We start from the raw sequence: 115,343 nt of genomic DNA, 5'->3' as shown, positions 1-115,343 counted from the left end.
GAAAAAGCTAAGCTTATCTACGAAGCAATGGCTTATCAAATTTCGAAGGAAATTGGAGCTGCCAGTACGGTATTGCATGGAAAAGTAGACGCCATTATTCTAACGGGAGGCATTGCTTATTCAAAAGCGTTTGTTGAGCTGATTATTAATCATGTAAAGTGGATTGCAGATGTCATTGTTTATCCTGGGGAAAATGAGCTTCAAGCGCTAGCTGAAGGGGCTCTCCGAGTGCTTACAGGTGAAGAAGAAGTGAAGGAATATAAAGGCGCTTAATAGCGTTTGCAGAAAGGTGTGAAGCAGTGTGGCAAAAGAATATGATTTGGTCATTCTTGGCGGTGGAACCGGAGGATACGTAGCAGCTATTCGTGCCTCTCAGTTAGGTCTATCAGTAGCGGTTGTGGAGAAAAATAAGTTAGGCGGCACATGCCTGCACGCAGGGTGTATCCCAAGCAAAGCTTTACTAAGAAGTGCAGAAGTCTATCAAACGGCTAAGAAAAGCAGTGAATTTGGCGTAGAAACGTCCAATGTACTATTGAACTATGCACGTGTACAAGAACGAAAGTCAGAAATTGTTTCACAGTTACATAACGGTGTCAAACAGCTAATGAAAAAAGGTAAAATTGACGTATATGAAGGAATTGGACGTATTTTAGGACCTTCTATTTTTTCTCCTATGCCAGGAACCATCTCCGTTGAATTAAAAAGCGGTGAAGAAAACGAAATGCTTATTCCAAAGAATGTAATTGTCGCAACAGGGTCTCGCCCTAGAACATTACCTGGTTTAACGATTGACGGAGAGAAAGTAATCACTTCAGATGAAGCATTAAAGCTGGAAACACTTCCTGCTTCTATTATTATTGTGGGAGGCGGCGTCATTGGAATTGAATGGGCGTCAATGCTCACAGATTTTGATGTTGATGTAACGGTTGTGGAATACAGCGATCGAATTTTACCAACAGAAGATCAAGATATCTCCCGTGAAATGACGAAGCTTTTAAAAGCAAAAGGAGTTACCATTATTACTTCTGCTAAAGTAATGGCTGATACACTGTCTATTGATGGTCAGGTGAAAATTTCGGCTCAAGTAGGAGACGATATGCAAGAATATGAAGCAGAAAAGCTGCTTGTATCTGTAGGGCGTCAAGCGAATGTCGAAGGAATTGGTCTCGAGAATACTGATATTGTAGTAGAAAACGGTGTGATTGCCACGAATGATTTTTATCAAACGAAAGAATCTCATATCTACGCAATTGGAGATGTGATTGGCGGACTGCAGCTTGCACATGTAGCTTCTCACGAAGGGATTGTAGCTGTGGAGCATTTACACGGTGAAAAGCCTTTGAAGATTGATTATACAACAATCTCTAAATGCGTATATAGCAGCCCGGAGGCAGCAAGTGTAGGATTAACAGAACAAGAAGCAAAACAGCAAGGATTTCAGCTGAAGGTTGGAAAGTTTCCGTTTAAGGCCGTTGGAAAAGCTCTTGTATATGGAGAGGCAGAGGGATTTGTTAAAATTATTGCCGATGCCGACACAAATGATGTTCTTGGTGTGCATATGATTGGACCTCACGTGACGGATATGATCTCTGAAGCGGGTCTTGCAAAGGTATTGGATGCTACACCATGGGAAATTGCTCATACCATTCATCCTCACCCTAGCCTTTCAGAAGCAATGGGAGAAGCTTCATTAGCTGTAGATGGAAAAGCGATTCATTTTTGATGATTAAAGGAGGTTTAAACATGACAAAAAACCGTCATGAATCATTAGGATTAACTGATGAACAAGTACTTGAAATGTACCGCACTATGCTGCTTGCACGAAAAATTGATGAGCGTATGTGGCTACTAAACCGTGCAGGGAAGGTGCCTTTTGTTATTTCATGTCAAGGTCAAGAAGCCGCTCAAGTTGGCGCAGCTTTTGCCTTAAACAGAGAGAATGATTACATATTACCTTATTACCGCGATCTGGGTGTTGTGCTGGCATTTGGAATGACCGCGCGCGATTTAATGCTTTCTGGGTTTGCTAAAGCAGAAGATCCAAACTCAGGAGGTCGTCAAATGCCAGGTCACTTTGGCCATAAAGAAAAGCGAATTGTAACAGGATCTTCTCCAGTTACAACACAGGTGCCTCATGCAGTAGGAATCGCTTTAGCAGGACGGTTGGAGAAAAAAGACTTAGTCACGTTTGTCACGTTTGGAGAAGGATCTTCTAACCAAGGAGATTTCCATGAAGGCGCGAACTTTGCAGGTGTTCATAAGCTTCCTGTTATCTTTATGTGTGAAAATAACAAGTATGCGATTTCTGTTCCGGTTGAAAAGCAGCTAGGATGCGCAAAAGTATCTGATCGTGCGATTGGATATGGTATGCCAGGCTACACAATTGATGGAAACGACGTCCTTGAAGTATACCGAGTGGTAAAAGAAGCAAGAGATCGTGCATCCAGAGGAGAAGGGCCTACTCTTATTGAAACTGTTTCAGAGCGTTTGACTGCCCATTCAAGTGATGACGATGATCGTGCATATCGCGGCGCAGAAGAATTGTCTGAAGCTAAAAAGAGTGATCCGCTTGCGTACTTTGCGACTTATTTAAAAGAGGTTAACGTGTTAACCGATGAACGAGAAAAACAAATGCTTGATGATATTATGAACATCGTTAATGATGCAACAGATTATGCTGAAAACGCTCCTTATGCAGAAGCGGAATCGGCTTTAAAATACGTGTACGGTGAGTAAGGAGGAGAACATATGCCGGTTATTTCATATATTGATGCAGTAACAATGGCCATTCGTGAAGAAATGGAAAGAGATTCCCGCGTGTTTGTATTAGGAGAAGACGTAGGGAAAAAAGGCGGCGTATTTAAAGCAACCAACGGACTGTACGAACAGTTCGGAGAAGAAAGAGTTATTGACACACCTCTTGCAGAGTCTGCTATTGCAGGCGTAGGAATCGGAGCGGCAATGTACGGCATGCGTCCGATTGCTGAAATGCAGTTTGCTGATTTTATTATGCCTGCAGTCAATCAAATTGTGTCAGAAGCAGCAAAAATTCGCTATCGTTCTAATAATGATTGGAGTTGTCCAATTACAATTCGAGCTCCTTACGGCGGCGGAGTTCACGGTGCTCTTTATCATTCTCAATCTGTTGAAGCACTATTTGCCAATACGCCAGGGTTAAAGATTGTGATGCCTTCTACGCCTTATGATGTAAAAGGATTATTAAAAGCAGCTATTCGTGATGATGACCCAGTTCTTTTCTTTGAGCATAAGCGTGCGTACCGTTTGATTAAAGGAGAAGTCCCTGAAGATGATTATGTACTGCCGATTGGCAAAGCAGATGTAAAGAGAGAAGGAGACGACATCACGGTTATTACATATGGTCTTTGTGTACACTTTGCTCTTCAAGCTGCTGAAAAACTAGAAGCAGACGGTATTTCAGCACACATCTTAGATTTAAGAACGGTCTATCCACTTGATAAAGAAGCTATTATTGAAGCAGCCTCTAAAACAGGTAAGGTCCTGCTTTTAACGGAAGACAACAAAGAAGGCAGCATTATGAGCGAAGTAGCAGCTATTATTGCTGAACACTGCTTATTCGATTTAGATGCGCCAATTCAGCGCCTTGCTGGCCCTGATGTTCCAGCTATGCCGTATGCACCAACAATGGAAAAATATTTTATGGTGAATCCAGATAAAGTAGAAAAAGCAATGAGAGAATTAGCTCAATTTTAAAAGGAGTTGTATCAATTGGCTATTGAAAAAATTACGATGCCGCAGCTCGGTGAAAGTGTAACAGAAGGTACAATTAGCAAATGGCTCGTTTCTGTTGGAGATCACGTAAATAAGTACGACCCGTTAGCTGAAGTCATGACGGATAAAGTAAATGCTGAAGTGCCTTCTTCTTTTAGTGGAACAATTAAAGAGTTAATCGCAGGTGAAGATGATACTTTACCCGTGGGAGAAGTGATTTGTTTAATTGAAGTAGAAGGAACTGTACCTCAAAAAGAACAGAAAACGTCTGATAAGACTGTAGAAGAATCAGCGCCAAAAACAGCGGACAGTCAATCCAATAAAAGCCGATACTCTCCAGCTGTTATGCGTCTGTCACAAGAACATAATATTAATTTAGATACCGTGACAGGAACAGGAGCGGGCGGCCGCATTACGAGAAAAGATATTTTAGCTGTTATCGAAAAAGGCGGAGCTTCTGAAGTGAAAGAAACACCTGCATCAACAGTTCAGCCAGAAGCACCCGTAGCGGCAGCTGCTCCGAAAACGAAGCAACCCGCGCCGGTTGTGTCTGCAGCCGGAGATCAAGAAATCCCTGTTTCAGGCGTGCGTAAAGCTATTGCAGCAAATATGCTTCGCAGTAAACACGAAATTCCGCATGCATGGACAATGGTTGAAGTTGATGTAACGAACTTAGTTTCTTATCGTGATGCATTAAAGACGGAGTTCAAACAAAAAGAAGGTTTTAACTTAACTTATTTTGCGTTCTTCGTAAAAGCAGTGGCTCAGGCTTTAAAAGAATTCCCTCAAATGAATTCAATGTGGGCAGGAGACCGTATTGTTCAGAAAAAAGATATTAATGTATCTATTGCTGTTGCAACAGACGATGCTTTATTTGTGCCGGTTATTAAACAAGCCGATGAAAAGACAATCAAAGGCATTGCGCGTGAAATTACAGAGCTTGCGCAAAAAGTTCGTACGGGTTCATTGAAGTCTGAAGACATGCAGGGCGGAACGTTTACTGTTAACAACACAGGCTCATTTGGTTCCGTGCAATCAATGGGGATTATTAATTACCCGCAAGCGGCTATTTTACAAGTGGAATCTATTGTAAAACGTCCGGTTATTATTGATAACATGATTGCTGTTCGAGATATGGTTAACTTATGTTTATCACTTGATCACCGCGTGTTGGACGGCTTGGTGTGCGGCAGGTTCTTGGCAAGAGTTAAAGAGATTTTAGAATCTACGTCTAAAGAGAATACGTCCGTCTATTAAAAAAAGCAAATGGAGCTTTCTCCATTTGCTTTTTTATTTTGAAGCAATGATTGAACAATTTGTAAAAGATGTATTAAAATAAAAGAAGAATCATCAAACTTCAAAGTGTAATCATCTAGGTCTAGCAGGCAGCTATTAACTGTAAAGGGGCATGGAAATGAAAACAAATACATTATCATTTCATGAATTTACACGTACACCTAAAGAAGATTGGGCACAGGAAGTTAGCAAAAACACCGCGCTCCGCTCAAAAGAAACGTTAGAAAACATCTTTTTGAAACCGCTTTATTTTGAAAGTGATACGGCACATTTAGACTACTTGCAGCAGAGTCCGGCGGGAATAGATTGTTTAAGAGGAGCCGGTAAAGAATCATACATACTAGGGGAATGGGAAATCACCCAAAAAATCGACTTACCTTCTATTAAAGAAAGCAATAAACTTCTTTTACACAGTTTGAGAAATGGACAAAATACGGCCGCTTTTACGTGCAGTGAAGCAATGAGGCAAGGAAAAGACGTTGATGAAGCAACTGAAGCTGAAGTAGCCTCAGGCGCTACAATTTCTACTTTAGAGGATGTTGCTCATTTGTTTCAGCATGTAGCTCTTGAAGCTGTGCCTTTATTTTTAAATACGGGATGTACATCCGTTCCACTTCTTTCGTTTCTAAAAGCATACTGTGTTGATCATAACTTTGATATGAGACAGCTAACAGGTACGGTTGGAATGGATCCGCTCGGCACTCTTGCTGAATACGGGAGAGTTCCACTTTCTACTCGAGATTTATACGATCATTTAGCTTACGCAACGCGTTTGGCTCACAGTAATGTTCCAGAGCTCAAAACGATCATTGTATCAAGCATTCCTTACCATAACAGCGGTGCAAACGCTGTTCAAGAACTAGCTTATATGCTTGCTACAGGAGTGCAGTATATTGATGAATGCATGAAACGCGGTCTGTCCTTACATCAAGTTTTACCTCACATGACCTTTTCTTTTTCAGTTAGCTCACATTTATTTATGGAAATATCAAAACTTCGTGCTTTTCGCATGCTTTGGGCAAATGTGGTTCGTGCTTTTGATGACACGGCCGTTTCAGTGCCGTTTATTCATACGGAAACGTCACGTCTTACACAGTCTAAAGAAGATATGTATACAAATGCATTAAGGAGCACGGTTCAAGCGTTTGCTTCTATTGTAGGAGGAGCGGATAGTCTGCATATTGAACCATATGATTCCGTTACATCCTCATCTTCTCAGTTCGCTCATCGCCTTTCCCGTAATACTCACTTAATTTTGCAGCACGAAACACATATATCAAAAGTAATGGATCCTGCCGGAGGCTCTTGGTACGTTGAAGCTTACACACATGAATTAATGACAAAAGCTTGGGAGTTATTTGGCAACATTGAAGACCACGGCGGAATGGAAGAAGCTTTAAAACAAGGGCGAATTCAAGATGAAGTTGAACAAATGAGAGTAAAAAGACAAGGAGATATAGAGTGCCGAATTGAGCGCTTGATCGGAGTCACACACTATGCTCCTAAGCAACACGCTGCATCTGAAGAGATAAAAAGCACTCTGTCTAAAAAAGAAGAAAGAAAAATGAATAAATACAGTGACCAGAACACTTCGGAATTTTCATCAAATCTTTCGCTAGAGGACTATACAAAGCTAGCATCTAAAGGGGTAACAGCAGGGTGGATGCTAAAACAAATGGCGAAGCAGTCACAGCCAGACAGTGTTGTGCCGCTCACTAAGTGGAGAGCAGCAGAGAAGTTTGAAAAAATACGGGTTTATACAAAGGGAATGAGCATTGGCATTATGGAGCTCGTCGATCCTAGCAGCCATAAAAAAGCTGAGATTGCCCGGTCTTTATTTGAAAGCGCAGGCTTTGCGTGTGAAACAATTAAAAACATAGATTCCTACGTCGAGATAGCAGATTGGATGAATGAACAAAAGCACGAAGCATATGTAATCTGTGGAAGTGATGAACTCGTGGAAAAGCTCTTAACAAAAGCGATGACTTATTTTGAGGAAGATTCCGTTTATGTGTACGTAGTAGGGGAAGAACACGTATCACGCAAAACGCAGTGGCAGCAAAAAGGTGTAATGAGCGTCATACATCCTAAGACAAATGTTATTCAATGCGTTAAGAAGTTATTATGTGCTTTGGAGGTAGAAGTTCATGTATAAAAAGCCTTCTTTTTCTAATATTCCATTATCATTTTCAAAGCAGCAAAGGGAAGATGACGTGACTCAAAGTTCATTCACTGCTTTTCAAACAAATGAACAAATTGAATTAAAATCATTATATACAAAAAAAGACAGAGATGACCTCGACTTTATTCACTTTGCACCTGGTATTCCACCGTTTGTGAGAGGACCGTATGCAACGATGTATGTGAATCGGCCTTGGACGATTAGACAGTATGCAGGATACTCAACGGCGGAGGAAAGCAATGCCTTTTACCGCCGAAACCTAGCTGCTGGACAGAAAGGGCTGTCTGTTGCTTTTGACCTAGCTACCCACCGCGGCTATGACTCTGATCATCCAAGAGTTGTTGGAGATGTAGGGAAAGCAGGAGTGGCAATTGATTCAATGATTGATATGAAGCAGCTGTTTGAAGGGATTCCGCTTGATCAAATGTCCGTGTCGATGACGATGAACGGGGCGGTTCTTCCTATTTTAGCTTTCTACATCGTAACAGCTGAAGAACAAGGAGTAAAAAAAGAAAAGCTGGCTGGAACGATTCAAAACGATATTTTAAAAGAATATATGGTGCGCAATACGTATATTTATCCTCCTGAAATGTCCATGCGAATCATTGCGGATATTTTTAAATATACAGCGGAGCATATGCCGAAATTTAACAGTATTAGTATATCAGGCTATCATATGCAAGAAGCAGGCGCTCCAGCAGACTTAGAGCTTGCTTATACGCTTGCAGATGGACTTGAATATGTACGAACCGGCTTGAAAGCAGGAATTTCAATTGACGCGTTTGCACCGAGACTATCCTTTTTCTGGGCAATTGGAATGAACTACTTTATGGAAGTAGCGAAAATGAGAGCGGGGAGGCTGCTGTGGGCAAAACTCATGAAACAGTTTGAGCCGGACAACCCTAAATCACTCGCTCTTAGAACGCATTCTCAAACGTCCGGATGGAGCTTAACCGAGCAGGATCCATTTAATAATGTTATTAGAACATGCGTCGAAGCTCTGGCTGCAGTGTCAGGACATACGCAATCGCTTCATACAAACGCACTGGATGAAGCGATTGCTCTTCCGACTGATTTTTCAGCTAGAATTGCTCGAAATACGCAGCTTTATTTGCAAAATGAAACGGAGATTTGTTCCGTCATTGACCCTTGGGGAGGCTCTTATTATGTGGAATCATTAACGAATGAATTAATGATAAAAGCGTGGAAGCACCTTGAAGAAATAGAGCAGCTCGGCGGAATGACAAAAGCAATAGAAGCAGGCGTACCTAAAATGAAGATAGAAGAAGCTGCTGCGCGCAGACAAGCAAGAATAGACTCGCAGGTAGAAATTATTGTAGGTGTGAATCAGTTTCAGCCGGAGCAAGAAGAACCGCTTGATATTCTTGATATTGATAACACAGCAGTTCGAATGAAGCAGCTGGAAAAGCTAAAGAAAATACGCAGTGAACGTAACGAACAAGCGGTACTCGAAGCGCTTAATCGACTGACCACTTGTGCCAAAACAGGCGAAGGGAATCTCCTTGCTTTTGCGGTTGAAGCTGCAAGAGCTAGAGCTACACTAGGTGAAATTTCAGAAGCCATTGAGAAAGTGGCTGGAAGACATCAGGCTACTTCTAAGTCAGTCAGCGGGGTATACAGTGCGGAGTTTGCGCATCGAGATCAAATCGAAGAAGTTCGAAAGCTCACGGCTGAATTTTTAGAGGAAGAAGGAAGACGCCCAAGGATTTTAGTGGCGAAAATGGGGCAAGACGGTCATGACAGAGGATCAAAAGTGATTTCAACAGCCTTTGCTGACCTTGGATTTGATGTGGATATTGGCCCTTTATTTCAAACGCCTGAAGAGACAGCAAGGCAAGCTGTAGAAAACGACGTACATGTGATTGGCATAAGCTCTTTGGCAGCCGGGCATAAAACGTTACTGCCGCAGCTTGTTGATGAGTTAAAGAAATTAGAGCGCGACGATATCGTTGTTATTGTCGGAGGCGTTATTCCTAAACAAGACTACTCATTTCTTTTAGAGCACGGCGCTTCTGCAATCTTTGGACCTGGAACAGTAATCCCAAAAGCGGCCGTTTCCGTCTTACATGAAATAAAGAAACGGTTAGAAGAATAGTTGGTGAAGACAATTGGTGAAATTAAAAACGGTACAAGATTATAAACAAGGGCTGCTTGAAGGGAAAAGAACAGCGTTAGCTCAAGCCATTACTTTAATTGAAAGTAAAGCGCTGAAGCATAAAGCAATAGCACAACAGCTGATTAAAGAAATCTATCCCCATACGGGGCATTCAGTGCGCATTGGTTTTACAGGCGTACCAGGAGCAGGAAAAAGTACGCTGATTGACAAATTTGGATCGTATCTATGCAAAAATGGCCATTCCGTTGCAGTTTTAGCAGTCGATCCAAGCAGTACCTTGTCTGGAGGAAGTATTTTAGGAGATAAAACCAGAATGGAGCTGCTTGCCAAACAAGAGAACGCTTTTGTCCGTCCTTCACCTTCTCAAGGAACGCTTGGAGGTGTTCATCTTAAAACGAGAGAAGCCATTTTTCTTTGTGAAGCGGCTGGGTATAACATCATATTTGTCGAAACGATGGGTGTTGGCCAAGGTGAAATGATTGTAAAAGAGATGGTAGACTTCTTTGTTTTGCTTGCTTTAACCGGAGCAGGAGATGATTTGCAAGGAATTAAAAAAGGGCTGCTTGAATGGGTTAATTTAATTTGTGTAAATAAAGCAGACGGGGATAACCGGCTAAAAGCAGAAGTGACTGCAAAAGAATACAAAAGTGTCATCGGTTTTCTTCACGGTCATTCCGGAGGGTGGAAACCACAGGTCATCACAACTTCTGCTTATGAAGAAGCGTCGTTTCAACATTTATGGCAGATAATTTGTGACTATAAGGAATGGATGAATAAAAAAGATCTGTTTTATGCAGTAAGACAAAAGCAAATGAAGGCATGGTTACAAGCAAGTGTTAATGAATATTTACAAGAATCATTTTATGAACATCCTTTAGTTAAGCAAACATTAGGGGATGTTGAAAAACAAATGATGATCGGAGATGCCACAATGGCTGAAGCTCTCCAACACTTGATTAAAATCTATCAGCAGGCGATGAAAGAAATGTAAAAAAGGATCCTGCATTTTATGCGGATCCTTCTACACTAGGGAGTTAAGAGTATGGTTTTCTAGCTGTAAAAACAGTATCACCATTTCTTTTCTTGTTTAATCTTGATTACCAAGAAAAAATGAGTCAAAGCAATCGCCTTTTTAGTTTTCGTTTGCTATGATAAAGGATAGATAGCAAAAGGGAGGTATGAAAATGAATATCGATTTTAACTTGTTTATGAACGACGTTGTTCGTCAGGCCCGTAAAGAAATTACAGCTGCTGGTTATACAGAATTAACGACGGCTGAAGCGGTAGATGAAACGTTTAAACAGCCTGGCACAACGCTTGTAATGGTGAATTCAGTTTGCGGTTGTGCAGGAGGTATTGCAAGACCTGCTGCAGCGCACGCTGTACATTATGATAAACGTCCAACAAACTTGGTTACAGTATTTGCTGGGCAAGATAAAGAAGCAACTGCGCGTGCACGCGAATACTTTGAAGGTTATCCGCCTTCATCTCCATCTTTCGCTTTATTAAAAGACGGAAAAATTATCACAATGGTAGAGCGTCACGAAATTGAAGGCCATGAGCCAATGTCAGTTGTGATGAAGCTGCAAGAAGCGTTCGAACAGAACTGTGAAGAAGTGTAAGAGAGAAGCCGTTTTGAACGGCTTCTTTTTTTATGCATTTTTTTATCCGTCTGTATGCAGGCTTTCTAATGAGTGGAAAATGTTGAGAAAAGGTATTTTCAAATAGTGAAACTTATATTTAAAAAAGATATTGCATATTTATAATGTTGTGTTAAAATACATTTATATGAATATATATTTAAATTTCGACATTTACTTGCAATAGTAAAAAACTTATTTCATAATATTATTAATTTTTAAAAAATAATGTAAGGAATAAACTAGGGGGAACGAAGATGAAATTGAAAAAGTGGTTATCGGTAACGGCAATTGGTCTCTTAACAGCAGGCGTTTTAGCTGCATGCGGAGCAGGAGAAGGAACGTCTAATGGCGGAGCAAGCAGCGACGACAAAGATAAAAAAGTACTTGTAATGGGAACATCAGCAGATTACCCACCCTTTGAATATATTGATACGGCAAAAGGTGATAGTGAAGCAATCGGATTTGACGTAGATTTAGCAAAAACAATCGGTAAAAAGTTAGGCTATGACGTGCAGGTAAAGGATATGGAATTTGGCGGATTAATTCCAGCTTTACAATCTAATAAAGTCGATTTAGTTTTAGCCGGTATGACGCCAACTGAAAAGCGTAAAAAGAACGTGGACTTCTCAGACGTATACTACGAAGCAAAAAACATGATTGTATCGAAGAAAGATGCGCCAATTAAAAACGCAGAAGAACTAAAAGGAAAAACAGTCGGTGTACAAACTTCTTCTATTCAAGCAGACGAAGCAAAAGAAATTGCAAAAGAAGTTGACGGAGTAAATGTAACAACGCGTGACCGTATTCCAGAACTAATTCAAGAAATGAAATCAAATCGTATCGATGCAGCGATTATTGAAGATACAGTAGCTAAAGGGTATGTGAACAAAGACAAAAGCTTGCAAATGTCTGATACAGGACGTCCCGATTCAAGTAAAGGATCAGCAATCGCATTTCCTAAAGACAGCAAGCTAACGAATGACTTTAACCGTGAATTAAAGAAAATGAAAGAAAACGGTGAATTGGATAAATTAATCGTTAAGTGGTTTGACGACCAAAAATAAGAATGATAGTTAGAGAGGAATGGAACTAGGCATGAATTTGGATTTTTCGCAAATCGTGCCTTCTATGCCTTATATTTTAAAAGGGATAGGGGTAACGATACAGATAGTCCTAGCTTCAGCAATTTTAGGGTTTGTGCTGGGAGTTATTTTATCTTTATGTAAAATCAGCCGCAATAAACCTCTTCAATGGTTTGCGGATGCATATACGTCCGTGTTTCGCGGAACACCGCTTGTACTGCAATTATTATTAATATACTTTGGATTACCTCAGCTGCTCGGGTTTGATATTGCCCCGTTTCCAGCGGCCGTTGCTGCGTTCGGGCTAAACTCTGCAGCATATATATCTGAAATTATTCGCGCTGGTATTTTAGCTGTTGATAAAGGACAGCGTGAAGCGGCATTAGCGTTAGGAATTCCTTATCGCCGCATGATGGGACAAATTATTTTGCCACAGGCACTTAAAAATATTTTACCTGCTTTAATGAATGAGTTCATTACATTAACAAAGGAATCAGCTATCGTTACAGTTATTGGAGCACTCGACATTATGCGCCGTGCTTACATTGTAGGGGGAGAAAAATTCGCCTACCTTGAACCGTTAATTTTTGCAGGGTTGATTTATTATGTAATGGTAATGGGCTTAACGCTCCTTGGTAAAGCAGTCGAGAGGAGAATGAGAAAAGGTGATTAACGTTGAAAATTTACACAAATCATTTGGTAAGAATGACGTTTTAAAAGGTATTTCAACTACGATTAAGGAAAAAGAAGTCGTAGCTGTTATTGGCCCTTCTGGTTCTGGTAAATCTACTTTTTTACGCTGTATGAACCTGCTTGAAGAACCGACGAGCGGATTAGTTTCCATTAACGGTCAAGTGATTACAGATAAAAAAACAAACATTATGCGTGTGCGTGAAAATGTAGGAATGGTATTTCAGCATTTTCACTTGTTTCCACATATGACAGTGCTTGAAAATTTGACGTATGCTCCGATGACGGTAAAAGGCGTGTCAAGAGAAACGGCTGTTGCTAAAGGCAAAGAATTACTCCAAAAAGTTGGACTTGCTCAAAAAGCCAACGAGTTTCCAAGTCGCTTATCGGGCGGTCAAAAGCAGCGTGTAGCTATTGCAAGAGCATTGGCAATGGAGCCGAAAGTAATGCTGTTTGACGAACCAACATCAGCATTGGATCCAGAGATGGTAAAAGAAGTACTAGATGTAATGAAGTCGCTAACAGAAACAGGAATGACGATGGTCATTGTAACGCATGAAATGGGATTTGCACGAGAAGTAGCAGATCGCGTGCTGTTTTTAGACGGCGGTGTGCTTGTTGAAGATGCGCCTCCGGCTGAATTTTTTTCAGCGCCTAAAAGCAAGCGTGCTAAAGATTTCTTAGAAAAGATTTTATAATAAAAAAGTGCAGGAAGAGTACGATCTTTTCTGCACTTTTTTTATTGAAATTTATACGGTACAGCAAGATTTAAGGTTGTGTTATTTTTCTATTCGTGTTAATAAAGAATAGAGTATTTTATCACACTAAAAAGAAACCAACATGTAGGAGTCTAGAAAATGAAATTTAAAATTGGGTACCGGACAATTAAAACAGCCGTCGGTACATCACTGGCTATTATTATAGCTCAGTTCTTTCACCTCGAGTTTTTTGTATCAGCTGGAATTATCACCATTTTGTGCATTCAAAATTCAAAGAAAAAATCGTTGCGAAGTGCAAGCGATCGTTTTATTGCTTGTTCTTTATCCATTCTGTTTTCGTTTATATTCTTTGAAGGGATTGCTTATCATCCACTTGTTATAGGACTGATGCTGCTTTTGTTTATCCCGGTTACGGTTATATTCAAAGTTAATGCAGGCATTGTTACAAGCTCCGTTATTTTGCTTCATATTTACTCCAAAGGCAATATGACATGGGGAATCGTCTTTAATGAACTTGGCTTAATTGTAATTGGGATAGGTGTTGCCCTGCTTGTGAATTTATATATGCCAAGTTTAGATCAAGAGCTTCGCACGTATCAGCAAGAAATTGAAGAAAATTTCCGGTCGATGTTAAAGGAAATCGCCCTGTATCTCAGAACCAATGACAGCAGTTGGGACGGTAAGGAAATTGCAGATACGGTAAAAATTTTAGAAAAAGCAAAAAGCCTTGCGTTTCGTGATGTAGAAAATCATTTTGTTCGTGGGGAAAATTATTATTACCGCTATTTTAAAATTCGTGAAAAACAGCTTGAAATTATTGAACGCACGCTTCCTCTCATTACCGCTATTGATCTGGTAGTAGAACAGCGCTACATGATTGCCGATTTCATTGAAGAATTAAGTCTATCCATCCACCCTGGTAATACAGCAAAATTATTTTTAGCCAAACTTCAGCATCTACGAGAAGCGTTTGCAGAGATGCCGCTTCCTAAAACGCGGGAAGAGTTTGAAGCGCGTGCCGATTTACTGCACGTAGTCAAAGAAATTGAACAATATTTGGTTATTAAACAAACCTTAAAAATAAGTTAAATAGCATGCATGTTGTTTATCTTGCTTACGAACACTAAATAAGACAAGAGATATCTCTCTTGTCTTTTACTTAGGACTAACGTAAGGTGGTGGATTACGTGCATGTGTTTGCTTTTATCCTTTTACTACTATCTCCGGTTTGGCCATTAGGAGAAAATCCGTTGCCAAATGATCCTTATATTATTATTAATAAACAAAGCAATGAGCTTGCTTATATTCAAAATAAAGAAATTAAACAAATTATTAAAGTAGCAACGGGGAAAACAGTTAATCTGACGCCCGAAGGAGAGTTCACGGTAACAGTAAAAGCTGTTAATCCTTATTATCGGAGAAGTAACATTGAAGGAGGCGCTCCTCAAAATCCTCTAGGTGTAAGGTGGATTGGATTTGATGCAAGAGAGACTGACGGACGTATTTATGGCATCCATGGTACAAATCAGCCGGATTCCATCGGTAAATATGTATCGAATGGCTGTATTCGCGTAGAAAATCGTGAAGTAAGCCATCTATATGATCAAGTCCCGTTAGGTACAAAAGTATGGATTGTATCTACAGATCAATCTTTTGAAGAGTTAGCCGCCCAAAAAGGGATTGTGAATATACAGCAAAAGACTGGTGACTAGTCACCAGTCTTTTTATATGTTTGCATTGCACACAGAAACAGCAGTGCAGCTATGTTTTTCGTCATCAGTCCCGATTAAAACCACATGGCAAGTCCCGCTAAAAGCGTGGATATTAACATGACAAGAAGCATTAAAAACACAATGGTTTTTTGGATTTTCTTATTAGACATACAACCAAAGTCCTCCTACACGTTTTTTTCTTATTTTACATGTCTTCCGCTGCTTAGACAAGCAACTTTCTGTAGATACGCGAGCAGGAGATTTCTTTTGTTTTCAAGAATATGTGTAAATGAAAACGCTTTTTTAAGAGGTGAGAAAGTGATAAAAGGAATTGACCACATAGGAATAGCTGTAAAATCAATTGAAGGCAGCCTCCCATTTTATGAAAAGGTATTAGGACTGTCTCTATTAAAAGTAGAAGAAGTAGAAGAACAAGGAGTAAAAGTTGCTTTTATTCAGTGCGGCAACGTAAAAATTGAATTATTAGAGCCACTCTTTGAAGACAGTGCGGTCGGCGCGTTTATCAAAAAGAGAGGTGAAGGTCTTCATCATGTTGCTTTAGGTGTGCGCACGATTGAAGAACGGATTAACGAGTTAAAGGAAAAGGGTGTACAAATGATTGACGATGTTCCGCGAAAAGGCGCAGGGGAAGCATCCATTGCTTTTTTGCATCCAAAATCAGCAAACGGTGTTCTTTATGAGCTCTGTGAAAAAACACTAGAGGAGGAGAAGAAACGTGGTTGACATTTATGATAAATTAAATGAATTGTACGATAAGCGTCGGAAGATCGAGTTAGGCGGTGGAGACGAAAAAATTGAAAAACAGCACCATAAAGGAAAGCTAACGGCGCGCGAACGAATTGAAATTCTTTTGGACGAACATACATTTGTGGAATTAAATCCGTTTATTGAACATCGGTGTGCGGATTTCAGTATGAATAATCAAGTAGGACCAGGAGACGGGGTAGTAACAGGTTACGGCAAGATAAACGGTCGCTCAGTCTACTTGTTTTCGCAAGATTTTACAGTATTCGGAGGCGCGTTAGGTGAAATGCATGCTAAAAAAATTGCGCACGTAATGGACTTAGCGGCTAAAACAGGCGTGCCGTTTATTGGCTTAAATGATTCAGGCGGGGCTCGTATTCAAGAGGGCGTCATGTCTCTTGATGGATACGGTCATATTTTTTATCGAAATGCCATTTATTCGGGTGTCATGCCTCAAATATCTGTTATTATGGGTCCTTGTGCAGGCGGAGCCGTGTACTCACCGGCGATTACGGACTTTGTTTTTATGGTAGAAGAAACAAGTCAAATGTTCATTACAGGACCAAAAGTAATTGAAACGGTAACGGGAGAAAGCATTTCCTCTGAAAATCTTGGAGGAGCAGCTGTTCATAACGAAATTAGCGGTAATGCCCATTTTAGAGGTGCAACAGAACAAGAGGTGCTAGAACAAGTACGAACGCTCTTAAGCTATCTTCCTCAGTCTAGTCAAGAGCAGCCTCCTTTAGCCTCAAAAGCAGAGTCTGATCATTATCGTCCGGATTTATTAGACGTTGTCCCGTTTGATGCCGTGCGCCCTTACGATGTGCGTCAAGTTATTCAGCAAGTAGTGGACGAGCGCTCATTTTTTGAAGTGCAAAAAGACTTTGCAAGAAATATTGTCATTGGTTTTGCTCGCATAGATGGAAAAGTTGTCGGACTTGTGTGTAACCAGCCTAAAGTAATGGCAGGCAGTTTAGATATTAACTCCTCAGATAAAGCAGCAAGGTTTATTCGATTTTGCGATTCATTTAATATCCCACTTATTACATTTGAAGATGTTACAGGTTTTTTCCCAGGTATCAAGCAGGAACATGGCGGAATTATACGTCATGGTGCTAAAATTTTATATGCATACTCCGAAGCTACCGTTCCGAAAATCACAGTGATTTTGCGAAAGGCGTACGGAGGTGCATACGTAGCTTTAAATAGTAAATCGATTGGAGCGGACCTTGTGTATTCGTGGCCGAATGCAGAAATCGCTGTTATGGGTCCTCAAGGTGCTGCAAATATTATCTTTGCAAACGACATTCGAGGCAGTGAAAACCCAGATGAAACAAGACATGAAAAAATTGAACAGTATCGCGAGAAATTTGCTAATCCTTACGTAGCAGCAAGCGCTGGAATGGTGGATGATGTTATTGATCCTCGGGAAACACGAATAAAATTAATACAAGCGCTTGAAATGTTGCACAATAAAAAGGAAGAGCGTCCAGCAAAAAAACATGGTAACATACCATTGTAGGTTATTTTTGGAGGGATTACATATTATGATTAATGAACAACGAATCGTTGATTTATTTATTGAATTAGTACAAGTAGACTCAGAAACAAAGCATGAAGAAAAAATTGCTGTTGTACTAAAAGAAAAATTTACTGCATTAGGCGTCGAAGTAGTAGAAGATGATGCCAAAGAAAAAACCGGACACGGAGCCAACAACTTAATCTGCACACTGCCAGCTACAAAAGAAGGAGTAGACACAATCTACTTTACTTCTCATATGGATACAGTCGTACCTGGAAACGGTATTAAACCGTCTATTGAAGATGGCTATATTAAAAGTGACGGCACGACAATTCTTGGAGCGGATGATAAAGCAGGCTTAGCAGCAATGCTAGAAGCCATTACCGTATTAAAAGAAGAAAACATCGCGCACGGCAAAATTGAATTTATTATTACAGTAGGAGAAGAATCTGGCTTAGTGGGCGCTAAAGCTCTTGATTCTAGTCTCGTAACGGCAAAATTCGGCTATGCTTTAGATAGCGATGGCAAAGTGGGAGACATTATTGTTGCTGCGCCGACGCAAGCAAAAGTAAATGCAACAATTTATGGAAAAACAGCTCATGCAGGTGTAGCTCCTGAACGAGGCGTTTCTGCTATTACGATTGCTTCAAGAGCCATTTCTAAAATGCCGCTTGGACGTATTGATGAAGAGACTACAGCGAATATTGGACGTTTTGAAGGTGGAACGCAAACGAATATCGTGTGTGACCGCGTCGATATTTTAGCAGAAGCTCGTTCATTAATTCCAGAAAAAATGGAAGCACAAGTAGCGAAAATGAAAGAAGCGTTTGAAACAGCTGCACAAGAAATGGGCGGACGTGCAGAAGTTGATATTAAAGTGATGTATCCAGGCTTTAAATTTGGCGATGGAGATCATGTTGTCGAAGTTGCTAAAAAAGCTGTGGCTAATATCGATCGTCCTTCACGCCTGCTTCAAAGCGGAGGCGGAAGCGATGCAAATGTAATCGCAGGGTTTGATATCCCAACAGTAAATTTAGCAGTTGGTTATGAAGACATTCATACAACCAATGAAAAAATTCCGGTAGAAGAACTGGTGAAGACATCTGAACTAGTAGTGTCGATTATTAAAGAAGTAGCAAAATAATAGTTGTAGCCTTGCTTTTATATAAAAGCAAGGCTTTTTACATAGTGAATAGTAAATAGTCTGAATTTTTTAACATAATGTATAATGAAGAAAAGACGGTCGTTTTGTACAATAAAGTTAGTAATACATTTTACCAAAGTAGAAGTTGAAAATAACGTATATAAAAAATATGTAAGCGCTTTCAATTTTGGTTTTATCAACAGATATCCTTGGGAGGTTGATGCAATGAAATCACAGGAAAGTTTGCAGTCCATCATTCAAAACTTTAATGAAGTAGAAAAAGGGTTGTCAAATAGAGAAGCAGTCGAAGAATCTAATCGATGTTTGTACTGTTATGATGCACCCTGTATTCAGGCATGCCCTACAGGAATTGACATCCCGACGTTTATTAAAAAAATTGCATCGGGCAATTTAAAGGGGTCTGCCGAAACGATTATGTCTTCTAATCCCGTAGGAGCAAGCTGTTCGAGAGTTTGTCCAACCGATGAACTATGTGAAGGAGCGTGTGTGCTTAACCACTCAACCAAACCAATTATGATTGGAGATTTGCAGCGCTACGCAACGGATTGGGCTATTCAAAATGAACAGGTGCTGTTTGAGAAAGGAAGAGCAAACGGCAAAAAGGTAGCAATTGTTGGTGGAGGTCCGGCGGGTCTCTCTGCAGCAAGAGAACTGGCGCGATTTGGGTATGACGTAACCATTTTTGAAGCGGAAAAACAAGCAGGAGGGTTAAATACATATGGAATCGTGTCGTTTCGTCTTCCTCAAGCGATTTCATTTTGGGAAGTTGAACAAGTAAAAAGCTTGGATGTAAAAATTAAAACAAACGTAAGAATCGGAGAAGATGTTCTTCCAAGCGAATTGCTGCAGTCATATGACGCGGTTGTATTAGCTATTGGTATGAGCAAGGTGCCTTCTCTACATGTTGAAGGTGAAGAGCTAGACGGTGTGTATGATGCGATTGATTTTGTGAAAAAAACGAAGTCAGAAGCGCTATCAACAGAATTTGTGGGTAAGCGTGTAGCCGTCATTGGAGCGGGAAATACTGCGATTGATGGTGCTACGTGTTCCATGCGCTTGGGAGCTGAAAATGTTCAAATTTTATACCGTCGTACACGAGAAGAAATGACGGCCTATGATTTTGAATTTGAATTTGCGAAACAAGATGGTGTTGAATTCCGCTGGTTAACGGCGCCTATACGAATTATTGGAGATGAAAATGGTAAGGTGAGCGGGATTGAATGCGTAAAAATGACGTTAACAGATCCAGATGCAGACGGCCGCAGAAAGCCTGTTCCTGTTGAAGGTTCAACGTTTACGATTCCAGTCGATGCTGTTGTTAAAGCAATTGGTCAAGAACGGTACCTGTCTTTGATTCAACAATTCCAGCTGCATCATGAAGACGGAGTTGTCTTAATCAATCAAGAGACGTTCCAAACATCAAATCCAAAAGTATTTGCTTGTGGAGATGTCATTTTTGGTAAAGGACAAGGAGAAGCGATGGTTGTGACCGCTGCTCAGCAAGGAAAACAAACGGCGTTAAATATTCATATGCAGTTAACAAAAGAAACAATGGAAACAGCTTAAAATCAGGAGGAGGAGAAATCTATGGCAGATTTAACAACAAATTTAGCAGGTATTCAATCACCAAATCCGTTTTGGCTGGCATCCGCACCGCCAACCAATTCAGGTTATCAAGTGCAGCGTGCATTTGAAGCAGGATGGGGAGGCGCAGTTTGGAAAACGCTTGGTGATCCGATTTTAAATGTTTCCTCTCGATTTGCTGCCGTTGGCTTCAACGGTCAGCGCGTAGCCGGCTTTAACAATATTGAGTTAATCACCGATCGTCCGCTTGAAGTTAATTTGAAGGAAATCTATGAAACGAAAAAGAAGTTTCCTAACCACGCAATTATTGCCTCTCTTATGGTAGAGCCTCAGCAAGAAAAATGGCATGAGATTGTCAAAAAAGTAGAAGACGTAGGAGTGGATGGACTAGAGCTGAACTTTGGCTGTCCGCATGGAATGGCAGAACGAGGGATGGGTGCTGCCTCTGGGCAAGTCCCTGATTTGGTTGAAAAACAAACGTATTGGGCTAAAGAAGTTGCTCAAACACCGGTCATTGTTAAATTAACCCCAAATATCACAGATATCACCGTTACAGCAGAAGCAGCGGTTCGAGGCGGTGCTGACGCTGTTAGTATGATTAACACCATTAATAGTTTAGCAGGAGTAGACATTCATTCATGGAATACAATTCCACACGTAGCGGGAAAAGGCGCTCACGGAGGCTATTGCGGCCCGGCTGTTAAGCCGATTGCATTAAACATGGTTGCTGAATGTGCAAGAAGTCCGTTTATTAACGTTCCAATATCTGGTATGGGGGGCGTTTCGAACTGGCAAGAAGCAGTGGAATTTATGCTCATGGGTGCTACAGGTGTGCAAGTATGTACAGCTGCTATGCATCACGGATTCCGCATTGTAGAGGATATGATTCAAGGTCTCAACTATTACTTGGATGAAAGAGGAATCGAAAAAGTAAGCGATATTGTAGGGAAAGCCGTTTCAAAATATTCCGACTGGGGCAACTTAGATCTCAATTATAAAGTAGTGGCTCGCATCGACCCTGATACGTGTATTAACTGCAATAAGTGTCATATTTCTTGTGAAGATACTTCTCACCAATGTATTGATATGTTGAAAGATCCTTCAGGGAAACCTTATTTAAAAGTACGAGAAGAAGATTGTGTAGGCTGTAATTTATGTTCGATTGTATGTCCTGTGGACGGAGCTATATCTATGGTTGAATTACCAAATGAACAACCGCCAATGACGTGGAATGAACGCCAAGCTGCTTTACAAGCGACGGCTGCACAGCGATTGGACGTATAAATACAAAGGGGATGAAGAAATGAAGAAAATCGTTAAAAATGGTGTCATAGTCACAGCAACAGATACGTATAAAGCCGATATTTTAATTGAAAATGGAGTGATTTCGGCAATTGGCTCAGCTTTTGAAGAACAGGGATGCGAAGTGATTGATGCAAAAGGCAACTATGTATTCCCAGGAGGCATCGATCCCCATACTCATTTGGATATGCCGTTTGGAGGGACCGTTACAAAAGACGACTTTGAAACAGGTACAAGAGCAGCAGCTTTTGGAGGTACGACAACTGTTATTGATTTTTGCTTAACCAATAAAGGCGAACCGCTCCAAAAAGCGATCGGCACATGGCATGAAAAATCAAAAGGAAAAGCGGCTATCGATTACAGCTTTCATCTAATGATTGGAGAAATCACGGAAGATGTATTAAATGAGCTTCCTACGATTATTGAAAAAGAAGGAATTACTTCTTTTAAAGTGTTCATGGCCTATAAAAATGTTTTTCAAGCAGACGATGCTACCCTTTACCAAACGCTAGTGCAAGCTAAAAAACTAGGGGCGCTTGTGATGGTACATGCTGAAAATGGAGATGTTATTGAGTATTTAACGGCAAAAGCGCTGGAGCAAGGACAAACTGATCCTATCTATCATGCACTCACTCGTCCTCCGGAAATAGAAGGAGAAGCTACGGGAAGAGCCGCAGTGCTAACCGAGCTTGCTGACTCACAGCTCTATGTTGTTCACGTATCTTGCGCTGAAGCAGTTAAAAAGATTGCTGAAGCAAGGGAAAAAGGCGTAAATATCTGGGGCGAAACGTGTCCGCAGTATTTGACGCTTGACCAAACCTATTTAGAGAAACCGGATTTTGAAGGAGCAAAATACGTATGGTCGCCGCCTTTACGTGAAAAATGGAACCAAGATGTTTTGTGGAATGCCCTGCGTAATGGCGACTTGCAAACGATTGGATCAGATCAGTGCTCGTTTGATTTTAACGGTCAAAAAGATCTAGGAAAAGGAGATTTTACAAAGATTCCAAACGGAGGACCTATTATCGAGGATCGCATGAGCCTTTTATTTTCAGAAGGAGTAGTGAAAAACCGAATTAATATCAATCAGTTTGTGGATATAACGTCAACAAAAATCGCGAAGCTGTTCGGACTGTATCCGAAAAAAGGAACGATAGCAGTTGGTGCAGACGCGGATCTGCTTATATTTGACCCTTCTGTTGAACGTGCGATTTCAGCTAAAACGCATCATATGGCAGTTGATTATAGCGCATTTGAGGGAATGAAAGTTACAGGTGAGCCGGTTTCAGTGCTTTGCCGAGGAGAATTTGTCGTAAAAGATAAGCAGTTTGTCGGTCAAAAAGGCTATGGACAGTATACAAAAAGAGCAAAGTTTAATGAGTTAAACACGGCTAACGAAGCTGAAAAATTAACGTTATAAAAACAGATGCCAAAATAGATTGGAGGCAGGGGAATGTCAAGTTACCATGAATATATGGCAGAGCGGGAAAAGATTGATTTTTTGCTGCAAAAAGGATTTAAAATAACGGCTGTAACAGAGAATCTAAGCGGGGCGTTTGTGACGTTTGAACGCATCGAAAAGAATCAAACCGAACAAGAAACGCTTCATATATTGACGGCGGATGCTAGAAAGTATTTTTCATCCTTACTGATTCAACAAGTATAAAAACGAAGGCTGAGACAAAATTATTTTAGCTGAAGGAAGATCCGAACGATGAATCGTTCGGATTTTTTTATTGGTAGGGTGAACGTAGGTTTCACGTATGCAGGAGCTCCTAGATGTTGATGGAAGTAATTTAGTTATGTCTCAATCCCTTTCTTTGTTTACTAAGACCTATAAGTTTTTTACTATATTGGCTGACAAAAGTGATCCGTTTTTGTGTTTTTTTCGTTTTGGATGTGAAACAAAATAACTAGATATTATCCATTGACTGTATTACAGTTGTTACATTTCGTTTACATCGAAAGAGAAAAGGTTTAGTTATCTAGTAAATTGTAGTAAATATTATAGTAGAACGTTTTCACAATAAATCTATTAAATATAAAAAGGGTGTGACACGGATGGATCAAGCTACGCAGTGTATGACACAAGAAGAAACAAAAATTATTGATAAATTAAAAATGGAAATGTTAAATGCAGTGTCACTACAAGATTTGCGTTTTTATAAAAAAGAAATTCACCGAATTAAAGAACAAGCGGTTAAGCGCCACGGTTTTTTTAATAAATTACAGCAAACGGCTCAGAAGCTGTAACGATCCATTATCGTTACAGCTTTTTTCGTTTCTTTTATTAAATATTTTATTTCTTCTAAATATTTAATATAATGTAAGAAGATATAGCTTTTGTTCTACACATATGCGAAATACGCGTTAATGATCCAGGAGACATGATGTGAAATTCGCTAGGGGCGGTGTTGACTTGAAATCATATTTAACAGTAACAGAGATTTTAACAAGGAAACATTTTGTAAACTGTGAAGTAATAGCTGGAGAGAAAGGGCTTACTAATTCTGTGAAGTGGGTGCACGTGATGGAAGTGACGCGCATTAATGAGCTGCTAAAAGGAAACGAGCTCATTTTATCAACAGGGGTAGGCTGGGGAGAAGATCCTCAATCTTGTTTATCATTTCTTCAGCAATTAATTTCTTGTAAGGCATCAGGACTGTGTATTGAACTTGGCACTTATACTTCTAAGATTCCGCAAATTGTCATTGATAAAGCGAACGAATGTGATTTTCCGATTATTTTATTTCACGAAGAAGTTCCGTTCGTTGAAATTACGCAAGATGTTCACTCACTTTTAATTAATCAGCATTATCAAATGATTTCCGATTTAGAACAGTATTCTCATCGGCTAAATCAGCTGCTGTTAACAGTTAATGACCCGGCCGTTATCTTACAGTGTTTATATGAATCTACGGGGCTTCTTGTCGGCCTTAAAGTTTCAAATGAATTATTTACCTTTGCTCCGGAGATGGACTTACTCAAACAGCAGCTTCTACTTCATTATATAAGCAGGGAAAATGAGAGTCCGCATTTTAATGAGCAGCCTATTCATTTATTAGGACAAGATTATGCTCAGCTGTATGTCGCCTCTATAAATGAAGCGTTAACAGAACTTGAAGTGCTCACCGTTGATCGGACGGCAACTGCACTTGCTCAGCATTTTTTGAAGGACTTGTATGTCGAAGAGAAAAAAAGAGTAGATGAAACTGAATGGATGACGAAATGGATGAACGGAGAGCTAACTCTTGAACAAATAAAAGATTCTATGCACGAGGTGTGTTCAGATTCTCCTATTCGCGGGGGTATCGTTGTTTGCTGTAAGTGGCAAAGACGGGAAAAGTTTGATCGAACGTATTTTAAGCTGATCTTACGAAGCATCTTTGAACAAGAAGGCTTTCACTTATTAGTCTCCGAGCGAAATCGCGAAGTGTTATTTATTCTTTTGAACAAACGAATGGTTAGCACGTGGAGAGAGAGATTAGAAAGCAGCCTTCACCGCTGGATGAATCAATACGAATCGGATGAAAACTCAAAGCGGAACGCTATTAGCTTTATCGGAATTGGCCAATACTGTGAACAGCTTGACTGTATGCATAAAAGCTATGAAACGGCTAAAGAAACAATTTCGATTCAAGAAATGCTGCAAAAACAAACCATTATTCATTTTTATGATGATTTGCATATGTACCGAATTATTTCGCTTTTACATCAGCATGAAGACTTACAGGAAGTGGTGTTTGAATATCTGCAGCCCGTTATTACATATGATGAAACGTACAATGCAAAACTCATGGAAACATTAAAAATTTATTTAGCATGCAACGGATCTAAACAAGAGACGGCTAAGCGTTTATACATTGTGCGGCAAACGCTGTATCACCGCATTGAAAAACTAGAAAAGCTGCTGGGTGAAGATTTTATGGAGCCGGAAAAACGATTGGCGATTGAATTTATGATTATGGCATATGAATATTTGTTTATGATGAAAAAGTCGCGTGCGGAATTTATAAACGGATAAGTAAGCAGCTGGAAACAGCTGTTTTTTTATGTTGAGGATGATTTTACTATATGTTCATTTTAGTTCATGCTTTCTCCGAGTTCACTGCGCAAAATGTGAAACGAGAATCTAGAGTTGTTTCACATTTTGTCTAATGCAACCACCATTTATTTATTCAATAATAAAGGTAGATTTGTCATTTCTTATTTTTTGAGGAGGCCAAGCGATATGTCAGTTGTGAATAATGATACGCAAGTTTTAAAAAATTACGTGGGCGGAAAATGGGTTGATACGGCAGGGCAAAAATTTGGAGAGGTAATTAATCCATCGACGGGCGAAGTAATTGCAAAAGTACCGCTTTCTACAAAAGAAGACGTAGCCAATGCGGTGGAAACAGCGCAAAAAACATTTGAAACATGGCGTAACGTTCCTGCTCCAAAACGAGCAAGATTAATGTTTGCGTTTCAGCATTTACTAGTTAAGCATCACGAAGAGTTAGCGAAATTAGTTGTACAAGAAAACGGCAAGGCTTTTAAAGAAGCTTACGGTGAAGTACAGCGCGGTATTGAATGCGTGGAGTTTGCTGCGGGTGCTCCTACTTTATTAATGGGAGAATCATTAAATAACATAGCGGAAGAAATTGATTCTGAAATGTTCCGTTTCCCACTTGGTGTTGTCGGAGGCATCACACCTTTTAATTTTCCAATGATGGTACCGCTGTGGATGTTCCCGCTTGCCATTGTATGTGGAAATACGTTTGTATTAAAACCGTCTGAGCGAACGCCGCTTTTAGCAACGCGACTTGCTGAACTTTTTACAGAAGCAGGAGCACCGGATGGATTATTAAATATTGTACACGGGGCACATGATGTCGTGAATGGATTAATAGAGCACGAAAAAGTTAAAGCGATTTCATTCGTCGGATCGCAGCCGGTAGCAAAGTATGTTTATGAACAAGCTGCAGCTCAAGGGAAACGAGTTCAGGCTTTATCCGGAGCTAAAAATCATCATGTTGTGATGCCAGACTGCGATATGGATAAAGCGGTATCCCATATTATCAGCTCGGCTTATGGAAGTGCCGGCCAGCGATGCATGGCTTGCAGCGCGGTGGTCGTAGTTGGTGAAAAAGGAGATGAATTCGTCGCGAAATTAAAGCAAAAAGCAGATGAATTAATTATGGGAAGCGGATTTGATGATGAAGTGCTTCTAACGCCCGTGATTCGAAAAGAGCACCGTGATAAGGTGCTGGATTATATTGAACTTGGCATGAAAGAAGGGGCGAAACTCATTCGTGACGGACGTAAAGAAATGGATGAACATGCAGAAGGAAATTTCTTAGGAGCAACCATTTTTGACCGCGTAACTCCTGATATGACCATTGCTAAAGAAGAGATTTTTGCACCTGTACTAAGCTTGCTTCGCGCTGACACATTAGATGAAGCACTTCGCTATATGGAAAAATCTCGTTTTGGAAATGGAGCAACGATTTATACAAAAGATGCAAAAGCGGTGCGTCAATTTAGAGAAGAAGCAGATGCGGGTATGCTCGGCATTAACGTAGGAGTACCTGCTACGATGGCCTTCTTCCCATTCTCCGGCTGGAAAGACTCTTTTTACGGAGATTTGCATGTAAACGGCAAAGACGGTTTGAACTTCTTTACACGTAAAAAGATGGTTACATCACGCTTTGACTTTTAACATATAGATGAATATAGCAAGTGGCTTCGGCATTTTGTCGAAGTCTTTTCATACAGAAAAAAATACCGCGCTAGCGATTTGGGAGTGGATAAGATGGTACAGGTCAGTCAAAATGAAAAAGATCTGCGTGCAAAAGATGAGCAGTATGTATGGCATGGAATGAAACCATACAGTCCGGATGCAACGATGGTAGCTACAAAAGCAAAAGGTGCTTGGATTACAGATGAACAAGGAAATCGCTATTTAGATGCAATGGCAGGGCTTTGGTGTGTAAATACCGGGTATGGACGGGATGAGTTAGCGCTCGCAGCTTACGAGCAGCTAAAAGAACTGGCTTATTTTCCGCTCACTCAATCTCACGTACCTGCTATCAAACTAGCAGAGAAGCTAAATGAAATGCTAGGTGATGACTATGTTATCTTCTTTTCAAATAGCGGATCTGAAGCAAATGAAACGGCTTTTAAAATTGTGCGTCAATACCATCAGCAAAAAGGAGAGCATTCTCGCTACAAATTTATTTCGCGTTACCGAGGGTATCACGGAAATTCAATGGGCGCACTAGCAGCAACGGGCCAAGCTCAGCGTAAATATAAATATGAACCGCTTGCTCCTGGCTTTATTCACGTTGCGCCGCCTGATTCATACCGAGGGCAAGATGACTACCATGCGCCAAAAGAAGAGCTTCAATCTGTAAAAGATATTGACAATGTCATGACATGGGAGCTAAGCGAAACGATTGCCGCTGTTATTATGGAGCCAATTATTACAGGTGGAGGAATTCTTTTACCGCCTCAAAATTATATGAAAGGCGTAAAAGAAACGTGTGAAAAACACGGTGCACTTCTAATTGTAGATGAAGTTATTTGCGGCTTTGGACGTACAGGAGAAGCCTTTGGTTTTATGAACTACGATGTAAAACCAGATATCATTACCATGGCAAAAGGAATTACAAGCGCATATCTTCCGCTCTCGGCAACTGCTGTTAAAAAAGAAATCTATGAAGCGTTCAAAGATAGCGATCAGTACGAGTATTTTCGTCACGTTAATACATTTGGAGGAAGCCCGGCTGCGTGTGCACTGGCATTAAAGAATTTAGAAATTATGGAAAGAGAAAATCTGTTTGATCGTTCTAAACAGCTCGGGGCTTACGTATTAAGTGAGCTAACGCCGCTTATTGATAGCCACCCATACGTTGGAGATGTAAGAGGTAAAGGGCTTTTAATCGGAATTGAACTTGTAGCTGATAAGCAAACGAAGGAACCGCTAGACGTTAATCTTGTAAATGAAGTGATTGCTAAATGTAAAAGCAAAGGAGTCATTATTGGGAAAAATGGAGCAACGGTAGCCGGCTATAATAATGTTCTCACGCTCTCGCCGCCGCTCAACATTGAGGAAAGTGATATTGAGCTGTTATTAGCTACTATTACGTATGCGCTTGACAGCATCAAATAGGTAAGTTTGCAAAAAGCCTGTATAATATACTTACAGGCTTTTTGTGCGTGTGAAGGAGGAAGTAGAAAATGGAATTGTTATTTTTAGGAACGGGTGCAGGAGTACCAGCAAAACAGCGGAATGTTTCATCTCTTGCGCTCGAACTTTTGCAAGAAAGAGGGGCGGTGTGGCTTTTTGATTGCGGAGAAGCAACGCAGCATCAAATTTTACATACAACCGTTAAACCGAGACGAATTGAGAAAATTTTTATTACGCACCTTCACGGTGATCATATTTATGGCTTACCTGGACTCCTTGGAAGCCGTTCGTTTCAAGGCGGAGAATCGCTGCTTACTGTATACGGGCCAAAAGGAATTAAAGAATTTATTGAAGTCACGCTGGCTGTAAGTCAAACTCATCTGCAATATCCTCTAGAGGTTGTTGAAATAGAAGAGGAAAGTGAAAGTGGAACGATTTTTGAAGATGAAACTTTTTCAGTGAAGTTTGGCAAACTTGAACATGGCATTTTATCTTATGGATATCGCGTTGTCGAAAAAGATTTGCCAGGGTCACTGGACGTTCAGCGTTTAAGAGAAATGAATATTCCCCCAGGGCCTCATTATCAGCAGTTAAAAGAAGGGAAAGAAGTAGTATTAAAAGATGGGCGTCTAATCAATGGACAAGAGTTTGTAGGAGAACCTAAAAAAGGGAAGGTCATCACGGTTTTAGGAGATACAAGAAGGTGCACGCAAAGTGTTCAGCTTGCTATGCATGCGAATGTGTTAATCCATGAAGCTACGTTTGCAGCGGGAGACGAGGAGCTTGCTTACAACTATTTTCATTCTACTGCAAAAGAAGCCGCTGAAATTGCTAAAACAGCATCGGCCGAGCGTCTTATTTTATCTCATATCAGTTCGCGTTACCAAGGAGACGCAGTCAGCCAGTTAGCAGAAGGAGCAAAAGAAATTTTTCCGAATACCGATATAGCAGAAGACTTAAAAAGGTTTACGATTTCATAAAAAAAGCCGAGGATATCCTCGGCTTTTTTTACCATCCGCGTTCGTACTGAACGGGTGCTGAAAGTGTTTCATTTAATTCTTTTGCCGCCGTGCGCGGGAAGTACGGATCGCGCAGAAGTTCGCGCGCAACAAAAATTAAATCAGCGCGTTCGCTTTGTAAAACCTCTTCAGCTTGTCGTCCAGTTGTAATTAATCCAACTGCGCCTGTATCAATATTTGCCTGCTGCTTAATTTTATCTGCAAACGGAACTTGATAGCCAGGGTATACGTTAATTGGAGCATGTACAAGAGCACCGGAACTAACGTCAATTAAGTCGACGCCTTGTTCTTTCATCCATTTTGCAAATACAACGTGATCATCGACTGTTAATCCGCCTTCTGTATAGTCAGAAGCAGAAACACGGACAAATAAAGGACCGTCCCACTCTGTTTTCACAGCGTCAATAATTTCCTTTAAGAAACGATAGCGGTTTTCTGCGCTGCCGCCATATTCGTCGCTGCGTTTATTGCTTAGCGGTGATAGGAATTGATGTACTAAATAACCGTGTGCCGCGTGAAGCTCGATAATATCAAATCCAGCTTCCTTTGAGCGTCGAGCGCTTTCTTTAAAGGCAGAAATCGTTTCATGAATTTGTTCTGTGGTCATTTCCACAGGTTTTTTACTTTTATCATCAAAAGCAATCGCAGAAGGAGCATAAATATCGCCTTCAACAGTTGCTTTACGTCCTGCGTGTGCAAGTTGAATGGCCGTTTTTGCACCGTTTTCTTTTAGCTGTGTCACAAGTTTTGTTAATCCATCTCTTTGCTCATCATTCCAAATCCCTAAGTCTTGAGCTGAAATACAACCTTGTGGGACGACAGCTGAGGCTTCAACCATAATGAGACCTACTTGTCCAACCGCGCGAGTTGTGTAGTGAACCATATGAAAGTCGGTTACTACTCCGTCTTCTTTTTCGCATGAATACATGCACATTGGTGACATTACAATTCGGTTTTTTAATGTTACGTCTTTCACTGTATAAGGTGAAAATAGTTTTGTTGTCATTCGGTTTAACCTCCAATTATTTCGATACTCTAAACAAAAGTTATTATATCACCGCATTGAAATATCTTTCACATAATCTGCTTATCCATTTTTAATCATAAAAAAACCTCTTTCTTTTTTTAGAAAGAGGTGAACCTTTACGAACGTTTACTCGAGATTTTTTCGTCAATCGTATCTCCTAAATATTTAGAGCGAATGGTAGCTTGTTCAATACACTGCATCATCGCTTCTTGGAAGTTATGAGAAATAAGCTGTTCGATTCCTGCTTCTGTTGTACCGCCAGGACTCATAACTTCTTTTCGAAGTACGGCCGGTGTTTTAGGTGACTGTTTCAGCATTTCTGCAGCACCGATAAGCGTTTGAAGAATTAGTTCATTTGACACTGACGTATCCAAGCCTTGTTTTTCAGCTGCTTTTTCCATTGCTTCTACTAAATAATAGACATACGCTGGGCCGCTTCCAGATAGTCCTGTTACAGCGTGAAGCTGCTCTTCCTCTACAGTTGTAACCGTACCAATCGTTTCAAATAAAGCAGTAGTAACGTTCATATGCTCCGCTGTAGCAAACTTCCCGGGTGCAATGGCTGTAGCCGATAATCCAATAGAAGCAGATGTATTTGGCATAGCTCTTACAACCGCTACTTCTTGGTCAAACAAGTTTACAATTGTGGCAGTCGATACACCCGCTAAAACAGAGAGAACGAGGTGATGGGGACGAATATAGGACTTAATCGTATTGATGCTTTCGGCTACGTCTTTTGGTTTAATAGCAAGCACGACGATATCGCTTTTTTCTATGAACAAGGCATGATTACGCGTAATGTTAATTCCATAGGCGTTTCGAAGTTCGTGAAGTCTTTTATCGCTGCTATGATTTGTTACGGTGATTTGATTGGGGCGAAGCTTTTTATCTGACAGCAGCCCTGAGATCATGGCTTCAGCCATTGATCCAGCTCCAATAAAGGCGATGTTTAAATCCGTTTTCATTAAAATTTCCTCCAGTCATTTGCTATCCAATGAAAACAGATACTGAAATTTCAGTATCTGTTAAAGGTTTGTGTTTGTGTATCTCTTCTTTATAAAATGCATAGTTATCTAAAGATATGAATAAAACTTCACTATATTTCTGTCATTATGCAATGAAAAAGAGAGGGATGTCAATGTAATTTTCAGAAAACGAAAGCAATTGTATAAATAAGGGGAAAAATCGTGTAAACTTAAAAGAAAATGCGATGGTAAAGGAGCAAAAATACAGATGAATGAGCAATTGTATAAAATTGTGCTGCCTACTCCTTTTGCGGTAGGAGATGTGAATGTTTTTGTTATAAAAGGTCAGACCGTTACGCTAATCGATGCTGGTATTAAAACGGAGGCAGCGTGGTCTGTATTTAAAGAAAAGCTTAATGAAATAGGATTAAAACCAGATGATATTAAACAAGTTGTCCTAACTCATCACCATCCTGATCACGTAGGAATGCTTGATTTTTTTGATAAAGATATCGCCATAGTCGGTCATGCGAAAAATCAGCCTTGGATCTCTCAGAATCCGGATTTTTTTGAGTGGTACGATGCGTTTTTTGAAGATCACTTTATGAAAGCGGGCGTAGATGAAAGATTTCGCCCCTATTTAAAACGTTTAAAAGCATCAATGAAGTATTCATGTCACCGTTCTCTTACGACTTCTGTGCAGGAAGGAGATTACATTCCGGGCCTAGAGAGTTGGAAAGTGCTTGAAGTGCCCGGTCATGCTCAAAGCCATATTGCATTATACAATGAAAAAACAGCGGTTATGATTGGAGGAGATTTGCTGTTAAAGCATATTTCATCTAATCCGCTTATTGAACCTCCTATGAAACCAAGCGGCGAGCGGCCTAAAACGCTTCTTCAATATAATCATTCGTTAAGACGTCTGCTTGACTTAGAGATAAGCTGTATCTATACAGGTCATGGAGATGAAGTATTACATGTCCGTGAACTTGTACAAGAGAGGTTACAAAAGCAAAGCGACCGAGCGGATAAAGTGCTTAGCATGATAAAAGAACGCCCTCAAACAGCGTTTGATATTTGCAAACAGCTATTTCCTACTATTTATGAAAAAGAACTAGGGCTAACTCTTTCTGAAACAATTGGTCAGCTCGATTTTTTAGAAGATGCAAATAAAATCAGTACACATGAAAAGGAAAGTACGCTTATTTATTCTGTGTGCTCTTAACTTACAAAAAAGGTGTGTTATATTTGAAATCCTCGTTAAAGAACCAACATGTCGTGATTACAGGCGCTTCAGGAGGTCTTGGAGAACATTTAGCTTATGAAGTGGCCAAAAGAGGGGGCGTCCCCGTTTTACTTGCACGTACAGAAGAAAAGCTGCAGCGAGTAGCTGAGCAAATTAATCAAAAGTATGGGATTACCTCTTACATATATAAAGCTGACGTAGCGAACGTAGAGGAAGTCAGAAGTGTTGTTCAGAAAATGATAAGTGAAATTAAGCGTGTTGATGTGCTGATTAATAATGCAGGCTTTGGTGTATTTGAAGAAGTGAAAGAAGCATCCATTTCGACAATTGCATCAATGTTTCAAGTCAATGTTATTGGATTAATTGCATGTACACAAGAAATTTTAGCTTATATGCTAAAAGAAAACAAAGGACATATTATTAACATTGCTTCTCAAGCAGGCAAACTAGCAACGCCTAAATCCAGTGGCTATTCAGCTTCTAAACATGCCGTGCTAGGGTTTACCAACAGCCTGCGAATGGAATTAGCAAAAACGGATATCTATGTAACCGCAGTGAATCCAGGTCCTATTCAAACCAACTTTTTTTCAATAGCGGATCAGTCAGGAAACTATGAAAAAAGTGTAGAAAAGTTTATGTTAAAACCTCAATACGTAGCTGAAAAAACGGTCAATATTATTGGGAAATCAAAACGAGAAGTCAACTTGCCTAAGTGGATGAACATGGGTTCGAAGGTGTATCAGCTTGCCCCGGGGCTCGTAGAAAAATTGGCAGGGGATGCGTTTAATAGAAAATAACCTGTGCTTTAATCACAGGTTATCAATGTTTTTCGTTAATGCTTTCGTTCAGTAAAGCTGTATTTCTATGAATCTACTGCTCGTCTAAAACTTTTGCAGCGCGCACACAAGAGTCGAATTTTCCTTTATGATTTCCGTCGCAAAAGGGCATCTTTTGCGACTGGCCACATCGGCATAGTGAAAATGTCGGCTTTGTTTCAAATTTATTGCCGTCTGCATCAATTAATTCAACGTCTCCAGTGACACGGAAAGAACCGTTATCCATTACTTTAATTTGTACTTTTGACATAGAAAAACCTCCTTTTTGTACACACCTATATGAAGCGCCAGAGTTTAATGAAAGCAAGATGTGTATTATACTCATTATATAAGCAATTTTCGTTTGTTTATACAATTAGTTTAAAAGGAGTTAAAGGAAAATGAATATTACCTTTACAGATAAAGCAATAACAAAAATACAAGAAAAGTACGGAAAAGATTCTTCACTATATTTAAAATTGAAATACGATACGGATGGATGCGGCTGTGTGGTGAGCGGTGTAACGACGCTATGGATTGTTGATGAAAAAGAGAGCGATGATGTGACCATCGAGACGAATTTTGTTCCCGTTCTTGTCGAAAAAACAAAGCAAGTATTTCTAGATGATAATATGACGGTTGACTACAATGAAAGTGCATATGCGTTTATGCTAAAATGTCCTTCTCAAATTTTAAATCCGCGCATGTCATTCATCGATAAAACAAAAGAAGCGCTTTAATGCGCTTCTTTTTGTATTTTTTCTAAAAATGATTCAATAACTTGTTCATATTCCCCTGGATTATCAGCATACGAGCGGGCATGAGTGCCTACAGGTGCCAAATACATCCGTTTTGCACCCATTTTTTTGGCATGCAGCTGCTCCGTCATTTTAGGAAGAATATAGTCATCTTCTTTACTATGGATAAACAGAACAGGATGTTTTATTTGATCTACGACTGAAATGGGGGATACGTCTTTAAATGAATAGCCTTCTCGCCATTTTAAAATAATATTGGCTGCTGGCATCACAAGCTGTTTGGGCAGATGGAAATCTTGTTTTAAGCGATAGGCAAGAAGTTCTTCCAAGTCTGAAAAAGGGCAGTCGACAATATAAAAATCAGCTCCGTCTTCCATTCCAGCATACAAAAGAGTGGTCGCAGCTCCCATAGACTCCCCGTGAATCCCAAGGGAAATAGTTGAACCGAATTGTTCTTTTACCCAGTGAACAACAGATTGAAGGTCCAGCTTTTCATAATAGCCGTAGCTCGTTGTTTTCCCTTCAGACTTGCCGTGACGGCGATGATCATAAAGAACGACGTTCCATCCAAGCTTCAGAAAAAGCCGAGCATATTTCATAGAATTCAGTGAATGAACTGTGACTCCATGTGAAAGAATCATAAATCGGTTGTTATCGTGTTGTTTAATAACGGTTCCAGCTATGTTATAGCCTAGAGAAGAAGGAAGTACAAATGCTTCTTTAGGAAGAGTGCTATAGACTTTCTCATCATAAAAGCCATCTTCCGTATCGCGGTCAATAATAACTTTGTCGGTCTTTTTACGGATGTACATCATTTGATTTGTAAAAAAGATGCCAAGAGCGGCAAATGCTCCGAGAACGCTTCCTACTAATAATAGCCATTTTTTCATGATTAGCGGCTCCTTTTGTTAATATAGCTATTAGTTATTATAGCATCGCTCTCATAAAAACCTAATTTTTAACGCTGTGCAAATAAAGAGTATTGCTTGCTTTCAATCGGTCTTGAAATGTAAGGAGCGATAAAATCGACCGCTTCGAGCAGCTTTTCTTCATTAATAGAAGTGGAAATACCCATTTCATGAAGCATAAAGACAAGATCTTCGGTAGCTACGTTTCCCGTTGCTCCCTTAGCAAATGGACATCCTCCTAGCCCGCCAGCGGATGAATCGAACCTGTTAATACCGGCTTGCAGAGCTGCATAGATATTGGCAATAGCCAATCCTCTCGTATCGTGAAAGTGCGCAGCAAGTAGCGTGTGGGAAAAACTTTGTTTTAATTTCGAGAAAAGTGAAAATACATCTTTAGGATTTGCCATGCCAATTGTATCGGCAACGCTTAGCTCATCTACTCCAGCTTCCACAAAGCTTTCGCAAAGGCTCAGCACGTCACGTTCATTTATTTTTCCTTCATATGGGCAATAAAAGGCGGTGGAAATGCAGGTGCGAATAAAACATTCTTGCTGCTTAAGCTGCTGAATGAGAGGAAGCAGCGTTTGGACAGCTTCTTCGGTGTTTTTGTTAATATTTTTTTGATTAAAAGTATCGCTTACGCCAATAAAAAGCGCAACCGAGCGGCAATCAGCTTGCAGTGCCTTTTCCAAGCCTTTTTGATTCGGCACCAGTACAATGTTTCGGCATGTATCAGGCTGGAATATAGGTGCAATAGTAGAAGCATCTTTCATTTGAGGAACCCATTTTGGAGAAACAAAGGATGTAATTTCGATTTCAGATAGTCCAGCTTCTTTTAATTTTTTGATAAAATTAATTTTTTTATCAGTTGGAACAAAATTTTTTTCATTTTGAAGTCCATCTCGTGGACCAACTTCTATAATTGTTACTTTTTCAGGAAATCCCATAAACCGCTCTCCTCCCACAATGTAAACGCTTACTAATATTTATTTTAATTCTAAAAAATTAAAATTCAATAAAAATTATAAATTTTTACAAAAAAAGAGGAATTTCGCAAGCGATGTCGAAATTAATACAAGTGACAGTTAATCACAGTAATCAAACAGTAAGGAGAGGTTTTCGACATGGGTCAAACAGAAGTAGTCATTGTAAGCGCTGTACGTACAGCAATCGGCAGCTTTGGGGGAAGCTTACAAAATGTATCCGCAACAACTTTAGGTGGTACTGTAATTAAAGAAGCTTTAAACAAAGCAGGGGTATCAGCAAACGAAGTAGATGAAGTTATTATGGGAAATGTCTTACAAGCAGGTTTAGGACAAAATCCAGCACGACAAGCAACTTTAGCAGCAGGGTTACCTGAAACTGTTTCAGCATTAACCATCAATAAAGTATGCGGATCAGGACTAAAAGCAGTACATCTCGCTACACAGGCGATTCTTGCTGGGGATGCTGATGTGATTGTTGCTGGTGGAATGGAAAACATGAGCCAAGCACCATACCTATTAAAAAATGCACGCAACGGGTTTAAAATGGGCGATCAAAAAGTAGTCGACAGCATGATCCAAGATGGATTATGGTGTGCATTTAACGACTACCATATGGGCGTTACAGCTGAAAACCTGTGTGATAAATATGAAATTACTCGCGACGAACAAGATGCATTTGCAGCTTCAAGTCAGCAAAAAGCAGAAGCAGCTATTCAATCTGGCCGTTTCGCAGATGAAATTGTGCCAGTAGAAGTGCCTGGAAGAAAAGGCCAAGTAACAATTTTTGAACAAGATGAGTTCCCACGCGCAGGCACAACGGCTGAAAGTCTAGGAAAGCTACGTCCAGCTTTCAAAAAAGACGGTTCAGTAACAGCTGGTAATGCATCTGGTATCAATGACGGTGCAGCTGCAGTAGTGGTAATGAGCCGTAAAAAAGCAGACGAGTTAGGCCTAACACCATTAGTGTCTATTAAAGCTAATGCAACTGCTGGAGTAGACCCAAGCATTATGGGAATCGGTCCTGTAAGCGCAGTGAAAAAGGCGCTTGAAAGAGCTGCTGTTTCATTAGAAGACGTTCAACTAGTAGAAGCAAACGAAGCATTCGCTGCACAGTCAATCGCTGTGGATCGTGAACTTCAATTTAACCATGATATTTTAAATGTAAACGGTGGAGCAATTGCGCTTGGACATCCTATTGGTGCAAGTGGTACACGTGTCCTGGTTTCACTTATTCATGAAATGCAAAAACGCGACGCAAAACTTGGTTTAGCAACGTTATGTATTGGCGGAGGCCAAGGTGTTGCAACAATCGTTGAACGTCCTTAATTTTTGATATAGCTTTAACAAACATTAAAGCTATATCACAACGCCACAGATTCCAAACATACTGCTTTGGAACTCGTGGCGTTTTTGTTTTTCTTTGAATTTTGTCTACTAATATAACTTTTTTGACAAAAAAATGATTAAATTATAATTTTTAGTTATATATATATTTAAAAAGAAATAAAAATCTTTTATAATAGATTAGAAAGCGTTTTCAAAAATAACGAAGGGGTGGTTATGTATGAAACAAGTACATACGTCGTTTAAAGAAGCGGTGAAAGATATTCACGACGGTGCTACGATGATGGTCGGTGGTTTTGGTTTATGTGGAATTCCGGAGAATTTGATTTTAGCGTTAGTTGAAACAGGGGTAAAAGATTTAACCGTAATTTCAAATAACTGCGGCGTAGACGACTGGGGACTTGGACTGCTTCTGAAAAACAAACAAATTAAAAAGATGATTGGCTCTTACGTGGGAGAAAATAAAGAGTTTGAAAGACAAGTATTGTCAGGAGAAATTGAAGTAGAATTGCTACCTCAAGGCACGCTAGCTGAAAAGATTCGCGCCGGCGGAGCGGGCATACCTGCATTTTATACACCAGCGGGAGTGGGAACACCCATTGCTGAAGGAAAAGAAGTTCGTGTGTTTGATGGGAAAGAATATTTACTAGAAGAGGCGTTAAAAGCTGATTTTAGTTTGGTTAGAGCTTGGAAAGCCGATCATATGGGGAATTTAGTGTATAACAAGACAGCGCGCAATTTCAGCCCAATGATTGCAGCAGCAGGAAAAGTGACGATAGCAGAAGTAGAGGAACTTCATCCAACAGGTTCACTTGATCCAAATATTATCCACACACCTAGTGTATATGTTCAATCGTTAATTATTGGTGAACAAGAAAAACGTATTGAGCGTTTAACCGTTCAAAAATAACAAAAGGGGAGAGATTTTTCATGATTGAAAACGGCGTGAACGTGAGAGAGCGAATTGCAAAACGTGCTGAAAAAGAAATTTTGGACGGATTTTATGTAAACCTTGGAATTGGTATTCCAACGCTTGTGGCTAATCATATCTCAGATAATAAAACGGTTGTGCTTCAGTCCGAAAACGGTCTGTTAGGCATTGGACCATATCCGAAAGAAGGAGAAGTAGATCCTGATTTAATTAATGCAGGCAAAGAAACCGTAACGGCGACAAAAGGGGCTTCTTACTTCGACAGTGCTGAATCGTTTGGCATGATTCGCGGAGGGCATATTAATATTGCGATTTTAGGAGGCATGGAAGTCTCAAAAACTGGTGACTTAGCTAACTGGATGATTCCTGGAAAAATGATTAAAGGAATGGGCGGTGCAATGGATTTAGTTCATGGAGCGCAGCGCATCATTGTTATTATGGAACATGTGACGAGAAAAGACCAACCTAAAATCTTAAATGAGTGCACCCTCCCTCTGACAGGAAAAGGGGTAGTAGATCGTATTATTACAGATCGAGCGGTCATTGACATTACGGCAGAAGGCCTAAAACTTGTCGAAGTAGCGAAAGGCTATACGGTAGAAGATATTCAACAGTCTACAGAGCCAACTTTAATCATTGATGAACATGTAAAACTAGATGCATTTTGATTTTTGGTAACAAAAGCAAGAATATGATACAATATCTCTCAATTAAAGTAGCGGGGGAATTGTGATGGCTAAAAAAAAGCAAAAACAATCAGCACAAAAACAAAATGATCAGCTCAGTATCAAAGATCAGCTAAATGATAGCTTATTAAAACAGCTTCAGGCTAAAAAACAGGCGCTTTCTTTAAAAGAAGAAGAGCAGAAAGAAACAGAACGTAAAGAAGCTGCTCGAATTCGAAAAGAAAAAGAAAAACATAAATCGTTTGAAGAGCTGTTAAATGAAAGTGATATGAACTGGTCCGAATTTAAAAAATAAAAGCGCCGATAAAGGCGCTTTTATTTTTTAACGATGAGCTTCATATTGGTTTGCTTTAAAGATCGAGTGCAGTTTGTTAACTTCAGTAGGCTGTAGGGGGGAGGTCTCGACAGCCTTTACGTTTTCACGAAGCTGTGAAGAAGAGCTTGCTCCCGCTACAACTGAGGCTACCGTAGGATTAGCTAAACAGTATTGAAGTGCAGTTGAATTCAGAGAGTGATTTGGTCGTACGTGACGAAATGCTTCAATCGTTTTTGATAATTCCGTACCGCTATAGTCTAAGTATCCCTTACCTTCGAATGCAGCAAGCTTTTGCTCTCCTTTTTCGGTTAGCAGCCCTTTGGCTACTGGACCTCTGGCTACAACGCTAATGCCGTTATCGTGCAAAAGGGGAAGTGCACTTTCTTCAGGACGTCTGTCTAACAAGCTATATTGCATCATGACACTGACAATAGAAGAGTTTTGCACATACTCTCGAATCACATTCGGCCGGATAGATGAAATACCATAGTAGCGAATGACGCCTTCTTGTTTTAATTCTTCAAATGCTTCAATCGTTTCTTCAATATTGTCTTCAACAGTCCCTCCGTGCAGTTGATATAAATCGATGTAATCCGTTTGAAGCCGGCGCAGGCTTTCTTTTACTTCATCTTTTATGTAAGCTTTAGACGGATCCCACGTCCAGCTGTCTTTTGCATCATTCCAGCGATTTCCTACTTTTGTGGCTAAAACAATATCATGTCTGCGGTTTTTTAAAGCTTGTCCCACAAACTCCTCGTTTAAGCCAAAGTCATATAAATCTGCTGTATCAAAATAATTAATGCCATATTCCAGAGCTTCATCAATCATATTGACAGCGTGTTTCTGTTCCGTGCCAAGAGACATGCATCCTAAACCTAATGTACTGACCAGCAAATCTGAAGTACCTAAGCGTCTTTTTTCCATATATGCCACTCCTTATTTTTTACTTGTTTCTATCTATTGTAGCGCTATGATAGAGAGAAACTCAAATAAGAAGATTAAAAAACTGCAGCACAATTAGTGTCTGCAGTCTGCTTGTTGTTTGTAAGAATTAAAATTTTGAGAGATAGCGTTCGTCCACTCATCAACATACTGAAATTGTTCGCCGTATTCTTTTAACTTTTGCTTAATTTCCCATGCTTTACCGACTAAAATGATTTGCTTCTCGTGAACATAAACTTTCATTTTTTCTACCTCCCAAGATTCGTATGATAGAATATATGTAAGAGTCAAAAAAATAGAACGAGGTGGAGAAAATGGATCATTTAACAGAAAAAATGCGGTCTTCTGAAAAGCTGTTTGGAGGCAGAGTGATTGATTTGTACTTAGAAGAAGTAGAGCTTCCGAACGGAAAAACGAGTACAAGAGAAGTAGTTAAGCATCCTGGAGCTGTCGCTGTCATTGCGTTAACAAGCGATCATAAAATGGTTATGGTCAAACAGTATCGCAGACCGATGGATCGTATTTTAGTGGAAATTCCAGCCGGCAAGCTGGAAAAAGGAGAAGAGCCGATTGTAACGGCAAAACGTGAGTTAGAAGAAGAAACGGGCTATACAACAGATTCCCTTAGCCATATTATTTCTTTTTACACATCGCCAGGTTTTGCAGATGAGTTGGTTCACGTTTATTTAGCAGAAGATTTAAAAGTGATGACCACCAAAGCGGAATTGGACGAAGATGAATTTGTTGAAGTGATGGAAGTTACTGTAGATGAGGCCCTTACTCTTATTCAAAACAAAGAAATTTACGATGCAAAAACAGCATATGCTGTGCAGTACTTACAGTTAAAAAGCGGATTAGGAGAGTAAGAGAGTTTTTTCTTTTACATACGTACGGCAATCTAGCAATTTAGAGGTTTACATTGAAACGTCATTTGATGTGAGAAAAAACAGGCATGCGCGTATCTCTAGCTTAAAAAATGTGTGACAACCATATATTAGTTGAAGAAAAATCCGAACGATAAATAGAGATTCTTGATTTAGAATCAAATTCGTTCGGATTTTTTTTAAGTTGATGGTGAACGTAGCTTTCATTTATGTAGTTGGTTCTAGCGGTTGATTGGAGGTCAAGGCGAAGACTCCTGCGGGAAAAGCGGAATAGGTGAGACCCCGCAGGAGCGTACGCGACGAGGAGGCTCACCGGCCGCCCGCGGAAAGCGAAGCCTTGCATGAAAATCAACAGCGGTGTCACAAGCTATCCATACTATCTCATTTGTTCTTATTTAGATTAGATTAATTTCATTATGTCTTAATCTCTTTTTTATGTGATAGATTTAAAAGATTCTTGGCATAGTTTTTGTACTCTATCATACACTCTATTAAGCGATTAATAGGAGGAAGACGATGAGAAAAAAACAATTGCCATTATCGTATGCAAGACATTTTCAAGAAAACAGTTCTATTTATTTATTTGTAACCGTGCTGTTTTTAATGGGAATCATTTTTGGGGCTATTGTTGTAAATAGTTTGACGCTTGATCAAAAAGAAGACCTGTACTTCTATTTAAACCGGTTTTTCGGACAGGTAAAGAGTGGGGAAGTAGCAAGCAGCGTTGAAATGTTTCAGCAAAGTTTTTTTCACAATGTTAAATACTTAGGGCTCATTTGGATACTAGGAATTGCTATTATTGGTTTGCCTGTAGTGTTAATTCTGCTGTTTTTAAAAGGAATGGTGATTGGTTTTACCGTAGGCTTTTTAGTCAATCAAATGGGACTCTCTGGGTTTGCGCTATCTTTTGTATCTGTTATGCCGCAAAATATCTTTCTCATACCGGCATTTCTGATTCTGTCTGCAGCTTCAGTTGCCTTTTCTTTGAAGCTCGTGCGGCAGCAGTTTTTTAAAAAAGCAGCGGAGCCAATTTCTGCATCCTTTTTACGCTATAGCGGCACGATGATTGCAATGATATGCTTGGTTGCCTGTGCAGCTACAGTTGAAGCTTACGTATCACCTACTTTAATGAAAAGTGTAATGGCTCTATTAAATAAGTAAGAATAAGTATTAAATAAAAAGAATTCTTTTTTCTTATTAAGAATAACTTTATTTTGACACCCTCGACACATCTGATATAATGGATTAGTGAATGGCGAGGGAGGGAATAATTATGGAAAGTCGAATTGAGCGAATTAAGCAGCAGTTGCACTCAGCTAGCTATAAATTGACACCTCAACGTGAGGCGACTGTAAGAGTACTTCTTGAACATGAAGAGGATCATTTAAGTGCCGAAGATGTATATCTCCTCGTCAAGGAAAAGTCTCCGGAAATTGGATTGGCAACTGTTTATCGTACGTTAGAATTGTTAACTGAACTTAAAATTGTTGATAAAATAAACTTTGGCGATGGCGTTTCTCGCTACGATTTAAGACAAGAAGGAGCCGCACACTTTCATCATCACCTTGTGTGTATGGAATGTGGATCTGTGGACGAAATTCAAGAAGATTTGCTTGAAGACGTTGAAGAAATTGTGGAAAAGCAATGGAATTTTAAAATTAAAGATCACCGCTTGACATTTCATGGCATTTGCCATCGCTGTCAGGATAAAGAAGACAAGCAGTAAAAGCCTTTTCCATAATGGAGAAGGTTTTTTGTTGTACATAAATAGAAAAAATAACGAGGTTACAAGCTATATGGTTTTATAGAAAGGAAGGAAATGACAAGGAGAGAACTCAGCGTATAAAGGCAAGAAACATGTATAAAACCTGTCCCAATTGGCATATCTTCTAATAGAATCAAAAATTGGAGGAATTGTTTCATGAAATCATGGGCTGAAATGGTATATAATACATGTAAAGTATTTATCTTATTTACCGGGTTTACTCTTTTGTTTTATTTTGGAATGATATGGGTATCTCAAGAGTATCAAAATTATAAACGTTATGATGAGCCGTCGGGTTCAGCAGTTAAGGTCATGCAAGCAAGTGTGAACAAAGATCAGACGTGGCTGGAGCGTTTATTTATGTTTTATCAAAACGGGGAGTAGAGGCTATTGAATGATCAAATTCAAGATTTTATTCATTATTTAGTAGTAGAGCGGGGACTGGCGAAAAATACGATTGATTCGTATGAACGAGATTTAAAAAAGTATGCTCAATATTTAGAGCATGTAGAGCAGCTGAAATCATTTAATGAAGTAACAAGACTCCACATCGTTAATTTTCTGAAATATTTAAGTGATCAGCAAAAATCATCTAAAACGATTGCGAGACATGTGGCTTCAACTAGATCTTTTCATCAATTCTTACTAAGGGAAAAAGCAGCGGATACAGATCCATCCGTTCATATTGATACTCCGCAGCTTGAGCGCAAGCTGCCAAAAGTGCTAAATGCAGAGGAAGTAGAGGCGCTGTTAAATGTGTTTGATACTTCGACGCCTTTTGGCATACGAGACAAAGCGATGCTTGAATTGCTTTATGCTACTGGAATTCGTGTATCTGAACTCGTTAACTTAAATATTGATGATGCACATTTGACGATGGGATTTATTCGGTGTATCGGAAAAGGGAATAAAGAAAGAATTGTCCCCATCGGAAGGTTGGCAACAGAGGCGATTGAAGAGTACTTACAGCATGGCCGGAGTATTTTAACAAAGCAAAAGGAACAGGACAAAGCACTTTTTGTTAATCATCATGGAAGGCGCTTGACAAGGCAGGGGTTTTGGAAAATATTAAAAAAGTTAGCTTCTGAAGCAAAAATTGAAAAAGAATTAACTCCACATACGTTACGCCATTCGTTTGCTACTCATTTGTTAGAGAACGGCGCGGATTTGAGAGCTGTTCAAGAAATGCTCGGGCATGCGGATATTTCGACCACTCAAATTTATACACATGTCACAAAAGCGCGTTTAAAAGATGTATACAATCAGTTTCACCCGCGAGCGTAGGAAGATCCCAATGTCCAGTAAGTTCATAGACATTGGTTTTTTTGATTGAAAACACTTTCATTCCTGTGTACAAAAAAATAAAAAGCGTCTATACTAATAGAGAGGTCAGACTTCTGACCAATAAGAGAAGATGGTTAAATTATTTCCAAACGGGAATTTTATAGAGAATAAATAAATTGATATTTGGAGGGAATAAAATGGCGCATACATATAAACGCGTATTTTTAGTTGTCATGGATTCAGTAGGTATCGGTGAATCACCGGATGCTGAAAAATACAATGATAAAGGTGCCGATACGTTTGGTCATATTGCAGAACACTGCAACGGTCTTCATATGCCTAATATGGCTAAGCTTGGTCTAAGCAATATCCGTGAAATTAAAGGAATTGATAAAGCCGAAAAGCCGTTGGCTTACTATACAAAAATGCAGGAAGCTTCTGCCGGAAAAGATACAATGACAGGTCATTGGGAAATTATGGGTCTTAATATTGATACGCCTTTTAATGTGTTTCCAGACGGATTTCCAGAAGAGCTGATTTCACAATTAGAAGAAAAAACAGGCCGTAAAATTATTGGAAACAAACCAGCATCTGGTACAGAAATTTTAGATGAGCTAGGAAAACAGCATATGGAAACAGGTGACTTAATCGTCTATACATCAGCAGATTCTGTTTTGCAAATTGCTGCTCATGAAGAAATTGTTCCAATTGATGAATTGTACAAAATTTGTGAGATTGCTCGTGAATTAACGCTTGATGATCCATATATGATTGGACGTGTTATCGCTCGCCCGTTTTTAGGTGAACCAGGTAACTTCACTCGTACATCCAATCGTCATGACTATGCATTAAAGCCTTTTGGACGTACAGTAATGAATGAATTAAAAGACAATGACATCGATGTTATTGCTATCGGTAAAATTTCTGATATTTACGACGGAGAAGGGGTCACAAAATCTCTTCGTACCAAGTCGAATATGGACGGCATGGATAAGCTAGTTGATACATTAAACATGGACTTCACAGGCTTAAGCTTCTTAAATTTAGTTGATTTTGATGCTCTCTATGGCCATCGCCGCGATCCACAAGGATATGGGCAAGCGCTTGAAGAATATGATGCACGCTTGGAAGAAGTATTTGATTTATTAAAAGAAGATGATTTATTGATTATTACAGCGGATCATGGAAATGACCCTGTTCATCATGGGACAGACCATACGCGTGAATACGTGCCGCTTCTTGTGTACAATAAAGGCATGAAAGAAGGAAAAGAACTTTCTATTCGTCAAACGTTTGCGGATATTGGCGCAACGGTAGCAGAAAATTTTGGCGTAGCAATGCCTAAGCATGGAAAAAGTTTTTTACAAGAGCTGAATTAAGCAGGGGGAATGGAGTATGAAAAAAGAATATATTGAAAAAGCAGCAGCATATATTAAAAATCAATCAGCTGTTACACCAACCATTGGGCTTATTTTAGGTTCTGGACTAGGGGTATTAGCTGACGAAATTGAAGGCGCGGTAAAAATTCCGTACAACGACATTCCTGAGTTCCCGGTTTCAACAGTTGAAGGTCACGCAGGTCAATTAGTAATAGGTACTATTCATGACGTACCGGTTGTAGCTATGCAAGGACGTTTTCACTTTTATGAAGGGTACGCCCTTGATAAAGTAACATTTCCAGTGCGCGTAATGAAAGAAATCGGTGTAGAAACGTTGATTGTAACGAATGCAGCAGGCGGAGTAAACGAATCCTTTAATCCAGGAGACTTAATGATTATTTCTGATCATATTAATAACTTTGGAACGAACCCTTTGATTGGACCTAATGACTCTGATTTTGGCGTAAGATTCCCGGATATGTCAACTGCTTACTGCAAGGACCTTCGTCAATTAGCGAAGAAAGTAGGAGCTGATTTAAATATCGCCTTACAAGAAGGTGTATATGTAGGAAATACAGGTCCAACATATGAAACGCCTGCTGAAGTACGAATGCTTCGCATTATCGGGGGAGACGCGGTCGGTATGTCTACAGTACCAGAAGTTATTGTAGCACGCCATGCAGGTATGAAAGTACTGGGTATTTCTTGTATTTCTAATATGGCAGCTGGTATTTTAGATCAGCCGTTAAATCATGAAGAAGTGATTGAAACGACTGAAAAAGTAAAACAGCAGTTTTTATCGCTTGTAAAAGAAGTAGTAAAGCAACTTCCAGCTGATCAAAAATAAGAAGAAAATATGACTTCAAGCATCGAGAATTTCTCGATGCTTTTTTTATTTCGTTTAGTATAAATCGATTATACCTTGGAAAAAATAGGTTGTATAAAGAATGGAGGTTTGTGGAGATGAAGCGAACTATTGTAAAGTTACTCGTTGTCATATTTTTATTTCCACTTATGACGCAACCTGTTTTAGCCGCAGAAAAAAAGAGTTCTGAGCTTGCTGACAGTGCTAGGTCAGCTATTTTAATTGAACGGGATACAGGAAAAATTCTATACGAAAAAAATAGTAATCAAGAACTTCCCCCTGCCAGTATGACTAAAATTATGACAATGATTTTAATTATGGAGGCTTTGGATAAAGGGAAAATTACCTTAAAAGATAAAGTGCGAGCAAGTGAATATGCCGCTTCAATGGGAGGCTCACAAATCTTTTTAGAGCCCGGAGAAGAAATGACGGTAAATGATTTGCTAAAAGGGATTGCGATAGGTTCTGGTAACGATGCTTCTATGGCAATGGCTGAATATTTAGCTGGATCAGAAGAAAAATTTGTAGCAAAGATGAACCAAAAAGCGAAAGAGCTTGGTTTGACTCATACAAAATTTCAAAATCCGACAGGCCTGCCTGTAGAAAATCACTATAGTACAGCTCATGATATGGCCATGATGGGCAGAGAGCTACTAAAGTATGAAAAAATTATTAACTATACAAGTAAATACGAAGCTTATTTACGCACGGATACAGATAAGAAGTTTTGGTTAGTAAATACGAATCGCTTAGTGAAGTTTTATCCCGGGGTTGATGGACTCAAAACGGGATTTACAGGTCAAGCTAAGTATTGCCTGACAGCTACCGCTAAAAAGGGAAATATGCGTGTGTTAGCGGTTGTATTCGGTGCAAGCACGCCAAAAGATCGCAATAATCAAGTAACCAAAATGTTAGACTACGCATTCAGTCAATATACAACGAAGCCTTTATACAAAAAAGGAGACGTTATTGCCAAGATAGATGTAAACAAGGGTAGTGAAGATCAGGTAACAGCCGTTACGTCAGAGCCTATTTCTGTTTTATTGAAAAAAGGAAATGCAGCCAAAGATGTTAAAACAGAAGTGAAAATGAACGAGAAGTTAAATGCGCCTATTCAAAAAGGCGACAAAATTGGAACGTTGACCATTAAGAAGGATAACAAAGTAATGAGTTCTTCACCGCTTCTTGCAAAAGAAGATATCGATGCTGCTTCTTGGTGGAAGCTATTTAAACGTACGTTCTCTATTTTCTCTCAAACATCTTAAACAGCTAAATGTGACGAAATAGAACTAGTTTTGTCGGTGAGAAGGATTCTATTCTGTTGGCAGCGAAAGATTGACTATAAGATTTCCGAGGAGGTTTGTATAGTGAGTCTTTCAATTGAACTGGAATTCAAACAAGATGTCTTGTTGGTTCGATTAACAGGAGAATTAGATCATCATACGGCAGAAGAGCTAAGAAGCAAAATCACCCAAGCGATAGAGAAGGAATCTATCAGCCATTTGATTTTAAATCTACAGCATTTAACCTTTATGGACAGCTCTGGCTTGGGGGTTATTTTAGGGAGATACAAACAAGTTCATAATAACGGTGGGGAAATGGTTGTATGCGCTATTTCTCCCGCTGTAGAACGTTTGTTTAATATGTCAGGCTTATTTAAAATTATTCGTTTTGAACCTAATGAAGAAAACGCGCTTCAAAAATTGGGGGTGGCATAATGAAAAATCAAATGAACCTCCAATTTTCCGCGCTTAGTCAAAATGAATCGTTTGCCCGCGTCACGGTAGCATCATTTATTACACAGTTAGATCCAACAATGGATGAGTTAACAGAAATTAAAACAGTCGTATCTGAAGCAGTAACAAATGCTATTATTCACGGCTACGAAAGCAATCCGGATGGTGTGGTATATATTTCTGTGACGCTTCATGAAGACGGTGTAGTGGAGCTGATGATTCGTGATGAAGGAATTGGTATCGATAACGTGGATGAAGCAAAGCAGCCTTTATACACAACGAAACCAGATCTAGAACGCTCTGGAATGGGTTTCACCATAATGGAAAACTTTATGGACGAAATTCGAGTAGAGTCTACTGTATTAGAAGGTACGACCTTATATTTAAAAAAGCACTTAACAAATAGTAAAGCGCTATGTAATTAAGGAGACTTGCCAATGGATGTGGAGGTCAAAAAAAATAAAAACGAACCGTATTTAAAGGATCATGAAGTTAAAGACCTCATCAAGCGCAGTCAGCAAGGTGATCAAATTGCACGAGATACAATCGTCCAAAAAAATATGCGGCTCGTTTGGTCGGTTGTTCAACGTTTTATTAACCGTGGTTATGAGCCCGATGATTTATTTCAAATTGGATGTATAGGACTATTAAAGTCCGTTGATAAATTTGACCTATCGTATGATGTTAAATTTTCAACATATGCTGTTCCGATGATTATTGGTGAAATTCAACGGTTTATTCGTGATGATGGCACGGTAAAGGTTAGCCGTTCTCTGAAAGAAATGAGCAATAAAATACGTAAAGCAAAAGATGAGCTTTCCAAATTGCTTGGACGCGTCCCTACAGTCGCTGAGGTTGCAGAACATTTGGATCTCACTCCTGAAGAAGTAGTGCTGGCTCAAGAAGCTAATCGTGCTCCTTCGTCTATTCACGAGACCGTCTATGAAAATGATGGAGATCCAATTACCCTTCTTGACCAAATTGCTGATCATACGGAAGCGAAGTGGTTTGATAAAATTGCTTTAAAAGAAGCAATTGAAGAACTTGATGAGCGTGAAAAGCTCATTGTCTATTTGAGGTATTACAAAGATCAAACTCAGTCCGAAGTGGCCGCAAGGCTAGGGATTTCTCAGGTTCAGGTATCGAGGCTTGAGAAGAAAATCTTAAAACAAATGAAGCTGCATATGAATGACACGTAATACTTAAGAAGCAATCCGTTTTGCTATTCAAAGAAGAATAGTGAAACGGATTGCTTTTTTTATTTGGTAATTAATGGTCTGTTCAGAAACGTGAATTAGAAAATTTAAGAAAATCCATACTACACGTACAGGGAGATAATGAATCGTAAGGTGTGATATGAATGGAAAACGTTCTTTATCTTAAAATGAGGCATCGTATTCAAGTAAAACCTGATGAAGCTGTAAATATTGGACAATTAGCAATGGTTATAGCAGGAGATTCTGTTCAAAAGCAAATTGAAAAGCTAATTGTCTATCAAGTAAGTATGAGTGATCGAAATATTATCATTGTTGATTTAATGAAGGTAATTGAAAAAGTTGCCTCTCAGTATCCGCACTTAGACATTCAGACGATTGGACCCGCTCAAACAATTGTAGAGGTCGTGTATAAAAAGAGACAATATTCCTTTTTGTTTTTTCTAGCTGTTTGGTTTCTTCTCTTCATCGGAGCTGCTTTAGCAATTATGAACTTTCACGAAGATGTGAGTATGAGACAAGTACATCAAAAATTGTTCTATATGCTGACCGGTCTGAGAGATAAGCAGCCTTTGCTGATTCAAGTACCTTACTCTATCGGTTTAGGGTTGGGAATGATTCTGTTTTTTAACCACGTCTTTAGAAAACGAATTAATGAAGAGCCTAGTCCTCTCGAAGTCGAAATGTTTAATTACCAGCAAGACTTAGATCAATACGTCATTATGCACGAGAATAAAGAAAGTATGAAAAAAATTGATGATCATTAACATTGTGATGACCATTGTAATTGGACTTGCGGGAGGATTGGCTGCAGGTGCTGGATTTGTAGCATTTTTAACGGTGCTGGGCATTATTCCGCGTTTGATGCAGCTGACCAAAACCATGAAATACATTCAAGCATATGAGTGGGGAGTCGTAGGTGGTGCCGTTACAGGCGGTTGGTGCAGTCTTCATCAATACACGTGGCAGTTTCCTGCGGTGCTTATTATGATCATAGGTCTAACGAGCGGTATTTTTATTGGGATGCTGGCAGCAGCGTTAACAGAAGTGCTTAATGTATTGCCGACGTTAACGAAACGAATAGGAATGGAAGGCAAGCTTATTTTATTGTTAATGGCCATTGTACTAGGCAAAGTATGCGGGTCATTATTTCATTGGATTTATTTTGTTAATCAATAAGAAAAGGATGTATGTAACATGGCAAATAATCAAAAATTAAAAGATAACTATCAAGAAAGCATTAAACCATTTCAGCCTAAACCTTCATATGTGGCAAATTGCCTAAAGGCCTTTTTGGTAGGGGGAATCATTTGTACATTAGGACAGGCAATTCAAAATTTCTATATTGCATTTTTTGACTTTAATGAAAAAAATGCAGGTAATCCTACCGTCGCAACCCTTATTTTAATATCTGCGCTCTTAACCGGGTTTGGGATATATGATCGTATTGGTCAATTCGCAGGTGCAGGTTCAGCCGTTCCTGTTACGGGTTTTGCCAATTCCATGACGAGTGCAGCGCTTGAACATCGAAGTGAAGGAATTGTTCTCGGCGTTGCGACCAACATGTTCAAGCTGGCTGGAAACGTCATTGTATTTGGAACGGTTTCGGCTTACGTTGTAGGAATCATTCGCTACCTTTTTAAAACTTATTTGCTATGAAAAGAGGGGGATTATGAGAAAAACTGGAAAGCAAACGTGGGTTTATGAAAATCCTATTTACATTAATGCTACAGGAACAGCAGTAGGGCCAAAAGAAGCAGATGGACCGTTGGGAGAAACATTTGATATTACACATAAAGATTTGCACTGTGAAGAAGACAACTGGGAGTTAGCTGAAAGAAGACTGATGACGGAGTCCATTGACTCCTGCTTGCAAAAAATAAATTTATCCTATGAAGACATTGATTTGTTTTTGGCTGGAGATTTATTAAATCAAAACGTAACGGCTAATTTTGTAGCTCGACATAACCAAATTCCATTTCTATGCATGTTTGGCGCTTGCTCCACATCAATGGAAACGCTGGCAACAGGGGCAGCTCTTGTGGATGCGGGATTTGCTAATCGTGTTATTGCATCAGCGAGCAGTCATAACGCAACCGCTGAGCGCCAATTTCGAAATCCTACCGAGTACGGAGGACAAAAACCAGATACGGCAACGGCAACTATTACGGGAGCAGGGGCAGCGCTGGTCTCGAAAGAAAAAGGTATTGTGCGTCTCACGTCTGCAACGATTGGGCGTGTAATGGATTATGGGATTAAAAACGCAAACGATATGGGTTCTGCTATGGCACCAGCTGCTGCAGATACCATTCAAAGGCATTTGGAAGACTTAAACGTCGCGCCAAGCGAGTATGATCTTATTTTAACAGGAGATTTATCTGGTGTAGGCAGTCCAATTTTAAAACAGCTGCTCAAGGACGAAGGCTACGATATATCAACCAATCATAATGATTGCGGATTAATGGTATATCGCCCCGACCAAAATGTATTTGCAGGAGGAAGCGGCTGCGGCTGCTCGGCTATTGTCACGTATGGTCATATTTTAAATGAATTAAAATCGGGAAACTTAAAGAAAGTGTTTATGGTGGCAACAGGAGCTCTTTTAAGTCCAACGATGATTCAGCAAAAAGAGTCAATTCCAACAATTGCTCATGGCGTCGTCTTAGAACATATCGGGGAGGGGGATGATCAATGGAGTATGTAATAGCTTTTGCTGTAGGAGGAATCATTTGCGTTATTGGGCAGCTGCTGCTGGATCTTGCTAAACTTACTCCAGCGCATGTTATGAGTTCGTTTGTAGTTGCGGGAGCGATTTTAGATGGATTTGGTCTTTATGATAAGTTGATTGAATTTGCTGGCGCCGGAGCGACGGTTCCAATTACAAGCTTTGGTCATTCCTTGTTGCACGGAGCGATGAAGCAAGCGGATGACCATGGATTTATCGGGATTGGGATTGGGATTTTTGAACTTACCTCCGCTGGAATTTCAGCAGCTATTTTATTTGCTTTTATTATCGCGTTAATCTTTAAACCGAAAGGATAAAAGATTATGAAAAAAAGAAGGATCATTATTGTAACCGATGGCGATGAATATGCGCGCAAAGCAATTGAGCATGTAGCTAAATCCGTTGGTGGCAGGTGCATTTCGAGGTCATATGGAAACCCTACTACGTTAACAGGTAGTCAAACGGTAGATTTAATTCTTCAAGCACCATATGATCCCGTCTTTGTGATGTTCGACGATAGCGGTTTCTTAGAGGAAGGACCTGGGGAAATTGCTTTGCTGCATGTAGCAAAGCATCCTCAAGTAGAAGTTCTTGGAGTGATTGCCGTTGCATCACGTACTCATCAAAGCGAATGGACAAGAGTGGATGTGACCATTGATCGTTTTGGGGAAATATCGCATTACGGCGTGGATAAAAGCGGAATTCAAGAGTTAGAAGTCGGACGAATTAATGGAGATACAGTTTACTGCTTGGATCAGCTCGATATTCCCTTAGTTGTAGGAATAGGAGATATCGGCAAAATGGCTAGGATGGATGATGTCAAACTGGGATGTCCTATTACTGAAAAAGCAGCAAGACTTATTTTAGAAAGGAGCGGTTCGTTTGGGTAAGCTAGCAGAGAAGAAAACAGCTATTTTTTCAAAAGTGCAAAAAAACGATCAGTGGTTCAAGGAAAACGCTAGTATGAACACAAGCTTTGATGTGGGCGTACGTAAACTGCTTATTTTGGATCGAGAAGTTCATATTTACTACGTAACGGGGCTGTGTGATAGTTCATTTATTATTGAAATTGCAAAAGTACTCATTCAAATTAATGATAATGAAGTTGAACGAGCAAAGTTAAAGGATATTGTTGAAAACCGTCTTATTCATCAGCAAGTCAAGCCTTTAAAGACGCTGGATGATGGAATGGTATCGGTTTTATCAGGACTGCTATTCGTTTTAATTGACGGTGAAGAAGTTGGCTTTGAAGTCGATGTGCGTACATATCCTGGCAGATCCCCTGAAGAAGCGGATACAGAGAAAGTGATTCGCGGAGCACGAGATGGATACACTGAAAACATCATTATCAATACAGCGTTAACAAGAAGACGAATTCGTGACGGAAGATTTCGTTTTGAAATTATGAAGGTAGGCGAACGATCAAAACTGGACGTAGCGATTGGGTACATAAATGGCGTAGCTGATCCAGGGCTGGTTAAACTGATAAAAGATGAACTGGAAGCAATTGATATAGATGGTTTGCCGATGGCTGACAAATCAATTGAAGAGTTTTTAGTCAAACAAGGAATTAATCCTTTTCCAATGGTACGCTATACAGAACGTCCGGACACAGCAGCAGCTCATGTACTGGAAGGGCATGTGATTATTATTACCGATACGTCTCCAAGCGTTATTATTACGCCAACTACGCTGTTTCATCACGTGCAGCATGCGGAAGAATACAGGCAGGCTCCTTCTGTCGGTACGTTTATCCGCTGGATACGGTTTTTAGGAATTCTTGCTTCTCTTTTCTTATTACCGCTATGGCTATTATTTGTACTTGAACCAGATCTGCTGCCGTCAAAATTGCAGTTTATTGGACCAAACGAAGCAACAAATATTCCAACTGTTGTTCAAATTTTCCTAGCTGATTTTGGGATTGAATTTCTGAGGATGGCGGCCATTCATACGCCGACGCCGCTTGCCACGGCGATGGGCTTGATTGCCGCTGCGCTTATTGGGCAAATTGCTATTGATGTAGGTCTTTTTGTTCCCGAGGTTATTTTGTATGTGGCTATTGCAGCAATTGGTTCATTCGCGACGCCAAGCTATGAGTTAGCGGTAGCAAATAAAATGCTGCGATTGTTTCTGTTAATTTTCGTGGCGGCCTTTCATACTCCAGGGTTTCTTATTGCGACAACGTGTATCATTCTCTACATGGCGCGACTAAAATCATTAAATACGCCTTATTTGTGGCCGTTTCTTCCATTTAATCCGCAGGCTTTGTGGCAGATTCTCATCCGCACACCGGTTCCTGGAGCGAATCCGCGACCTAGTATTGTGCATCCGCAGGATAAAGACCGCCAGCCTGCAAAACCTTAAACAAAATATGTGGTTGAAACCTGTATGAAGATGTGATAAATTTGTTTTAAATATGGAAAATAATAAATATTTAGACAGTTAGCAGCGAATTGCCGTTAACTGTCTTTTTTACACTATACACAGGAACGGGGTCTAAACATGTTTTTACACGGAACAAGTCGCATAAATAAGCAGGGGCATCTTGAAATTGGTGGAGTTGATACGGTTGAATTAGCATCAAATTTTGGGACACCCCTTTACGTATATGACGTGGCTTTAATTCGGCAGCGTGCTAGAGGATTTAAAGAAACATTTGAAAAGCATGGGGTAAAAGCACAGGTCGCTTATGCAAGCAAAGCTTTTTCGACAATTGCAATGGTCCAAGTCGTTCATGAAGAAGGTCTTTCGTTAGACGTTGTTTCGGGGGGAGAACTGTATACGGCTTTAGCAGCTGACTTTCCAAAAGAACGAATTCATTTTCACGGAAACAATAAAAGCCGAGCAGAACTAGAAATGGCCGTCAAAGAAGATGTAGGATGCATTGTAGTTGATAATTTTTATGAAATTGCATTGCTTGAGGAAATAACGGAACAGTATCAAAAAAAGATGCCTGTTCTTCTCAGATTAACACCTGGAATTGAAGCTCATACACATGATTATATCTTGACAGGGCAAGAAGACTCGAAGTTTGGATTTGATCTTCAAAACGGTCAAGCAGACGAAGCTGTGCGTCTTGTGCAAAATAGCAAGGGGCTAGAACTTTTAGGTATTCACTGTCATATAGGATCGCAAATTTTTGAAACAACGGGATTTATTATGGCGACTCAAAAGCTTTTTGCAAAAATGAAAGAGTGGAAACAACGTATAAAATTTGTTCCGCAAGTATTAAATTTAGGCGGGGGTTTTGGCATTCGTTATACGGAAGAAGATCAGCCTATCCCTGTTTCTCAGTATGTGGAGGTTATTATAGAAGAGGTCAAAAAGCAGTCCAAACAGTTAGAAGTAGAAATTCCTGAAATTTGGATTGAGCCCGGGCGCTCTCTTGTAGGAGATGCTGGAACGACCCTGTATTCAATCGGTTCTCGTAAACACGTACCGAATGTACGTGAATATGTAGCGATTGATGGAGGCATGAACGACAATATTCGTCCCGCACTGTATCAAGCGAAATATGAAGCGGTCATTGCCAATCGAATGAATGATGAGAGTGATGAGCTCGTATCCATCGCAGGTAAGTGCTGCGAATCGGGGGATATGCTGATGTGGGATGTACATCTTCCAAAAGCAAACCCAGATGATTTATTAGCGATGTTTTGTACAGGCGCATACGGTTATTCTATGGCAAGTCACTATAACCGTTTGCCAAAGCCAGCTGTCGTGTTCGTAGAAGATGGAGAAGCACAGCTAGTCGTAAAACGCGAAACGTATGAAGACATTGTAAAAAATGACGTGAAATACAAAGTGACGGTAAAAAAGTAACGAGTGATTAACGTAAAAAAAGAGCCTCTTGTTCAAGAGGCTCTTTTTTATGAGAATAACGATTTAATAGCATCAATAATATCAACAAAGAATTGCTTTAATTTATCAAGAAATGATTGGCCTTCTTCTGACTGAAGAAATGTTGTTACTTTTTCCTTTGTCGCAGAAAGCTGGTCTTTTACTTGGTTCCAATCGATGTTCATATCTTTTAACCGATTGAAAAAGTCAACCAGTGTATTAAGCTCTGAATCTGTTAATTTAATACCTAAATCATCAGCCACGCGCTGAATTAACGTGCGTAAATCGTCCTTTGTTTGAGGATTTTCTTTAGCAATTTCTTCTTTAATCGTTGCCATAAACTGCGCTGCTTTTTCTTTACCGATTTTTTCACCAAGTTCAGATGTTTGGACCATCTCTTCGTTGGCTGCTTTTTTTACTTCTTCTGGGATTTTTTGATCTGTTTGAACTTCATATGCTTTCATAATACCTGTTAAAGCGGCTGTACCAGATACTTCAAATGGAGCAGTAATCTGGATTTTTGCATCTTTAACGCCGGCGGTCATTAAAGCATTAATATACATGTCATCTGTAATACCATTAATATTTTGAGTTGATACGCTTAAACCAGAATCTTTTGAGCCAAGGGTAATACTAGAAGATGAAATAGCACGAGATCCAATAGTAGCCTTTGGAATAAAGTCACCTAAGTATTCATGCTCTTCTTGGTTTGTCACGGTTACTGTTTGAGCATTGCTTGGTGCATCAAGGTCATTTAATACCTGTTGCTTCTGAGAGCTGGTTAAGTCCTGACCTAATGTAATAATCACATCGCCCGGAGCAGCATCTGCAAAACTTTTTAAGGGTGCGGTTAGGAATAGAAGAAGACCTAATGTCACCATCATTGCTTTTATCGTTAATTTCAAACCTTTTTCCTCCTTTAATCCCATACTTGCCCTATTATAATACGGGCAGGTCTGAAGTAACAGAGCCAATTCATCATTTTCCCATAAATCAGTCTAGAGGCGTAGATTTCTATATAAAATGAAATCTATGTATCTCCATCACTGTATTAGACGGATGATACTATAAAAAGTTTCATCTCACAACTACTATTTTTTATTTAGAGCCCTACGAGAAGAAAGTGAAAAAGTGCATTCATTGAATTCATGAGCTTGTTTGTAGTAGAATAGAGTGAGTTTATAAATGTAAGTGTTCTGCCTCTAGGTGGCATTTACAACTTTTACGTTTTGCCGCTTTGACGGGGAAGATAGAGCCTGTAGCGGTACTAATACATATATTGGAGGTCATTTATATGAAAAAAGCAAGTATTTTAATGGAAAATGGTGAAAAAATTCTAATCGATTTATTTCCGAACGAAGCACCAGGAACAGTAGAAAACTTTGAAAAGTTAGCTAATGAAGGATTCTACAACGGCGTAACGTTCCACCGCGTTATCCCTGGATTTGTTTCTCAAGGAGGAGACCCAACTGGTACAGGTGCTGGCGGCCCTGGCTATTCAATTAAATGTGAAACAGAAGGAAACCCTCACAAACACGAAGCGGGTTCTCTATCAATGGCGCATGCTGGTAAAGACACAGGCGGCAGTCAGTTCTTTCTTGTTCATGAGCCACAGCCTCATTTGAACGGTGTTCACACTGTATTTGGAAAAGTAACAGAAGGACTTGATACAGTGTTGAAAATGAAAAATGGCGACGTAATGAAAGAAGTAAAAGTCTGGGAAGAATAAGAGCATACTGCTATAAATGGATATCAGCTAATAAAACGTCATAACAACCTTTTACAGGGGGTTACGGCGTTTTTTCTTCGCGCAACAGCTCAAAAAGCGTAATAGATTAGGTTTCTCATACACGCGTGACATATGACAAGCTTTTGTGTAATATTGCTATTTACTTATAAATTTTGTATGATAAAAGCAGTAAAAAACGCAGCGCATTAATTTGTAGGAAAGTTTGAGGACGAGGGAGAATCGTATGCTTATTCGCTATAAACGAAACTATGAAAAAATTGCCATGGGTCTTCTATCGTTTGTACCTACGGAAAAAGATTTAAAAAAACTTCAACAAACGATGAAAGAATATGAGCAAAACGAACATTGGCAGCTGTATCTTTGGAAGCAAGAAGAAGATATTATTGGAATTGTTGGCATTTCCATGCTCGATAAAAGTTTGATTGAGGTTCAACACGTCAGTGTAAACCCTTCACACCGCCAACAGGGCATTGGCAAAAAAATGATTAAAGCTCTTAAAGAAATGTATACGACTGCACAAATTAAGCCGAGTGAAATCATCGCTCCTTTTTATGAAAAGTGTCAGGCGGATGAATAAAGAAAAGCATGATTAGTTGAGGTGCGAAAGCGTCTTTCACATCTTAGTCATCATAAAACAACAGGTAGCTTCTAGCTACCTGTTGTTTTGTTTTGCCAATAAGTTCGCTTGTCTTTCCGCAATCACATCTGAACGATCTCGTGTACTGTGACGATGAACAATCGCATCATTTTGCAGATTAGAAGCTGATAACCAGACAAGCTGTTTATCAGTGCTTCTTCGTTTGCAAGCTCGTAATAATGCTGGATCTTCAATAGGTAAGTTAATGCTTTTATATGGCTGATAGGTATCGATTAAAGCTAATTGTTTGCGAAGAAGTTTAAGCAGTGAAGGATAATTAAGTCCAAGCTGTGCAATGTTTTCTTCTTCCTTCGTTAAAATTGCCAGTGCCTTTTGCATCGTTCTTTTGGCTCCGGCGAAATTTTGACGTCGATGATGATAGAGTGAAACAGCAATTTGAATAAGGCCAACCCAAATAATATTGCGGTGTCCTCTTTCGTCTTTTTTCCAGTGTTCTTCTAGCAGTTCATGACATTCAAAGTAATCCCGGTCGCCATGAAAATGAACTAAATAATCAATATAGGCTTGTGAATACAATCTTGTTCCCTCCTGGTAAGACTCTATATGTAGTGTATCACAAAAATTAGCTATTCATCAGCGCTGTGCCTTTAAAGAGACAAACGTGCTCAAGGTATGGCGAACACGTTTGTTTTTATTCAATATGTGTGGTTAGAAGCGTAAGCAAGAACAACCAACAATAATTAATAAAATAAACAGTACAACAATTAAAGCGAAACCGCTACCGTATCCACAAGATTTTTCACCCATGCGAGTTCCTCCTTCAGCCATTTGAAAATGTTATTACCTTGACATCATATGTATGTTTAAACTTTTTGTATGGGCAAATGACCTATTTTTACGTTAATTTGTATTGGACATGTGTCTATAATCCTCTATACTAATGATAGTAACGTTATATAAAGCAGCAGAAATGATAAGCAATTGAAAAGTGTTGGTGAGATAAAAGTGGAGTACAGTGTAAAAGTAGATGCGTTTGAAGGACCTTTAGATCTTCTTCTGCATTTGATTAACCGATTTGAAATTGATATTTACGATATCCCAGTAGCGACAATTACTGAGCAATATATGATGTTTATACATACAATGAATGAGCTTCAGCTAGACGTTGCCAGTGAGTATCTAGTCATGGCAGCAACTTTGCTTCAAATTAAAAGTAAAATGCTTCTGCCTACGTATGAAGAAGATATGGATGAAATTGAAATGGTCGATGAAGAAGATCCGCGTGAAGAATTGATGCAGCGCTTAATTGAATATCGAAAGTTTAAAGAAGCGGCAGTAGAGCTTCAAAAGCTGGAAGAAGACCAAAGTCATGTGTATACAAAACCTCCAAGTAATGTGCAAATAAATGCAGAAGAACGTACGCAGCCTCAGGACGAAGGATTGGATATATCACTGTATGATATGCTAAGTGCTTTTCAAAAGTTAATGAAACGAAAGCAAAACAAAAAGCCTATGCAGACGAAAATAGCAAGACAAGATATTCCAATTGACAAGCGCATGAGTGAAATTGTGAATGAATTAAAAGCCTTTAAAGGGAAAAAAAGTTTTTATCAGCTGTTTCCTTATCAAGAGCGTGATCATATTGTTGTAACGTTTTTAGCTGTGCTGGAATTAATGAAAGAAAATGAAATCGTTGTGGAACAGCAGCACAATCTAGACGAGCTTTATGTATCGTATCGAGAAAGGAATGAAGAGGAATGACAACGAATAATTTACATGCTATTATTGAGAGCTTACTTTTTGTTTCTGGTGATGAAGGTCTGTCTATTAGCCGGTTAGCTGAGATTATAGAAAAGCCTCATGAAGACATTCAAGGTGCTTTGGAAAGCTTAGAGCAAGAGTGTAAGTCCAGAGGAGTTACACTTGTTGAAATAGGCGGGGCCTATCAGCTTGTTACAAAAAAAGAGCATGCACCATATATTGAGAAGCTCGTAGAAGCTCCTGCTAATCAATCATTGTCACAAGCAGCGCTTGAAACGTTAGCTATTGTAGCGTATAAGCAGCCAATTACAAGAGCTGAAATCGAAGAGATTCGCGGAGTGAAAACGGAAAGACCTCTTCAAACTTTAATTGGAAAGGTTCTGTTAAAAGAAGTGGGACGAGCGGAAGGCGCAGGGCGTGCCATCTTATACGGAACGACAAAAGAATTTTTAGGCTATTTTGGGCTTAAAAGTATCGAAGAGCTGCCGCCGCTTCCAGAAGATTTGTTACAAGAAGGAACCAATCAAGAGGCAGATTTATTTTTTCAATCGTTTCAAGAAATGAAGTGAAACCGTAAAAGAACATAGAGTTTTTCTATGTTCTTTTTTGTATGGACAAATCTTTTCATTCATAACCAAAAAAGACGAGCATAAACTTGTACAAACAGGTAGAGGGACGGGGATGACATGAAAAGAAGCAAAAAAAGTATCATCTATCTATTTATTGTATTGCTATGTCTCAGCGGTTGGCCTTCCGTATCATCTGCAGCAGGGAGTGTAAGTGCTCATAGTGCTATTTTGATGGAACAGAAGTCAGGAAGAGTGTTATACGCTAAAAATGCAGATCAAGTTAGCCGAATTGCTAGCATCACAAAAATTATGACAGCAATACTGGCGATTGAATCTGGCAAAATAAATAAAAAAGTTACCGTTAGCCACAACGCAGTTGGCGTTGAAGGTTCTTCTGTGTATTTAGTTGAAGGTGAAAAAATAAAATTAAAAGATTTAGTGTATGGCTTGATGCTTCGCTCAGGTAATGATGCTGCTGTAGCTATCGCAGAAGCTGTTGGAGGAAGCGAAGATGGATTTGTTTATTTGATGAATAAAAAAGCAGAAGAAATTGGCATGACGAATACAACATTTCAAAATCCGCATGGATTAGACGATCATGAAAATCATCGCTCAACAGCGCACGATATGGCTCTGCTTATGCGCTATGCAATGAATAATAAAATTTTCAAAGAGATTTCAGGAACAAAAGTCTATCGAATGAAGCACCCTGAAGAGAAATGGGATCGAGTGTGGAAAAACAAAAATAAACTGCTGACAACACTATATGCATACTGTACTGGCGGAAAAACAGGATATACAAAATTAGCAAAACGAACGCTTGTGACAACTGCTACAAAAGATGGAATGGATTTAATCGCCGTAACGATTAATGCGCCAGATGATTGGAACGATCACATTTCCATGTATGAAAATGCATTTGATAAATATGATATGACCAGTTTAGCTGCAAAAGGCGAATTGGCAGATATAAAAGATTCTTTCTATAAAGATCAGTTGTATATTAAACGAAATGTCGTCTATCCTCTTACAAAGAAAGAACAGAGCTCTGTAGAAGTGAAAACAACGTTAATTCAGCCTAAAAAGCAGTGGGAAGAAACAGGGAAAGTTCCTAATGTTGTAGGGAAGCTCGATATTTATAGAAGTGGAGAAACGATTGACAGTGTTCCTATTTATTTCGAAAAGCAGGCCGAGCAGCAAGAAGGTTTCTTTAATCGAGTGAAGCGATTAATGTTTATTCAGTCTGGAGCCAAAACAGATGGTTAATATTATTTGGATGCTGCTGACCATTATCGGAATTGTTTTTGCAATTATAAATGGGAAAATTGGTGATGTAAACAAAGCAATTTTTCAAGGAGCAGGCGAAGCGGTGACCATCAGCATTGGGTTAATCAGCGTGCTGGTCTTTTGGTTAGGTATGATGAATATTGCTCAAAGTGCAGGGCTTCTCGACAAGTTAGCGAAACTATTTCGACCCATTATTACTAGACTTTTCCCTGATGTTCCAAAAGATCATCCGGCCTTAGGATACATATTGTCCAATATGATGGCGAATATGTTTGGGCTGGGGAATGCGGCAACTCCTCTTGGTATTAAAGCGATGGAGCAGCTTAAAAAACTGAACGGCGACAGAGACGAAGCAAGCCGTTCTATGATCACACTTTTAGCACTTAACACAACCAGTTTAACGCTTATACCGACCACAGTTATTGCCATTCGAATTACGTATAACTCGGCTAATCCTACTGAAATTGTGGGTACTACGCTTTTAGCAACTGTTGTAGCTACGATAGGAGCTATCATCATCGATCGCTTCTTTTATTATCGACGTACGCGAAAAGGAGGAAAACGAAAATGACGATGCTTAATCAAGTATCATTGATGTTTATTCCTCTTATCGTAGGCTGTATTTTACTTTATGGAACCTACAAAAAAATTCCTACGTATGAAAAGTTTGTAGAGGGAGGGAAAGACGGATTACAAATTGCTTTTTCCATCATTCCTTACTTAGTCGGCATGTTAGTGAGCATCTCTATTTTTCGAGCTTCAGGAGCCCTTGATTTTTTCTTATCTGTTTTAAAACCTATGCTGCAAGCAGTCGGCGTTCCGGCTGAAATTGTACCTTTAGCTCTTATTAAACCGATATCTGGAACGGCTGCCCTTGGTATCACAACGGATCTAATTTCTACATATGGACCTGATTCTTTTATCGGTCGTTTGGCATCGACCATGCAGGGAAGTACAGATACCACGTTTTATATTTTAACGGTTTATTTCGGAGCAGTAGGTATTAAAAAAATGGGAGATGCGCTGAAGGTTGGTTTACTGGCGGATTTGGTAGGGATTATTGCATCAGTTGTGATCGTAATCCTTGTATTTGGCCGGTAAGAAATCGAAAATTCTACCTCTGTGTGGCAAATAGACTTGTGTATTACTTCGTAAACAAGTAAGATGTTACAAGAGGTGAAGTGTTAATGGAACGATTACAAAAAGTGATTGCTCACGCAGGTGTAGCATCAAGACGTAAAGCTGAAGAATTAATCGGCCAAGGCCGAGTGAAAGTAAATGGAAAAGTTGTAAAAGAATTGGGCACGAAAGTAGGTCCTAACGATAAAATTGAAGTAGACGAAGTGCCGGTAGAAAGCGAAGCGCCCGTTTATTTTATGCTATACAAACCAAGAGGCGTGATTTCAGCTGCTAACGACGACAAAGGAAGAAAAACAGTCGTTGACTTCTTTCCGCATGTAGAAGAAAGAATTTACCCGATTGGACGTCTGGACTATGATACGTCGGGTCTACTTCTTTTAACAAATGATGGTGAATTTGCTAATCAGCTAATGCACCCGAAATTTGAAGTGGATAAAGTGTATGTAGCTAAAATTAAAGGAATCCCAAGTCGTGAAAGCATCAGACAGCTGCAGCGCGGAGTGATGCTTGAAGACGGAAAAACAGCACCAGCTCGTGCAAAAGTTCTTTCCATTGATAAAAGCAAGCAGACGGCGATCGTAGAACTGACGATTCACGAAGGGAAAAATCGTCAAGTACGTCGCATGTTCGATGCAATCGGACATTCTGTATTAAAGTTAAAACGTGAGCGCTACGGACCTTTAGACTTACGCGGATTAAATGCAGGAGAAGCACGCGAGCTTACGGCTCATGAAGTCAAACAATTATATTCAATGTCTCAAACAGGTAAGTAATTTTCACTTACCTGTTTTTTTTATGAAAAATGTCGTGAATTAGAAAATCAAGCAAGGTTTTTTGAAAAAATGTCGAACTTGTAGAATGAGAGGAAGACTTCACAGAAACGTCGAAATATTATCGGAAAGCCACTACCAAAAAAATGATATAATGGTAGAAAAAAAGCGTATTGAAAGCGGTTAAAAGGAGTTCGTGCTATGAAAAAAAAGCGCTTGATTATTCGAACAGTTATATTAGCAGTTTTACTGTGCGCGGTTGGATATACCCTTTATGCTCAATTTTTTGCTGATAAACAAAAGGTATCGGTAGGAGATGAGGCACCTGACTTTATATTAAGAGATATTAATGGAGAAACTCATCAGCTATCAGATTACAAAGGCAAAGGAGTTTTTTTGAATTTTTGGGGAACATGGTGCAAGCCCTGTAAACAAGAGATGCCGGCGATGGAAAAGCAGTATGCAGCATATAAAAAGCAAGGCGTTGAAATTTTAGCTGTTAACGTTGCAGAAACGAATATAGCGGTAGAGCAGTTTGCTAAACAGTATGGGCTATCTTTTCCAATTTTGATGGATAAAGATTCACAAGTGTTGGGTGCGTACGGGATAGATCCTCTTCCGACTACGTTTTTAATTGATAAAAACGGAAAGATTGTAGACAGCTTTATTGGCGGATTAGAAGAATCTAAAATAAAAGAATATATGGAAGAAATTAAACCATAGGGAGTGTTGACAATGAAACACGTAAAATGTGAATGTGGACACGTTAACCCGCATGGTACGATTTTGTGTGAAGCCTGTGGTAAACCAATTGCAGAAGAAACAACTGAAAAATTAGTAGATATGCGTTATGAAGGAAGCGCAAGGCGATCGCAAACGTACAATAAAACAGTTATCGATAAAATATGGAATTTTTTCTCTTCTGTAAAGGTAGGCATTTGGATCATTATTGTGACGCTTGTTGCGTCTGCAGTCGGAACCATTTATCCTCAAGAAGCTTACATACCTCCTAATGTGACAGCAGGTGAGTATTATCAAAAGGAATATGGATGGACAGGAGAGCTTTATTATAAGTTAGGTTTTCATCATCTCTATGAATCGTGGTGGTACTTGCTTTTAATTGCTGCTTTAGGAATGTCGTTAGTCATTTGCAGTTTAGATCGAGTAGTGCCTTTGTACCGAGCTCTAAAAAAGCAGAGTGTAACAAAACATCCAAACTTCTTAAAGAGACAGCGTTTATACAGCACTTCATCATCGTGGACGGATCAAGATTATGAACATGTAAAAAGCATGCTGAAAAAAAGAAGATACTCTATTCGCGAAGAAAAGGGCAATCTGCTGGCTGAAAAAGGACGCTTCTCAAGATGGGGTCCATACGTTAATCATATCGGTCTCATTATCTTTTTACTAGGTGCTATGCTTAGATTTGTACCAGGTATGTATATAGATGAAGTTCTTTGGATCCGTGAAGGTGAAACAAAAGTTATTCCTGGGACGAACGGAGAGTATTTTTTGAAAAACCATCGTTTTACTGTGGAAACGTATGATAAAGATAGCGAAAGCGCCGTGTTTCAAGAAGCAATTGATCGTGCAGGGAATAATAAAGTAGCCAAAAAATATGAAGCGGATGTTAGTCTGTATAAGCGCGAAGGAAAGCTTATACCGGGAGCAGATCCAAAGCTAAAGAAAATAAAAGATTCAGAGATTCGTGTGAATCAGCCGCTTAAGTTTGAAGGATATGCCATGTACCAAGTGGACTTCAAGTTAAATGAGTTTAGCTCTATGTCTTTCCATTTAACAGATAAAAATGCAAATAAAAACGTTGGTTCACTTACAGTAGATTTACATAATCCAAAAGCAACATATGATTTAAAAAACGGATATAAAGTCAAGCTCATGAGCTACTTTCCAGACTTTTTCTTTGATGATGAAGGAAACCCAAATACAAAAACAAGAGTGCCTAACAACCCGGCTTTTGTATTTAAAATGATTACGCCTCAGCATAAAAAAGGCGAAGTTGCTTTTGTTGGAATTAGAGAGAACTTGGAACCGCTAGGAAATAACGATTATAAAATGACCTTTGCTGGTGTGGAAACGAAAAATGTAACGGGATTAACCGTTCGCAGAGACTATACGCTTTGGTTTTTAGGGATTGGCGGAGCCATCTTTATGATTGGTGTGATTCAAGGGATGTATTGGAATCATCGCCGCATGTGGATTCAAAAAGTCAATAATGAGATATGGTTGGCCGCACATACAAATAAAAACTGGTATGGTCTTAAAAAAGAATTAAATGGTTTATTAGAATCCACATCCCTCACACAGCTGAAGGACCAAAATGATAAAGAAACAAAATAGGAGGAAAAAGCATGGATTACGCGAGTATAAGTAGTAATTTACTGTATGTGGCGTTTATTGCTTATTTAGTTGCAACCTTTTTTTTCGGAGGAGCTATTCGAGATAAGCGAGCAGCTCAAAAGAAAACAAAGTGGGCAACGTTTGGAATTGCGGTTACCATCATCGGTTTTATTGCACAGATTGGCTATTTCATTACAAGATGGATTGCATCAGGCCACGCTCCTGTTAGTAATTTATTTGAATTTACGACGTTTTTTGGCATGATGCTTGTTGGCGCATTTATTGTTATTTACTTTATTTATCGTCTTAGCATGCTTGGACTTTTTGCCTTGCCGGTGGCTCTTTTAATCATTGCTTATGCAAGCATGTTTCCAACTGAAATTACGCCGCTGATACCAGCTCTCCAGACGAATTGGCTGCATATTCACGTTACAACCGCAGCTACGGGTGAAGCCGTGCTTTCCATTAGCTTTGTTGCAGGATTGATTTATTTAATCAAAACAATTGATCAATCCAAGCGAAATAAAAAAGCATTTTGGCTGGAATTCATCCTGTATACGCTTATTAGTACGCTTGGGTTTGTAGCGGTGACGCTGGCTTTTAATGCGGCTCACTACGAGTCATCATTTAATTGGGTTAATAAAAGTGGCGAACAAGAGCAAGTCGTATATCATATGGTTCCGCTAGTGGGGCCTCATCAAAGTGAGTGGACAGACGGGAACGACATAAAGCCGCTTGTTGATATGCCGGCTATTATCAATGCTAAAAAATTAAATACGGTTATTTGGTCGTTAGCCGGTGGGTTTGTCTTATATTGGCTGATTCGTCTTATTTTACGGAAGCGAATTGGAGCCGCACTGCAGCCGCTTGTGAAGCAGGTAAACAGCGACTTGCTTGATGAAGTAAGCTACAGAGCAGTGGCGATTGGATTTCCTATTTTTACATTAGGAGCACTTATTTTCGCTATGATTTGGGCTCAGATGGCCTGGACGCGCTTTTGGGGATGGGACCCCAAAGAGGTGTGGGCGCTGATCACCTTTTTATTTTATGCCGCTTTTCTTCATCTTCGGCTGTCTAAAGGATGGCACGGTGAAAAATCAGCTTGGCTGGCAGTTGGCGGATTTGCCATCATCATGTTCAACTTAGTGGCCGTGAACCTAGTTATTGCAGGTTTACATTCATATGCGTAACCTTTAAAAATAGAATAGAGGCTGAAATAAAGATATTTTAGTTGAAGAAGATCCGAACGATGAGTTGAGATTCTTGATGGAGAATCACATTTGTTCGGATTTTTTTATTTGCATGGTGAACGGAGGCTTCATATATGTAGTTGCTTCTAGCTCCTGTATTTTATTTGTCCATCTGTAGATTGGATGGATTTCGATATGTCTCAACCTCTTTTTTGAGGAAAAAAGCTATTTTTCATAAAGGTGTTCACGAATTGTCACATTGTTTGGGTAACATAAGTAGAACTCGCCGGTTTTTTTTTGTACACTAAGACTAGGAGGTTGAAAATACATGCAAAACGAACAAAGATTACTGCTAGTAGACGATGAAGATCGCATTAGACGATTGTTAAAAATGTACTTAGAAAAAGAAGGATACATCATTGAAGAAGCAGCCGACGGGCATGAAGCAATCGAAAAAGCGTTACACATAGATTATGATTTGATTGTATTAGATTTAATGATGCCTGGCATAGACGGTATTGAGGTCTGTAAACAAATTCGCGAGAAAAAAGCAACTCCTATTATCATGCTTACAGCTAAAGGTGAAGAAGTAAACAGAGTCCAAGGGTTTGAAGTAGGTACAGATGATTACATCGTTAAGCCGTTTAGCCCAAGAGAAGTGGTTCTTCGCGTAAAAGCACTGCTTCGACGTTCTTCTCAAGCAACGTTTATTCAGCCAGAAACGAGCGTGAAAAACCTTATTGTCTTTGATCACTTAACGATTGATAATGATGCACATCGCGTTACAGCAGACGGAAAAGAAGTTAACTTAACTCCAAAAGAATATGAATTATTGTGCTACCTTGCAAAAACGCCAGATAAAGTATACGACAGAGAGCAGCTGCTGCGTGAAGTGTGGCATTATGATTTCTTTGGAGATCTTCGTACGGTAGATACGCACGTCAAGCGTTTGCGTGAAAAGTTAAATCGCGTATCGTCACAAGCGGCGAAAATGATCGTAACCGTTTGGGGAGTAGGGTATAAATTTGAGGTTGAAAATAACTGATGTTTTGGAGAAGTGTAGTTGGTAAACTATGGTTTACTATCCTATTGCTCGTTACGCTTGTTTTATTTATTTTGACCATTTTACTGCTTCAGTTTTTTGAAAATTATCATGTTGTAGACGCAGAAAACCGTTTAACTAAAACGGCTGCTAAAATCTCTACCATTGTGCAGGAAACAGAGGATGAAAAGCTAGGACTATCCATTGCTCGTGAACTTGCAGATCAAGCAAGTGTAGTTATTGTTCAAGATAAAGATTTCTATTGGCATTCCACACATCCTGATAAAGAAAATAAGAAAGCTATTTCGGCCATTGTTAAACAAAACGATCAGCTAAATCAAGTGGTTGAAAAAGGTAAAGTAATACGGAAAAAAATGTACATGACCACAAAGAAAGACACGAGTGATGAGCCTTTAATGTTTGTTGTCGGTGTACCTTTAATGAAAGATAATAAACCGACAGGCGGCGTTTATCTGTATCAATCTCTTTCTGAAATTGAAGAGCCCGCTCAATATACGACTAAGTTCATTTTATTGGCTGCAGGTATTGCTATTATTTTAACTACTATCTTTGCTTTTTTCTTATCCACTCGAATTACAGCACCTCTTAGAAAAATGAGGCAGGCGGCATTTGAAGTAACCAAAGGGAACTTTGATACAAAAGTACCTATTTTAACTCACGATGAAATTGGAGAGTTAGCGATTGCTTTTAATCAAATGGGCAGGCAGTTAAAGTTTAATCTCAATGCGCTCAATCAGGAAAAAGAACAGCTTTCAAGTATTTTAAGCAGTATGGCAGACGGTGTTATTACGTTTAGTAGAGACGGATCGATTTTAATTACCAATCCCCCAGCGGAGCATTTTCTTCAGACTTGGTATTACGAGCAGGATGTGAACAACCAGCAGGTGCCTGAGCTTCCAGCAAACGTCGTGCATTTGTTTCAAACGGTAGTAGAGACTGAAACGGAGCGAAGTGCAGAGTTGAAAATTCAAGGGAAAACGTGGGTCATTTTAATGTCACCGCTCTATAATCAAACGAAAATCCGCGGTGCTGTAGCTGTACTGCGAGACATGTCTGAAGAGCGTAAACTTGATAAATCGAGAAAAGATTTTATTGCAAACGTGTCTCATGAATTGCGTACACCTATTTCTATGCTTCAAGGTTATAGTGAAGCTATTATTGACGATATTGCAAGTACGGATGAAGAAAAGAAAGAAATTGCACAGGTGATTTATGATGAATCACTCCGTATGGGCCGGCTTGTAAATGAACTTTTAGATTTAGCGCGAATGGAAGCGGGACATGTGCAGCTTCACTTAGAATCTGTAGCAATGGTTGAATTTACAGAACGTGTTTTGCGCAAGTTTCAAGGGTTAGCTAAAGAAAAACATATTAAACTGTCTCTTAATGGAAAAATAGAAGATGAATTTGAAGCGATGATTGATTCAGACCGTATGGAACAAGTGCTGACAAACTTAATTGATAATGCCATTCGTCATACGGATGACTACGGAGAAGTAAAGCTGCATCTTGATAAAAGTCAATCCGAAATCCATCTTTCTGTTCAAGATACGGGAGCAGGGATTCCAAAAGAAGATCTTCCGTTTGTATTCGAGCGATTTTATAAAGCTGATAAAGCCAGAACGAGAGGAAAGTCAGGAACTGGTCTTGGGCTTGCGATCGCTAAAAATATCGTGGAGGCACACCAAGGGATTATTGCGGTTGAAAGTGAATTAAATGAAGGAACAACTTTCTTTATCAAACTGCCAAAGTAAACACATGCTAAATAACAGTTTGTCTTCGGCTGAAATAATAAGAATAGCAAAGAGATGTGATTCATTGGAGAATCACATCTCTTTATTTTTTCTATAAACAAGTCTAAAAGAGAAGGAATTGGCATATAGTATGTTTTGTGTGCAATGATCTACATAGGAGGTTCTTTCTTCATGATTGACGTGTTAAGAAGAATATTGGTTGTATTAGTGATGGGATTGTGTATAGGTCTTTTATTTTTGGGCGGGCAAATGGTAAAGGCAGAAGAGAAGCAGTGGGAGTGGCCGGTTGAAGGAGTCTTAACTGATATATTTGGTTCTCGTCACGCCAAACACTTTGGAATCGATATAGCAGCACCTGTTGGTACACAGGTGTATGCTGTTGCAAAAGGAGTGGTGAGCCGCTCTTATTATTCAAATACATACGGGCAAGTTGTTTTTATCAAACAAACGAATGGATACGAAACGGTCTATGCTCATCTAGAGAAACGACTTGTTGCAGAAGGGAATTCTGTAGCCGCAGGTCAAAACATTGGATGGGTTGGCAATACAGGACGATCTTCAGGTGCACATTTGCATTTTGAAGTTCATCAAGGAAGTTGGAATCCGGATAAAACCAATGCGGTAAACCCACTCGCCAAATTGGACAAGCAAAAACTATCGGCATACGTAAAAAACGATTTAGCTGCCACGGTTTTTCAGCAGTTACATCAGGCTTCTGATAACTGTATTCTTATCCATCAAGGAGATACATTATCTGAACTTGCGGCCAAATATGAAGTCGATGTGGAGCAGCTAAGAAAGTGGAATCATTTAGAGAACACCGCTTTAAATGCAGGACAAGTGTTAAAAATAAGTCCATAAAAAAAGAGCCGTTAAGGCTCTTTTTTCAATGTCACAACTCAATGCGCTGTATGGTCACGATTTCGCTTGTTTGTTTTAATGAAGTGATGACAGAATCATCTAAAAGTTTATCAAACGTGAGCATCATAATGGCTTCGCCGCCTTTTTGCTTACGTCCCACTTGCATGGTAGCAATGTTAATACGTAAATCTCCAAGTACTTTCCCTACATTTCCAATAACTCCGGGCTGATCACTGTGACGGATATAAAGAAGATGTCCTTCTGGATAAAAGTCAATATCAAACGAATCAATATTAACAATTCGAGGTCCATATCCTGCTATATAAGTGCCCGTAATGGTAAATGTACGCTGTTCGCCTGTTACTGTAACGTCAATTATATTAGAATATCCTTGCGTATCTTCCGATGTTTTTTCACCAAATGTAATTCCTCGTTCTTTGGCAATCATAGAAGCATTGACTTCGTTAACAGGTGAGTCAATACGATGGGTTAAAAAGCCTGATAACAAGCTCCGTGTAATATAAGTGGTTTCTAAATCCGTCACTGTACCTCCGTAGGAGATCGAGATATGCTGAACGGGTTCTCGCATGCATTGAGATAAAATAGCTCCCATTTGTTTAGTAAGGCTCGTAAACGGCTGAATTTTTTCAAAAACTTCTTTAGAAAGCGTTGGTAAATTAATGGATGAACTTACAGGATTACCTTCTAGAAAACGCAGAACGTCATGTGCCACGTCTTCAGCAACGTTAAGCTGGGCTTCTTTTGTAGAAGCTCCTAAATGGGGAGTTGTAATAACTTGATCAAAATGTAACAAAGGGTTATCAATCGGCGGTTCAACTTCAAATACGTCAATAGCTGCACCTTGAACATGGCCAATTTCTAAATAATGAACTAAGGCTTTTTCATCAATGATCCCGCCGCGTGCGCAGTTTAATAAAAATACACCCTTCTTTGTTTTGGCTAATGTTTCATGATTGAGCAATCCCTTGGTTTCTTTCGTAAGCGGAGTGTGTACGGTAATTACATCCGCTGCTGCTAGTAATTCATCCAGGGATAATAGTTCTACGCCTAGCTTTTCAGCTCGGGAAGAGGTTAAAAAAGGATCGTAAACGTGAACGCTCATATTGAAGGCTTTTGCGCGTTTAGCAAGCTCTGAGCCAATTCGTCCAAATCCGATAATGCCCAGGTGTTTGCGATTAAGCTCTGTTCCAACAAATGCTGAGCGGTTCCATTCGCGCGCTTTGACTGAAGCATTTCCTTGGGGGATATGCCGAAACAAGCTAGCCATCATAGCAAATGTATGTTCCGCCGTTGAAATGGTATTTCCGTTCGGCGCGTTAATAACGACAACCCCTCGTTTGGTTGAGGCTTCAATATCAATATTATCGACACCTACTCCAGCGCGAGCAACAATTTTTAAATTCGGCATTTTTGCCAGCAAATCCTCTGTAACCGTCGTAGCACTCCGTACTAAAAGCGCATCGTACGTATGCAAATCATTCTCAACTTCTTCAACTTTTTTTCGCGTAAGATTCACATGAGGAGCTTCAAGTAGTGGAGCAAGACCTTCATTGCTAATTGAATCAGCTACTAATACGTTATACATGACGTGAACATCTCCCTTGGATTTTACTATCATCAAATATTTGATAATTTACCATGTTAAAAAAATTCTGTCAATTATATTTTTTAAACTTTACAATTAGTTATCAAATACACAATTGTAAACGTAAAATTGAAACTATAAATATGTCATAATGCTGTTGGTTATGCACTTATTTCCTTATTTTACATATAAAACAGTAATGAAGTTTATAAAAGACATCAATTTAATAGGAATTAAAAAACTTCTTTATTTACTTTTAATTCGAGATAACATATAATAAATTCATAATTAAATATTGGTCTATCTTCGGGGCAGGGTGAAATTCCCGACCGGCGGTAAAAAAACAAATTGTTTTGAGCCCGCGAGCTTATATGTAATACATACGAGCAGATTTGGTGAAATTCCAAAGCCGACAGTACAGTCTGGATGGGAGAAGGTGGAGGTTCAGCGTTCAAAACCTAATGTGATGAACGTTTATTAAATATGCCTGCCATGTCTCCTCTCAACGAATCATTTGTTGGGAGGTTTTTGCGTGGGGATATGAAGTTGAACCTTTCTTCTTTGAAGAGTGGATCACAAAGAAGGAGAGAGGCAAGATGCAACAAAGTAAGAAAACTCAAAAGCTGGTTATACTAGGAATGTTAAGCAGTATTGCTTACATTTTAATGATGATTAATTTTCCGATTCCTGGATTACCTCCGTTTTTAACAATTGATTTTAGCGAAATTCCTGCACTCGTAGCAGCACTTGTATTTGGACCTATGGCTGCTGTTATAGTAGAAGGAATAAAAAATTTATTGAATTATTTAATTCAAGGAAGTGCTACAGGGGTTCCGGTTGGTCAAGTGGCGAACTTTGTAGCTGGTTTACTGTTCGTTCTTCCTGTATCATATATGTTCCGTCGATTTAAAACAGCCAAAGGCGTAACGATAGGTTTGGTTACGGGTACGGTTGTAATGACGGTACTCATGGCTGTCTTAAATTATTATGTCTTTTTACCGGCGTATACAATCTTCTTACAATCGCCAGAAATGTCTAGTGAACAAGCGCGTCAATATATCGTTGCAGGTATTTTGCCGTTTAACTTAATAAAAGGAGCAGCAACAGGGGTTATTTTTGTCTTATTGTTTTCAAAAATGAAGCAATGGATCACGCGCCGCGTTGCTGTTTAATTCAATCGCTCTCCCGGGGAGAGCGATTTTTATATATAAAAAAACCTGCAGCATGTACTATACTACAGGTTTGTTCAATACTTATTCGAATTTATTAGCATCGCCTTCGAATTTTTCATCCGCTACGCGAATTGAATCCGTAGGGCAGCCTTCCATTGCATCCATCATATCATCTTCTAGATCTTCTGGAATTTCTACTACACCTTGGTTATCATCTAATGTTACGAATGCAATACCTTCATCATCATAATCATAAATGTCTGGTGCTGCTGCTCCGCAAGCGCCGCATGCGATGCAAGTATCTTTATCAACAATTGTATATTTTGGCATAACAAGACCTCCTGTAAAGTGTTCGAAAATTTCTTATTATATAATCTCTTCGCGAATCAAGAGTGAAATTTCTCCTTATTCATTGTAAAATGATTTATAAAACTTTTCAATAGAAAAGTCACTGAGAATGCTTATCAAATCAAGGTTTCTTCACTTATCCAAACGTTTTGATACATAAAGGAAAGAGCTAAAAAGCCTTTATCTCACATGCTATTGGTCACTTTTGGTACAATGAATGAGAAAGGAAGTTGACACCTTTGAATTATATTCAAGTTAGCATTTTATTTTGTATAAAACAGTTAAAAGGTGAGCGAACCGCCTATGGTATTTATCATTTATTAACAGGTAAAAAGTCAGCGCAAACAATTCAAGACGGAAAAATTTTTGGAATCTCTTTTCTTTTTCAGTCATTTCTTTACTTAGATAAACGGTCTTTTGAAACCTGCGTTGCATATTTAAAAGAACAGCAGTATATCGAAGAAACTGAAAATCAAAAGTATGTGATGACAGATAAGGGACGAACACGCCTTGAAGATGAACTGACGGCTCGGCCCTTTCATCCAGCTTTAGACGGATGGAAATTCGCAAGCAGTACTCAATTATTTTTAGCAAGAATCACTTTGTTCATTCAGACCTTATCCAACCTACAGTATTTTCAAAAAGGGTTTTTACCCATTTCCAAAAATCCTGAGGTCATTCAATGGGTCAAAACGTATATTATGTCTCAAAAGCAAACGCGTCAAGAGTTAGCCGCCGAGCTATTCAAAGAGCTCCGAACGTGCTTGAAAGATTGTACGGAACGGGATGCGTCTCTTTTTGTTTTGCAACTGACTGGATACGAAAGAGTAGGCTTTACAAAAAATCAGTTAGCATATCAATATGAACTCGATGAGCATTATGTGCATATTCAACTTTTAGGGGTTATTCATCATATCATTGAAAAAGTGAGTCAAAATAATGAAAGCTTTCATGTACTTTCTTCTTTTTTGCATGATCTATATTTAGAATTGCCTTTGACAAGCTCGACGTTAAAAACGTATAGCTGGCTTCAAAAAGGAAAGACGCTTGAAGAAATTGCTTATATAAGGCGTTTAAAAGAAAGTACAATTGAAGATCATATTGCAGAATTAGCTCTGTTTGTTCCATCTTTTTCAATCGATGCATACGTATCGCCTAAGCAGCAGGAAGAAATTATCTCGGCTTTTGAAAGTTTGCGTACAAATAAATTAAAGGCGATAAAGGAAGAAGTAAAAGACGACGTTACCTATTTTCAGATTCGTCTCGTATTAGCAAAACATTTTACCTGATACTAAAAAAAGTGGTGTTTGATGTGAAGATAGAACAACTTCTACAGAAACAATTTGGCTATAGCCAATTTCGACTAGGACAAAAAGAGATTATTCAAGATATTTTAACAGGTCATAATGTGTTAGCGGTTCTTCCTACAGGAACAGGGAAATCATTGTGCTATCAGCTCCCCGCTTATGTGTTGAACCGACCGGTGCTGATTGTATCTCCTTTAATTTCACTGATGGAAGATCAAGTTCAACAACTAAAGGCAAGTGGAGAAAAGAGAGTTATTGCCTTAAATAGTTTCCTACAACAAGAAGAAAAAAGACGGGCGCTAAAAGATTTAGCTTTTTATCGTTTTATTTATGCATCTCCTGAAATTTTGCAAAACGCTGTTGTGGTAGAAGCATTAAAACAGGCAAAGGTAGGCCTTTTCGTTGTGGACGAGGCGCACTGTATTTCTCAGTGGGGACATGATTTCCGTTTGGATTATCTTCAGTTAGGAGATATATGGAAGGAACTTGGCAGTCCGCTATGTCTGGCACTAACAGGAACTGCGACTAGGGAAGTAGTGGAAGATATTAAGCGCTACTTATCGCTGCCTGCTGTCAACGAGCACATCTATTCCATGAATCGAAGTAATATTGCGATGAAAGTTGATTTTGTTGCAAGTATTGAAGAGAAAAAAGAGAAGTTGCTGATGTACGTTAGTGAACTGCAAAGTCCAGGAATTATCTATTGTTCCAGCCGATCTTGGACAGAAGCATTAACACAGCTTCTAAAGGAAAATGGGATACAGCGAGTGCAGTATTACCATGGGGGAATGGAACCGAATGAAAGAATGCTTGTTCAACAGCAATTTTTAGAAAACCAGCTTGATATCATTTGCTGCACAAGTGCATTTGGAATGGGGGTTAATAAATCGAATGTTCGCTTTGTTATTCATTTTCATACACCTACGCAGCTAGAAGCATACGTACAGGAAATTGGAAGAAGTGGACGCGATCAGCAAAACAGTATTGCGATTTTGCTTTATGCTGAAGGAGACGATGATTTTGCTCATTCTTTACTTGAAATTGAGCTTCCTTCTTCAGATATCATCTTATACTGCCTGTCGTATTTACGAAATCATGATCAGGCCATTCCTTTAAAACAAGTAGAGTCTCATTTTCTTTATACAGTGGGTATTCAAGAAACACATTGGCGATTTATTCGTTATTATTTGTACAGAGAAAATGTAGTGGAAAATGAACATGTTGAACCTAGGAAAATCCCTGAATCGCTGCATGAAACGATTGTTGCAGCTGTAAATAAACGTCTTCGAAACAAACATGACAAGTACCGTGCGATGAAGGAGTTTATTGAGGCAAAAGAATGCCGTCGTCAGGTGCTGCTTGGCTATTTCAATGAGCTCGGAAAATCAGAGCTTCAGAATTGTTGCGATTGCTGCGGATTGGATTTAGAAGCCTATAAAAAAACAAATGGTGAGCAAGAGCAATGGACATTTCAAGGCTGGGAATTAGAATTAGCTCGTTTGCTTCGTCAAGGAGAGATATAATGGCAAAGTCACAGCAAGAGCTTATTTCATCCATGACGGATGCAGAGCTGGTTAAAAATTTATATGTAACGCAGCTGCTCATCTGCTTTATTGCTTTAGGCATCGGTTTTTTCACATTTGATTCGTGGCATTCCTTTTTACAGTTTTTTGAGCTGGATTGGGCGTCTATTTTATTGTACGGGGGAGGTACAGCTCTCTTGGTAGTAGGAGGAGATATGCTTCTAATGAAGTGTGTACCCGAGCATTTATATGATGACGGAGGGATTAATGAACGTTTATTTGCTAATCGTTCCATTCCTCATCTAGCCCTTATTTGCCTAATCGTTGCCTGTTCAGAAGAAATATTATTTCGAGGGGTTATACAAGTTCAGTTTGGCCTTTTTTGGGCGAGTATCGTATTTGCACTCGTTCACATTCGATATTTAAAAAAGTGGTTTCTATTTATTTCGGTTGTGGTTTTAAGCTTTTTAATAGGGTTGCTGTTTTGGTGGACTGAAAATTTGTATGTCACGATTTTTACTCATTTTCTCATTGATTTTTTATTAGGCCTGCAGATACGAAAGTCAAAAGGGAAATCTGTACAGTCAGAAGAACTCATGCAGTAAAGGTTAAGGAAACAGCCATTATTTTCAGTGTTATCCACATAATCTTTTATATTCACTCATATGTTGTACTAGCATACGAGGGGGTGGAATGTTGGAAAACAAGTTGATAGACTTTGAAAGCGATGAAACACTTCAATATATATTAGCGAGCGTTATCAAAAGAAAAGAGACGGTTAATAAGCTGAAAGCTAAAGAGAAAAGATGGAAGCTTTTGTTTTTAGCCAGCGTAACGGCTGTTATTAGCTACTTTTTTTTCATATTTCAAAGCGGTTTTTTTACGACGTTTAGCGAATTTTTCTCATTTTTGTTAGGTAACATAGGGCATTTGATGTTTCTATTGCTCACCGTCTCCCTTTATTTTTATACTGTACAGCTGCAGAAAAAAAGCGAGAAAGCGGAAAAGACTTTTCAAGACTTGCGCTGTGAGATTATTAAAAGAAGCAAAGAGCTATGGGCGACGCCTGAAACATGGGAGAACCGAAAAGAAACGTTCCGCTGGATGCAGTCCACTTATGGAATTAATTTATATCATGAAAATAAATAGAATCGCATGAAAAAGCCTCTTTTTACATAGAAGTTTAGTGAAGGGGGTTTTTTTGTGAGAGATTGGTTTAACTTGCTGGCTGCGTGGTTATGCAGTTATTATATCAGCAGTTTAACGGCTGTAGGCTCAAAAGCTTCGTTAACCTATTTACTTATTCAAATGATTTTACATCCGTTAGATGTGTTTGGTATTATAATTTTATTTTTCACGGCTCTTTTTTGTCTGTCGGCGGCAGTTCGTAAAGTGTTTCTGCAAAGTCGGTTGTTTCTAAAAGGCTATAAGGTAAAATGGCATGAATATCTTGTTTCATGTCTATGTGTGATAGGAGTTTTATCGTTAAGCACAGTTGCGCTTTATCAAGTAGTAGGTTTGTTAACAATTGCGACAATTTATGCCCTTTCTTCTTTAACAGAAACACACCGTGTATAAAATGAAAAGAAGGAGAATATATGGTTATTTCTTTAATTATTTTAGCGTTAGGCATAGGCCTGCTGATTTTTATGTTTTCGGAAGCCCATCGTACATATGTAGAAGAAAGAACGATTCATTTATCAACATTTCCCGGAAATCAGCAGCCTTTACGCCTGTTTTTTATATCGGATGTACATAAGCGAACAGTTTCGTCGAAGCTGTTGGAAAAAATACCTGGTGAAGTAGATTTTGTGATCATAGGCGGTGACTTACTAGAAGGAGGAGTACCTTTATTGCGTGCTCGTCAAAATATTCAAAAGCTTAAAACGCTTGGACCGGTCTATTTTGTATGGGGAAATAATGATTACGAAGTAAGTCAAGTGCAATTGAAGCAGATGCTTAAGGATGAGGGAGTTATTACCCTTAAAAACGAGCATGTCTCGGCAGTTTCTAAACATGGTACTACATGCAATTTTGCGGGAGTAGATGATTTATCCGAAGGTGAGATGGATCTAAAGCGAGCTGTTTCTTCCATTGAACCTGACCAGCTTACCATTCTTCTAAGCCACAATCCTGATGTTATCTATTATGTAGATGAAGAATCAAAAGTAGATTTAATTTTGAGCGGACATACACACGGAGGACAGATACGCTTATTTAATTTTGGTATGTATGAATTAGGAGGGCTGAAAGAGAAAAGACAGATTCCTCTTTTTGTTAGTAATGGATATGGTACAACCTCCCTGCCTCTCCGTTTACAAGCTAGAGCACAAACGCATTATATCACTTTAAAAAGGAAAGAATAGCCTTGAACAAACTCTTTACATAGCATATACAAATTTTACACACAGGATAACTTATCCTATAATTCAATTAATAGAAACAGTTCACGAAGAGTAGTTGGAGGTTACGTATGGCTCACGAAGGGAAGTATAATATTAAAGCCATCTCAAATATGGTCGGGATCCAGCCGGGAACTTTGCGTGCATGGGAACGACGCTATCAAATTTTAAATCCTGTCCGCAATGAATCGGGGCATCGGTTATATACAGAGGAAGATTTGCGGAAATTAAAATGGCTCACGGAAAAAGTGAGCGGAGGTTTTACGATTAGTCAAGCGGTTTCGTTATTAGAAACGGAAAGTAGTACAGTAGGAGCGTTTGAAGAAGAAGGAGAAGTAGATTCCCCTCAGAAAATTAGGGATGAGCTGTTAACGATGCTTCTATCTTTTGAAGAAGGAAAAGCACAGGATTTAATTAATCATGCGTTTAGCCTGTATTCGGTAGAAAAAGTGGTTATTGATATTTTGGGTTCTCTACTCGTGACGGTTGGAGATATGTGGGAAAAAGGGCAAATCACAAGTGCTCATGAGCATTATACGACTCAAGTATTAAAAACGCGTATCAGCATGATTTTTTATTCGCTGCCTTCAAATGGCTTATTGCCTAAAGCGATTGCTGTATGTGGGCCTAATGAGACACATGAAGTTGGACTTCTAGTCTTTACGCTATTTTTACGCCGTAAAGGGTTTGAGGTTATTTATTTAGGAAGCAGCATTGAAGATAAAGATGTTGAGCTAATTGTTAAAGAAGTAGACCCAACGTTTTTATTTATGTCATGCACAATGATGGAAAATGCCGAGAAAACACTGAATTTGACGAACCAAATGATAAAGAAATTCCCGCATCTTAAAGTAGGATTAGGCGGTTATGTGTTTGATGGTTTAGATAGCAAAAGAAAAGGCGAGGCTCAGCCGTTTATTTTAGGAAATACAAAAGAAGAGTGGAACAGCTGGCTAACAAAAAAATTAGCAGAAATTGATTGAGAATAGCTTGTCTTTCCTTTCATAAACCTGTAAACTCGTAAGTAAACATCACGAACCGTTTTCCAAAAAATACATATACTGCATTATCGAACCATGTGGTTATGAGTGCAAGCGGGGAGGGACGCTAATGAGGCTTGAACGATTAAACTATAATAAGCTAAAAGTTTTTTTGACCTACGATGATTTAAAAGAAAGAGGGTTAACAAAAGAAGATCTATGGACAGATACATTCAAAGTAAAACAGCTCTTTCGTGAGATGATAGAGCAAGCTTCTCAAGAACTGAACTTTGAACCTACAAATTCTCTTTCGGTAGAAGTTTTTTCACTTCAAGCACAGGGAATGGTTGTATTTGTGACAAAGCAGTATGAAGAAGAAACCAGCTACGGTGAGTTCGATGAAGACGAGTTCGAGGACTTCATTGAAATGCAGGTCATGCTAGATGAAAGCGAAGACATGTTTTTTGAGTTTGATTCATTTGAAGATGTCATTCAGCTGACCAAGCGCATGTCAAACTTTTACGATACGGATAGCGTGCTCTATTCATTCGAAAAACGTTTTTACGTGCTGTTGGATTATCACATGCTGTCACCGGCTGAAGTTGGGAATATGATTGCGGTTTTGGCGGAGTATGGAAATCCCTCTACAATTACAAAGCACCGCGTAAATGAATATGGAAAAATATTAGTAGAAAAGAGAGCTCTGGAGTATATTAACTCTGTCTTTTCTTAACTGTTTAATTGAAATAATTACACCCGTGAAGGATAAAGCACTTTTATTAAAATAAGAGTGGCTGCACTTTCAGCTTGTACAAAGTTGTTGAAAGTGCTCTTTATCACCGGGTGTTTTTTATTTTTTTAAGACGATTAACGCATACTAGGAAAGAGGCAGACTTAAAACATTGTAGCATACCTTGTAAAGTTATTGGAAGCGTTTTCTTAGAAGAACACAAAAAATACTAAAAGTTCGATATTTTCCTTTGCAATGTAAAACTAAGGGTGTATACTATGTCATGAAAGAAGCACCATTCAATTAAAAACGAATAATTTTCGATACATTTTAGGAGGTTTACAGATGGTAGCCGACAAGATGCAAGACAGTAAAAATAGTCAAGAAGAGAAGCATGATGTTTTAAAATCTACACAAACAGTGATACATAAAGCGTTAGAAAAACTAGGCTATCCTGATGAAGTGTATGAACTATTAAAAGAGCCATTACGAATGATGACAGTAAAAATTCCTGTTCGTATGGATGACGGATCAGTTAAGATTTTTACAGGTCACCGAGCGCAGCATAACGATGCAGTTGGTCCTACGAAAGGTGGAATTCGTTTTCACCCAAACGTAACTGAAAAAGAAGTAAAAGCTCTATCTATATGGATGAGTTTAAAATGTGGAATCGTTGACCTTCCTTACGGTGGAGGAAAAGGTGGAATTGTTTGTGATCCTCGAAATATGTCTTTTGGAGAATTAGAGCGTTTAAGCCGCGGATATGTTCGTGCGATTAGCCAAATTGTTGGACCAACAAAGGATATTCCAGCGCCGGATGTGTTTACAAATTCACAAATTATGGCTTGGATGATGGATGAATACAGCCGGATTGATGAATTTAACTCGCCTGGCTTTATTACTGGAAAGCCCCTTGTCTTAGGTGGTTCGCACGGCCGTGAAACAGCGACTGCAAAAGGAGTAACTATTTGTATTCGTGAAGCAGCGAAAAAACGAGGCATTGAATTACAAGGTGCACGGGTAGTAGTACAAGGGTTTGGAAATGCAGGAAGCTTTTTAGCTAAGTTCATGCACGACGCTGGTGCTAAAATTGTAGGGATATCTGATGCATACGGAGCGCTGCATGATCCTAATGGTTTAGACATTGATTATTTATTAGATCGACGCGATAGCTTTGGTACAGTAACGAAATTATTCAATAATACTATCAGCAACAAAGAGCTGCTTGAACTTGACTGTGACATCCTAGTTCCAGCTGCGATTGAAAATCAAATTACAGAAGAAAATGCCCATAACATTCAAGCGAGTATTGTGGTGGAAGCAGCAAATGGACCAACAACTCTTGAAGCAACGCGCATCTTGTCAGAGAGAGGGATTTTATTAGTTCCAGACGTTTTGGCAAGTGCTGGCGGTGTAACAGTCTCTTATTTTGAATGGGTGCAAAATAACCAAGGTTATTATTGGACGGAAGAAGAAGTAGAAGAAAAGCTTGAAAAAGTAATGGTGAAATCATTTAATAACATCTACGAAACTTCTACAACTCGAAAAGTCGACATGCGTCTAGCTGCTTATATGATAGGCGTAAGAAAAATGGCAGAAGGCTCTCGCTTCAGAGGCTGGATTTAAAAACAGAACAGCAGAACAGCAGAACAATTGCGTAAATAGAAAAAATCTCCTATCATTAATGAGGAGATTTTTTTGTTTTACACTGCGTTAAAATAAAAAAAAAGGTGCGTTTACAACTGAAGGAGTGACAGGCATGAAGAAAGAAAAAGTAATTATTGTTGGCGGAGGACCATGCGGGCTTTCAGCAGCTATTGAGCTTCAACATACAGGTATTGATGCCCTTGTAATTGAAAAAGGCAATATTGTGAATGCAATTTATAACTATCCGACCCACCAAACGTTTTTTAGTTCAAGTGAAAAACTAGAAATTGGGGATGTCCCTTTTATTACCGAAAATCGTAAGCCTGTGCGCAACCAAGCTCTTGCTTACTACCGAGAAGTGGTGAAGCGCAAGCAAGTTCGAATTCAGCCGTTTGAACGTGTCTTGCAGGTAGACAAACAAGCGGAAAACCAAATTATTGTCACAACATCCAAAGAGACATATGAAGCGGAGAATGTCATTATAGCTACGGGCTATTACGATCATCCTAATTATATGAATGTTCCTGGTGAAGATTTATCAAAGGTATTTCATTATTTCAAAGAAGCGCATCCGTATTTTGATAAAGATGTAGTCGTTATAGGCGGAAAAAACTCTAGCGTCGATGCAGCTCTGGAATTGGTGAAGTGTGATGCAAGGGTGACGGTTATTTATCGTGGCTCAGATTACTCCCCTAGCGTAAAACCTTGGATATTGCCTGAATTTGAAGCGCTGGTTCGAAATGGAACGATTGGGATGCATTTTAACGCTCATGTAACAAAGATAACGGATGAAGCGGTAACATATGAGCAGGAAGGGAAAGAATTTACGATTAGTAACGATTTTGTTTTTGCCATGACTGGCTATCACCCTGATCACTCGTTTTTAACAAAAATGGGTGTGGAATTAGATGATGAAACAGGCCGCCCTTCTTTTAACGAAGAGACGATGGAAACAAACGTGGAAGGAATTTATATCGCTGGTGTGATTGCTGCAGGAAACAATGCTAATGAGATTTTTATTGAAAATGGACGTTTTCATGGGAAATCAATCGCTTCTCATATTATCAACAAAAACAACGCATAGGCTTCTATGCGTTGTTTTACTAATGATTAAATAGCTGCTGCAGCTCATCATGATTCGTTGTTACTTGGAGAGCAACCAACAGTTTAATGCGTGCTTTAGGACCATTTAAGCCATTTGAAAAAATAACGCCCATCTCTTTTAACAGCTTGCCACCGCCTTCATACCCATATACATCTTGAGCAATTCCATTAAAACAGCGAGAAACGAGCACGATGGGTATCTTTCGCTTCAAAAGCAATTGAATTCCTGGAATGGTGAGAGGAGGCAGATTTCCTTGACCGAGGGCTTCAATTATAAGTCCGTCAACATTCATTGAAGCCACTGCTTGAAATAAATGGTCGTCCATTCCTGCATAAGCTTTTAATAAAGTGATTTGTTTATCTATTTGATTAACAGGATAAAATTCATGTTCTGTAGGCATGTGGTGAAAAGATACGCCGCGTTTTGTGATTAATCCTATTGGCCCGTACTGAGGGCTTTGAAATGTCGCCACGTTGCTTGTGTGGGTCTTGGTCACATTTTCAGCGGTATGAATTTCATCGTTCATCACAACTAAGACACCTTTTCCTTTTGCCCCGTCACTAATAGCCACCCGAACCGCAGATATAAAATTATAAGGACCGTCTGAACCGATTTCATTGCTTGATCTCATAGCTCCAGTTAAGACAATTGGAATATCTGTATGCACGGTTAAATCTAAAAAATAAGCGGTTTCTTCCAGCGTGTCCGTGCCGTGGGTTAACACGACTGCATCAATTTTGCCTTCATTAATTTTATCGCGTATTTTTTTTGAAAGTATAAGCATTTCCTTAGGAGTAATATGAGGAGAAGGCAGATGAAATGCTTCTTCTACGATTACATTGGCCATACCTGAAACAGATGATGTTGAGCGGTGAAGCGGGTTTTGAATATCTGGTGCTACCGCTCCAGTTTCCATGTCTTCTTTCATCGAGATTGTGCCGCCGGTGTGAAGAATATAAACAGTTTTCATAGAGAGCTCCTTTCAATTTTTCGTATAAGTATGATACATTTTTTGGTATACTTGTTTAAGGTCTTTGTTAGGCTTTGTAAATCGACAGCAAGTTATGTGAGCATTTACATATAAAGATAAGGACATTATAGACGGAGATTTTCATCCTAAAGATAACATGTTACTATTAAAAAAAATAGAGGAGATGAGGCGCTATTTATGTTGGCGATTGTATCTGCAGGCATTGCGCCAGGATTGGCATTGTTAAGTTTTTTTTATTTGAAAGATGAATATGAAACTGAGCCTATTTCAATGGTATTAAAAACATTTATTTTTGGAGCAATGCTTGTTTTGCCAATTATGTTTATTCAATATGTATTTGGTGAAGAACACGTTTTTCAATCACCTTTTCTTGAAGCATTTTTTACGACAAGCTTTTTAGAAGAATTTTTCAAATGGTTCATTTTATATTTCACGATTTATCAGCATGTGGAATTTGATGAGCATTACGATGGAATTGTTTACGGGGCAGCTGTTTCATTAGGTTTTGCTACCGTTGAAAATATTTTATATTTATTTGCAAATGGTTTAGAATCAGCGCTAGGAAGAGCCATTTTACCCGTATCTAGTCATGCTTTATTCGGCGTCATTATGGGGTATTATTTAGGGAAAGCAAAGTTTTCTGAAGGAAAGGAAAAAACGAAGTGGACGCTGTATTCCGTATTTGCGCCGCTCATTTTACATGGAACATATGATTATATTTTAAAAACAATGGATCATTGGGTATTTATTATTATTCCATTTATGATTTATTTATGGTGGCTGGCATTAAGAAAAGTAAAAAAGGCCAAACAGCCATCGATTGTCTAGGCTCAGCTTGTAAATCTTTTTTGAGAGATTTACGAGCTGAGTTTTTTCATTTCGGTAAATTTTGCGCATCTTGTATAAAAAAACAACCTTTACAAAAAATACTCCTATCATCTTATCAGTTACATACGATGTAGGAGGTTTTGTCATGTTATCATTTCGATGTTTTAAAAAGTATGCATGTCTCATATGCATATGTTCATTTATTGCAGCGTCCGTTGTGAGTCCAAAGGCCGCTCACGCGTTTTCAAATCAAGTCATTCAACACGGAGCAGTTGGAGATGACGTTATTGAGCTGCAGTCGAGACTTCAGTATTTAGGTTATTATAACGGGAAAATTGACGGTGTATTTGGATGGAGCACATACTGGGCACTGCGCAATTTTCAATATGAATTTGGCATTAAAAAGATTGACGGTTTAGCAGGCTGGCAAACAAAGATTAAATTAGCTAACGCAACAAAATATCACGAAAGCTATGTGAAAAATCAAATTAGAAAAGGCAATAAGTTTACGCACTATGGCGGTAAGCCTCTTGATCAGCAGTCTAAAGGAAGCGGTAGCAGTGGAAAAAGCAGCGGGAACAATGGTCAGCAAAAAGCACAAAGCGGATCTTCTCAAGCAAAAAAACCTGCCAGTCAGCCGCAGCGTAATACGTCTAAAGGAAATTCTGAACAACAGAAAGAAAAAGCACAAAAGCCAACAGCGGTGAATGTACCGAGCGGGTTTTCACAAAATGATATTCAGCTCATGGCAAATGCTGTGCATGGTGAAGCACGGGGTGAACCATATAATGGCCAAGTAGCCGTAGCGGCCGTTATTTTAAACCGAGTTAACAGTCCGTCATTTCCAAATACAGTCGCTGGAGTTATTTTTGAACCGCGTGCATTTACTGCCGTAGCAGATGGGCAAATTTGGCTTGAACCCAATCCAACATCTAAAAAAGCGGTTATGGATGCGATTAACGGATGGGATCCTACTGGGAATGCTATTTATTACTTTAATCCGGATACAGCAACAAGCGCATGGATTTGGTCACGTCCTCAAATTAAGCAAATCGGGAAACACATTTTCTGTCGATAAAGAGAGGTGAAGGAAACATGATTCGAACAATTTTAATTGTATTATTAGCTATTGGTGTTGTAGGTGTAGGGTATTGGGGGTACAGCGAACATCAAGAAAAAGATGCTGTGCTGCTTCAAGCGGAGAATACGTATCAACGAGCATTTCATGATTTGTCATATCAGCTAGATTTATTAAATGATAAAATCGGTGGCACGCTTGCCATGAGTTCGAGAGATCAGCTTTCGCCCGCGCTTGCAGAAGTATGGCGTTTAACTTCTGAAGCTCATAACAATGTAGGACAGCTGCCTTTATCGCTTTTACCGTTCAATAAAACAGAAGAGTTTCTTTCAGATGTTGGTGACTTTACGTACAAAGTGGCGGTAAGGGATTTAAGCAAATCTCCCCTAACAGATAAAGAGTATAAAACGTTAAATTCGCTTTATGATCAGTCAGGCGAAATTCAAAATGAAATGCGCCAAGTACAGCATCTAGTCATTGATAATAACTTGCGCTGGATGGATGTTGAGCTAGCTCTAGCCACAAAAGAAAAGCAAGGGGACAATACGATTATTGACGGATTAAAAACCGTTGAAAAAAGTATGGATTCTTTTGCCGAAACAGATTTAGGTGTTATGAATGCAACGAATGAACAGGAAAAAAACGCTTTTCATCAATTAAAAGGTAGAGAAGTTAGTGAAGATGTTGCCAAACAAGTGGCGCGTTCGTTTTTGAATTTAAAAGGAAATGAACAAATTCATATTGTAAAGAGCGGAAAAGATGCCGATTATGAGGTGTACAGCTTAACCATTACAGATCCAAAGACTAAACAAGAGACGTATATGGATATTACCCAAAAAGGTGGATATCCGCTTTGGGTGCTCGAAGATCGAGATATTAAAAAACAAAATATTAGTTTAAACGATGCTATGAACAAAGCGACTAAGTTTTTAAAAGATCATCGTTTTGAAAGCCTAGTGATGGCTGAAAGCGCTCAATACGATAACATGGGAGTCTTTACATTCGTAGAGCAAACGGAAAGTGGAGTTCGGATTTATCCGGATTCAGTTAAAATGAAAATGTCTTTAGAAGATGGATCTGTGATTGGCTTCTCAGCTAAAGACTTCTTATTAAAACATCGTACAAGAGATATTCCAAAACCTAAAATTTCGAAAGAACAGGCAAAAACCAAGCTGAACTCGAATGTAAAAGTGATGGAAGACCGCTTGGCAATTATTACAAATGATTTAAACGAAGAAGTGCTATGCTATGAGTTTTTAGGGACAATTAAAAATGATACGTATCGTATTTTTATCAATGCCGATACGGGTTTTGAAGAGAAAGTCGAAAAACTGCAAAACTCAGAACCTTTATATAATGAAGTATAAAGCTGAGAAACCGGTGTCTATAGACACCGGTTTTTTTGTATTGTATAAGTTTTTTGAGTCTAAATGACTAATTTTTATTTACAAAATAAATATATTTGACTATGTTTAAATAAAGGGAAAAAGTGTATATAGTGGAACTGAAGGAGAGAGAAGATGATAAAAGCGGGAATGAGGTTGACGTTAGAGAGCGGGCACAGAGAGTCTACCTTACAACAAACGTATCGATGTAAGGTAGTTGAGTTTACGGAAGACGTGATTTATATTAGCTATCCGCTAAATGAAGAAACGCAGCGAAGTGCTTTTTTACTAAAAGGTACAAAATTGCTGGCTACGTTTATTGGATATAATCAAAATGTATATACCTTTCCAACTGAAGTAACAGGACGCGAAATAAAAGGCATGCCTGTAGTAAAACTCTTTTACCCGGGCGATAAAAAGTTAAAATCTATCCAAAGAAGAAATTTTTTCCGTGTGCCGCTTACAGTGAAGGCGGTGATAAAAAGTGAACAAGAACAGCAGGCCGTAATGGAAATCATGACTAAAAACATCAGTGCAGGTGGAGTAGCCGGCTCCTTCCATCATTCGCTGCTTTTTAATGAGAAAGATTCCGTTGTTGTACGATTAAGTCTTCCTAATCGTGAGGGAACTTTGCAGCATCTTGAATTAAAAGGGGAAGTTGTACGAATTACCGCCCCGACTTCCTGTAAAGTAGGTCAGCTATCTATTAAATTTATGGACATGGAAAAACAAACGAAAGAAATGATGATTCGTTATACCTTAAAGCGTCAGCTCGACCTAAGGAGAAAAGGTCTTCTTTAGCGTATAAAAAAAACTTCTCTTTCCTAAACTGTAAGCAAAGGTATTACTTCTTACAAAAGGAGAAAAAGATGAATCGAATAGAACGAATTTTAATTAAATTAGTGGTTATTCAATTTGTGTTTTTAATAATTGCCCAATGTATTTTACTATCTAGCAGTCACAGTACATATTTCTCAAAGGTCATTCAGTATGAGGGAGTTAGCAAAAATAATTTTAATAAAATTATTGAAACATTCGACCAGTAGTCGGACGTATGGTAGAATAACTAGGAAAGAAACATGCAGTGAACACCAGGCAGGAGAAGACCCCCTGCTCTTTTTTTCGTTTATAAACGTTTCATATAAAATGGCTCATTGTATAAAAGATGAAAGTGGTTTGTTCCTGTTTTGAAATTAAGGGAGGCACTTATGGAAAAACAAATTTCAATCGCGATTGACGGTCCTGCAGCTGCTGGGAAAAGTACAGTGGCAAAGATTATAGCAGAAACCTTATCATATATTTATGTTGATACAGGAGCGATGTATCGTGCTCTAACGTATCAAGCGCAGAAAAACCAGGTGGATTTGCAAAATGAAGAAGAGCTATTGCATTTGCTTAATGAAACAGTAATCGATTTAAAACCGTCTGAATCTGGGCAGGTAGTCATCTTAAATGGACAGAATGTTACAAGTGAAATTCGTTCCGCAGAAGTAACTAACTCTGTATCCATTGTAGCGAAACATCGTGCAGTTCGTGAAGAGATGGTAGCGAGACAGCAGGGCCTTGCTAAAGATGGAGGCGTTGTAATGGATGGACGTGATATCGGTACACACGTGCTTCCTCAGGCAGAAGTTAAAATCTTTTTATTAGCGTCTGTGGATGAAAGAGCACAGCGACGCCATGATGAAAACATAAAAAAAGGTTTTGAATCAAATTTAGAGCGTTTAAAAGAAGAAATTGCCCGCAGAGACAAGCTGGATTCTGAGCGTGAAGTAGCACCTCTTAAAAAAGCTGAAGATGCAATTGAAATCGATACAACTTCCTTATCGATTGAAGGAGTTGTAGAAAAAATACTTTCTATTACAAACGAAAGGATTGGATGATTTTGAGCTTTTATATGTTTGCACGTGGCATTGTAAAAGGTATTTTAACACCAGTTTATCGTTATGAAGTAATCGGTGCAGAAAATATCCCTTCAGAAGGCGGAGTTTTGCTTTGTTCAAATCATATTGACAACTTAGATCCGCCTACGGTAGGTGTGACATGTCCAAGGCCTATTTCGTTTATGGCAAAAGCAGAGCTGTTTAAAGCACCTTTTCTGAAGACGGTTCTGCCAAAGTTAGAAACGTTCCCTGTAAAGCGGGGGATGGCAGATCGTGAAGCTTTGCGCCAAGGGTTAAAGATTTTAAAAGAAGGAAAAGTGCTTGGATTATTTCCAGAAGGAACAAGAAGTAAAGATGGAAAATTAGGAAAAGGAATGGCTGGAGTAGGCTTTTTTGCTTTGCGTTCAAAAGCAGCTGTTGTTCCTTGTGCTGTTATTGGTCCATATAAGCGTTTTGCAAGGTTAAAAGTAGTGTACGGACCGCCAATTCAGATGGATGAACTTCGTGAACGAAAGGCATCAGCCGAGGAAGTAACCGAAGCTATTATGAAAAGCATTGGTGAATTAATTGAAAAATATCAATAGTTTGTAACCTTATGACTTGACAAAAGATTCTATTTATTAGAAGTTAGTAACAAAGAGAGTTTTTTCTATACAGAGCTATATACAATAATGATGAGCTAAAAGAGTGAAGAACTCTTACAAGGGAATACATATTGTAGATGGATATTGGAGGAGGAAAAGACGATGACAGAAGATATGAATCAAGTAGAGGTAACGTCATTAGAAGTAGGAGAAACAGTAAAAGGTACTATTACAAAAGTAGAAGAAAAGCAAGTGTATGTAGATGTGCCTAACAGCAAACTAGACGGTATTATTCCAATTAGTGAATTAGCGAGCTTACATATTGAAAAAGCAGGGGATGTAATCCAAGAAGGTGCCGAAGTCGAAGCGAAAGTAATTAAAGTGGAAGACGATGTGCTTGTGTTATCTAAACGGGCTGTAGATGCTGAAAAAGCATGGGACGGTTTAGAAGCAAAACTTTCTTCAGGTGAAGTGTTTGAAGCGGTAGTCAAAGAAATTGTCAAAGGCGGATTAGTAGTAGATATTGGTGTAAGAGGGTTCATTCCAGCTTCTCTTGTTGAAACTCATTTCGTTGATGATTTCGCAGAATATCAAGATCAAACTCTTACAGTCAAAGTAGTGGAATTAGATAAAGAAAAAAATCGCGTGATCCTTTCGCATCGTGCAGTTGTAGAAGAAGAGCTTGTACAACAAAAAGAAAATGTTCTTGAGTCATTAAAAGAAGGTCAGGTTTTAGAAGGAACCGTTCAGCGCTTAACAGACTTTGGTGCGTTTGTAGATGTAGGCGGAGTAGATGGGCTAGTGCATATCTCTCAGCTTTCACATACGCGTGTAGAAAAGCCTTCAGACGTAGTAGCTGAGGGAGATACTGTGAAAGTCAAAGTATTATCTGTTGACAAATCAACGGGTCGTGTTTCATTATCTATTAAAGATACGTTAGAAGGTCCATGGTCCAACATTTCTACGAAGCTTCGCCAAGGTGATGTAGTAGATGGAACTGTTAAAAGACTTGTATCTTTTGGAGCTTTTGTGGAAGTTCTACCTGGAGTAGAAGGACTTGTACACATTTCTCAAATTTCACATAAGCATATCGGGACACCGCATGAAGTGCTTTCTGAAGGCGAAAAAGTGACGGTAAAAGTACTTGATGTGAATGAACAAGAACGACGCGTTTCGTTAAGCATTCGTGACCTTGAGGAAGAAGAGCAAGAAGATTACGGTGACTATGAATTACAAGAAGAGTCAAAAGGCTTCCAATTAGGTGATATGATTGGGGATCAATTAAAAAAATTAAGATAAGTAATGGTGATGATTTGTGAGCAGAGCAAAACGTAAAATTGATCACATTCATCATGCGATTCAAACGGGACAGCATCGGCTGCACGGGCTAGATGATATTCGCTTCGTTCATAATAGCTTACCAAATACAGGCGTGCACGATGTTCATATTGATACAAAAATTGGCGAACTTTTGTTAAGTTCGCCAATTTTTATAAATGCTATGACGGGTGGAGGCGGACAAGAAACGGAACGGATTAACCGTTCGTTTGCTCAAATTGCTCATCATGGTCAATTAGCAATGGCCGTTGGATCGCAGATGGCTGCGATTAAAGATGAAAAGGAAGAACAATCATACAGAGTAGTGCGTCAAGAAAACCCTAACGGAATTATTTTTGCCAACCTAGGCAGTGAAGCTACAGTTGAACAAGCTAAAAAAGCGGTTGATATGCTTGAAGCAAATGGACTTCAAATTCATTTAAATGTTATACAAGAACTGGTCATGCCAGAGGGAGATCGTGATTTTACCGATGCATTACGTCGTATTGAACGAATTGTCCGAGAAGTAACCGTTCCTGTAATTGTCAAAGAAGTAGGTTTTGGGATGAGCGCTCAAGCAGTGCAAAAACTTAAAGATGTTGGTGTTGAAATCGTTGATATTGGTGGGTACGGTGGTACCAATTTTTCGAAAATCGAAAATGAAAGACGAGCAAAACATTTTCACTTCTTTAATGATTGGGGAATTTCCACAGCAGCTTCTTTAGCGGAAGTATCTCAGCACGTAGAAGGTATATCCATTATTGGTTCAGGAGGTATTCAAACCTCTATGGATGTTGCTAAGTCCATTGCGTTAGGAGCTTCTGCAACGGGAATGGCAGGATATTTTCTATCCATTTTAATGAAGTCTGGTTTAGAAGCAGTCGTAGAAGAGATAGCCGAGCTGCATGAGGAGTTAACGTTTATCATGGCTGCATTAGGAGCAACTTCTATTGCTAAGCTTCAGCAAATGCCTCTAGTTATTACAGGGGATACCCATAGCTGGCTGACTCAGCGAAATGTATCTATAGAAACATTTAATAACAGATGATAAAAAAGCAAGCAGTTAACTGCTTGCTTTTTTATTTCCTTAGAAGATGAATGATCGCGTTTTCATTTAAAAAAACAAAAAATATTGGCAGAAGAAGTGACAAAAAGCATGAAATCCCAAACGTTAGCCACTTATAATAAGTTAAATAAACAGAAAAATCAGAAAAAAGAGGTGGCGTAATGAAAAAGGGACATCCTATATTTACAATTTTTCTTTTCTTTTTAGGCTGGGTTTTCATGTATGCAGATCGTAATATTTTATCTCCAGTTATGGGAGATATCGGTGCGCAGTGGGATCTTAATAAAGCTGAACTTGGGCTAATGTCTACCGTATTTTTTGCAGCGTATGCAGCTATGCAGATTCCAACGGGTTTTTTGGCAGATCGATTTGGTCGCGTTAAGATCTTAGTGGCTGGATACATTTTGTTTGGAGTTGCCACATTCTTTACAGGACTTACGACTACTTTCGGTATGTTCTTGCTCATGCGGGCGCTGACAGGACTTGGAGAAGGAACGTATTATGGTTCACAATACGGAATTTCTTCAAGCATCACGTCTGAACGATACCGAGGTCTAGTGTCTGCGCTCATCAATAGTGGAATGGCTTTTGGTATATCGCTTGGTTTTATCGGTTCTACATACATTACATATACGTTAGAAAAAGACTGGCAGTTTACTTTTTACTTATTTGCTATTCCGACTATAGTAATAGCTATTTTAATAGCTTTCTTTGTAAAAGATAAGCAAAGGGATCAAGAAAAAAATTCGCTAAATAAAGAAACAAAGCAGTCGCTAAAAGTATTATTTACAAAAAATCATATTTTCGTATACATTTTAATCTTCTGCTCTCTTTACGGATTTTTTGGGATGCTGACGTGGCTTCCTTATTATTTGCAGCACTCGCGCGGCTTAGAAGGGTCTCAAACAGGCATCATAGCATCTTTAGTACCGTGGGCGTCTATTCCGGGAGCAATCTTCTTTGGTTATATATCGGATCGAATTGCAAATAAAAAAGCATTAATTGTGAGTTTGTCAGTAGCGGGCGCTTTATGTCAATTTTTTATTCCCTATACAGAGAGTTATTCTTGGCTATTAATCGGCTTAATTGTGTACGGTCTGATAGGGAAATTAGCATTAGATCCGATTTTAATTTCGTATATGGCGGATATTACTCCCTCTTCCATGTACTCTAAAGTGTACGGTTTTTTTAACTTCAGCGGCATGCTGTCATCGATCTTTGCACCTTACATTACCGGATATTTTGCAGATAAACTTGGAAGTATGGAATTCGGATTTTATTTGTCAGGAGCACTATTGTTAGTGGGAGGAGTTCTCTTTTTGTTTACAGGAAAGAAAGAACGTTCCTATCCTGTTTCACATCCAGTTTTAAAATAAAAAATGCGCTGACTTAGTCAGCGCATTTTTTTATTTATGCTCATTTAACTCGCGCGCTTCTTCAGGACTTTGCAAGCTAGTTGCTCCCGGATAGTGAAGTCCTTGATCACGGTCAGATTCAACTCGTTTTGATTCCTTTAATTTTTTCTCTTGACGATCTTTTCCCATTTTATATTCCCTCCTTTTTTCTGATAGGTTGTCCAAAATAAGCGGTTCTATTCTAAAACTCCGATTAAGTTTTCCAAAATTGATACATACTGATGACAGATAGGGGAGGTGCCATATTCAGTGGACGGAATTTTCTTTTATTGGCTTTCGTGGATGGGATGGATTGTTGCGACTTTTCTTATGCCCAAAACAGCTAGGCGTTGGAAGGTAGCAGCCATTATATTAATCAGTATACTCCTAAGCGGAATGAACATGCATATGACTCAGTTTTCATGTAGCTACACCGCTTTGTTTTTAGTGGGAGTAGCGTGTGTGTATGCTTCAGGCTACAGCCGATTTCAGCAGTTATATTATGTTATTGTATGCGGCATTATAATAATTGCCTATGCTAGTTTTTGTTTACTTGAGCTCTATGATCCTGTCTGGATTTTTATTGATCGTAAGTGGATTTTGACTGGACTTATCTTATATATTTGCTTTATGGTGGTTAAAGATGCTGAAAAAAGATTCGCAGCAATCATTTTAGGTGTAGTTGGAGGAGACTTTTTATATGCAGTTGTCATTCGGGATATCGCATCTTATGAAATAGGGTCTCTTCGTACACTCGACGTTTTAGCCACAGCAGTAGGAGCGATGTTTATTTGGGAGATGCTGGTTTATTTCTCTGCTTATTTAGATTTGTACGTGCTGAAGTCTCACAGGCAAAAGCAAAGTACTTACAAATAGAAGAAGAGATTTCGTAAAATTATATTGTTGTTACCGGTGATTTTTGATAAAATTGTTTGATTGAAAGAGTAATGCTTATTCAGCGGATAGGCAGTTAATCAGTTCAGTATAAGAAAGAGCTGATAAAAATCCTGCTTTATCGCTTATGATCGATTAGTAGAGGTCATGCCACGCTGCATGGCCTCGATTTTTGAAAAAAGAATGATCTTATTTATTTGTACATGTAGATAAATACCTTTAGTCGATTAAAGACTGGTTGCCGATACATAAAAAAGATCAAGGAAAGGGAAGAATCGTATGCCAAAACCAATTATTGCGATTGTTGGTCGTCCCAACGTAGGAAAATCAACAATTTTCAACCGAATTGTAGGAGAGCGAGTATCTATTGTAGAAGATATTCCGGGTGTAACTCGTGATCGTATCTATAGTTCAGGTGAGTGGCTGAATTTGGACTTTAACATTATTGATACTGGTGGTATTGATATTGGAGATGAGCCATTTTTAGAACAGATCAAACAGCAAGCAGAAATTGCAATTGATGAAGCGGACGTAATCATTTTTCTAGTGAATGGACGCGATGGAATTACTGCAGCTGATGAAGAAGTGGCGAAAATTTTATACAAATCCAAAAAGCCCGTCGTCCTAGCCGTTAATAAAGTAGATAATCCTGAAATGAGAGAATTAATCTATGATTTCTACGCACTAGGATATGGAGAACCGTTCCCAATCTCAGGAACGCATGGTTTAGGTTTAGGTGACCTGCTAGACGAGGCAGCTAAGCACTTTCCAAAAGAAAAAGACGAAGATTACGGAGAAGACGTCATTAAATTTTCATTGATTGGTCGTCCTAACGTAGGGAAATCTTCATTAGTTAATGCTCTTCTAGGTGAAGACCGTGTTATTGTCAGTGATCTTGCCGGCACGACACGCGATGCCATCGATACGAAGTTTACAAAAGAAGATCAAGAATATGTTGTTATTGATACAGCTGGAATGAGAAAGCGTGGAAAAGTGTACGAGAGTACTGAAAAATACAGCGTACTTCGCGCATTAAAGGCAATTGAACGCTCAGACGTTGTCTTAATTGTATTAAATGCTGAAGAGGGTATTATTGAACAAGATAAGAAAATTGCTGGCTATGCACAAGAAGCTGGAAAAGCTGTCGTCATTGTTGTGAACAAATGGGATACAGTAGAAAAAGATGAAAAAACAATGAAAAAATTTGAAGAAAATATACGCGAGCATTTTCAGTTCTTAACATATGCTCCAATTGTATTCCTTTCAGCTAAAACGAAAAAACGTACGCATACCCTATTGCCAATGATTGATCTTGCAAGCGAAAGCCATGCTGTACGTGTAGAAACAAGCATCTTAAACGATGTAATTATGGATGCAGTAGCAATGAACCCTACGCCTACTCACAACGGCAACCGCTTAAAAATCTATTACACAACTCAAGTAGCAATCAAGCCGCCAACTTTTGTTGTGTTTGTAAATGATCCTGAGCTAATGCATTTTTCATATAAACGTTTCTTAGAAAATAAGCTTCGTGAAGCTTTTGGATTCGAAGGAACTCCAATTAAAATTATTGCAAGACCAAGAAAATAACAGAGGATGTGATCGGCGTGGAAAGAATAGCTGTACTAGGAGCAGGGAGTTGGGGAACTGCATTAGCTTTCGTATTGGCGGAAAATGGACACGATGTTCGCATTTGGGGACATAGACAACAAGTCATTGATCAAATCAACGAGACGCATCAGAATGAAAAATATCTGCCTGGTGTAGAGCTTCCTCATCAGATTAAAGGTTTTACGTCATTAGAAAAGGCAATAGAGGGTGTTGAAACCCTTATTTTAGCTGTTCCAACGAAGGCCATTCGTGAAGTGTTGCAACAGCTAAAATCCCTTACCGATGAACTGTTTACAATTGTTCACGTAAGTAAAGGAATTGAACCGGATTCTCTTTTACGTATATCTCAAATGATTCAACAAGAAATTGATACAAAAGACATCGTTGTCTTATCAGGTCCGAGTCATGCTGAAGAAGTAAGTAGAAGGCAGCCGACAACCGTGACGTCAGCTTCAACAAATATACAAGCAGCAGAAAAAGTGCAGGATTTATTTAATAATCAACAGTACTTCCGTGTTTATACAAATCCTGATGTGATTGGTGTGGAAATTGGGGGAGCGTTAAAAAATATTATTGCTCTTGCTGCTGGTATCACGGATGGACTTGGATATGGTGACAATGCGAAGGCCGCTCTTATGACTCGTGGCTTAGCTGAAATCGCTCGTTTAGGTACGGTGCTTGGCGCAAATCCTCTGACGTTCTCAGGTTTAACCGGGATTGGAGACTTGATTGTAACGTGTACAAGCGTTCATTCTCGAAATTGGCGCGCTGGTAATCTTCTTGGAAAAGGCAAAAATTTAGACGAAGTATTAGAAAATATGGGAATGGTTGTAGAAGGTGTACGCACGACGAAAGCAGCTTACCAGCTATCTCAAAAATACGACGTAAAAATGCCGATTGCTGATGCTTTATATAATGTACTGTTTAATGATGTGAAGGCAAAAGATGCAGTAGACGCGCTTATGTCTCGTACTAAAACACATGAAATGGAAGATTTAGCGAATGTTTTAGGAGAAAAATTAAATTAAGTGCAAAGAAATATGAAAAAATAGGCAATTGGTGATACCCAAAATCATTTACTTGCATAAAATAACGTGTAAATAAAGATGAGTAGAACTGTTAGTATGGGAATATTTAGTTACGGTCGAAGCGAAGAGCCCCCTTCGCTTCGATTTTTTTTATGTGAAAAAGCAGGAATTTGTCAATTTAATAGGAAAGTAATTACTATAGAGCGTAAATCAATGGAAGGTAAATAAATATTAAATTTAGAATGTTCTATTAATATCCATCTTAACTATAAGTCCTTATGTTATAATAACGGTGAAAAAAGGAGTGGATGCAATTTGTCGCCAGGTTTGTTAAAGATGTGGATTTCATTGGGTTCCATTGTATTTATGTTTATTGCGGTATTTTCTATTTACTTTAGTCGTTATAAAATCACGAACCGCGTTGGTAAAATTGTACTCGCTTTCATTGCCTATTCGCTCATGATTGTAGCAGGTCTTATTATGGTAATTGTTGTATTCAGTGGTCCGACAGATGCTTAATGTACATATGGTAGGGTGAGGAAAATGAAAAAATTCATGCTAACGTCTATTGTTGGGTTAACCATTTTTGTATTATCCGGTTGTTTGTACCCGACGGAAAGAATGTCTCAAAATCAAGTTCCTTATAAAGATCAAGTTGCTTCCGTACAAACGGCCGTTGATCAATTTAAAGAAGAAAGCGGAGGCTTATTGCCGATAAAAACGAAAGATATGGACACGCCGATTTATCAAAAATATCCGATTGACTTTACGAAAATTGTTCCTAGATACATGCAAGACGCACCTGGGAATTCGTATGAAAGCGGAGGGATATTTGCGTACGTGCTTGTGGATGCAGAAACAAAGCCCACGGTTAAATTATTAGACTTACGGATGGCGGATACGATTCAAGATGTTAATGTACATTTGAATATATACCGTCAAAACCATAAAGGATACGTACCGTTTAAAGACGTCATCGCTCCCGGCGTATTCTCTATTAACTATAAGAAATTGAATATGAAAGAACCCCCTGTCGTTACTAGCCCGTATACAGGGAATAGTCTTTCTTTAATTGTTAATGGGCAGGGAGATGTATTTGTAGATTATCGTCCTGATTTGTATGATGCCATTCAAAAGCATAAAAGCTCCTACAAACCGGGTGAAGATATCCGAAAGCTCCTTGTGGAAAACAGTGATTTTGTACCTGCTTACTCTCTTCCTTATACAGTTAACGATAAGAATGAACCAATATTTTTTAAAAAATAAGTCATGAACCCCTTCTCCTTGAATAATATTCAGAGAGAAGGGGTTTTCTCTTTCTTGTACACCAATAATGAAAATCAGAATGACTAAGTCAGCATGTGCATGAAAAAAATCATAAATTTTTCTATCAAAAGTCATATTTTAATAGGACAACGTCATAACTATATAGTGTCCTAATTTACTCTCGCAATGGATGTCATATTCCATGAACTCATAGATCGGAGGGGATCTTTTGGAAAAGGTGGATGTATTTAAAGATATCGCTGAACGTACAGGAGGCGATATATATTTAGGTGTGGTGGGAGCAGTTCGAACAGGAAAATCTACATTTATTAAAAAGTTTATGGAGCTGGTGGTCCTGCCTCACATCGAGAACGAGGCAGAAAGAGCTCGCACACAAGATGAACTACCACAAAGTGCAGCTGGAAAAACGATTATGACAACTGAGCCGAAATTCGTACCGAATCAAGCAGTCAATGTTTTGGTAGATGACGGGCTAGAAGTTAACATACGGTTAGTAGATTGTGTAGGATATACAGTGCCAGGCGCTAAAGGGTACGAAGATGAAAATGGACCTCGAATGATCAATACACCTTGGTATGAAGAACCAATTCCATTTCACGAAGCGGCTGAAATTGGAACGAGAAAGGTCATTCAAGAACACTCAACGATTGGTGTCGTCATTACAACAGATGGCTCAATTGGAGATATACCTCGTCAAGATTATGTGGAAGCAGAAGAGCGCGTCATTAATGAGCTAAAAGAAGTAGGCAAACCCTTTATCATGGTTATTAATACCGTACAGCCATATCATCCCGATACAGAAAAGCTTCGTGCAAAGCTTAATGAAAAATATGATATCCCAGTATTAGCGATGAGTGTGGAAAGCATGCGCGATACTGATGTGATGAATGTATTAAGAGAAGCACTATACGAGTTCCCTGTATTAGAAGTCAACGTTAATCTACCAAGCTGGGTAATGGTTTTAAAAGATAAACATTGGCTGCGTGAAAGCTATCAAGAAGCCGTTAAAGAAACGGTAAAAGATATTAAGAGACTGAGAGACGTTGAACGGGTAGTAGAGCAATTTAGCCAGTTTGAGTTTATCGATCAGGCTCGATTAGCCGGAATTGAGATGGGGCAGGGGATTGCCGAAATTGACTTATACGCTCCAGATGACTTATATGATCAGATTTTGAAAGAAATCGTGGGAGTAGAAATTCGCGGAAGAGATCATTTGCTGCAGTTAATGCAAGACTTTGTGCATGCAAAAACCGAGTATGATCAAGTCTCTGATGCACTTCGCATGGTTAAGCAAACGGGTTATGGTGTAGCTGCACCTTCGCTTTCAGATATGAGCCTTGATGAACCTGAAATTATTCGCCAAGGATCGCGTTTTGGAGTTCGTTTAAAAGCAGTGGCACCTTCTATACACATGATTAAAGTGGATGTAGAATCAGAATTTGCGCCGATTATCGGAACGGAGAAGCAAAGCGAAGAATTAGTTCGTTATTTGATGCAAGACTTTGAAGATGATCCGCTTTCAATTTGGAATTCAGATATATTTGGCCGCTCTCTAAGTTCAATTGTAAGAGAAGGGATTCAAGGAAAGCTGTCGCTGATGCCTGAAAATGCGCGATATAAGTTAAAAGAAACGCTAGAACGGATTATTAACGAAGGATCTGGAGGTTTAATCGCGATTATTTTATAAGAATATAACGTTAGGCTCCTCATAAAGGAGCCTCTTCTTTTTGGATAGATCATACAAAACTTTACATATATTGTGATAGATCGCGTGGTTATCCTATTCCTGCGTTATTTTCTGCTTGCTATGCCTTGTTCAATATGTTAATCTTTTAACAGAAATCGATCGATCATACTGTTTTCACTACATACATACGGCAGACGAATGAAAAACATTGAATTATTTAGTTCAATCGTTTATGATTAGGCTTGTCGATACATAGGTTATGTATAATATCCATTTGTTTTGTTAAAGAATGAGATATAACGAATTACTAGATTCCTTTTCTAACAAGGTTTTTAGTTATTATATGATCCGATTTTGGGAGGAGGTGAATGGCATGAACAAGACAGAATTAATTAATGCTGTTGCAGAAGCAAGTGAGCTTTCAAAAAAGGATGCTACAAAAGCAGTTGATGCTGTTTTCGATACAATTTTAGAAGCTTTAAAAGCTGAGGACAAAGTTCAACTTATCGGTTTTGGTAACTTCGAAGTACGTGAACGTGCTGCTCGTAAAGGACGCAATCCACAAACTGGCGAAGAAATCGAAATTCCTGCTAGCAAAGTTCCTGCATTCAAACCAGGTAAAGCTCTTAAAGATGCTGTAAAATAATATCTACATAAAATGGCTTTATTCATAGCCGTTGATGAAGAGCTTTGAAAGGTCGCACATTTGCGACCTTTCTTTTTTGCCTTTGGTATATACATATGCTAGAATTTTTTTCATAAAGTCGTAATGCAACGAATTGGAGGGCAACAACATGTCATCTGTAAATAAACCACAGATCGAACAAGCTGTGAGACTAATTTTAGAAGCAATTGGCGAAGATCCAAACCGTGAAGGATTATTAGATACACCAAAGCGAGTAGCTAAAATGTATGAGGAAGTCTTTTCCGGGTTGAATGAAGATCCAAAAGAGCATTTTAAAACAGTTTTTGGAGAAGATCATGAAGAGCTAGTGCTTGTAAAAGATATTCCTTTTTACTCTATGTGTGAACACCACTTAGTGCCTTTTTACGGAAAAGCTCATGTTGCGTATATTCCAAAAGGCGGACGAGTGACCGGTTTAAGTAAGCTGGCAAGAGCGGTAGAAGCTGTTGCGAAACGTCCTCAGCTTCAGGAGAGAATTACATCTACAGTGGCGGATTCTATTGTAGAAACATTAGAGCCGCACGGGGTAATGGTAGTAGTGGAAGCAGAGCACATGTGTATGACCATGCGAGGCATTAAAAAGCCTGGGGCTATGACAATTACTTCTGCTGTGCGTGGAGTGTTAGAACACGATGCAAGTTCTAGAGCTGAAGTTTTATCATTGATCAAATCATAATGTGGATGATGAAGGAGAAGAGAATATGACACAAAAAGGAACGCCAGAGTATATTGTCATTAAAGCGGTCGAAGATGGAGTTAACGTAATTGGCTTAACGCGAGGAGCAGATACGCGATTTCATCATTCAGAAAAACTAGATAAAGGCGAAGTGATGATTGCGCAGTTTACTGAGCATACATCCGCAATTAAAATTCGTGGCAAAGCCGTCGTTCAGACTGTTCACGGAGAAATTGAATCCGATACGAAAAAATAAGCAGGGATTTTCCTGCTTTTATTTATATTTAAAATAAATGAATAAGAACAGGAAAAACATGGTGAAACTAAAAGCAATATCTTAAATTACTGTCTAAGAAATCAAGATGGTATGTAGATGAACGGTGTTCAAGCGGATGAGCAGCTAAAGGATTTAAACCGTGAAAAAGCTTCAAAAGAATTTAAAGGATATTTTATAATGTAATTATGTTATAATTGACACTATCGATTTGGAGTTAAAAGAACTTTAAACAAATAGTGATGGAAAGGGAGACAAGGATGATGAGCGTAAAAACCATCTATGATATTGTGGCCAACATGAAAGAACAGCTTCATGTTGAATTAAGTCATCCATATGTAAAAAAATATATTCATCATCCGCGTATTGATGAAAATAGATTACTGTACATGTGTTCGTTCTTAGATACTCTTTCAATGGAAGAAGAAAAAAAGAACAGCTCTGTGCTATCTGTGATGCTCGTTCAAACCGCACTTGATACCCACGATCTAGTCTCCACTCAAAATGTTAGCGGAAATGAAGGGAAGCTGCATGAGAGGCAGCTGGTAGTTTTGGCCGGAGATTATTACAGCGGCCTGTACTATTACTATTTAGCTCAAAGCAGCCAGCTGAATTTAATGAAAGTTATAGCATCTGCTATTAAAGAAATTAATATCGCTAAGATACACATTTATAACAATCGCTCTACTAATCCACACGACGTTATGAATAGTTTTTTAGCAGCAGAATCATCGTTTGTAAGATGCTTATGTGACTATTTTGAACGTGAAGAGTGGAAAGAACTTTTAAAACATGCAGCGTATTTGAATGGGATATTAAAGCAATTAAAGTCATTACAGCATAAAGAGCCTACTCTCTTGCTAAACTATTGCAAACAAATTGGCATGAATCAAGAACAAATAAAAGAATACCTTTATTCGTATACTCAACAGTCTGTAGATATTGTTAGAGGGTACTTACGAAGTGAATTTGCGATGAATGAGTTTTTAAGAGAGCACTTAGATGAACTTACATCTAGCTTAGAAGTGTTGAAAAATGTCGTAGGAGAAGGATAGAGATATGCAGCAATCAAAAGAACAGCGTGTCCATGGCGTATTTGAAAAAATATACAAAAATTATGATCAAATGAATTCTGTTATTAGTTTTCAGCGTCATAAGGCATGGCGCAAAGATACGATGAAGCGAATGAATGTTCAAAAAGGAACAAAAGCTTTAGATGTTTGTTGCGGAACTGCGGATTGGACGCTAGCTATGGCTGAAGCAGTTGGAGAAACAGGAGAGGCAGTTGGCCTGGATTTTAGTCAAAATATGCTAAAGATTGGTGAAGAGAAAGTAAAAAACTCACCTTTTTCAAATATTACTTTACTACATGGCAATGCAATGGAGCTTCCTTTTGAAGATAATTCATTTGACTATGTAACGATTGGATTCGGACTGCGCAACGTGCCCGATTACCTTCAAGTTTTAAAGGAAATGCAGCGCGTCGTGAAACCTGGCGGAAAAGTGGTTTGCCTTGAAACGTCTCAGCCAACGATGATTGGTTACCGACAAATGTACTTGCTTTATTTTAAGTATATTATGCCTGCGCTTGGAAAGATGGTCGCTAAAAGCTATGATGAATATTCATGGCTTCAAGAGTCAGCTAGGGACTTTCCAGGTCAAAAGCAATTGGCTGATATGTTCCGTGAAGCCGGTTTGACAGATGTTGAAGTGAAATCTTACACAGGTGGAGTAGCGGCGATGCATCTAGGGTACAAACGATAAAAGAGAAAAAGCTTGTCCTACAGGTGCAACAGCCTGTAGGATAAGGAGTAAAGAATGAATATATAATGCAAGGTGAGTCCAATGAAACTAAAAATGATGTACGCTTTTTTGAATACGGATATTACCCTTATTGAGAAAGAACTTGAACAAACTGTTCATACCGATGAAACACTTATCACAGATGCTTCTCTTCACCTTTTACAAGCAGGGGGGAAACGAATTCGCCCTGTATTTGTTTTGTTGGCAGCTAAATTTGGGCATTACAATATCGACCAAATCAAACATGTGGCAGTAGCGCTTGAGCTGATTCATATGGCGTCTCTTGTTCATGATGATGTTATTGATGACGCTGATAAGCGACGGGGAAAACCAACAATTAAGGCAAAATGGGACAATCGTATTGCTATGTATACAGGGGATTACATCTTTGCTCGTGCACTTGAAGTTATGAGTGAGGTTAAAGATGTGGAAGCACATAAAATTTTATCTAATACGATGGTGGAATTAACGCTCGGTGAAATTGAACAGATTAAGGACAAATACAACCTAAACCAAAACTTACGCGTGTATCTGCGTAGAATTAAACGTAAAACGGCACTGCTAATTGCTGCAAGCTGTCAGTTAGGCGCAATTGCAGCGGGAGCTCCTGAAGATATACATAAACGTTTATTTTGGTTTGGATATTACGTGGGAATGTCATTTCAAATTACGGATGACATTTTAGATTTTATCTCATCAGAAGAACAGCTTGGGAAACCAGTTGGCAGCGACTTACTGCAAGGAAATATTACGCTGCCAGTTTTGTATGCCATTGAAAATGCTGAGTTTCGAGATAAAGTAGAACAGCTTTTCGAGAGGGAATATGAGCAAGAGCTGATCGATGAAATTATTTCTGATATTAAATCTTCTAACGCCATTGAACGTTCATTTGAGATGAGCGATCGTTATCTGCAAAAAGCGATGAGCATTTTAGAAGAACTGCCGCCAAACAAGGCGAAAAAAACGCTGCATCAAATTGCGAAGTACATTGGAAAACGGAAATTTTGATTTATTTACTTTCATAAGTTGTAAACTGCTCGAAACAATGTTAATATCTTCATGAGGTGTGATTGCGCTTTCAAAACTTGTTTACATATCATGAACTTCAGGGGTGGAGAGTAAAATGATACAAAAAACGTTTTTAATGGTCAAACCAGACGGGGTACAAAGAAGCATTATTGGTGAGGTTATTTCTCGCTTTGAGAAAAAAGGTTTTCAATTAGTTGGAGCTAAGCTTATGCATATTTCGCAGGAATTAGCTGAAACACACTATGGTGAACATAAAGAGAAACCTTTCTTCGGTGAGTTAGTGAAATTTATCACATCAGGTCCAGTTTTTGCTATGGTATGGGAAGGTGAAAACGTGATTTCAGTATCACGTCAAATGGTGGGGAAAACTAACCCTCAAGAAGCGCTTCCTGGAACTATTCGAGGTGATTATGGACTGATTGTGGATAAGAATATTATTCACGGCTCAGATTCACCAGAAAGTGCGGAGCGTGAAATCAGCTTATTCTTTGAAAGTGAAGAGCTGACTTTCTATAAAAAAGACGCAGACGCTTGGATTTACTAATTTAGATAGCGCAAAAAGACGAATGAATTTTCATTCGTCTTTTTTATTGTGTGTATAAACAGCCTTCTAGGCTATTAAGTGCAAAGATTTCCCCGCATAAACATTTTCATAATGTATTCCGATATATTAATAAGAAGATAAGCGTATATAAAGGTTTTATTTCTTTATACGTCTAACATAAACGTATAGGAATGAGAAAGGAGAGTCAAAAATGATAGATGAATACGACGCGTTTGTGGAGAAAATAAAAACAAAAACAGGCATTGATTTATCACTATATAAGCAGTCTCAAATGCACCGCCGCCTCACCTCGCTGTATGAAAAAAAAGGTTTTTCTAGTTTTTTTGAATATTATCGAGCAATGAACAGTAACAACGAACTGCTTGAGGAGTTTTTAGATCGGATGACGATTAACGTGTCAGAGTTTTATCGCAACTATCAGCGGTGGGATATATTGGAGCAAAAAATTTTACCGACTCTTGTAAAAGGAAAAACAGATCTGAAAGTGTGGAGCGCTGCCTGTTCAACAGGGGAAGAGCCGTATACACTAGCGATGGTTTTATCAACATTTTTTCCGCTTTCGCGTATTTCTATATTGGCGACCGATCTGGATGAAAAAGTAATAGAAAAAGCAAAAATAGGCTTTTATGATGAACGTTCACTTCAGGAAATGCCTGTTTCGATGAAAAATAAGTACTTTCAACAAAGAGGAACCGGGTACTTATTAGATGAAAAAATCAAAAAAACAGTTATTTTTCAAAAACATAACTTACTGTCAGACTCTTTTCCTAAAAACGTTGACTTGATTGTTTGTCGAAACGTGCTTATTTATTTTACCGATGAAGCAAAGCATGCTTTATATGAAAAGTTTAGCAGAGCTTTAGCACCTGGAGGCATCTTATTTGTAGGGAGCACAGAGCAGATTTTCACTCCGCAAAAGTATGGGTTTGAAACGGCTGATACGTTTTTTTACAGAAAAGTAAAGACCATTTAATTGAGATAACCTGAAGCGATTTCTTACAAGCTGAGGTGAAACTTTTTATATATTCTTATGTTATAGTATGGTATAGTCATATTTAAAAATGGAAAAATTCTGACGAATAATACATATTAAGCGGAGGTACGATTATGCGATATTTAACAGCAGGAGAATCACATGGTCCACAGTTGACTACTATTTTAGAGGGTGTTCCCGCAGGGCTTCCTTTAACAGCCGAAGACATCAATACAGATTTAGCGCGAAGACAAAAAGGTCATGGTCGCGGAAGACGTATGCAAATTGAAAAAGATCAAGCGGAAATTTTAAGCGGTGTTCGCCACGGCTATACGCTAGGATCTCCTATTACGTTAGCGGTAGAAAATAACGACTGGAAACACTGGACAAAAATTATGGGCATCGAGCCAATTTCTGAAGAAGAATCAGAAGAAGTAAAGCGTAAAATCTCAAGACCAAGACCAGGGCATGCCGATTTAAACGGCGCTATTAAATATGGTCATCGCGATATGAGAAATGTATTAGAACGTTCTTCAGCTCGTGAAACAACTGTAAGGGTAGCAGCAGGTGCTGTGGCTCGTCAAATCCTTGCTCAGTTCGGGATTTCTGTAGCTGGACATGTATTAGAAATTGGCGGCGTACAGGCAAATCCTCCTCAATACAAAAGCTTAGAGGAACTTCAAGAAGTCACTGAAGCTTCTCCAGTAAGATGTTTTGACTCAGCTGTTGAGAAAGACATGATGCAAGCAATCGATGATGCTAAGAAAAACGGCGATTCGATCGGAGGCGTAGTAGAAGTTATTATTGAAGGCGTGCCAGCAGGAGTGGGCAGCTATGTCCATTACGATCGTAAATTAGATGCGAAGATTGCTGCAGCTGTTATGAGCATTAATGCATTTAAAGGCGTTGAGTTTGGGATTGGATTTGAAGCGGCTCGCAGACCAGGAAGCGAAGTTCATGACGAAATTCTATGGGATGAAGAGAATGGATATACCCGTAAAACAAACAACTTAGGCGGCTTTGAAGGTGGCATGACAACAGGTATGCCAATTGTAGTACGCGGTGTAATGAAACCTATTCCAACGCTTTACAAGCCGTTAAAAAGTGTTGATATTGAAACAAAAGAAGCCTTCGAGGCAAGCATCGAACGTTCAGACAGCTGTGCTGTGCCGGCAGCAAGCGTTGTAGCAGAAGCCGTTGTAGCTTGGGAATTGGCTGATGCGCTAATCGAACAGTTTGGACAAGACCGAATTGATTTAATTGCTGAAAATATTGAGAAAATGCGTGTACATGCGAGGGAGTTTTAATGTTGCAAATTGATATTCAAACTTTATCCAAAACATATCCTCTTTATTTAGGAAATGGATTAATTGAAAAGCTGCCTTCTATTATTGAGAGTGTAAAACCTAATCTGTCGTCAGTGTTAATCATCACTGATTCAGCTGTAGATTCATATTATGGAGAAGCGGTTGTAAAAGCGATTGAGACGCAGTTTAAAGTGGCTAAATACGTAGTACCAAGCGGTGAACACGCAAAGTCATTTCAACATTACTACGATTGTCAGACTTTTGCACTCGAGCAGCAGCTTGACCGCAATGCGCTCGTTATTGCTTTCGGCGGAGGGGTAGTTGGCGATTTAGCTGGATTTGTAGCCGCTACATACATGAGAGGGGTTTCGTTTATTCAAGTGCCAACGACGCTTCTTGCTCACGATAGTGCTGTAGGCGGTAAAGTAGCCATTAATCATGAGCTTGGAAAAAATATGATTGGCGCTTTTTATCAGCCTGAAGCGGTTGTTTATGACATTGATCTTCTTAAAACGCTTCCTGAAAGAGAGTGGCGTTCCGGTTTTGCAGAAGTGATTAAACATGCTTTTATTCACGATGAAGCATTTTATGAATGGCTTCAGCAAAATATACAATCGCTGACTGATTTACAAGATGAAAAATTAATTTATGCTATTCAAAGCGGTATTTTAGTCAAAGCATCTGTTGTAAAAGAAGATGAGACAGAAGCTGGCGTTCGCGCTCACCTGAACTTTGGACATACGTTAGGTCATGCGATCGAAGCAGAGTGCGGCTATGGACAAATCAGTCACGGAGAAGGCGTAGCCATTGGGATGCTGTTTGCTATGAAAGTCAGCAATACGCTTGGGAAAAGCGAGTTCCCTGTAGCTGAAATTGCGAAATGGTTTGAAAAATTTGGCTATGAGACGTCTGTTCCAAACCACCTTTCAGCTGAAAAGCTGCTCGTGAGAATGAAAGCAGACAAGAAGTCCAAATCAAGCAATGTTCATATGGTACTGCTTGAAGGCATAGGAAAACCTTTTGTTCAACAAGTAGAAGATGAAGTGATTCTTAAGCTGCTGAATGAAGAGCTTCAAGCGTAGTTTCTTCAAAAGCCAAGTAGATAGTAGTTGACAAATGAATTTGAAACGTACTACAATTGGTAACAAGTTAGTTTAGAGATTTTAGTTATGAGAAAACAATAGACAGTTTAGTTGAGATTAGGGTAGACGAGAATGAGACAGTTGAGCAGAGTTTAGTTGAGTGAATTTTACCATTCGTATACCCAAAGGCCCATTTTTGATGTGTCTTTGGGTTTATTTATTATATCCTCTTTTATATAACCTCATCTATTCTCATTCTCCATGAAATGGAGGATTGAAAGATATGACGAACACGTATACTTCTTTTTTAGAAGACTCTACAAAGTATTTAACCATTCCAATCATAAAAAAAATATTTATCGATAGCATGACACCTGTTGATCTTTTTCAGCAAGTAAAAGATGAAGCTGTATATTTACTTGAAAGCAATGATGAATCATCACCATGGTCTAATTATTCTTTTATTGGCTTGAATCCATTTTTGTATGTAGAAGAAGAGAACGGAACCTATCTAGCAAAAAACAAGCAGCTTCAACCTGTGCTGCAAGGAGACAGCTTTAAAGAGGTATTTTGTAAAATTCAGCAAGAGCTGAAAGTGAAAGTACCAGATCTTGCACTTCCTTTTAAAGGAGGAGCAGTAGGATTTATCAGCTACGACGCAGTATCGCAAATTGAAAAAGTAAACGTACATGCCCAAAACGATTTGAACATGCCTACTTTTCACTTTATCTATTGTCAAACGATGCTCGCTTATAATCACCAAACAAAAGAGCTTATGGTGATTCACTACATTCAGCTTGATGAGAAAGATAAAGAACAGCAGAAAAAAGAAAAACATGATGAAGCTCTAGCAGAGATCAATCGATATGTTGAAAGAATAGCGCAGACGGTGAAAGAAAAGCCGATGATGTTTGAAAGCGAGCAGCGCGAAGTTAGCTTTGAAGGTGTGACATCGTCATACCAAAAAGATAAATTTGTGCAAGATGTGGAAAAAATTAAGGAATACATTAAAAGCGGAGATGTTTTTCAAGCCGTATTGTCGCAGAGATTTCAAATTGATACGACCGTAGCTGGATTTGATATTTACAGAGTATTGCGATTAGTTAATCCATCTCCTTATTTATTTTACGTGAAAGTAAAGGGAGTGGAATTGATTGGAAGTTCCCCTGAGCGGTTGATTCAAATTGAAAACGGCCATTTAGAAATTCATCCAATTGCAGGAACGAGAAGACGCGGCAGAGATGCAGAAGAAGATGCGCGCTTGTATGAAGACTTAATTAACGATGAAAAAGAGCGGGCAGAACACTATATGCTCGTGGACTTAGCAAGAAATGACATCGGCCGAGTTGCACAGTATGGAAGTGTCCAAACGCCGGTATTAATGCAGCAGGTTAATTTTTCGCACGTCATGCACTTGATTTCTAAAGTGACAGGACGCCTAGATGAAAAAGTACATCCTATTGATGCGCTGCTTTCTGCATTTCCAGCGGGTACTGTATCTGGCGCTCCAAAAGTGCGGGCGATGCAAATCTTAAATGAAATTGAACCAGTTGCGCGAAATGTATATGCAGGAACCGTAGCATATCTCGGATTTGATGGAAATATTGATTCGTGCATTGCAATTCGTACCATTCTTTTGAAAGACCAAACCGCTTATATACAGGCCGGAGCAGGAGTGGTTGCTGACTCAAAACCGGAGCTTGAGTGGAAAGAAACCCGCAATAAAGCTAGCGCTTTAATTAAAACAATTCAATTAGCTCAAGACATCTACAATAAAAAGGAGGATGTATATGTTTAAAGAATTGTTGAAAAAGTGTTTGCACGGGGAGTCACTTTCAGCGGAAGAAGCAGAAAAAATTATGAATGATATTATGAACGGTAAAGTCCCGGCAGCTCAAATTGCTAGCGTGCTAACCATTTTAACGTACCGAGGAGAAACCGTCGATGAAATTGTTGGTTTTATCCGGGGTATGAAAAACAATATGAATGCTATTTCTCTAGACGAATTAAACGTAGTAGATACGTGCGGTACGGGAGGAGACGGCGCCTCTACGTTTAATATTTCAACGGCTAGTGCGATTGTGGCATCTGCTGCTGGAGTAAAGGTTGCGAAACATGGGAATCGCGCGGTATCTTCTAAAAGCGGAAGTGCAGACGTGTTAGAACATTTGGATATATGGATTCAAGGAAATGAAAAAGAAGTGAAAAATGCGGTGGCTGACCTCAACATGTCCTTTTTATTTGCGCCGCTTTATCACCCTGCTATGAAGCACGTTGCTGCTACTCGAAAGGAATTAGGGTTTAGAACCGTTTTTAATGCATTAGGTCCGTTAGCAAACCCTACTAACTGCACAAAGCAAGTAATTGGCGTTTATTCTATTGAGCTTGCACGAAAATTAGCAGAAGCGCTTGTTGTACTGGGAGCTAATCACGTCCTGCTTGTTGCCGGCAGAGATGGTTTAGATGAAATTAGTGCCACGGATGTAACGGATATTGTAGAAGTACAAGGCAATGTTATTACAGAATATACGCTTGCACCAGAGGATGTACACTTACAGAGAGGGAAGCTTGAAGATTTGGTGGTAGAAGACGCGAAATCGAGTGCAGAGCTCATTGAATCGCTATTTTTAAATAAAAGTAATGTAACTGCTAAAAATGCAGTCGTGTTGAACTCTGCTGCAGCTATTTACGTTAGCGGAAACGTTTCTACTTTTGAAGAAGGAGTAGCTGTAGCTTTAGAAACAATTGAATCAGGTGCTGCATACACGCAATTACAACGATTGAAATCGAAAAAGGTGGTTGAACATGCTCAATAAAATTATTGAAACAAAAAAAGAAGAAATTCAAAACCTACAGTTACCCGAACAGCAAAATGTTACAAAACGATCATTTTTAGAAGCTTTATCAAATCCGAATCGAGAGCTGGCTCTTATTGCAGAAGTAAAAAAAGCCTCTCCTTCCAAAGGATTAATAAAAGAGAATTTTCAGCCTGTGGAAATTGCTAAAGCCTACGAGGAAGGAAAAGCAGATGCTTTGTCTGTGTTAACGGATCAGCACTATTTTCAAGGACACCGAACGTTTTTAAGTGATATTAAACAGCATGTCTCTATTCCTGTGCTTCGCAAGGATTTCATCATTGATTCCATTCAAGTGGAAGAAAGTGCAAGAATCGGTGCCGATGCGATTTTACTCATCGGAGAAGCACTTGAACCATTAAAATTGCAAGAGCTTTATCTTCAAGCTGCTGAAAAAGAGTTAGATTGTTTAGTAGAAGTGCATTCTTTAGAAACGCTTGAACAGCTGTTAGCTGTATTTACACCGAAGATTATCGGGATTAATAATCGAAATCTTCATACGTTTGAAACCAGCGTGCAGCAGACAAAAGAAATCGCTAAGCACGTGCCGAAAGATCAGCTTTTAGTAAGTGAAAGCGGGATTTACTTATACGATGATGTTTCCTACGTAAAAGAAGCCGGAGCAAAAGCTATTTTAGTAGGAGAATCGCTTATGAGACAGGATAATCAAACCAAAGCGATTAAAAAGCTGTTTGGGGAAAGTGAATATGCTTATTAAGTACTGCGGTATTCGATCAAAACAAGATATAGCTTTAATCGAAAAGTCGGCTGCTACTCACATTGGCTTTATTTTCTACCCTAAAAGCAAACGATATGTAAAGCCTGAACGAGTAAATGAGTTTGTAACGGATGAAATAAAAAAACAAGTCTCGCTAGTAGGGGTATTTGTTAATACACCGATGGATCAAATACTTGAAATTGCCTCCGTGACAAATTTAGATGTGATTCAGTGCCACGGGCAAGAAACTGCTGCTGAAGTACGTGAGTTAAAGCAGCGTGGATATGAAGTATGGAAAGCACTCCCGCACAATAACGAGACGCTGCAGCAAATGCATGTATATGAAGAAGCTGATGGTTATGTAATTGACAGCAAGGTTAAAGAACAATTCGGAGGAACGGGCGTCGCTTTTGATTGGAGCTTCGTTCCTCAGTATGAATCAGCTGCACAAAAGTTAGGTAAAAAATGCTTTATTGCTGGAGGAATCAATGCTTTTAACATTGAGAACTTGTTACCCTACAAGCCCGGGGCGATTGATATTTCTGGCGGTATTGAAACAAATGGAACGAAGGACTATACAAAAATTATAGAGATTGAAAGGAAGATCCATACTATGACATACAATCATCCTGATGAATTTGGCCGCTTTGGTGAATTTGGCGGAAAATACGTACCTGAAACATTAATGAAACCACTTGAAGAAGTAGAAGCAGCTTTGAATCAAGCAATGAAAGATCCGGCATTTAAAGATGAGTATCTATCCTTACTCGTCAATTACTCAGGGCGACCAACGGCTTTAACATATGCTGATAATATTACCGAAACACTCGGCGGGGCAAAAATTTATTTAAAACGTGAAGACTTAAATCATACGGGTGCTCACAAAATCAACAATGCCATTGGACAGATTTTACTTGCTAAACGGATGGGCAAAACAAAAATTATTGCTGAAACAGGAGCGGGTCAGCACGGGGTAGCCACAGCTACAGTAGCTGCAAAGTTCGGAATGGAATGTAAAGTATTCATGGGAGAAGAAGATATTGAACGTCAGGCGTTGAACGTCTTTCGCATGAAGCTTCTAGGAGCGGAAGTCATTCCTGCAACTTCTGGAACAAAAACGCTAAAAGATGCAACAAATGAAGCAATCCGCTACTGGGTTCAACACTGTGAAGATCATTTTTACTTAATTGGTTCGGCAATTGGACCGCATCCTTATCCTAAAATGGTTCGAGATTTCCAAAAAATTATTGGAGAAGAAGCAAAAGAACAGTTTACAGCGGTAGAAGGAAAACTTCCAAATGCTGTCGTGGCATGCGTCGGAGGCGGCAGTAATGCAATCGGTATGTTTTATGATTTTATTAAAGAAGAACATGTACGCTTGATTGGAGTAGAAGCAGGGGGGAAAGGACTAAATACAGCTCTTCATGCTGCTAAAATGGCTAAAGGCACAAAAGGTGTTATCCACGGAACGCTCACGTATTTACTTCAAGATGAAAATGGTCAAATTACAGAGCCTTATTCTATTTCAGCAGGTTTGGATTATCCGGGTATCGGTCCAGAGCATTCTCACCTTTCATCTATTGGACGAGTAGAATATGAAAGTGTAACGGATGATGAATCAATCGAAGCTCTTCAGCTGCTGGCGAAAACGGAGGGAATCATCCCGGCTATCGAATCCGCCCATGCGCTGGCAAAAGCATTTGAACTGGCTAAAAGCATGACGAAAGAAGAAACCATTTTAATTTGCTTATCAGGTCGAGGAGATAAGGACGTTCATACATTAGTAAACTTGCTAGAAGGGAAGGAAGAAGAACATGAATACGTTTGAAGCGAGACTACCTAAACATGAAACATTATTTATTCCATTTATTACAGCAGGAGATCCTCATGAAGATGCAACGGTGGAAATTGCTTTGTCTTTGCAAAAGCAAGGTGCTTCTATTTTAGAGCTGGGCGTACCGTATTCCGATCCTTTAGCAGATGGTCCGATTATTCAAGAGGCGTCCAAAAGAGCTTTATCTGGCGGTATGTCTATTTCAAAAGCTATTAAGCTTGTATCGGTGATGA

Annotated in this window: 123 protein-coding genes, 1 pseudogene and 1 riboswitch (2 of these 125 only partly in view); of the genes and pseudogenes, 109 read left to right on the top strand and 15 right to left on the bottom strand. The window is 39.1% G+C overall.

Features of this window, described 5'->3' with window-relative positions; all coding sequences use genetic code 11:
* From buk to LJY09_RS21890, 14 genes are all read left to right on the top strand, one after another.
* Positions 1 to 273, top strand: the 3' portion of a protein-coding gene (gene buk, locus LJY09_RS21955) for a butyrate kinase (RefSeq protein ID WP_390896062.1). 807 nt of this gene lie to the left of the window's left edge; 273 of the gene's 1,080 nt are visible here — the last part of the coding sequence; its start codon lies beyond the left edge, outside the window; it ends in the stop codon at positions 271 to 273.
* 28 nt (positions 274 to 301) lie between these two features.
* On the top strand, positions 302 to 1,723 hold the full coding sequence (lpdA, locus tag LJY09_RS21950) for a dihydrolipoyl dehydrogenase (protein ID WP_154989700.1): 1,422 nt from the start codon (positions 302 to 304) through the stop codon (positions 1,721 to 1,723).
* A 20-nt stretch (positions 1,724 to 1,743) separates the two neighbouring features.
* On the top strand, positions 1,744 to 2,736 hold the full coding sequence (locus LJY09_RS21945) for a thiamine pyrophosphate-dependent dehydrogenase E1 component subunit alpha (RefSeq protein ID WP_013084976.1): 993 nt from the start codon (positions 1,744 to 1,746) through the stop codon (positions 2,734 to 2,736).
* Positions 2,737 to 2,748: 12 nt separating this feature from the next.
* Positions 2,749 to 3,732, top strand: coding sequence for an alpha-ketoacid dehydrogenase subunit beta (locus LJY09_RS21940; RefSeq protein ID WP_013084975.1), 984 nt, complete (start codon positions 2,749 to 2,751; stop codon positions 3,730 to 3,732).
* 15 nt (positions 3,733 to 3,747) lie between these two features.
* Positions 3,748 to 5,007, top strand: coding sequence for a dihydrolipoamide acetyltransferase family protein (locus tag LJY09_RS21935; protein WP_049166191.1), 1,260 nt, complete (start codon positions 3,748 to 3,750; stop codon positions 5,005 to 5,007).
* A gap of 157 nt (positions 5,008 to 5,164) precedes the next feature.
* A complete protein-coding gene (locus tag LJY09_RS21930) occupies positions 5,165 to 7,201 on the top strand; it encodes a methylmalonyl-CoA mutase family protein (protein ID WP_099331277.1) in 2,037 nt (678 codons plus the stop codon).
* The gene (scpA, locus tag LJY09_RS21925; protein WP_028411577.1) at positions 7,194 to 9,344 is read left to right on the top strand and encodes a methylmalonyl-CoA mutase; all 2,151 of its coding nucleotides are present in this window, start codon (positions 7,194 to 7,196) and stop codon (positions 9,342 to 9,344) included. Before LJY09_RS21930 ends, scpA begins: the two co-directional genes overlap by 8 nt.
* Positions 9,345 to 9,360: 16 nt before the next feature.
* Complete coding sequence (gene meaB / locus LJY09_RS21920) at positions 9,361 to 10,356, top strand: methylmalonyl Co-A mutase-associated GTPase MeaB (protein WP_154973109.1); 996 nt, start codon at positions 9,361 to 9,363, stop codon at positions 10,354 to 10,356.
* Positions 10,357 to 10,549: 193 nt separating this feature from the next.
* Positions 10,550 to 10,987: a BrxA/BrxB family bacilliredoxin gene (locus LJY09_RS21915; RefSeq protein WP_028411575.1), complete on the top strand. Its 438-nt coding sequence runs from the start codon at positions 10,550 to 10,552 to the stop codon at positions 10,985 to 10,987.
* A 281-nt stretch (positions 10,988 to 11,268) separates the two neighbouring features.
* A complete protein-coding gene (locus LJY09_RS21910; protein ID WP_026106695.1) occupies positions 11,269 to 12,072 on the top strand; it encodes a transporter substrate-binding domain-containing protein in 804 nt (267 codons plus the stop codon).
* Positions 12,073 to 12,103: 31 nt separating this feature from the next.
* Positions 12,104 to 12,763 carry an amino acid ABC transporter permease gene (locus LJY09_RS21905; RefSeq protein WP_013059114.1) on the top strand — a complete coding sequence of 220 codons (660 nt, stop codon included), beginning with the start codon at positions 12,104 to 12,106 and terminating at the stop codon, positions 12,761 to 12,763.
* Positions 12,756 to 13,478, top strand: a complete 723-nt coding sequence (locus tag LJY09_RS21900) for an amino acid ABC transporter ATP-binding protein (protein ID WP_028411574.1) — start codon at positions 12,756 to 12,758, stop codon at positions 13,476 to 13,478. Before LJY09_RS21905 ends, LJY09_RS21900 begins: the two co-directional genes overlap by 8 nt.
* Before the next feature lie 159 nt (positions 13,479 to 13,637).
* The gene (locus LJY09_RS21895) at positions 13,638 to 14,588 is read left to right on the top strand and encodes an aromatic acid exporter family protein (protein ID WP_013059112.1); all 951 of its coding nucleotides are present in this window, start codon (positions 13,638 to 13,640) and stop codon (positions 14,586 to 14,588) included.
* A gap of 98 nt (positions 14,589 to 14,686) precedes the next feature.
* Positions 14,687 to 15,211 (top strand): L,D-transpeptidase, encoded by a 525-nt coding sequence (locus tag LJY09_RS21890; protein ID WP_014458269.1) that lies wholly within the window; start codon positions 14,687 to 14,689, stop codon positions 15,209 to 15,211.
* Positions 15,212 to 15,285: 74 nt separating this feature from the next.
* Here LJY09_RS21890 and prli42 read toward each other — a convergent pair whose 3' ends face one another.
* Positions 15,286 to 15,381, bottom strand: coding sequence for a stressosome-associated protein Prli42 (prli42, locus tag LJY09_RS21885; protein WP_149917156.1), 96 nt, complete (start codon positions 15,379 to 15,381; stop codon positions 15,286 to 15,288).
* 148 nt (positions 15,382 to 15,529) lie between these two features.
* Between prli42 and mce the strand changes: the two genes are divergently transcribed.
* The 12 genes from mce to rnz all read left to right on the top strand — a co-directional run bounded on the left by mce (position 15,530) and on the right by rnz (position 29,700).
* Positions 15,530 to 15,955, top strand: coding sequence for a methylmalonyl-CoA epimerase (gene mce, locus LJY09_RS21880; RefSeq protein ID WP_228307795.1), 426 nt, complete (start codon positions 15,530 to 15,532; stop codon positions 15,953 to 15,955).
* The gene (locus LJY09_RS21875) at positions 15,948 to 17,498 is read left to right on the top strand and encodes an acyl-CoA carboxylase subunit beta (RefSeq protein ID WP_028411572.1); all 1,551 of its coding nucleotides are present in this window, start codon (positions 15,948 to 15,950) and stop codon (positions 17,496 to 17,498) included. The genes mce and LJY09_RS21875 overlap by 8 nt, the downstream gene beginning before the upstream one ends.
* A 25-nt stretch (positions 17,499 to 17,523) precedes the next feature.
* On the top strand, positions 17,524 to 18,642 hold the full coding sequence (locus LJY09_RS21870) for a tripeptidase T (RefSeq protein WP_013084962.1): 1,119 nt from the start codon (positions 17,524 to 17,526) through the stop codon (positions 18,640 to 18,642).
* A gap of 225 nt (positions 18,643 to 18,867) precedes the next feature.
* Entirely contained in the window at positions 18,868 to 20,229 is a 1,362-nt protein-coding gene (locus LJY09_RS21865) for an NAD(P)-dependent oxidoreductase (protein WP_228307426.1), read from the top strand.
* A gap of 21 nt (positions 20,230 to 20,250) precedes the next feature.
* Complete coding sequence (gene preA, locus LJY09_RS21860) at positions 20,251 to 21,531, top strand: NAD-dependent dihydropyrimidine dehydrogenase subunit PreA (RefSeq protein WP_028411570.1); 1,281 nt, start codon at positions 20,251 to 20,253, stop codon at positions 21,529 to 21,531.
* A gap of 19 nt (positions 21,532 to 21,550) precedes the next feature.
* Positions 21,551 to 22,969 carry a dihydropyrimidinase gene (hydA, locus tag LJY09_RS21855; protein WP_033579723.1) on the top strand — a complete coding sequence of 473 codons (1,419 nt, stop codon included), beginning with the start codon at positions 21,551 to 21,553 and terminating at the stop codon, positions 22,967 to 22,969.
* A 33-nt stretch (positions 22,970 to 23,002) separates the two neighbouring features.
* Positions 23,003 to 23,215, top strand: coding sequence for a hypothetical protein (locus LJY09_RS21850; RefSeq protein WP_028411568.1), 213 nt, complete (start codon positions 23,003 to 23,005; stop codon positions 23,213 to 23,215).
* 395 nt (positions 23,216 to 23,610) lie between these two features.
* Complete coding sequence (locus LJY09_RS21845; protein WP_013059103.1) at positions 23,611 to 23,802, top strand: hypothetical protein; 192 nt, start codon at positions 23,611 to 23,613, stop codon at positions 23,800 to 23,802.
* A 139-nt stretch (positions 23,803 to 23,941) separates the two neighbouring features.
* Positions 23,942 to 25,573 carry a PucR family transcriptional regulator gene (locus LJY09_RS21840; protein WP_034327230.1) on the top strand — a complete coding sequence of 544 codons (1,632 nt, stop codon included), beginning with the start codon at positions 23,942 to 23,944 and terminating at the stop codon, positions 25,571 to 25,573.
* Positions 25,574 to 25,780: 207 nt separating this feature from the next.
* Entirely contained in the window at positions 25,781 to 27,250 is a 1,470-nt protein-coding gene (locus LJY09_RS21835) for a CoA-acylating methylmalonate-semialdehyde dehydrogenase (protein WP_228307425.1), read from the top strand.
* A gap of 93 nt (positions 27,251 to 27,343) precedes the next feature.
* A complete protein-coding gene (locus LJY09_RS21830; RefSeq protein ID WP_028411565.1) occupies positions 27,344 to 28,702 on the top strand; it encodes an aspartate aminotransferase family protein in 1,359 nt (452 codons plus the stop codon).
* Positions 28,703 to 28,770: 68 nt separating this feature from the next.
* Positions 28,771 to 29,700 (top strand): ribonuclease Z, encoded by a 930-nt coding sequence (rnz, locus tag LJY09_RS21825; protein WP_028411564.1) that lies wholly within the window; start codon positions 28,771 to 28,773, stop codon positions 29,698 to 29,700.
* A gap of 28 nt (positions 29,701 to 29,728) precedes the next feature.
* On the opposite strand, the gene namA is transcribed toward rnz, so the two are convergent.
* On the bottom strand, positions 29,729 to 30,745 hold the full coding sequence (gene namA, locus LJY09_RS21820) for an NADPH dehydrogenase NamA (RefSeq protein ID WP_228307424.1): 1,017 nt from the start codon (positions 30,743 to 30,745) through the stop codon (positions 29,729 to 29,731).
* 137 nt (positions 30,746 to 30,882) lie between these two features.
* Positions 30,883 to 31,731, bottom strand: a complete 849-nt coding sequence (proI, locus tag LJY09_RS21815) for a pyrroline-5-carboxylate reductase ProI (RefSeq protein WP_028411562.1) — start codon at positions 31,729 to 31,731, stop codon at positions 30,883 to 30,885.
* Positions 31,732 to 31,999: 268 nt separating this feature from the next.
* On the opposite strand from proI, the gene LJY09_RS21810 reads away from it, so the two are divergent.
* Positions 32,000 to 32,956: an MBL fold metallo-hydrolase gene (locus LJY09_RS21810; RefSeq protein WP_028411561.1), complete on the top strand. Its 957-nt coding sequence runs from the start codon at positions 32,000 to 32,002 to the stop codon at positions 32,954 to 32,956.
* A 23-nt stretch (positions 32,957 to 32,979) separates the two neighbouring features.
* The gene (locus LJY09_RS21805) at positions 32,980 to 33,774 is read left to right on the top strand and encodes an SDR family NAD(P)-dependent oxidoreductase (RefSeq protein WP_028411560.1); all 795 of its coding nucleotides are present in this window, start codon (positions 32,980 to 32,982) and stop codon (positions 33,772 to 33,774) included.
* Positions 33,775 to 33,847: 73 nt separating this feature from the next.
* Here LJY09_RS21805 and LJY09_RS21800 read toward each other — a convergent pair whose 3' ends face one another.
* Positions 33,848 to 34,063 carry a CDGSH iron-sulfur domain-containing protein gene (locus LJY09_RS21800; RefSeq protein WP_028410691.1) on the bottom strand — a complete coding sequence of 72 codons (216 nt, stop codon included), beginning with the start codon at positions 34,061 to 34,063 and terminating at the stop codon, positions 33,848 to 33,850.
* A gap of 130 nt (positions 34,064 to 34,193) precedes the next feature.
* On the opposite strand from LJY09_RS21800, the gene LJY09_RS21795 reads away from it, so the two are divergent.
* Entirely contained in the window at positions 34,194 to 34,532 is a 339-nt protein-coding gene (locus tag LJY09_RS21795) for an iron-sulfur cluster biosynthesis family protein (protein WP_028411559.1), read from the top strand.
* On the opposite strand, the gene LJY09_RS21790 is transcribed toward LJY09_RS21795, so the two are convergent.
* Both LJY09_RS21790 and LJY09_RS21785 read right to left on the bottom strand, forming a co-directional pair.
* Positions 34,529 to 35,440, bottom strand: coding sequence for an alpha/beta hydrolase (locus LJY09_RS21790; protein ID WP_028411558.1), 912 nt, complete (start codon positions 35,438 to 35,440; stop codon positions 34,529 to 34,531). The genes LJY09_RS21795 and LJY09_RS21790 overlap by 4 nt on opposite strands.
* A gap of 68 nt (positions 35,441 to 35,508) precedes the next feature.
* The gene (locus LJY09_RS21785) at positions 35,509 to 36,405 is read right to left on the bottom strand and encodes a hydroxymethylglutaryl-CoA lyase (protein ID WP_028411557.1); all 897 of its coding nucleotides are present in this window, start codon (positions 36,403 to 36,405) and stop codon (positions 35,509 to 35,511) included.
* A gap of 177 nt (positions 36,406 to 36,582) precedes the next feature.
* On the opposite strand from LJY09_RS21785, the gene LJY09_RS21780 reads away from it, so the two are divergent.
* The 4 genes from LJY09_RS21780 to LJY09_RS21765 all read left to right on the top strand — a co-directional run bounded on the left by LJY09_RS21780 (position 36,583) and on the right by LJY09_RS21765 (position 39,700).
* The gene (locus tag LJY09_RS21780; RefSeq protein ID WP_028411556.1) at positions 36,583 to 37,770 is read left to right on the top strand and encodes an acetyl-CoA C-acetyltransferase; all 1,188 of its coding nucleotides are present in this window, start codon (positions 36,583 to 36,585) and stop codon (positions 37,768 to 37,770) included.
* Positions 37,771 to 38,008: 238 nt separating this feature from the next.
* A complete protein-coding gene (locus LJY09_RS21775; RefSeq protein WP_028411555.1) occupies positions 38,009 to 38,698 on the top strand; it encodes a CoA transferase subunit A in 690 nt (229 codons plus the stop codon).
* Positions 38,699 to 38,718: 20 nt separating this feature from the next.
* Positions 38,719 to 39,387 carry a CoA transferase subunit B gene (locus tag LJY09_RS21770; protein WP_028411554.1) on the top strand — a complete coding sequence of 223 codons (669 nt, stop codon included), beginning with the start codon at positions 38,719 to 38,721 and terminating at the stop codon, positions 39,385 to 39,387.
* A 64-nt stretch (positions 39,388 to 39,451) separates the two neighbouring features.
* Positions 39,452 to 39,700 carry a YqkE family protein gene (locus LJY09_RS21765; RefSeq protein WP_028411553.1) on the top strand — a complete coding sequence of 83 codons (249 nt, stop codon included), beginning with the start codon at positions 39,452 to 39,454 and terminating at the stop codon, positions 39,698 to 39,700.
* A gap of 27 nt (positions 39,701 to 39,727) precedes the next feature.
* Here LJY09_RS21765 and LJY09_RS21760 read toward each other — a convergent pair whose 3' ends face one another.
* Positions 39,728 to 40,645: an aldo/keto reductase gene (locus LJY09_RS21760; RefSeq protein ID WP_028411552.1), complete on the bottom strand. Its 918-nt coding sequence runs from the start codon at positions 40,643 to 40,645 to the stop codon at positions 39,728 to 39,730.
* Between the two features lie 93 nt (positions 40,646 to 40,738).
* Positions 40,739 to 40,906: a Z-ring formation inhibitor MciZ gene (gene mciZ / locus LJY09_RS21755; protein ID WP_033579730.1), complete on the bottom strand. Its 168-nt coding sequence runs from the start codon at positions 40,904 to 40,906 to the stop codon at positions 40,739 to 40,741.
* Positions 40,907 to 40,977: 71 nt separating this feature from the next.
* Between mciZ and LJY09_RS21750 the strand changes: the two genes are divergently transcribed.
* From LJY09_RS21750 to lysA, 19 genes are all read left to right on the top strand, one after another.
* On the top strand, positions 40,978 to 41,529 hold the full coding sequence (locus LJY09_RS21750) for an NUDIX hydrolase (RefSeq protein WP_028411551.1): 552 nt from the start codon (positions 40,978 to 40,980) through the stop codon (positions 41,527 to 41,529).
* Positions 41,530 to 42,063: 534 nt separating this feature from the next.
* On the top strand, positions 42,064 to 42,708 hold the full coding sequence (spoIIM, locus tag LJY09_RS21745) for a stage II sporulation protein M (protein WP_025750451.1): 645 nt from the start codon (positions 42,064 to 42,066) through the stop codon (positions 42,706 to 42,708).
* Positions 42,709 to 42,820: 112 nt separating this feature from the next.
* Positions 42,821 to 43,273, top strand: coding sequence for a ferric iron uptake transcriptional regulator (locus LJY09_RS21740; protein ID WP_013059082.1), 453 nt, complete (start codon positions 42,821 to 42,823; stop codon positions 43,271 to 43,273).
* 195 nt (positions 43,274 to 43,468) lie between these two features.
* Positions 43,469 to 43,696, top strand: a complete 228-nt coding sequence (locus LJY09_RS21735; protein ID WP_013059081.1) for a YqzK family protein — start codon at positions 43,469 to 43,471, stop codon at positions 43,694 to 43,696.
* A gap of 6 nt (positions 43,697 to 43,702) precedes the next feature.
* Entirely contained in the window at positions 43,703 to 44,596 is an 894-nt protein-coding gene (gene xerD / locus LJY09_RS21730; RefSeq protein WP_028411550.1) for a site-specific tyrosine recombinase XerD, read from the top strand.
* Between the two features lie 197 nt (positions 44,597 to 44,793).
* Complete coding sequence (gene deoB, locus LJY09_RS21725) at positions 44,794 to 45,975, top strand: phosphopentomutase (RefSeq protein WP_028411549.1); 1,182 nt, start codon at positions 44,794 to 44,796, stop codon at positions 45,973 to 45,975.
* Between the two features lie 16 nt (positions 45,976 to 45,991).
* Complete coding sequence (locus LJY09_RS21720) at positions 45,992 to 46,822, top strand: purine-nucleoside phosphorylase (protein WP_028411548.1); 831 nt, start codon at positions 45,992 to 45,994, stop codon at positions 46,820 to 46,822.
* A gap of 116 nt (positions 46,823 to 46,938) precedes the next feature.
* Positions 46,939 to 48,105, top strand: coding sequence for a D-alanyl-D-alanine carboxypeptidase family protein (locus LJY09_RS21715; RefSeq protein ID WP_033579732.1), 1,167 nt, complete (start codon positions 46,939 to 46,941; stop codon positions 48,103 to 48,105).
* A 102-nt stretch (positions 48,106 to 48,207) separates the two neighbouring features.
* The gene (spoIIAA, locus tag LJY09_RS21710) at positions 48,208 to 48,558 is read left to right on the top strand and encodes an anti-sigma F factor antagonist (protein WP_014458299.1); all 351 of its coding nucleotides are present in this window, start codon (positions 48,208 to 48,210) and stop codon (positions 48,556 to 48,558) included.
* Complete coding sequence (spoIIAB, locus tag LJY09_RS21705; protein WP_013084935.1) at positions 48,558 to 49,001, top strand: anti-sigma F factor; 444 nt, start codon at positions 48,558 to 48,560, stop codon at positions 48,999 to 49,001. Before spoIIAA ends, spoIIAB begins: the two co-directional genes overlap by 1 nt.
* A 12-nt stretch (positions 49,002 to 49,013) precedes the next feature.
* Complete coding sequence (gene sigF, locus LJY09_RS21700; protein ID WP_013059074.1) at positions 49,014 to 49,775, top strand: RNA polymerase sporulation sigma factor SigF; 762 nt, start codon at positions 49,014 to 49,016, stop codon at positions 49,773 to 49,775.
* 161 nt (positions 49,776 to 49,936) lie between these two features.
* Positions 49,937 to 50,557, top strand: coding sequence for a stage V sporulation protein AA (locus LJY09_RS21695; protein ID WP_028411546.1), 621 nt, complete (start codon positions 49,937 to 49,939; stop codon positions 50,555 to 50,557).
* Positions 50,547 to 50,969, top strand: a complete 423-nt coding sequence (locus LJY09_RS21690; RefSeq protein ID WP_014458301.1) for a stage V sporulation protein AB — start codon at positions 50,547 to 50,549, stop codon at positions 50,967 to 50,969. The genes LJY09_RS21695 and LJY09_RS21690 overlap by 11 nt, the downstream gene beginning before the upstream one ends.
* A gap of 18 nt (positions 50,970 to 50,987) precedes the next feature.
* Positions 50,988 to 51,449 (top strand): stage V sporulation protein AC, encoded by a 462-nt coding sequence (spoVAC, locus tag LJY09_RS21685; RefSeq protein ID WP_028411545.1) that lies wholly within the window; start codon positions 50,988 to 50,990, stop codon positions 51,447 to 51,449.
* A gap of 13 nt (positions 51,450 to 51,462) precedes the next feature.
* Positions 51,463 to 52,494: a stage V sporulation protein AD gene (gene spoVAD / locus LJY09_RS21680; protein WP_028411544.1), complete on the top strand. Its 1,032-nt coding sequence runs from the start codon at positions 51,463 to 51,465 to the stop codon at positions 52,492 to 52,494.
* Positions 52,482 to 52,832: a stage V sporulation protein AE gene (spoVAE, locus tag LJY09_RS21675; RefSeq protein WP_013059069.1), complete on the top strand. Its 351-nt coding sequence runs from the start codon at positions 52,482 to 52,484 to the stop codon at positions 52,830 to 52,832. Before spoVAD ends, spoVAE begins: the two co-directional genes overlap by 13 nt.
* 6 nt (positions 52,833 to 52,838) lie before the next feature.
* Positions 52,839 to 53,405, top strand: a complete 567-nt coding sequence (locus LJY09_RS21670; protein WP_014458304.1) for a stage V sporulation protein SpoVABEA — start codon at positions 52,839 to 52,841, stop codon at positions 53,403 to 53,405.
* Positions 53,398 to 54,879, top strand: a complete 1,482-nt coding sequence (locus LJY09_RS21665; protein WP_028411543.1) for a spore germination protein — start codon at positions 53,398 to 53,400, stop codon at positions 54,877 to 54,879. The genes LJY09_RS21670 and LJY09_RS21665 overlap by 8 nt, the downstream gene beginning before the upstream one ends.
* A gap of 138 nt (positions 54,880 to 55,017) precedes the next feature.
* A complete protein-coding gene (gene lysA, locus LJY09_RS21660; RefSeq protein WP_028411542.1) occupies positions 55,018 to 56,337 on the top strand; it encodes a diaminopimelate decarboxylase in 1,320 nt (439 codons plus the stop codon).
* Between the two features lie 47 nt (positions 56,338 to 56,384).
* Here lysA and LJY09_RS21655 read toward each other — a convergent pair whose 3' ends face one another.
* Positions 56,385 to 57,260, bottom strand: a complete 876-nt coding sequence (locus tag LJY09_RS21655) for a DUF1002 domain-containing protein (RefSeq protein WP_014458307.1) — start codon at positions 57,258 to 57,260, stop codon at positions 56,385 to 56,387.
* 389 nt (positions 57,261 to 57,649) lie between these two features.
* On the opposite strand from LJY09_RS21655, the gene LJY09_RS21650 reads away from it, so the two are divergent.
* Together LJY09_RS21650 and LJY09_RS21645 are read left to right on the top strand one after the other, a co-directional pair.
* Complete coding sequence (locus tag LJY09_RS21650; RefSeq protein ID WP_013059064.1) at positions 57,650 to 58,084, top strand: peptidylprolyl isomerase; 435 nt, start codon at positions 57,650 to 57,652, stop codon at positions 58,082 to 58,084.
* A 244-nt stretch (positions 58,085 to 58,328) separates the two neighbouring features.
* Positions 58,329 to 58,682 carry a GNAT family N-acetyltransferase gene (locus LJY09_RS21645; protein ID WP_013059063.1) on the top strand — a complete coding sequence of 118 codons (354 nt, stop codon included), beginning with the start codon at positions 58,329 to 58,331 and terminating at the stop codon, positions 58,680 to 58,682.
* Positions 58,683 to 58,757: 75 nt separating this feature from the next.
* Here LJY09_RS21645 and LJY09_RS21640 read toward each other — a convergent pair whose 3' ends face one another.
* Both LJY09_RS21640 and LJY09_RS21635 read right to left on the bottom strand, forming a co-directional pair.
* Positions 58,758 to 59,279 (bottom strand): DUF309 domain-containing protein, encoded by a 522-nt coding sequence (locus tag LJY09_RS21640; RefSeq protein WP_028411540.1) that lies wholly within the window; start codon positions 59,277 to 59,279, stop codon positions 58,758 to 58,760.
* A 132-nt stretch (positions 59,280 to 59,411) separates the two neighbouring features.
* Positions 59,412 to 59,510, bottom strand: coding sequence for a YjcZ family sporulation protein (locus LJY09_RS21635; RefSeq protein WP_170836726.1), 99 nt, complete (start codon positions 59,508 to 59,510; stop codon positions 59,412 to 59,414).
* Between the two features lie 198 nt (positions 59,511 to 59,708).
* Between LJY09_RS21635 and LJY09_RS21630 the strand changes: the two genes are divergently transcribed.
* From LJY09_RS21630 to LJY09_RS21575, 12 genes are all read left to right on the top strand, one after another.
* Positions 59,709 to 60,464 carry a segregation/condensation protein A gene (locus tag LJY09_RS21630; protein ID WP_013059060.1) on the top strand — a complete coding sequence of 252 codons (756 nt, stop codon included), beginning with the start codon at positions 59,709 to 59,711 and terminating at the stop codon, positions 60,462 to 60,464.
* Complete coding sequence (gene scpB / locus LJY09_RS21625) at positions 60,461 to 61,033, top strand: SMC-Scp complex subunit ScpB (RefSeq protein WP_028411539.1); 573 nt, start codon at positions 60,461 to 60,463, stop codon at positions 61,031 to 61,033. The genes LJY09_RS21630 and scpB overlap by 4 nt, the downstream gene beginning before the upstream one ends.
* A 117-nt stretch (positions 61,034 to 61,150) precedes the next feature.
* A complete protein-coding gene (locus tag LJY09_RS21620) occupies positions 61,151 to 62,299 on the top strand; it encodes a D-alanyl-D-alanine carboxypeptidase family protein (protein WP_033579737.1) in 1,149 nt (382 codons plus the stop codon).
* Positions 62,292 to 62,891 carry a nucleoside recognition domain-containing protein gene (locus LJY09_RS21615; protein ID WP_013059057.1) on the top strand — a complete coding sequence of 200 codons (600 nt, stop codon included), beginning with the start codon at positions 62,292 to 62,294 and terminating at the stop codon, positions 62,889 to 62,891. The genes LJY09_RS21620 and LJY09_RS21615 overlap by 8 nt, the downstream gene beginning before the upstream one ends.
* Positions 62,888 to 63,421 (top strand): spore maturation protein, encoded by a 534-nt coding sequence (locus LJY09_RS21610; protein WP_013084923.1) that lies wholly within the window; start codon positions 62,888 to 62,890, stop codon positions 63,419 to 63,421. The genes LJY09_RS21615 and LJY09_RS21610 overlap by 4 nt, the downstream gene beginning before the upstream one ends.
* Before the next feature lie 86 nt (positions 63,422 to 63,507).
* Positions 63,508 to 64,233 (top strand): pseudouridine synthase, encoded by a 726-nt coding sequence (locus tag LJY09_RS21605; protein WP_028411537.1) that lies wholly within the window; start codon positions 63,508 to 63,510, stop codon positions 64,231 to 64,233.
* A 198-nt stretch (positions 64,234 to 64,431) separates the two neighbouring features.
* Positions 64,432 to 64,953: a thiol-disulfide oxidoreductase ResA gene (gene resA, locus LJY09_RS21600; protein WP_028411536.1), complete on the top strand. Its 522-nt coding sequence runs from the start codon at positions 64,432 to 64,434 to the stop codon at positions 64,951 to 64,953.
* Between the two features lie 12 nt (positions 64,954 to 64,965).
* Positions 64,966 to 66,588: a cytochrome c biogenesis protein ResB gene (locus LJY09_RS21595; RefSeq protein WP_028411535.1), complete on the top strand. Its 1,623-nt coding sequence runs from the start codon at positions 64,966 to 64,968 to the stop codon at positions 66,586 to 66,588.
* 11 nt (positions 66,589 to 66,599) lie between these two features.
* On the top strand, positions 66,600 to 67,778 hold the full coding sequence (gene ccsB, locus LJY09_RS21590) for a c-type cytochrome biogenesis protein CcsB (RefSeq protein WP_099331267.1): 1,179 nt from the start codon (positions 66,600 to 66,602) through the stop codon (positions 67,776 to 67,778).
* A 328-nt stretch (positions 67,779 to 68,106) separates the two neighbouring features.
* Positions 68,107 to 68,823 (top strand): response regulator transcription factor, encoded by a 717-nt coding sequence (locus LJY09_RS21585; protein ID WP_013059051.1) that lies wholly within the window; start codon positions 68,107 to 68,109, stop codon positions 68,821 to 68,823.
* Entirely contained in the window at positions 68,823 to 70,595 is a 1,773-nt protein-coding gene (locus LJY09_RS21580; RefSeq protein ID WP_028411533.1) for an ATP-binding protein, read from the top strand. The genes LJY09_RS21585 and LJY09_RS21580 overlap by 1 nt, the downstream gene beginning before the upstream one ends.
* A 171-nt stretch (positions 70,596 to 70,766) precedes the next feature.
* Positions 70,767 to 71,456: a peptidoglycan DD-metalloendopeptidase family protein gene (locus LJY09_RS21575; protein ID WP_028411532.1), complete on the top strand. Its 690-nt coding sequence runs from the start codon at positions 70,767 to 70,769 to the stop codon at positions 71,454 to 71,456.
* A gap of 31 nt (positions 71,457 to 71,487) precedes the next feature.
* Here LJY09_RS21575 and serA read toward each other — a convergent pair whose 3' ends face one another.
* On the bottom strand, positions 71,488 to 73,062 hold the full coding sequence (gene serA / locus LJY09_RS21570; protein ID WP_028411531.1) for a phosphoglycerate dehydrogenase: 1,575 nt from the start codon (positions 73,060 to 73,062) through the stop codon (positions 71,488 to 71,490).
* A 298-nt stretch (positions 73,063 to 73,360) separates the two neighbouring features.
* Positions 73,361 to 73,504: riboswitch (FMN riboswitch) on the top strand.
* 154 nt (positions 73,505 to 73,658) lie between these two features.
* Here serA and LJY09_RS21565 point away from each other — a divergent pair.
* A complete protein-coding gene (locus LJY09_RS21565; protein WP_028411530.1) occupies positions 73,659 to 74,234 on the top strand; it encodes an ECF transporter S component in 576 nt (191 codons plus the stop codon).
* Between the two features lie 81 nt (positions 74,235 to 74,315).
* On the opposite strand, the gene LJY09_RS21560 is transcribed toward LJY09_RS21565, so the two are convergent.
* Positions 74,316 to 74,564: a ferredoxin gene (locus tag LJY09_RS21560; protein WP_013059046.1), complete on the bottom strand. Its 249-nt coding sequence runs from the start codon at positions 74,562 to 74,564 to the stop codon at positions 74,316 to 74,318.
* A gap of 257 nt (positions 74,565 to 74,821) precedes the next feature.
* On the opposite strand from LJY09_RS21560, the gene LJY09_RS21555 reads away from it, so the two are divergent.
* The 10 genes from LJY09_RS21555 (at position 74,822) to LJY09_RS21510 (ending at position 84,255) form a co-directional block, all read left to right on the top strand.
* The gene (locus LJY09_RS21555; protein ID WP_028411529.1) at positions 74,822 to 75,871 is read left to right on the top strand and encodes a YpbB family protein; all 1,050 of its coding nucleotides are present in this window, start codon (positions 74,822 to 74,824) and stop codon (positions 75,869 to 75,871) included.
* A 23-nt stretch (positions 75,872 to 75,894) separates the two neighbouring features.
* Positions 75,895 to 77,412 carry a RecQ family ATP-dependent DNA helicase gene (locus LJY09_RS21550; protein ID WP_028411528.1) on the top strand — a complete coding sequence of 506 codons (1,518 nt, stop codon included), beginning with the start codon at positions 75,895 to 75,897 and terminating at the stop codon, positions 77,410 to 77,412.
* Positions 77,412 to 78,017: a CPBP family intramembrane glutamic endopeptidase gene (locus LJY09_RS21545; protein WP_028411527.1), complete on the top strand. Its 606-nt coding sequence runs from the start codon at positions 77,412 to 77,414 to the stop codon at positions 78,015 to 78,017. Before LJY09_RS21550 ends, LJY09_RS21545 begins: the two co-directional genes overlap by 1 nt.
* Before the next feature lie 88 nt (positions 78,018 to 78,105).
* On the top strand, positions 78,106 to 78,561 hold the full coding sequence (locus LJY09_RS21540) for a DUF2663 family protein (protein ID WP_033579743.1): 456 nt from the start codon (positions 78,106 to 78,108) through the stop codon (positions 78,559 to 78,561).
* A 54-nt stretch (positions 78,562 to 78,615) separates the two neighbouring features.
* Positions 78,616 to 78,990: a hypothetical protein gene (locus LJY09_RS21535; protein ID WP_028411525.1), complete on the top strand. Its 375-nt coding sequence runs from the start codon at positions 78,616 to 78,618 to the stop codon at positions 78,988 to 78,990.
* Positions 78,991 to 79,010: 20 nt separating this feature from the next.
* A complete protein-coding gene (locus LJY09_RS21530) occupies positions 79,011 to 79,778 on the top strand; it encodes a metallophosphoesterase (RefSeq protein WP_028411524.1) in 768 nt (255 codons plus the stop codon).
* A 107-nt stretch (positions 79,779 to 79,885) separates the two neighbouring features.
* Complete coding sequence (locus LJY09_RS21525; protein WP_028411523.1) at positions 79,886 to 80,797, top strand: MerR family transcriptional regulator; 912 nt, start codon at positions 79,886 to 79,888, stop codon at positions 80,795 to 80,797.
* A 127-nt stretch (positions 80,798 to 80,924) separates the two neighbouring features.
* Complete coding sequence (locus LJY09_RS21520; protein ID WP_025750420.1) at positions 80,925 to 81,527, top strand: genetic competence negative regulator; 603 nt, start codon at positions 80,925 to 80,927, stop codon at positions 81,525 to 81,527.
* A gap of 357 nt (positions 81,528 to 81,884) precedes the next feature.
* Positions 81,885 to 83,150 carry a Glu/Leu/Phe/Val family dehydrogenase gene (locus LJY09_RS21515; RefSeq protein WP_370506064.1) on the top strand — a complete coding sequence of 422 codons (1,266 nt, stop codon included), beginning with the start codon at positions 81,885 to 81,887 and terminating at the stop codon, positions 83,148 to 83,150.
* 133 nt (positions 83,151 to 83,283) lie between these two features.
* Positions 83,284 to 84,255 (top strand): YpdA family putative bacillithiol disulfide reductase, encoded by a 972-nt coding sequence (locus LJY09_RS21510; RefSeq protein ID WP_099331263.1) that lies wholly within the window; start codon positions 83,284 to 83,286, stop codon positions 84,253 to 84,255.
* A 19-nt stretch (positions 84,256 to 84,274) separates the two neighbouring features.
* Here LJY09_RS21510 and LJY09_RS21505 read toward each other — a convergent pair whose 3' ends face one another.
* Entirely contained in the window at positions 84,275 to 85,246 is a 972-nt protein-coding gene (locus tag LJY09_RS21505) for an asparaginase (RefSeq protein WP_099331262.1), read from the bottom strand.
* Between the two features lie 198 nt (positions 85,247 to 85,444).
* Between LJY09_RS21505 and prsW the strand changes: the two genes are divergently transcribed.
* The 10 genes from prsW to LJY09_RS21455 all read left to right on the top strand — a co-directional run bounded on the left by prsW (position 85,445) and on the right by LJY09_RS21455 (position 94,784).
* Positions 85,445 to 86,095: a glutamic-type intramembrane protease PrsW gene (gene prsW, locus LJY09_RS21500; RefSeq protein WP_028411520.1), complete on the top strand. Its 651-nt coding sequence runs from the start codon at positions 85,445 to 85,447 to the stop codon at positions 86,093 to 86,095.
* Between the two features lie 145 nt (positions 86,096 to 86,240).
* Positions 86,241 to 87,173, top strand: a complete 933-nt coding sequence (gene sleB / locus LJY09_RS21495) for a spore cortex-lytic enzyme (RefSeq protein WP_028411519.1) — start codon at positions 86,241 to 86,243, stop codon at positions 87,171 to 87,173.
* Between the two features lie 17 nt (positions 87,174 to 87,190).
* The gene (ypeB, locus tag LJY09_RS21490; protein WP_014458333.1) at positions 87,191 to 88,540 is read left to right on the top strand and encodes a germination protein YpeB; all 1,350 of its coding nucleotides are present in this window, start codon (positions 87,191 to 87,193) and stop codon (positions 88,538 to 88,540) included.
* A 153-nt stretch (positions 88,541 to 88,693) separates the two neighbouring features.
* A complete protein-coding gene (locus LJY09_RS21485; RefSeq protein ID WP_028411518.1) occupies positions 88,694 to 89,359 on the top strand; it encodes a flagellar brake protein in 666 nt (221 codons plus the stop codon).
* 68 nt (positions 89,360 to 89,427) lie between these two features.
* Positions 89,428 to 89,604: a YpfB family protein gene (locus LJY09_RS21480; protein WP_013059030.1), complete on the top strand. Its 177-nt coding sequence runs from the start codon at positions 89,428 to 89,430 to the stop codon at positions 89,602 to 89,604.
* A gap of 162 nt (positions 89,605 to 89,766) precedes the next feature.
* The gene (cmk, locus tag LJY09_RS21475) at positions 89,767 to 90,441 is read left to right on the top strand and encodes a (d)CMP kinase (protein WP_028411517.1); all 675 of its coding nucleotides are present in this window, start codon (positions 89,767 to 89,769) and stop codon (positions 90,439 to 90,441) included.
* The gene (locus LJY09_RS21470; protein ID WP_228307423.1) at positions 90,438 to 91,025 is read left to right on the top strand and encodes a lysophospholipid acyltransferase family protein; all 588 of its coding nucleotides are present in this window, start codon (positions 90,438 to 90,440) and stop codon (positions 91,023 to 91,025) included. Before cmk ends, LJY09_RS21470 begins: the two co-directional genes overlap by 4 nt.
* Before the next feature lie 162 nt (positions 91,026 to 91,187).
* Positions 91,188 to 92,324, top strand: a complete 1,137-nt coding sequence (gene rpsA / locus LJY09_RS21465) for a 30S ribosomal protein S1 (protein ID WP_028410732.1) — start codon at positions 91,188 to 91,190, stop codon at positions 92,322 to 92,324.
* 16 nt (positions 92,325 to 92,340) lie between these two features.
* Complete coding sequence (fni, locus tag LJY09_RS21460; protein WP_028411515.1) at positions 92,341 to 93,390, top strand: type 2 isopentenyl-diphosphate Delta-isomerase; 1,050 nt, start codon at positions 92,341 to 92,343, stop codon at positions 93,388 to 93,390.
* Positions 93,391 to 93,569: 179 nt separating this feature from the next.
* Complete coding sequence (locus LJY09_RS21455) at positions 93,570 to 94,784, top strand: MFS transporter (protein ID WP_028411514.1); 1,215 nt, start codon at positions 93,570 to 93,572, stop codon at positions 94,782 to 94,784.
* Between the two features lie 30 nt (positions 94,785 to 94,814).
* On the opposite strand, the gene LJY09_RS21450 is transcribed toward LJY09_RS21455, so the two are convergent.
* The gene (locus LJY09_RS21450) at positions 94,815 to 94,952 is read right to left on the bottom strand and encodes a YpzI family protein (RefSeq protein ID WP_013059024.1); all 138 of its coding nucleotides are present in this window, start codon (positions 94,950 to 94,952) and stop codon (positions 94,815 to 94,817) included.
* A gap of 120 nt (positions 94,953 to 95,072) precedes the next feature.
* Between LJY09_RS21450 and LJY09_RS21445 the strand changes: the two genes are divergently transcribed.
* From LJY09_RS21445 to trpA, 22 genes and pseudogenes are all read left to right on the top strand, one after another.
* Positions 95,073 to 95,678: a YphA family membrane protein gene (locus tag LJY09_RS21445; RefSeq protein ID WP_028411513.1), complete on the top strand. Its 606-nt coding sequence runs from the start codon at positions 95,073 to 95,075 to the stop codon at positions 95,676 to 95,678.
* 297 nt (positions 95,679 to 95,975) lie between these two features.
* On the top strand, positions 95,976 to 97,286 hold the full coding sequence (der, locus tag LJY09_RS21440; protein ID WP_028411512.1) for a ribosome biogenesis GTPase Der: 1,311 nt from the start codon (positions 95,976 to 95,978) through the stop codon (positions 97,284 to 97,286).
* 17 nt (positions 97,287 to 97,303) lie between these two features.
* Complete coding sequence (locus LJY09_RS21435; protein WP_013059021.1) at positions 97,304 to 98,335, top strand: NAD(P)H-dependent glycerol-3-phosphate dehydrogenase; 1,032 nt, start codon at positions 97,304 to 97,306, stop codon at positions 98,333 to 98,335.
* A gap of 315 nt (positions 98,336 to 98,650) precedes the next feature.
* Positions 98,651 to 98,854: a DUF2768 domain-containing protein gene (locus LJY09_RS21430; RefSeq protein ID WP_028411511.1), complete on the top strand. Its 204-nt coding sequence runs from the start codon at positions 98,651 to 98,653 to the stop codon at positions 98,852 to 98,854.
* A 24-nt stretch (positions 98,855 to 98,878) separates the two neighbouring features.
* Positions 98,879 to 99,601: a hypothetical protein gene (locus LJY09_RS21425; protein WP_028411510.1), complete on the top strand. Its 723-nt coding sequence runs from the start codon at positions 98,879 to 98,881 to the stop codon at positions 99,599 to 99,601.
* 229 nt (positions 99,602 to 99,830) lie between these two features.
* Positions 99,831 to 101,309 (top strand): stage IV sporulation protein A, encoded by a 1,479-nt coding sequence (gene spoIVA / locus LJY09_RS21420; RefSeq protein ID WP_013059017.1) that lies wholly within the window; start codon positions 99,831 to 99,833, stop codon positions 101,307 to 101,309.
* 373 nt (positions 101,310 to 101,682) lie between these two features.
* On the top strand, positions 101,683 to 101,955 hold the full coding sequence (locus LJY09_RS21415) for an HU family DNA-binding protein (protein ID WP_013059016.1): 273 nt from the start codon (positions 101,683 to 101,685) through the stop codon (positions 101,953 to 101,955).
* 148 nt (positions 101,956 to 102,103) lie between these two features.
* Complete coding sequence (gene folE, locus LJY09_RS21410) at positions 102,104 to 102,670, top strand: GTP cyclohydrolase I FolE (RefSeq protein ID WP_013059015.1); 567 nt, start codon at positions 102,104 to 102,106, stop codon at positions 102,668 to 102,670.
* Between the two features lie 25 nt (positions 102,671 to 102,695).
* Positions 102,696 to 102,926, top strand: coding sequence for a trp RNA-binding attenuation protein MtrB (gene mtrB / locus LJY09_RS21405; RefSeq protein WP_028411509.1), 231 nt, complete (start codon positions 102,696 to 102,698; stop codon positions 102,924 to 102,926).
* A gap of 278 nt (positions 102,927 to 103,204) precedes the next feature.
* Positions 103,205 to 103,999: a heptaprenyl diphosphate synthase component 1 gene (locus LJY09_RS21400; protein ID WP_028411508.1), complete on the top strand. Its 795-nt coding sequence runs from the start codon at positions 103,205 to 103,207 to the stop codon at positions 103,997 to 103,999.
* Between the two features lie 4 nt (positions 104,000 to 104,003).
* Positions 104,004 to 104,708: a demethylmenaquinone methyltransferase gene (locus tag LJY09_RS21395; RefSeq protein WP_013059012.1), complete on the top strand. Its 705-nt coding sequence runs from the start codon at positions 104,004 to 104,006 to the stop codon at positions 104,706 to 104,708.
* A gap of 81 nt (positions 104,709 to 104,789) precedes the next feature.
* Positions 104,790 to 105,755, top strand: coding sequence for a heptaprenyl diphosphate synthase component II (hepT, locus tag LJY09_RS21390; protein ID WP_028411507.1), 966 nt, complete (start codon positions 104,790 to 104,792; stop codon positions 105,753 to 105,755).
* A gap of 115 nt (positions 105,756 to 105,870) precedes the next feature.
* Positions 105,871 to 106,320 (top strand): nucleoside-diphosphate kinase, encoded by a 450-nt coding sequence (gene ndk, locus LJY09_RS21385; RefSeq protein ID WP_013059010.1) that lies wholly within the window; start codon positions 105,871 to 105,873, stop codon positions 106,318 to 106,320.
* A gap of 211 nt (positions 106,321 to 106,531) precedes the next feature.
* Positions 106,532 to 107,314 (top strand): CheR family methyltransferase, encoded by a 783-nt coding sequence (locus LJY09_RS21380; RefSeq protein ID WP_028411506.1) that lies wholly within the window; start codon positions 106,532 to 106,534, stop codon positions 107,312 to 107,314.
* 134 nt (positions 107,315 to 107,448) lie between these two features.
* Positions 107,449 to 108,621: a chorismate synthase gene (gene aroC, locus LJY09_RS21375; RefSeq protein ID WP_028411505.1), complete on the top strand. Its 1,173-nt coding sequence runs from the start codon at positions 107,449 to 107,451 to the stop codon at positions 108,619 to 108,621.
* Complete coding sequence (gene aroB / locus LJY09_RS21370; protein ID WP_176343446.1) at positions 108,621 to 109,703, top strand: 3-dehydroquinate synthase; 1,083 nt, start codon at positions 108,621 to 108,623, stop codon at positions 109,701 to 109,703. The genes aroC and aroB overlap by 1 nt, the downstream gene beginning before the upstream one ends.
* 283 nt (positions 109,704 to 109,986) lie before the next feature.
* Positions 109,987 to 111,501: an anthranilate synthase component I gene (trpE, locus tag LJY09_RS21365; RefSeq protein WP_228307422.1), complete on the top strand. Its 1,515-nt coding sequence runs from the start codon at positions 109,987 to 109,989 to the stop codon at positions 111,499 to 111,501.
* A complete protein-coding gene (trpD, locus tag LJY09_RS21360) occupies positions 111,494 to 112,519 on the top strand; it encodes an anthranilate phosphoribosyltransferase (protein ID WP_228307421.1) in 1,026 nt (341 codons plus the stop codon). The genes trpE and trpD overlap by 8 nt, the downstream gene beginning before the upstream one ends.
* Positions 112,509 to 113,276, top strand: coding sequence for an indole-3-glycerol phosphate synthase TrpC (gene trpC / locus LJY09_RS21355; protein WP_028411501.1), 768 nt, complete (start codon positions 112,509 to 112,511; stop codon positions 113,274 to 113,276). Before trpD ends, trpC begins: the two co-directional genes overlap by 11 nt.
* Positions 113,266 to 113,859, top strand: a pseudogene (locus LJY09_RS27750) (phosphoribosylanthranilate isomerase); the annotation flags it as partial. The gene trpC and the pseudogene LJY09_RS27750, both read left to right, overlap by 11 nt.
* A 30-nt stretch (positions 113,860 to 113,889) precedes the next feature.
* Positions 113,890 to 115,104 (top strand): tryptophan synthase subunit beta, encoded by a 1,215-nt coding sequence (trpB, locus tag LJY09_RS21350; RefSeq protein WP_028411500.1) that lies wholly within the window; start codon positions 113,890 to 113,892, stop codon positions 115,102 to 115,104.
* Positions 115,091 to 115,343 carry the 5' end (the start) of a tryptophan synthase subunit alpha gene (gene trpA, locus LJY09_RS21345; RefSeq protein ID WP_013084883.1) on the top strand. Its footprint extends 563 nt past the window's final position, so only the first 253 of its 816 coding nucleotides appear in the window; its start codon is at positions 115,091 to 115,093; the stop codon falls past the right edge of the window. Before trpB ends, trpA begins: the two co-directional genes overlap by 14 nt.

The organism is Priestia sp. J2 (assembly GCF_020790095.1).
Classification (GTDB): domain Bacteria; phylum Bacillota; class Bacilli; order Bacillales; family Bacillaceae_H; genus Priestia; species Priestia zanthoxyli.
This window is presented reverse-complemented; position numbering and strand designations above follow the sequence as displayed.

Coding starts and splice junctions, on each gene's coding strand:
- trpB (WP_028411500.1), top strand. CDS start 113,890: ATGACATACAATCATCCTGATGAATTTGGCCGCTTTGGTGAATTTGGC.
- LJY09_RS21485 (WP_028411518.1), top strand. CDS start 88,694: ATGATAAAAGCGGGAATGAGGTTGACGTTAGAGAGCGGGCACAGAGAG.
- folE (WP_013059015.1), top strand. CDS start 102,104: ATGTCATCTGTAAATAAACCACAGATCGAACAAGCTGTGAGACTAATT.
- LJY09_RS21480 (WP_013059030.1), top strand. CDS start 89,428: ATGAATCGAATAGAACGAATTTTAATTAAATTAGTGGTTATTCAATTT.
- LJY09_RS21575 (WP_028411532.1), top strand. CDS start 70,767: ATGATTGACGTGTTAAGAAGAATATTGGTTGTATTAGTGATGGGATTG.
- scpA (WP_028411577.1), top strand. CDS start 7,194: ATGTATAAAAAGCCTTCTTTTTCTAATATTCCATTATCATTTTCAAAG.
- aroB (WP_176343446.1), top strand. CDS start 108,621: ATGTTGCAAATTGATATTCAAACTTTATCCAAAACATATCCTCTTTAT.
- spoVAD (WP_028411544.1), top strand. CDS start 51,463: ATGAGAAAAACTGGAAAGCAAACGTGGGTTTATGAAAATCCTATTTAC.
- trpC (WP_028411501.1), top strand. CDS start 112,509: ATGCTCAATAAAATTATTGAAACAAAAAAAGAAGAAATTCAAAACCTA.
- hepT (WP_028411507.1), top strand. CDS start 104,790: ATGAAACTAAAAATGATGTACGCTTTTTTGAATACGGATATTACCCTT.
- LJY09_RS21720 (WP_028411548.1), top strand. CDS start 45,992: ATGAAAAAAGAATATATTGAAAAAGCAGCAGCATATATTAAAAATCAA.
- aroC (WP_028411505.1), top strand. CDS start 107,449: ATGCGATATTTAACAGCAGGAGAATCACATGGTCCACAGTTGACTACT.
- LJY09_RS21540 (WP_033579743.1), top strand. CDS start 78,106: ATGTTGGAAAACAAGTTGATAGACTTTGAAAGCGATGAAACACTTCAA.
- LJY09_RS21605 (WP_028411537.1), top strand. CDS start 63,508: ATGGAACGATTACAAAAAGTGATTGCTCACGCAGGTGTAGCATCAAGA.
- LJY09_RS21560 (WP_013059046.1), bottom strand. CDS start 74,564: ATGCCAAAATATACAATTGTTGATAAAGATACTTGCATCGCATGCGGC.
- ypeB (WP_014458333.1), top strand. CDS start 87,191: ATGATTCGAACAATTTTAATTGTATTATTAGCTATTGGTGTTGTAGGT.
- LJY09_RS21690 (WP_014458301.1), top strand. CDS start 50,547: ATGATCATTAACATTGTGATGACCATTGTAATTGGACTTGCGGGAGGA.
- sigF (WP_013059074.1), top strand. CDS start 49,014: ATGGATGTGGAGGTCAAAAAAAATAAAAACGAACCGTATTTAAAGGAT.
- ccsB (WP_099331267.1), top strand. CDS start 66,600: ATGGATTACGCGAGTATAAGTAGTAATTTACTGTATGTGGCGTTTATT.
- LJY09_RS21670 (WP_014458304.1), top strand. CDS start 52,839: ATGAAAAAAAGAAGGATCATTATTGTAACCGATGGCGATGAATATGCG.
- LJY09_RS21515 (WP_370506064.1), top strand. CDS start 81,885: ATGCAAGACAGTAAAAATAGTCAAGAAGAGAAGCATGATGTTTTAAAA.
- spoVAE (WP_013059069.1), top strand. CDS start 52,482: ATGGAGTATGTAATAGCTTTTGCTGTAGGAGGAATCATTTGCGTTATT.
- LJY09_RS21845 (WP_013059103.1), top strand. CDS start 23,611: ATGGATCAAGCTACGCAGTGTATGACACAAGAAGAAACAAAAATTATT.
- LJY09_RS21930 (WP_099331277.1), top strand. CDS start 5,165: ATGAAAACAAATACATTATCATTTCATGAATTTACACGTACACCTAAA.
- lysA (WP_028411542.1), top strand. CDS start 55,018: ATGTTTTTACACGGAACAAGTCGCATAAATAAGCAGGGGCATCTTGAA.
- LJY09_RS21450 (WP_013059024.1), bottom strand. CDS start 94,952: ATGGGAAAAGATCGTCAAGAGAAAAAATTAAAGGAATCAAAACGAGTT.
- LJY09_RS21525 (WP_028411523.1), top strand. CDS start 79,886: ATGGCTCACGAAGGGAAGTATAATATTAAAGCCATCTCAAATATGGTC.
- LJY09_RS21645 (WP_013059063.1), top strand. CDS start 58,329: ATGCTTATTCGCTATAAACGAAACTATGAAAAAATTGCCATGGGTCTT.
- serA (WP_028411531.1), bottom strand. CDS start 73,062: ATGTATAACGTATTAGTAGCTGATTCAATTAGCAATGAAGGTCTTGCT.
- ndk (WP_013059010.1), top strand. CDS start 105,871: ATGATACAAAAAACGTTTTTAATGGTCAAACCAGACGGGGTACAAAGA.
- prsW (WP_028411520.1), top strand. CDS start 85,445: ATGTTGGCGATTGTATCTGCAGGCATTGCGCCAGGATTGGCATTGTTA.
- LJY09_RS21620 (WP_033579737.1), top strand. CDS start 61,151: ATGAAAAGAAGCAAAAAAAGTATCATCTATCTATTTATTGTATTGCTA.
- hydA (WP_033579723.1), top strand. CDS start 21,551: ATGAAGAAAATCGTTAAAAATGGTGTCATAGTCACAGCAACAGATACG.
- LJY09_RS21505 (WP_099331262.1), bottom strand. CDS start 85,246: ATGAAAACTGTTTATATTCTTCACACCGGCGGCACAATCTCGATGAAA.
- LJY09_RS21870 (WP_013084962.1), top strand. CDS start 17,524: ATGATTAATGAACAACGAATCGTTGATTTATTTATTGAATTAGTACAA.
- rpsA (WP_028410732.1), top strand. CDS start 91,188: ATGACAGAAGATATGAATCAAGTAGAGGTAACGTCATTAGAAGTAGGA.
- trpE (WP_228307422.1), top strand. CDS start 109,987: ATGACGAACACGTATACTTCTTTTTTAGAAGACTCTACAAAGTATTTA.
- LJY09_RS21830 (WP_028411565.1), top strand. CDS start 27,344: ATGGTACAGGTCAGTCAAAATGAAAAAGATCTGCGTGCAAAAGATGAG.
- LJY09_RS21740 (WP_013059082.1), top strand. CDS start 42,821: ATGGAAAGTCGAATTGAGCGAATTAAGCAGCAGTTGCACTCAGCTAGC.
- LJY09_RS21940 (WP_013084975.1), top strand. CDS start 2,749: ATGCCGGTTATTTCATATATTGATGCAGTAACAATGGCCATTCGTGAA.
- LJY09_RS21790 (WP_028411558.1), bottom strand. CDS start 35,440: ATGAAAAAATGGCTATTATTAGTAGGAAGCGTTCTCGGAGCATTTGCC.
- LJY09_RS21455 (WP_028411514.1), top strand. CDS start 93,570: ATGAAAAAGGGACATCCTATATTTACAATTTTTCTTTTCTTTTTAGGC.
- LJY09_RS21785 (WP_028411557.1), bottom strand. CDS start 36,405: ATGGGATTTCCTGAAAAAGTAACAATTATAGAAGTTGGTCCACGAGAT.
- LJY09_RS21715 (WP_033579732.1), top strand. CDS start 46,939: ATGAAGCGAACTATTGTAAAGTTACTCGTTGTCATATTTTTATTTCCA.
- LJY09_RS21945 (WP_013084976.1), top strand. CDS start 1,744: ATGACAAAAAACCGTCATGAATCATTAGGATTAACTGATGAACAAGTA.
- mciZ (WP_033579730.1), bottom strand. CDS start 40,906: ATGAAAGTTTATGTTCACGAGAAGCAAATCATTTTAGTCGGTAAAGCA.
- LJY09_RS21615 (WP_013059057.1), top strand. CDS start 62,292: ATGGTTAATATTATTTGGATGCTGCTGACCATTATCGGAATTGTTTTT.
- LJY09_RS21380 (WP_028411506.1), top strand. CDS start 106,532: ATGATAGATGAATACGACGCGTTTGTGGAGAAAATAAAAACAAAAACA.
- LJY09_RS21810 (WP_028411561.1), top strand. CDS start 32,000: ATGAATGAGCAATTGTATAAAATTGTGCTGCCTACTCCTTTTGCGGTA.
- preA (WP_028411570.1), top strand. CDS start 20,251: ATGGCAGATTTAACAACAAATTTAGCAGGTATTCAATCACCAAATCCG.
- LJY09_RS21775 (WP_028411555.1), top strand. CDS start 38,009: ATGAAACAAGTACATACGTCGTTTAAAGAAGCGGTGAAAGATATTCAC.
- LJY09_RS21750 (WP_028411551.1), top strand. CDS start 40,978: ATGGATCATTTAACAGAAAAAATGCGGTCTTCTGAAAAGCTGTTTGGA.
- LJY09_RS21770 (WP_028411554.1), top strand. CDS start 38,719: ATGATTGAAAACGGCGTGAACGTGAGAGAGCGAATTGCAAAACGTGCT.
- proI (WP_028411562.1), bottom strand. CDS start 31,731: ATGAAAACGGATTTAAACATCGCCTTTATTGGAGCTGGATCAATGGCT.
- resA (WP_028411536.1), top strand. CDS start 64,432: ATGAAAAAAAAGCGCTTGATTATTCGAACAGTTATATTAGCAGTTTTA.
- LJY09_RS21610 (WP_013084923.1), top strand. CDS start 62,888: ATGACGATGCTTAATCAAGTATCATTGATGTTTATTCCTCTTATCGTA.
- LJY09_RS21905 (WP_013059114.1), top strand. CDS start 12,104: ATGAATTTGGATTTTTCGCAAATCGTGCCTTCTATGCCTTATATTTTA.
- LJY09_RS21850 (WP_028411568.1), top strand. CDS start 23,003: ATGTCAAGTTACCATGAATATATGGCAGAGCGGGAAAAGATTGATTTT.
- spoIIM (WP_025750451.1), top strand. CDS start 42,064: ATGAGAAAAAAACAATTGCCATTATCGTATGCAAGACATTTTCAAGAA.
- prli42 (WP_149917156.1), bottom strand. CDS start 15,381: ATGTCTAATAAGAAAATCCAAAAAACCATTGTGTTTTTAATGCTTCTT.
- mtrB (WP_028411509.1), top strand. CDS start 102,696: ATGACACAAAAAGGAACGCCAGAGTATATTGTCATTAAAGCGGTCGAA.
- spoVAC (WP_028411545.1), top strand. CDS start 50,988: ATGGCAAATAATCAAAAATTAAAAGATAACTATCAAGAAAGCATTAAA.
- LJY09_RS21865 (WP_228307426.1), top strand. CDS start 18,868: ATGAAATCACAGGAAAGTTTGCAGTCCATCATTCAAAACTTTAATGAA.
- LJY09_RS21545 (WP_028411527.1), top strand. CDS start 77,412: ATGGCAAAGTCACAGCAAGAGCTTATTTCATCCATGACGGATGCAGAG.
- LJY09_RS21510 (WP_099331263.1), top strand. CDS start 83,284: ATGAAGAAAGAAAAAGTAATTATTGTTGGCGGAGGACCATGCGGGCTT.
- LJY09_RS21800 (WP_028410691.1), bottom strand. CDS start 34,063: ATGTCAAAAGTACAAATTAAAGTAATGGATAACGGTTCTTTCCGTGTC.
- LJY09_RS21395 (WP_013059012.1), top strand. CDS start 104,004: ATGCAGCAATCAAAAGAACAGCGTGTCCATGGCGTATTTGAAAAAATA.
- LJY09_RS21530 (WP_028411524.1), top strand. CDS start 79,011: ATGGTTATTTCTTTAATTATTTTAGCGTTAGGCATAGGCCTGCTGATT.
- scpB (WP_028411539.1), top strand. CDS start 60,461: ATGACAACGAATAATTTACATGCTATTATTGAGAGCTTACTTTTTGTT.
- namA (WP_228307424.1), bottom strand. CDS start 30,745: ATGACAACAAAACTATTTTCACCTTATACAGTGAAAGACGTAACATTA.
- LJY09_RS21520 (WP_025750420.1), top strand. CDS start 80,925: ATGAGGCTTGAACGATTAAACTATAATAAGCTAAAAGTTTTTTTGACC.
- LJY09_RS21795 (WP_028411559.1), top strand. CDS start 34,194: ATGAATATTACCTTTACAGATAAAGCAATAACAAAAATACAAGAAAAG.
- LJY09_RS21895 (WP_013059112.1), top strand. CDS start 13,638: ATGAAATTTAAAATTGGGTACCGGACAATTAAAACAGCCGTCGGTACA.
- trpD (WP_228307421.1), top strand. CDS start 111,494: ATGTTTAAAGAATTGTTGAAAAAGTGTTTGCACGGGGAGTCACTTTCA.
- LJY09_RS21780 (WP_028411556.1), top strand. CDS start 36,583: ATGGGTCAAACAGAAGTAGTCATTGTAAGCGCTGTACGTACAGCAATC.
- LJY09_RS21595 (WP_028411535.1), top strand. CDS start 64,966: ATGAAACACGTAAAATGTGAATGTGGACACGTTAACCCGCATGGTACG.
- LJY09_RS21425 (WP_028411510.1), top strand. CDS start 98,879: ATGAAAAAATTCATGCTAACGTCTATTGTTGGGTTAACCATTTTTGTA.
- LJY09_RS21400 (WP_028411508.1), top strand. CDS start 103,205: ATGATGAGCGTAAAAACCATCTATGATATTGTGGCCAACATGAAAGAA.
- deoB (WP_028411549.1), top strand. CDS start 44,794: ATGGCGCATACATATAAACGCGTATTTTTAGTTGTCATGGATTCAGTA.
- LJY09_RS21735 (WP_013059081.1), top strand. CDS start 43,469: ATGAAATCATGGGCTGAAATGGTATATAATACATGTAAAGTATTTATC.
- LJY09_RS21565 (WP_028411530.1), top strand. CDS start 73,659: ATGCAACAAAGTAAGAAAACTCAAAAGCTGGTTATACTAGGAATGTTA.
- LJY09_RS21585 (WP_013059051.1), top strand. CDS start 68,107: ATGCAAAACGAACAAAGATTACTGCTAGTAGACGATGAAGATCGCATT.
- LJY09_RS21760 (WP_028411552.1), bottom strand. CDS start 40,645: ATGGAAAAAAGACGCTTAGGTACTTCAGATTTGCTGGTCAGTACATTA.
- rnz (WP_028411564.1), top strand. CDS start 28,771: ATGGAATTGTTATTTTTAGGAACGGGTGCAGGAGTACCAGCAAAACAG.
- LJY09_RS21835 (WP_228307425.1), top strand. CDS start 25,781: ATGTCAGTTGTGAATAATGATACGCAAGTTTTAAAAAATTACGTGGGC.
- cmk (WP_028411517.1), top strand. CDS start 89,767: ATGGAAAAACAAATTTCAATCGCGATTGACGGTCCTGCAGCTGCTGGG.
- LJY09_RS21695 (WP_028411546.1), top strand. CDS start 49,937: ATGGAAAACGTTCTTTATCTTAAAATGAGGCATCGTATTCAAGTAAAA.
- LJY09_RS21415 (WP_013059016.1), top strand. CDS start 101,683: ATGAACAAGACAGAATTAATTAATGCTGTTGCAGAAGCAAGTGAGCTT.
- spoIIAB (WP_013084935.1), top strand. CDS start 48,558: ATGAAAAATCAAATGAACCTCCAATTTTCCGCGCTTAGTCAAAATGAA.
- der (WP_028411512.1), top strand. CDS start 95,976: ATGCCAAAACCAATTATTGCGATTGTTGGTCGTCCCAACGTAGGAAAA.
- LJY09_RS21580 (WP_028411533.1), top strand. CDS start 68,823: ATGTTTTGGAGAAGTGTAGTTGGTAAACTATGGTTTACTATCCTATTG.
- LJY09_RS21765 (WP_028411553.1), top strand. CDS start 39,452: ATGGCTAAAAAAAAGCAAAAACAATCAGCACAAAAACAAAATGATCAG.
- LJY09_RS21915 (WP_028411575.1), top strand. CDS start 10,550: ATGAATATCGATTTTAACTTGTTTATGAACGACGTTGTTCGTCAGGCC.
- LJY09_RS21650 (WP_013059064.1), top strand. CDS start 57,650: ATGAAAAAAGCAAGTATTTTAATGGAAAATGGTGAAAAAATTCTAATC.
- LJY09_RS21470 (WP_228307423.1), top strand. CDS start 90,438: ATGATTTTGAGCTTTTATATGTTTGCACGTGGCATTGTAAAAGGTATT.
- sleB (WP_028411519.1), top strand. CDS start 86,241: ATGTTATCATTTCGATGTTTTAAAAAGTATGCATGTCTCATATGCATA.
- LJY09_RS21635 (WP_170836726.1), bottom strand. CDS start 59,510: ATGGGTGAAAAATCTTGTGGATACGGTAGCGGTTTCGCTTTAATTGTT.